General features: G+C 56.9%; 110 protein-coding genes, 1 other RNA gene and 1 other annotated feature (2 of these 112 cut by a window edge). Of the genes, 63 read left to right on the top strand and 48 right to left on the bottom strand.

The annotated features are described in order from the left end of the window. From queA to ACOI6Z_RS11815, 7 genes are all read left to right on the top strand, one after another. Window positions 1-104, top strand: partial view of a tRNA preQ1(34) S-adenosylmethionine ribosyltransferase-isomerase QueA gene (gene queA, locus ACOI6Z_RS11845; RefSeq protein WP_004204841.1) — the 3' portion only. Its footprint begins 961 nt before the window's first position; only the last 104 of its 1065 coding nucleotides appear in the window; the start codon falls outside the window, past its left edge; it ends in the stop codon at window positions 102-104. Between the two features lie 108 nt (window positions 105-212). After that, window positions 213-1340, top strand: a complete 1128-nt coding sequence (gene tgt / locus ACOI6Z_RS11840) for a tRNA guanosine(34) transglycosylase Tgt (protein WP_002890395.1) — start codon at window positions 213-215, stop codon at window positions 1338-1340. Between the two features lie 22 nt (window positions 1341-1362). Beyond that, window positions 1363-1695 (top strand): preprotein translocase subunit YajC, encoded by a 333-nt coding sequence (yajC, locus tag ACOI6Z_RS11835; RefSeq protein WP_002890398.1) that lies wholly within the window; start codon window positions 1363-1365, stop codon window positions 1693-1695. 26 nt (window positions 1696-1721) lie between these two features. Continuing rightward, window positions 1722-3569 carry a protein translocase subunit SecD gene (gene secD, locus ACOI6Z_RS11830; protein ID WP_008805370.1) on the top strand — a complete coding sequence of 616 codons (1848 nt, stop codon included), beginning with the start codon at window positions 1722-1724 and terminating at the stop codon, window positions 3567-3569. Between the two features lie 10 nt (window positions 3570-3579). After that, complete coding sequence (secF, locus tag ACOI6Z_RS11825; protein WP_008805371.1) at window positions 3580-4551, top strand: protein translocase subunit SecF; 972 nt, start codon at window positions 3580-3582, stop codon at window positions 4549-4551. 136 nt (window positions 4552-4687) lie between these two features. Next, complete coding sequence (locus ACOI6Z_RS11820; RefSeq protein ID WP_016160371.1) at window positions 4688-5053, top strand: VOC family protein; 366 nt, start codon at window positions 4688-4690, stop codon at window positions 5051-5053. A gap of 24 nt (window positions 5054-5077) precedes the next feature. Next, complete coding sequence (locus ACOI6Z_RS11815; RefSeq protein ID WP_023288594.1) at window positions 5078-5773, top strand: helix-turn-helix transcriptional regulator; 696 nt, start codon at window positions 5078-5080, stop codon at window positions 5771-5773. 42 nt (window positions 5774-5815) lie between these two features. Here ACOI6Z_RS11815 and ACOI6Z_RS11810 read toward each other — a convergent pair whose 3' ends face one another. Then, window positions 5816-6700 carry a nucleoside-specific channel-forming protein Tsx gene (locus ACOI6Z_RS11810; protein ID WP_004204836.1) on the bottom strand — a complete coding sequence of 295 codons (885 nt, stop codon included), beginning with the start codon at window positions 6698-6700 and terminating at the stop codon, window positions 5816-5818. 300 nt (window positions 6701-7000) lie between these two features. Further along, window positions 7001-7540 carry a DUF3251 domain-containing protein gene (locus ACOI6Z_RS11805; RefSeq protein WP_023288595.1) on the bottom strand — a complete coding sequence of 180 codons (540 nt, stop codon included), beginning with the start codon at window positions 7538-7540 and terminating at the stop codon, window positions 7001-7003. 147 nt (window positions 7541-7687) lie between these two features. On the opposite strand from ACOI6Z_RS11805, the gene nrdR reads away from it, so the two are divergent. The 6 genes from nrdR (at window position 7688) to pgpA (ending at window position 11780) form a co-directional block, all read left to right on the top strand. Beyond that, entirely contained in the window at window positions 7688-8137 is a 450-nt protein-coding gene (gene nrdR, locus ACOI6Z_RS11800; protein ID WP_002890417.1) for a transcriptional regulator NrdR, read from the top strand. 3 nt (window positions 8138-8140) lie between these two features. After that, window positions 8141-9244 (top strand): bifunctional diaminohydroxyphosphoribosylaminopyrimidine deaminase/5-amino-6-(5-phosphoribosylamino)uracil reductase RibD, encoded by a 1104-nt coding sequence (gene ribD, locus ACOI6Z_RS11795; protein ID WP_072413915.1) that lies wholly within the window; start codon window positions 8141-8143, stop codon window positions 9242-9244. A gap of 87 nt (window positions 9245-9331) precedes the next feature. Continuing rightward, window positions 9332-9802, top strand: a complete 471-nt coding sequence (gene ribE, locus ACOI6Z_RS11790; protein WP_001021161.1) for a 6,7-dimethyl-8-ribityllumazine synthase — start codon at window positions 9332-9334, stop codon at window positions 9800-9802. Between the two features lie 19 nt (window positions 9803-9821). Continuing rightward, window positions 9822-10241, top strand: coding sequence for a transcription antitermination factor NusB (gene nusB, locus ACOI6Z_RS11785; protein ID WP_002891356.1), 420 nt, complete (start codon window positions 9822-9824; stop codon window positions 10239-10241). Between the two features lie 71 nt (window positions 10242-10312). Continuing rightward, window positions 10313-11284 (top strand): thiamine-phosphate kinase, encoded by a 972-nt coding sequence (thiL, locus tag ACOI6Z_RS11780; protein WP_023288597.1) that lies wholly within the window; start codon window positions 10313-10315, stop codon window positions 11282-11284. After that, complete coding sequence (gene pgpA / locus ACOI6Z_RS11775) at window positions 11277-11780, top strand: phosphatidylglycerophosphatase A (protein ID WP_004177266.1); 504 nt, start codon at window positions 11277-11279, stop codon at window positions 11778-11780. Before thiL ends, pgpA begins: the two co-directional genes overlap by 8 nt. Before the next feature lie 45 nt (window positions 11781-11825). On the opposite strand, the gene ACOI6Z_RS11770 is transcribed toward pgpA, so the two are convergent. Genes ACOI6Z_RS11770 through xseB form a run of 4 tightly spaced genes read right to left on the bottom strand, consistent with a single transcriptional unit; the run spans window position 11826 to window position 15884 of the window. Further along, window positions 11826-12800: an aldo/keto reductase gene (locus tag ACOI6Z_RS11770; protein WP_082225972.1), complete on the bottom strand. Its 975-nt coding sequence runs from the start codon at window positions 12798-12800 to the stop codon at window positions 11826-11828. A 60-nt stretch (window positions 12801-12860) separates the two neighbouring features. Further along, window positions 12861-14723: a 1-deoxy-D-xylulose-5-phosphate synthase gene (gene dxs, locus ACOI6Z_RS11765; protein WP_023288599.1), complete on the bottom strand. Its 1863-nt coding sequence runs from the start codon at window positions 14721-14723 to the stop codon at window positions 12861-12863. A gap of 18 nt (window positions 14724-14741) precedes the next feature. Next, window positions 14742-15641, bottom strand: a complete 900-nt coding sequence (ispA, locus tag ACOI6Z_RS11760) for a (2E,6E)-farnesyl diphosphate synthase (protein ID WP_004204826.1) — start codon at window positions 15639-15641, stop codon at window positions 14742-14744. Then, window positions 15642-15884, bottom strand: coding sequence for an exodeoxyribonuclease VII small subunit (xseB, locus tag ACOI6Z_RS11755; protein WP_004204824.1), 243 nt, complete (start codon window positions 15882-15884; stop codon window positions 15642-15644). Window positions 15885-16065: 181 nt separating this feature from the next. Here xseB and thiI point away from each other — a divergent pair, with 181 nt between their 5' ends. After that, window positions 16066-17514 (top strand): tRNA uracil 4-sulfurtransferase ThiI, encoded by a 1449-nt coding sequence (thiI, locus tag ACOI6Z_RS11750; protein ID WP_004151340.1) that lies wholly within the window; start codon window positions 16066-16068, stop codon window positions 17512-17514. A gap of 66 nt (window positions 17515-17580) precedes the next feature. On the opposite strand, the gene ACOI6Z_RS11745 is transcribed toward thiI, so the two are convergent. The 3 genes from ACOI6Z_RS11745 to panE are packed head-to-tail and all read right to left on the bottom strand — an operon-like array spanning window position 17581 to window position 19575. Further along, a complete protein-coding gene (locus ACOI6Z_RS11745; protein ID WP_420687329.1) occupies window positions 17581-18057 on the bottom strand; it encodes an SRPBCC family protein in 477 nt (158 codons plus the stop codon). A gap of 50 nt (window positions 18058-18107) precedes the next feature. Next, window positions 18108-18701, bottom strand: coding sequence for a protein deglycase YajL (gene yajL, locus ACOI6Z_RS11740; RefSeq protein ID WP_023288601.1), 594 nt, complete (start codon window positions 18699-18701; stop codon window positions 18108-18110). After that, complete coding sequence (gene panE / locus ACOI6Z_RS11735; RefSeq protein ID WP_023288602.1) at window positions 18664-19575, bottom strand: 2-dehydropantoate 2-reductase; 912 nt, start codon at window positions 19573-19575, stop codon at window positions 18664-18666. The genes yajL and panE overlap by 38 nt, the downstream gene beginning before the upstream one ends. Window positions 19576-19793: 218 nt before the next feature. Between panE and ACOI6Z_RS11730 the strand changes: the two genes are divergently transcribed. Further along, the gene (locus tag ACOI6Z_RS11730; RefSeq protein WP_002891465.1) at window positions 19794-20285 is read left to right on the top strand and encodes a YajQ family cyclic di-GMP-binding protein; all 492 of its coding nucleotides are present in this window, start codon (window positions 19794-19796) and stop codon (window positions 20283-20285) included. Window positions 20286-20328: 43 nt separating this feature from the next. Here ACOI6Z_RS11730 and ACOI6Z_RS11725 read toward each other — a convergent pair whose 3' ends face one another. The 8 genes from ACOI6Z_RS11725 to ACOI6Z_RS11690 all read right to left on the bottom strand — a co-directional run bounded on the left by ACOI6Z_RS11725 (window position 20329) and on the right by ACOI6Z_RS11690 (window position 30144). Further along, a complete protein-coding gene (locus tag ACOI6Z_RS11725; RefSeq protein WP_023288603.1) occupies window positions 20329-21693 on the bottom strand; it encodes an MFS transporter in 1365 nt (454 codons plus the stop codon). Between the two features lie 159 nt (window positions 21694-21852). Then, on the bottom strand, window positions 21853-23031 hold the full coding sequence (locus tag ACOI6Z_RS11720) for a Gfo/Idh/MocA family protein (RefSeq protein WP_023288604.1): 1179 nt from the start codon (window positions 23029-23031) through the stop codon (window positions 21853-21855). Window positions 23032-23364: 333 nt separating this feature from the next. After that, complete coding sequence (locus ACOI6Z_RS11715; RefSeq protein WP_017898923.1) at window positions 23365-24726, bottom strand: MFS transporter; 1362 nt, start codon at window positions 24724-24726, stop codon at window positions 23365-23367. 10 nt (window positions 24727-24736) lie between these two features. Then, window positions 24737-25555, bottom strand: coding sequence for a sugar phosphate isomerase/epimerase family protein (locus tag ACOI6Z_RS11710; RefSeq protein WP_064155200.1), 819 nt, complete (start codon window positions 25553-25555; stop codon window positions 24737-24739). A 58-nt stretch (window positions 25556-25613) separates the two neighbouring features. Next, the gene (locus ACOI6Z_RS11705; RefSeq protein WP_072422249.1) at window positions 25614-27305 is read right to left on the bottom strand and encodes an FAD-dependent oxidoreductase; all 1692 of its coding nucleotides are present in this window, start codon (window positions 27303-27305) and stop codon (window positions 25614-25616) included. Between the two features lie 10 nt (window positions 27306-27315). Beyond that, window positions 27316-27636, bottom strand: a complete 321-nt coding sequence (locus tag ACOI6Z_RS11700; protein WP_004204812.1) for an NIPSNAP family protein — start codon at window positions 27634-27636, stop codon at window positions 27316-27318. Window positions 27637-27649: 13 nt separating this feature from the next. Continuing rightward, window positions 27650-29326: an FAD-dependent oxidoreductase gene (locus ACOI6Z_RS11695; RefSeq protein ID WP_072422248.1), complete on the bottom strand. Its 1677-nt coding sequence runs from the start codon at window positions 29324-29326 to the stop codon at window positions 27650-27652. After that, window positions 29323-30144, bottom strand: a complete 822-nt coding sequence (locus tag ACOI6Z_RS11690; protein ID WP_044521259.1) for a shikimate dehydrogenase family protein — start codon at window positions 30142-30144, stop codon at window positions 29323-29325. The genes ACOI6Z_RS11695 and ACOI6Z_RS11690 overlap by 4 nt, the downstream gene beginning before the upstream one ends. A 152-nt stretch (window positions 30145-30296) precedes the next feature. Here ACOI6Z_RS11690 and ACOI6Z_RS11685 point away from each other — a divergent pair, with 152 nt between their 5' ends. Next, window positions 30297-31055, top strand: coding sequence for an IclR family transcriptional regulator domain-containing protein (locus ACOI6Z_RS11685; RefSeq protein ID WP_064155197.1), 759 nt, complete (start codon window positions 30297-30299; stop codon window positions 31053-31055). 38 nt (window positions 31056-31093) lie between these two features. Here ACOI6Z_RS11685 and ACOI6Z_RS11680 read toward each other — a convergent pair whose 3' ends face one another. The 8 genes from ACOI6Z_RS11680 to ACOI6Z_RS11645 form a co-directional block, all read right to left on the bottom strand. Further along, on the bottom strand, window positions 31094-31426 hold the full coding sequence (locus ACOI6Z_RS11680; RefSeq protein WP_023288611.1) for a hypothetical protein: 333 nt from the start codon (window positions 31424-31426) through the stop codon (window positions 31094-31096). Between the two features lie 249 nt (window positions 31427-31675). Beyond that, window positions 31676-32563 carry a heme o synthase gene (gene cyoE / locus ACOI6Z_RS11675; RefSeq protein WP_002891629.1) on the bottom strand — a complete coding sequence of 296 codons (888 nt, stop codon included), beginning with the start codon at window positions 32561-32563 and terminating at the stop codon, window positions 31676-31678. 11 nt (window positions 32564-32574) lie between these two features. Then, a complete protein-coding gene (locus tag ACOI6Z_RS11670; protein WP_002891634.1) occupies window positions 32575-32904 on the bottom strand; it encodes a cytochrome o ubiquinol oxidase subunit IV in 330 nt (109 codons plus the stop codon). Next, a complete protein-coding gene (locus ACOI6Z_RS11665) occupies window positions 32904-33515 on the bottom strand; it encodes a cytochrome o ubiquinol oxidase subunit III (protein ID WP_002891635.1) in 612 nt (203 codons plus the stop codon). The genes ACOI6Z_RS11670 and ACOI6Z_RS11665 overlap by 1 nt, the downstream gene beginning before the upstream one ends. Further along, window positions 33505-35496: a cytochrome o ubiquinol oxidase subunit I gene (gene cyoB / locus ACOI6Z_RS11660; RefSeq protein ID WP_004204804.1), complete on the bottom strand. Its 1992-nt coding sequence runs from the start codon at window positions 35494-35496 to the stop codon at window positions 33505-33507. Before cyoB ends, ACOI6Z_RS11665 begins: the two co-directional genes overlap by 11 nt. Window positions 35497-35515: 19 nt before the next feature. Beyond that, a complete protein-coding gene (gene cyoA, locus ACOI6Z_RS11655; protein ID WP_004204802.1) occupies window positions 35516-36460 on the bottom strand; it encodes a cytochrome o ubiquinol oxidase subunit II in 945 nt (314 codons plus the stop codon). A 479-nt stretch (window positions 36461-36939) separates the two neighbouring features. Next, window positions 36940-38415 carry a muropeptide MFS transporter AmpG gene (gene ampG / locus ACOI6Z_RS11650; protein WP_032453853.1) on the bottom strand — a complete coding sequence of 492 codons (1476 nt, stop codon included), beginning with the start codon at window positions 38413-38415 and terminating at the stop codon, window positions 36940-36942. Window positions 38416-38458: 43 nt separating this feature from the next. Further along, on the bottom strand, window positions 38459-39037 hold the full coding sequence (locus tag ACOI6Z_RS11645) for a lipoprotein (protein ID WP_004204800.1): 579 nt from the start codon (window positions 39035-39037) through the stop codon (window positions 38459-38461). Window positions 39038-39339: 302 nt separating this feature from the next. On the opposite strand from ACOI6Z_RS11645, the gene bolA reads away from it, so the two are divergent. The 9 genes from bolA (at window position 39340) to ACOI6Z_RS11600 (ending at window position 49897) form a co-directional block, all read left to right on the top strand. Continuing rightward, window positions 39340-39657 (top strand): transcriptional regulator BolA, encoded by a 318-nt coding sequence (gene bolA, locus ACOI6Z_RS11640; RefSeq protein WP_002891649.1) that lies wholly within the window; start codon window positions 39340-39342, stop codon window positions 39655-39657. Between the two features lie 345 nt (window positions 39658-40002). Continuing rightward, window positions 40003-41301, top strand: coding sequence for a trigger factor (tig, locus tag ACOI6Z_RS11635; RefSeq protein WP_049013792.1), 1299 nt, complete (start codon window positions 40003-40005; stop codon window positions 41299-41301). A gap of 309 nt (window positions 41302-41610) precedes the next feature. Continuing rightward, on the top strand, window positions 41611-42234 hold the full coding sequence (gene clpP, locus ACOI6Z_RS11630; RefSeq protein ID WP_002891804.1) for an ATP-dependent Clp endopeptidase proteolytic subunit ClpP: 624 nt from the start codon (window positions 41611-41613) through the stop codon (window positions 42232-42234). A gap of 249 nt (window positions 42235-42483) precedes the next feature. After that, window positions 42484-43758, top strand: a complete 1275-nt coding sequence (gene clpX / locus ACOI6Z_RS11625) for an ATP-dependent protease ATP-binding subunit ClpX (protein ID WP_002891807.1) — start codon at window positions 42484-42486, stop codon at window positions 43756-43758. Window positions 43759-43941: 183 nt separating this feature from the next. Then, complete coding sequence (gene lon, locus ACOI6Z_RS11620) at window positions 43942-46296, top strand: endopeptidase La (protein ID WP_065812685.1); 2355 nt, start codon at window positions 43942-43944, stop codon at window positions 46294-46296. 209 nt (window positions 46297-46505) lie between these two features. Further along, window positions 46506-46778: a nucleoid-associated protein HU-beta gene (gene hupB / locus ACOI6Z_RS11615; RefSeq protein WP_002444653.1), complete on the top strand. Its 273-nt coding sequence runs from the start codon at window positions 46506-46508 to the stop codon at window positions 46776-46778. Between the two features lie 214 nt (window positions 46779-46992). Then, a complete protein-coding gene (gene ppiD / locus ACOI6Z_RS11610) occupies window positions 46993-48867 on the top strand; it encodes a peptidylprolyl isomerase (protein WP_065812684.1) in 1875 nt (624 codons plus the stop codon). A gap of 148 nt (window positions 48868-49015) precedes the next feature. Next, on the top strand, window positions 49016-49384 hold the full coding sequence (locus ACOI6Z_RS11605; RefSeq protein ID WP_048334171.1) for a helix-hairpin-helix domain-containing protein: 369 nt from the start codon (window positions 49016-49018) through the stop codon (window positions 49382-49384). Window positions 49385-49495: 111 nt separating this feature from the next. Next, window positions 49496-49897 carry a YbgC/FadM family acyl-CoA thioesterase gene (locus ACOI6Z_RS11600; protein ID WP_023288617.1) on the top strand — a complete coding sequence of 134 codons (402 nt, stop codon included), beginning with the start codon at window positions 49496-49498 and terminating at the stop codon, window positions 49895-49897. Between the two features lie 128 nt (window positions 49898-50025). Here the strand turns inward: ACOI6Z_RS11600 and queC are convergent, their stop codons facing one another. Both queC and ACOI6Z_RS11590 read right to left on the bottom strand, forming a co-directional pair. Further along, a complete protein-coding gene (queC, locus tag ACOI6Z_RS11595) occupies window positions 50026-50727 on the bottom strand; it encodes a 7-cyano-7-deazaguanine synthase QueC (RefSeq protein WP_065812683.1) in 702 nt (233 codons plus the stop codon). Between the two features lie 66 nt (window positions 50728-50793). Continuing rightward, window positions 50794-52491, bottom strand: coding sequence for an SgrR family transcriptional regulator (locus ACOI6Z_RS11590; protein ID WP_104466359.1), 1698 nt, complete (start codon window positions 52489-52491; stop codon window positions 50794-50796). Between the two features lie 127 nt (window positions 52492-52618). On the opposite strand from ACOI6Z_RS11590, the gene cof reads away from it, so the two are divergent. Continuing rightward, complete coding sequence (gene cof, locus ACOI6Z_RS11585) at window positions 52619-53437, top strand: HMP-PP phosphatase (protein ID WP_044521268.1); 819 nt, start codon at window positions 52619-52621, stop codon at window positions 53435-53437. Window positions 53438-53481: 44 nt separating this feature from the next. Here cof and ACOI6Z_RS11580 read toward each other — a convergent pair whose 3' ends face one another. Beyond that, window positions 53482-54534, bottom strand: a complete 1053-nt coding sequence (locus ACOI6Z_RS11580) for a PLP-dependent cysteine synthase family protein (protein WP_049013789.1) — start codon at window positions 54532-54534, stop codon at window positions 53482-53484. Window positions 54535-54649: 115 nt separating this feature from the next. Here ACOI6Z_RS11580 and ACOI6Z_RS11575 point away from each other — a divergent pair, with 115 nt between their 5' ends. The 5 genes from ACOI6Z_RS11575 (at window position 54650) to amtB (ending at window position 60597) form a co-directional block, all read left to right on the top strand. Continuing rightward, window positions 54650-55108: an Lrp/AsnC family transcriptional regulator gene (locus ACOI6Z_RS11575; protein ID WP_004204786.1), complete on the top strand. Its 459-nt coding sequence runs from the start codon at window positions 54650-54652 to the stop codon at window positions 55106-55108. A gap of 43 nt (window positions 55109-55151) precedes the next feature. Next, complete coding sequence (locus tag ACOI6Z_RS11570; RefSeq protein WP_023288622.1) at window positions 55152-56924, top strand: SmdA family multidrug ABC transporter permease/ATP-binding protein; 1773 nt, start codon at window positions 55152-55154, stop codon at window positions 56922-56924. Further along, window positions 56917-58695, top strand: a complete 1779-nt coding sequence (locus ACOI6Z_RS11565; protein WP_023288623.1) for a SmdB family multidrug efflux ABC transporter permease/ATP-binding protein — start codon at window positions 56917-56919, stop codon at window positions 58693-58695. Before ACOI6Z_RS11570 ends, ACOI6Z_RS11565 begins: the two co-directional genes overlap by 8 nt. Before the next feature lie 243 nt (window positions 58696-58938). Beyond that, window positions 58939-59277 (top strand): P-II family nitrogen regulator, encoded by a 339-nt coding sequence (gene glnK, locus ACOI6Z_RS11560; protein ID WP_002891893.1) that lies wholly within the window; start codon window positions 58939-58941, stop codon window positions 59275-59277. A gap of 33 nt (window positions 59278-59310) precedes the next feature. Continuing rightward, entirely contained in the window at window positions 59311-60597 is a 1287-nt protein-coding gene (gene amtB / locus ACOI6Z_RS11555) for an ammonium transporter AmtB (protein WP_004204781.1), read from the top strand. 51 nt (window positions 60598-60648) lie between these two features. Here the strand turns inward: amtB and tesB are convergent, their stop codons facing one another. Continuing rightward, window positions 60649-61512, bottom strand: a complete 864-nt coding sequence (tesB, locus tag ACOI6Z_RS11550) for an acyl-CoA thioesterase II (protein ID WP_023288624.1) — start codon at window positions 61510-61512, stop codon at window positions 60649-60651. A 216-nt stretch (window positions 61513-61728) separates the two neighbouring features. Between tesB and ACOI6Z_RS11545 the strand changes: the two genes are divergently transcribed. Next, on the top strand, window positions 61729-62220 hold the full coding sequence (locus ACOI6Z_RS11545) for a YbaY family lipoprotein (RefSeq protein ID WP_023288625.1): 492 nt from the start codon (window positions 61729-61731) through the stop codon (window positions 62218-62220). 38 nt (window positions 62221-62258) lie between these two features. Here the strand turns inward: ACOI6Z_RS11545 and ACOI6Z_RS11540 are convergent, their stop codons facing one another. Together ACOI6Z_RS11540 and ACOI6Z_RS11535 are read right to left on the bottom strand one after the other, a co-directional pair. Beyond that, window positions 62259-62570: an MGMT family protein gene (locus ACOI6Z_RS11540; RefSeq protein ID WP_049013787.1), complete on the bottom strand. Its 312-nt coding sequence runs from the start codon at window positions 62568-62570 to the stop codon at window positions 62259-62261. 65 nt (window positions 62571-62635) lie between these two features. Beyond that, on the bottom strand, window positions 62636-63043 hold the full coding sequence (locus tag ACOI6Z_RS11535; protein ID WP_017898905.1) for a hypothetical protein: 408 nt from the start codon (window positions 63041-63043) through the stop codon (window positions 62636-62638). Between the two features lie 241 nt (window positions 63044-63284). On the opposite strand from ACOI6Z_RS11535, the gene ffs reads away from it, so the two are divergent. The 4 genes from ffs to ACOI6Z_RS11515 all read left to right on the top strand — a co-directional run bounded on the left by ffs (window position 63285) and on the right by ACOI6Z_RS11515 (window position 66801). Next, window positions 63285-63381: signal recognition particle sRNA small type (gene ffs, locus ACOI6Z_RS11530), an RNA gene on the top strand. Window positions 63382-63606: 225 nt separating this feature from the next. Then, a complete protein-coding gene (locus ACOI6Z_RS11525) occupies window positions 63607-64581 on the top strand; it encodes a site-specific integrase (RefSeq protein WP_257708822.1) in 975 nt (324 codons plus the stop codon). A gap of 295 nt (window positions 64582-64876) precedes the next feature. Further along, entirely contained in the window at window positions 64877-65965 is a 1089-nt protein-coding gene (locus tag ACOI6Z_RS11520; protein WP_257708823.1) for a ComEC/Rec2 family competence protein, read from the top strand. Then, complete coding sequence (locus tag ACOI6Z_RS11515; protein WP_257708824.1) at window positions 65962-66801, top strand: hypothetical protein; 840 nt, start codon at window positions 65962-65964, stop codon at window positions 66799-66801. Before ACOI6Z_RS11520 ends, ACOI6Z_RS11515 begins: the two co-directional genes overlap by 4 nt. Window positions 66802-66916: 115 nt before the next feature. Here ACOI6Z_RS11515 and ACOI6Z_RS11510 read toward each other — a convergent pair whose 3' ends face one another. Both ACOI6Z_RS11510 and ACOI6Z_RS11505 read right to left on the bottom strand, forming a co-directional pair. After that, complete coding sequence (locus ACOI6Z_RS11510) at window positions 66917-67492, bottom strand: recombinase family protein (RefSeq protein ID WP_257708825.1); 576 nt, start codon at window positions 67490-67492, stop codon at window positions 66917-66919. Window positions 67493-67772: 280 nt separating this feature from the next. After that, window positions 67773-68123: a hypothetical protein gene (locus ACOI6Z_RS11505; protein ID WP_045345137.1), complete on the bottom strand. Its 351-nt coding sequence runs from the start codon at window positions 68121-68123 to the stop codon at window positions 67773-67775. Window positions 68124-68308: 185 nt separating this feature from the next. Between ACOI6Z_RS11505 and ACOI6Z_RS11500 the strand changes: the two genes are divergently transcribed. The 5 genes from ACOI6Z_RS11500 (at window position 68309) to ACOI6Z_RS11480 (ending at window position 72380) form a co-directional block, all read left to right on the top strand. Further along, complete coding sequence (locus ACOI6Z_RS11500) at window positions 68309-68515, top strand: hypothetical protein (RefSeq protein WP_023294878.1); 207 nt, start codon at window positions 68309-68311, stop codon at window positions 68513-68515. A gap of 1043 nt (window positions 68516-69558) precedes the next feature. After that, on the top strand, window positions 69559-69735 hold the full coding sequence (locus ACOI6Z_RS11495; protein WP_032635622.1) for a hypothetical protein: 177 nt from the start codon (window positions 69559-69561) through the stop codon (window positions 69733-69735). 120 nt (window positions 69736-69855) lie between these two features. Next, window positions 69856-71316: a DEAD/DEAH box helicase family protein gene (locus ACOI6Z_RS11490; RefSeq protein WP_232930705.1), complete on the top strand. Its 1461-nt coding sequence runs from the start codon at window positions 69856-69858 to the stop codon at window positions 71314-71316. 594 nt (window positions 71317-71910) lie between these two features. After that, on the top strand, window positions 71911-72168 hold the full coding sequence (locus tag ACOI6Z_RS11485) for a hypothetical protein (RefSeq protein WP_023288627.1): 258 nt from the start codon (window positions 71911-71913) through the stop codon (window positions 72166-72168). Then, window positions 72165-72380, top strand: coding sequence for a hypothetical protein (locus ACOI6Z_RS11480; RefSeq protein ID WP_004142688.1), 216 nt, complete (start codon window positions 72165-72167; stop codon window positions 72378-72380). Before ACOI6Z_RS11485 ends, ACOI6Z_RS11480 begins: the two co-directional genes overlap by 4 nt. Window positions 72381-72514: 134 nt before the next feature. On the opposite strand, the gene ACOI6Z_RS11475 is transcribed toward ACOI6Z_RS11480, so the two are convergent. Then, window positions 72515-73942: a PLP-dependent aminotransferase family protein gene (locus ACOI6Z_RS11475; protein WP_032453861.1), complete on the bottom strand. Its 1428-nt coding sequence runs from the start codon at window positions 73940-73942 to the stop codon at window positions 72515-72517. An 88-nt stretch (window positions 73943-74030) separates the two neighbouring features. Between ACOI6Z_RS11475 and ACOI6Z_RS11470 the strand changes: the two genes are divergently transcribed. Beyond that, a complete protein-coding gene (locus ACOI6Z_RS11470) occupies window positions 74031-74645 on the top strand; it encodes a YczE/YyaS/YitT family protein (protein WP_065812389.1) in 615 nt (204 codons plus the stop codon). A 44-nt stretch (window positions 74646-74689) separates the two neighbouring features. Here the strand turns inward: ACOI6Z_RS11470 and ACOI6Z_RS11465 are convergent, their stop codons facing one another. Further along, on the bottom strand, window positions 74690-75520 hold the full coding sequence (locus tag ACOI6Z_RS11465) for a nickel/cobalt efflux protein RcnA (protein ID WP_065812390.1): 831 nt from the start codon (window positions 75518-75520) through the stop codon (window positions 74690-74692). A gap of 164 nt (window positions 75521-75684) precedes the next feature. Between ACOI6Z_RS11465 and ACOI6Z_RS11460 the strand changes: the two genes are divergently transcribed. After that, window positions 75685-75957, top strand: coding sequence for a metal-sensing transcriptional repressor (locus ACOI6Z_RS11460; RefSeq protein ID WP_004204767.1), 273 nt, complete (start codon window positions 75685-75687; stop codon window positions 75955-75957). Window positions 75958-76019: 62 nt separating this feature from the next. Here the strand turns inward: ACOI6Z_RS11460 and ACOI6Z_RS11455 are convergent, their stop codons facing one another. Both ACOI6Z_RS11455 and ACOI6Z_RS11450 read right to left on the bottom strand, forming a co-directional pair. Then, entirely contained in the window at window positions 76020-77579 is a 1560-nt protein-coding gene (locus tag ACOI6Z_RS11455; protein ID WP_065812391.1) for an EAL domain-containing protein, read from the bottom strand. Window positions 77580-77814: 235 nt separating this feature from the next. Continuing rightward, window positions 77815-78924, bottom strand: coding sequence for an ABC transporter ATP-binding protein (locus ACOI6Z_RS11450; RefSeq protein ID WP_023288632.1), 1110 nt, complete (start codon window positions 78922-78924; stop codon window positions 77815-77817). 354 nt (window positions 78925-79278) lie between these two features. Between ACOI6Z_RS11450 and ACOI6Z_RS11445 the strand changes: the two genes are divergently transcribed. The 6 genes from ACOI6Z_RS11445 to ACOI6Z_RS11420 all read left to right on the top strand — a co-directional run bounded on the left by ACOI6Z_RS11445 (window position 79279) and on the right by ACOI6Z_RS11420 (window position 86417). Then, window positions 79279-80511 carry a maltodextrin ABC transporter substrate-binding protein gene (locus ACOI6Z_RS11445; RefSeq protein WP_017898899.1) on the top strand — a complete coding sequence of 411 codons (1233 nt, stop codon included), beginning with the start codon at window positions 79279-79281 and terminating at the stop codon, window positions 80509-80511. 62 nt (window positions 80512-80573) lie between these two features. Further along, window positions 80574-81881 (top strand): carbohydrate ABC transporter permease, encoded by a 1308-nt coding sequence (locus ACOI6Z_RS11440; protein WP_065812392.1) that lies wholly within the window; start codon window positions 80574-80576, stop codon window positions 81879-81881. A 10-nt stretch (window positions 81882-81891) separates the two neighbouring features. Next, complete coding sequence (locus ACOI6Z_RS11435; RefSeq protein ID WP_004204761.1) at window positions 81892-82743, top strand: sugar ABC transporter permease; 852 nt, start codon at window positions 81892-81894, stop codon at window positions 82741-82743. A 4-nt stretch (window positions 82744-82747) separates the two neighbouring features. After that, the gene (locus tag ACOI6Z_RS11430; RefSeq protein WP_050533078.1) at window positions 82748-83950 is read left to right on the top strand and encodes a glycoside hydrolase family 53 protein; all 1203 of its coding nucleotides are present in this window, start codon (window positions 82748-82750) and stop codon (window positions 83948-83950) included. Between the two features lie 30 nt (window positions 83951-83980). After that, window positions 83981-86038 carry a beta-galactosidase gene (locus ACOI6Z_RS11425; protein WP_065812393.1) on the top strand — a complete coding sequence of 686 codons (2058 nt, stop codon included), beginning with the start codon at window positions 83981-83983 and terminating at the stop codon, window positions 86036-86038. A 64-nt stretch (window positions 86039-86102) separates the two neighbouring features. Next, window positions 86103-86417: a glucose PTS transporter subunit EIIB gene (locus ACOI6Z_RS11420; protein ID WP_023288637.1), complete on the top strand. Its 315-nt coding sequence runs from the start codon at window positions 86103-86105 to the stop codon at window positions 86415-86417. Between the two features lie 136 nt (window positions 86418-86553). On the opposite strand, the gene ACOI6Z_RS11415 is transcribed toward ACOI6Z_RS11420, so the two are convergent. Beyond that, window positions 86554-87825 carry a maltoporin gene (locus ACOI6Z_RS11415; protein ID WP_023288638.1) on the bottom strand — a complete coding sequence of 424 codons (1272 nt, stop codon included), beginning with the start codon at window positions 87823-87825 and terminating at the stop codon, window positions 86554-86556. Between the two features lie 270 nt (window positions 87826-88095). On the opposite strand from ACOI6Z_RS11415, the gene ACOI6Z_RS11410 reads away from it, so the two are divergent. The 3 genes from ACOI6Z_RS11410 to ykgO all read left to right on the top strand — a co-directional run bounded on the left by ACOI6Z_RS11410 (window position 88096) and on the right by ykgO (window position 89686). Next, the gene (locus ACOI6Z_RS11410) at window positions 88096-89166 is read left to right on the top strand and encodes a LacI family DNA-binding transcriptional regulator (protein WP_023288639.1); all 1071 of its coding nucleotides are present in this window, start codon (window positions 88096-88098) and stop codon (window positions 89164-89166) included. A gap of 116 nt (window positions 89167-89282) precedes the next feature. Then, window positions 89283-89546, top strand: coding sequence for a type B 50S ribosomal protein L31 (locus ACOI6Z_RS11405; RefSeq protein ID WP_004204754.1), 264 nt, complete (start codon window positions 89283-89285; stop codon window positions 89544-89546). Beyond that, the gene (gene ykgO / locus ACOI6Z_RS11400; RefSeq protein WP_002892018.1) at window positions 89546-89686 is read left to right on the top strand and encodes a type B 50S ribosomal protein L36; all 141 of its coding nucleotides are present in this window, start codon (window positions 89546-89548) and stop codon (window positions 89684-89686) included. The genes ACOI6Z_RS11405 and ykgO overlap by 1 nt, the downstream gene beginning before the upstream one ends. Here the strand turns inward: ykgO and ACOI6Z_RS11395 are convergent. Beyond that, on the bottom strand, window positions 89683-90381 hold the full coding sequence (locus tag ACOI6Z_RS11395; protein ID WP_044521289.1) for a GNAT family N-acetyltransferase: 699 nt from the start codon (window positions 90379-90381) through the stop codon (window positions 89683-89685). The two genes, ykgO and ACOI6Z_RS11395, sit on opposite strands and share 4 nt — an antisense overlap. Window positions 90382-90481: 100 nt before the next feature. Between ACOI6Z_RS11395 and ACOI6Z_RS11390 the strand changes: the two genes are divergently transcribed. Continuing rightward, window positions 90482-91939, top strand: coding sequence for a PLP-dependent aminotransferase family protein (locus ACOI6Z_RS11390; RefSeq protein WP_064155187.1), 1458 nt, complete (start codon window positions 90482-90484; stop codon window positions 91937-91939). On the opposite strand, the gene ACOI6Z_RS11385 is transcribed toward ACOI6Z_RS11390, so the two are convergent. After that, window positions 91908-92378 (bottom strand): YlaC family protein, encoded by a 471-nt coding sequence (locus tag ACOI6Z_RS11385; RefSeq protein WP_064155186.1) that lies wholly within the window; start codon window positions 92376-92378, stop codon window positions 91908-91910. The two genes, ACOI6Z_RS11390 and ACOI6Z_RS11385, sit on opposite strands and share 32 nt — an antisense overlap. Window positions 92379-92411: 33 nt before the next feature. On the opposite strand from ACOI6Z_RS11385, the gene ACOI6Z_RS11380 reads away from it, so the two are divergent. After that, on the top strand, window positions 92412-92543 hold the full coding sequence (locus tag ACOI6Z_RS11380) for a hypothetical protein (protein WP_162543094.1): 132 nt from the start codon (window positions 92412-92414) through the stop codon (window positions 92541-92543). Here the strand turns inward: ACOI6Z_RS11380 and maa are convergent. The 5 genes from maa to acrA all read right to left on the bottom strand — a co-directional run bounded on the left by maa (window position 92515) and on the right by acrA (window position 98705). Then, entirely contained in the window at window positions 92515-93081 is a 567-nt protein-coding gene (gene maa, locus ACOI6Z_RS11375) for a maltose O-acetyltransferase (RefSeq protein WP_023288643.1), read from the bottom strand. The two genes, ACOI6Z_RS11380 and maa, sit on opposite strands and share 29 nt — an antisense overlap. A gap of 158 nt (window positions 93082-93239) precedes the next feature. After that, complete coding sequence (locus tag ACOI6Z_RS11370; protein WP_002892050.1) at window positions 93240-93458, bottom strand: HHA domain-containing protein; 219 nt, start codon at window positions 93456-93458, stop codon at window positions 93240-93242. Window positions 93459-93484: 26 nt separating this feature from the next. Beyond that, the gene (tomB, locus tag ACOI6Z_RS11365) at window positions 93485-93859 is read right to left on the bottom strand and encodes an Hha toxicity modulator TomB (RefSeq protein ID WP_065812394.1); all 375 of its coding nucleotides are present in this window, start codon (window positions 93857-93859) and stop codon (window positions 93485-93487) included. Between the two features lie 483 nt (window positions 93860-94342). Continuing rightward, on the bottom strand, window positions 94343-97489 hold the full coding sequence (acrB, locus tag ACOI6Z_RS11360) for a multidrug efflux RND transporter permease subunit AcrB (protein WP_023288644.1): 3147 nt from the start codon (window positions 97487-97489) through the stop codon (window positions 94343-94345). Between the two features lie 22 nt (window positions 97490-97511). After that, window positions 97512-98705, bottom strand: coding sequence for a multidrug efflux RND transporter periplasmic adaptor subunit AcrA (acrA, locus tag ACOI6Z_RS11355; RefSeq protein WP_023288645.1), 1194 nt, complete (start codon window positions 98703-98705; stop codon window positions 97512-97514). Between the two features lie 142 nt (window positions 98706-98847). On the opposite strand from acrA, the gene acrR reads away from it, so the two are divergent. After that, complete coding sequence (gene acrR, locus ACOI6Z_RS11350; RefSeq protein WP_023288646.1) at window positions 98848-99498, top strand: multidrug efflux transporter transcriptional repressor AcrR; 651 nt, start codon at window positions 98848-98850, stop codon at window positions 99496-99498. A gap of 129 nt (window positions 99499-99627) precedes the next feature. Further along, a complete protein-coding gene (gene mscK, locus ACOI6Z_RS11345; protein ID WP_049014628.1) occupies window positions 99628-102975 on the top strand; it encodes a mechanosensitive channel MscK in 3348 nt (1115 codons plus the stop codon). A 35-nt stretch (window positions 102976-103010) separates the two neighbouring features. On the opposite strand, the gene ACOI6Z_RS11340 is transcribed toward mscK, so the two are convergent. From ACOI6Z_RS11340 to priC, 3 genes are all read right to left on the bottom strand, one after another. After that, window positions 103011-103910, bottom strand: coding sequence for an Rpn family recombination-promoting nuclease/putative transposase (locus tag ACOI6Z_RS11340; protein WP_065812396.1), 900 nt, complete (start codon window positions 103908-103910; stop codon window positions 103011-103013). 67 nt (window positions 103911-103977) lie between these two features. Next, window positions 103978-104151 carry a pleiotropic regulatory protein RsmS gene (rsmS, locus tag ACOI6Z_RS11335; protein ID WP_044521303.1) on the bottom strand — a complete coding sequence of 58 codons (174 nt, stop codon included), beginning with the start codon at window positions 104149-104151 and terminating at the stop codon, window positions 103978-103980. 12 nt (window positions 104152-104163) lie between these two features. Next, window positions 104164-104691: a primosomal replication protein N'' gene (priC, locus tag ACOI6Z_RS11330; protein WP_065812397.1), complete on the bottom strand. Its 528-nt coding sequence runs from the start codon at window positions 104689-104691 to the stop codon at window positions 104164-104166. 69 nt (window positions 104692-104760) lie between these two features. Between priC and ACOI6Z_RS11325 the strand changes: the two genes are divergently transcribed. The 7 genes from ACOI6Z_RS11325 to adk all read left to right on the top strand — a co-directional run. Continuing rightward, entirely contained in the window at window positions 104761-105138 is a 378-nt protein-coding gene (locus ACOI6Z_RS11325; RefSeq protein WP_004204740.1) for a DUF454 family protein, read from the top strand. Window positions 105139-105288: 150 nt separating this feature from the next. Continuing rightward, window positions 105289-105840 (top strand): adenine phosphoribosyltransferase, encoded by a 552-nt coding sequence (gene apt, locus ACOI6Z_RS11320; RefSeq protein ID WP_023288650.1) that lies wholly within the window; start codon window positions 105289-105291, stop codon window positions 105838-105840. A gap of 92 nt (window positions 105841-105932) precedes the next feature. Then, entirely contained in the window at window positions 105933-107840 is a 1908-nt protein-coding gene (gene dnaX, locus ACOI6Z_RS11315) for a DNA polymerase III subunit gamma/tau (protein WP_420687314.1), read from the top strand. Further along, window positions 107173-107237 (top strand) — a sequence feature (DnaX frameshifting element). It overlaps the preceding gene by 65 nt. 57 nt (window positions 107841-107897) lie before the next feature. Continuing rightward, entirely contained in the window at window positions 107898-108230 is a 333-nt protein-coding gene (locus ACOI6Z_RS11310) for a YbaB/EbfC family nucleoid-associated protein (protein WP_008805448.1), read from the top strand. After that, on the top strand, window positions 108230-108835 hold the full coding sequence (gene recR, locus ACOI6Z_RS11305) for a recombination mediator RecR (protein WP_049014632.1): 606 nt from the start codon (window positions 108230-108232) through the stop codon (window positions 108833-108835). Before ACOI6Z_RS11310 ends, recR begins: the two co-directional genes overlap by 1 nt. 111 nt (window positions 108836-108946) lie before the next feature. Continuing rightward, window positions 108947-110821, top strand: a complete 1875-nt coding sequence (gene htpG / locus ACOI6Z_RS11300) for a molecular chaperone HtpG (protein ID WP_023288652.1) — start codon at window positions 108947-108949, stop codon at window positions 110819-110821. A gap of 222 nt (window positions 110822-111043) precedes the next feature. Beyond that, window positions 111044-111416: the 5' portion of an adenylate kinase gene (gene adk / locus ACOI6Z_RS11295; RefSeq protein ID WP_002892184.1), read on the top strand. Its footprint extends 272 nt past the window's final position; the window shows 373 of its 645 coding nt (coding positions 1-373); it begins with the start codon at window positions 111044-111046; its stop codon lies off the right edge, out of view.

The raw sequence follows: 111416 nt of genomic DNA, 5'->3' as shown, positions 1-111416 counted from the left end.
TGAACGCCTATAAGGTAGCGGTGGAGCAGAAATATCGCTTTTTTAGCTACGGGGATGCGATGTTTATCACGTACAATCCGCAGGCTATTTCTGAGCGTCCCTGAAAAGGCCGGCCCGCCGGCTTTTGGCACGCCATGACGCATTTTTAGCCACGGAATCATTCCGTGGCGAGTATCAAAACGTCGGACTGTTTTTCTGACGCAGGAGCAAGCATGAAATTTGAACTGGATACCACCGACGGTCGCGCCCGCCGCGGTCGCCTGGTGTTTGAGCGCGGCGTGGTGGAAACACCGGCCTTTATGCCCGTTGGCACCTACGGCACCGTCAAAGGGATGACGCCGGAAGAGGTGGAAGCCACCGGCGCGCAGATTATTCTCGGCAACACCTTCCACCTGTGGCTGCGCCCGGGTCAGGAGATCATGAAGCTGCACGGCGATCTGCACGATTTTATGCAGTGGAAAGGACCGATCCTGACCGACTCCGGCGGCTTCCAGGTGTTCAGCCTTGGCGATATCCGTAAGATCACCGAGCAGGGCGTCCACTTCCGTAACCCGATCAACGGCGATCCGATTTTCCTCGATCCGGAAAAATCCATGGAGATTCAGTACGATCTCGGTTCCGATATCGTGATGATCTTCGACGAATGTACGCCGTACCCGGCGGACTGGGATTACGCCAAGCGCTCGATGGAGATGTCTCTGCGCTGGGCGAAGCGCAGCCGCGACCGTTTCGATAGCCTTGGCAATAAAAATGCGCTGTTCGGCATCATTCAGGGCAGCGTTTACGAAGATTTACGTGATATCTCGGTGAAAGGTCTGGTAGAGATTGGCTTTGATGGCTACGCTGTCGGCGGTTTGGCGGTCGGCGAGCCGAAGGAAGACATGCACCGTATTCTGGAGCACGTCTGCCCGCAGATCCCGGCCGATAAACCACGATACCTGATGGGCGTCGGGAAGCCGGAAGATCTGGTGGAAGGGGTACGTCGCGGTATCGATATGTTCGACTGCGTCATGCCGACGCGCAACGCGCGTAACGGCCACCTGTTCGTCACCGACGGCGTGGTGAAAATCCGCAACGCGAAGCACAAAAGCGATACCGCGCCGCTGGACGCCGAGTGTGATTGCTATACATGTCGCAATTATTCACGCGCTTACTTGCATCACCTTGACCGTTGCAACGAAATATTGGGCGCGCGTCTCAATACCATTCATAACCTGCGCTACTATCAGCGTTTAATGGCTGGTTTACGCAAGGCTATCGAAGAGGGTAAATTAGAGAGCTTCGTGACCGATTTTTACCAACGTCAGGGGCGCACCGTGCCTCCTTTGAACGTTGATTAATTTTAATAATGAGGGAATTTCAATGAGCTTTTTTATTTCTGATGCGGTAGCGGCAACGGGTGCACCGGCGCAGGGCAGCCCGATGTCTCTGATTCTGATGCTGGTGGTGTTCGGTCTGATTTTTTACTTCATGATCCTGCGTCCACAGCAGAAGCGCACCAAGGAACATAAGAACCTGATGAACTCCATCGCCAAAGGTGATGAAGTGCTGACCAACGGCGGTCTGGTCGGTCGCGTGACCAAAGTAGCGGAAACTGGCTACATTGCTATCGCGCTGAACGATACCACTGAAGTGGTTATCAAACGTGACTTCGTTGCTGCCGTTCTGCCGAAAGGCACCATGAAGGCGCTGTAATCTAACTTTTCCCAAAGGGAACTGCCGTGTTAAACCGTTATCCTTTGTGGAAGTATGTCATGCTGGTCGTCGTCATTGTCGTCGGCCTGATCTATGCGCTTCCCAACCTGTATGGTGAGGATCCGGCTGTTCAAATCACTGGCGCGCGCGGCGTCGCCGCCAGTGAGCAAACGCTGATCCAGGTCCAGAAAACTTTACAAGAAGAAAAAATTACCGCGAAGTCTGTGGCACTGGAAGAGGGCGCTATTCTTGCGCGCTTCGACACCACTGATACCCAGCTGCGCGCGCGTGAAGCGCTGCTTACCGTGTTGGGTGACAAATACGTCGTGGCGCTAAACCTTGCTCCGGCAACCCCACGCTGGCTGGCGGCACTCTATGCCGAGCCGATGAAGCTGGGTCTTGATCTGCGCGGCGGCGTGCACTTCCTGATGGAAGTCGACATGGACACCGCGTTAGGCAAACTGCAGGAACAGAACATCGATAGCCTGCGCAGCGAGCTGCGCGACAAAGGCATTCCTTACGCGACCGTGCGCAAGGAAGACAACTATGGTCTGAGCATCGTCTTCCGCGACAGCGCGGCGCGCGACCAGGCTATCTCTTATCTCAGCCCTCGCCATCGCGATCTGGTAATCTCCTCTCAGGGTGACAACAGCCTGAAAGCGGTGATGACCGATGAGCGCCTGAAAGAAGCGCGTGAGTATGCGGTCCAGCAGAACATTAACATTCTGCGTAACCGTGTGAACCAGCTGGGCGTCGCCGAACCGCTGGTTCAGCGTCAGGGCGCTGATCGCATCGTGGTTGAGCTGCCGGGTATCCAGGATACCGCGCGGGCGAAGGAGATCCTTGGCGCGACCGCGACCCTCGAGTTCCGTCTGGTCAATACCAACGTGGACCAGTCCGCCGCCGCCTCAGGCCGCGTGCCGGGCGACTCGGAAGTGAAAGAGACGCGTGAAGGCCAGCCGGTGGTGCTGTACAAGCGGGTGATCCTGACCGGTGACCATATCACCGACTCGACCTCCAGCATGGATGAGTACAACCAGCCGCAGGTCAACATCTCGCTGGACAGCGCGGGCGGCAACATCATGTCCAACTTCACCAAGGACAACATCGGCAAGCCGATGGCGACCCTGTTCGTGGAGTATAAAGACAGCGGTAAGAAAGACGCCAACGGTCGCGCTATCCTGGCGAAAGAGGAAGAGGTGATTAACATCGCCAACATCCAGTCGCGCTTGGGCAACAGCTTCCGTATTACCGGTATCAGCAACCCGAACGAAGCTCGCCAGCTGTCGCTGCTGCTGCGTGCCGGCGCGTTGATTGCGCCGATTCAGATCGTCGAAGAGCGGACTATCGGCCCAACCCTTGGCATGCAGAACATCAAGCAGGGTCTGGAAGCCTGTCTGGCCGGCCTGGTGGTCTCTATCCTGTTCATGATCCTCTTCTATAAGAAGTTCGGTCTGATTGCGACCTCGGCGCTGATTGCCAACCTGGTGCTGATTGTCGGCATTATGTCCCTGATCCCGGGGGCGACGCTGACCATGCCGGGCATCGCGGGTATCGTGTTAACCCTTGCGGTGGCGGTCGATGCTAACGTTCTGATCAACGAGCGTATCAAAGAAGAGCTGAGCAACGGGCGTACCGTTCAGCAGGCGATTGACGAAGGTTATCGCGGCGCGTTCAGCTCGATCTTCGACGCCAACGTGACGACGCTTATCAAAGTGATCATCCTGTACGCGGTCGGTACCGGTGCCATTAAAGGGTTTGCGATTACCACCGGTATCGGTATCGCGACCTCAATGTTTACCGCTATCGTCGGCACCCGTGCCATCGTGAACCTGCTGTACGGCGGCAAGCGCGTTAAAAAGCTGTCTATCTGAGGAGTGCGTTGTGGCACAGGAATATACTGTTGAACAATTGAACCACGGCCGTAAAGTCTGGGACTTTATGCGCTGGGATTACTGGGCCTTCGGCATTTCAGGCTTTCTGCTGATTGTGTCGATCGCCATCATCGGCGTCCGCGGCTTTAACTGGGGTCTCGATTTCACCGGCGGTACGGTGATCGAAATTACCCTTGAGAAGCCGGTCGATCTGGACCAGATGCGCGATTCCCTGCAGAAAGCGGGCTTTGAAGAGCCGCAGGTGCAGAACTTTGGCAGCAGCCGCGACATCATGGTACGTATGCCGCCGGTGCATGACGCCAACGTCAGCCAGGAGTTGGGCAGCAAGGTCGTGACGGTGATTAACGAATCGACCAGCCAGAACGCGGCGGTGAAGCGTATTGAGTTTGTCGGCCCGAGCGTCGGCGCGGACCTTGCGCAAACCGGCGCCCTGGCGCTGATTGCCGCGCTGGTCTGTATCCTGATCTACGTCGGCTTCCGCTTCGAATGGCGTCTGGCGGCGGGGGTGGTTATCGCCCTGGCGCACGACGTGGTGATCACCATGGGGGTGCTGTCGCTGTTCCATATCGAGATCGACCTGACCATTGTGGCCTCGTTGATGTCGGTTATCGGCTACTCGCTGAACGACAGTATCGTGGTATCGGACCGTATCCGTGAAAACTTCCGTAAGATCCGCCGCGGTACGCCGTACGAGATCTTCAACGTGTCGTTGACCCAGACGCTGCACCGTACCTTGATCACCTCCGGGACCACCCTGATGGTGATCCTGATGCTGTTCCTGTTCGGCGGCCCTATTCTGGAAGGCTTCTCGCTGACCATGCTGATCGGTGTCTCCATCGGTACGGCTTCTTCTATCTACGTCGCCTCCGCGCTGGCGTTGAAGCTGGGCATGAAGCGCGAGCATCTGCTGCAGCAGAAGGTCGAAAAAGAAGGGGCGGACCAGCCGTCTATTCTGCCGTAATACGGTTCAGTTGAAATAACGCAATCCCGGCCAGGCGGCCGGGATTTTTTTTGCCCGCTACAAAACCTGCTGACAGTATGCTGTCAGGAGCCCTCCCATACACTCCTTCTGAACTCACTAACGAGCAGGAGGAAGTATGAATAACGTGATTAACTGGTTTGAAATTCCGGTCGCCGATATGGATCGCGCCGTCGCGTTTTATGAGCCGGTAATGCAGGTGACGCTGCGTCGCGAAACCATGGACTGCGCCGAGCTGGCGGTGTTCCCGCATCAGGATCCGGCCCCCGGCGGCGCGCTGGCCAAATTTGAGGGTATCGCGCCCTCTGCGCAGGGCGCTATTATTTACCTGCATACAGACCATCTTGCCGCCACCCTCGACCGCGTTGCCTCGGCGGGTGGGGCATGTGTTTTCGGGCCGTTGACGCTGCCGAATGATATTGGCACCATCGCGCTGTTTACTGACAGCGAGGGCAACCGCGTTGGCCTGCACCAACCGGCTTAACCTGAACTTTTTGTGAAGTGAGACATGACCCGACGCGCCGACCGTTTATTTCAGATTGTGCAGATCCTGCGCGGCAGGCGGCTCACCACCGCCGCGCTGCTGGCGGAGCGGCTGGGCGTGTCGGAGCGCACCGTGTATCGCGATATTCGCGATCTCTCCCTCTCCGGCGTGCCGGTGGAGGGCGAGGCGGGGAGTGGTTATCGCCTGCTGGCGGGCTACGATCTGCCGCCGCTAATGCTGACCACCAAAGAATCCGAAGCGCTGATCGCCGCGATCCGGCTGCTGAAAACCTGGGGCGGCGAGGCGCTGTCGCAATCGCTGGAGTCTGCCCAGGAGAAGATGCTGGCGATCCTGCCGGAGGCGCGCCGGCGCCAGGCGGAGCAGACCCGCCTGTTTGCCCCCGATCTCGGCGCCCATCGCTATGCCAAAACCTTCTTTGACGTCATTCATCAGGCGGTCTCCGGCCAGCAGGTGCTGGCGCTGCGCTATCAGGATGAGTCCGGTCGGGTGACCGAGCGCGACGTGCTGCCGCTGGGGCTGTTTTTCTGGGGGGAGCGCTGGCTGCTGGTGGCCTGGTGCGAGCTGCGCAATGATTATCGCAACTTTCGCCTCGACCGCTGTCTGGCGGTCAGGGCGACCGAGCGTCGATTCAGCGAGTGCGCCGACCGCTCGTTAAGCGATTTTCTGCGCAAGGTCCGCTGCGACGTGTGGGAGAAATAAAAACGCCCGGGAGGCCCGGGCGCTGTCCTGCCGTTTCAGCAATCAGAAGTTGTAACCAACCACAAAGTAACCACCCCAACCGGTTGAGCGGACGCTGAAATCGCCATCGCCGAAGTTCAGCTTGGCATCGTCAGCCCACTGGCCGCCGTTATGGAAGTAACGGGCCACCACCGAGTAGTGCCAGTGCGCGTAGTTCAGCGCCAGGATATGGCTGGAGGCGATGGAGTTGCTGGTGCGCGCGTGCTTCCCGTTCAGATCGTAGAAGTTGTCATCGCCGAGGTCAGAGCCCCAGTCGAAGTTGGTGAAGCCGATGTAGCTCAGCGAACCGCCCCACAGGTCGGTCAGCGGCACAAAGTATTTCACTTTGAAGCGGTAGCCGTCCCACTCGTTTTCGTTGGACGCGCCGTAGTTCTGCCACTGGTATTTGGCGTAGACGTTCAGCGACAGGCTCATCGGCAGGCCGGTGTCGATATCGGTACCCAGACCCATATACCAGGTGCTCTGCTCCTGGGAGTCATTGCGGCCCATATCGTAGATATAGTTGTTCGCGAAATACCACTCTTTGAACGGCCCGAAGCTCAGGTCGGTGTTGGTCAGCTTATCGATAGAGAAGCGCGGTTCGATCTCCATAAACAGCGGGGAGCCGTTGTTCCAGATACCTTTTGCCGTGCTGTTGCCGCCGAAGAATACCGGGGCATCGATATAGCCGTAGAAATCAAACCAGTCTTTTTTGGCGAACGCTTCGTATTCCAGGTAGGTATCGTTACGGATCTGCGGTCCAAAACGGGTGTGGTAGCTGCCCACCACGTTAACACTCTGGTGCCACCAGTCAGACAGATACTGCGGTTTGTCGTTTTCTGCCGCGCCCGCGGTAAAAGAAGTGGAGAGCGCCACAACCGCACCCGCTGCCAGTAATGTTTTTTTCATAGTAATGCCACTGTTTAAATTGAGCCTGAAGGCGTTAAAAGAAGTGCCGAAGCGTTTCTAAATATTTCGTGTTTCTGTGGGGGTCTATTATAGGAATCATTGCTCACAAAAATACGTGTTGTTTCACATAACCAGAACATGCGTAATCGATTGCGTTCACGATTCTATGCATTTCTTGACAAAATGCTACTGAAAATCGCGATGCAGAACGATTTCTAATGAACTCTTGCGAAAAGTTGTAAGTGGATAAGAATAACGGGACAGGACGTCGCCGGGCAGGGGGAAGCCCGGCGGCAAGGCTTACTGCGCGGCGGCGGGCTGGATATCGTGGACGCGAATAAAACCGACTTTGTCCGGCGTCACGTTCAGGCGCAGCGGGATATCGACATCGCTGGGGGCGAGAATGCTGGCCGGGGCGCTGATCAATTGATCCTGAACATTCACTTCCTGGTAGCTGTGGGTAGTGCCGGTGATCTGTCCGGAGGCGACGGTGGCGGTAAAGGCCGGCAGCGGATCGTTGGATTCGCCCTGAATACGTAAGGTCAGGCGTGACCCGTCGCCATCCGGCGTAATGCTCGCCACCGACATGCGCAGGGTGCCGATCTGGCTCTCCAGCCGCGCCGGGGTTTTCGCCTCCGGCAGCAGATAGACGCCGCGGGTGGATTTCGCGTTCAGCGCGTTTTGCTGGGTAATTTTGATCGTTTGCTGATTGAGCTGGGTCATCTCCTGGCTCAGCGTACTCACGCTCTGGTGCATCTGGCGGATTTCGCTTTGCTGGGCGCAGGCGGTCAGGGTAAACAGGCTGCCCGCGATGGCGAGTTTCAGGTAACGTCTTGTCATGGTCAGGATTCCGTTTGCAGAGGATGCTTAATGTTAGCCAAACCGCCTGACTCTCCCATAGATCCTTTGTCTCAAAAGCTCTTTCTTTGTAGTCAGGTCACTTCGCGGTAAACTACCCTTCAGTTTAACTACCTGTCAGGACGCGCTATGCATTGCCCTTTCTGTTTCGCCGTGGATACCAAAGTGATCGACTCTCGTCTGGTAGGGGAAGGCTCTTCCGTGCGTCGCCGTCGGCAGTGTCTGGTCTGTAATGAGCGCTTTACCACCTTTGAAGTGGCGGAGCTGGTCATGCCGCGGGTGGTGAAGAGTAACGATGTACGTGAACCCTTCAACGAAGACAAGCTGCGCAGTGGGATGCTGAAAGCGCTGGAGAAACGTCCGGTCAGCGCCGATGACGTCGAAATGGCGGTCAACCATATCAAAACCCATCTGCGCGGCACCGGCGAGCGCGAAGTGGCCAGCAAAATGATCGGCAACCTGGTGATGGAGCAGCTGAAAAAACTGGATAAAGTCGCCTATATTCGCTTCGCGTCGGTCTATCGCAGCTTCGAAGATATCAAAGAATTCGGCGAAGAGATCGCCCGCTTACAGGACTAAGCCATGCAGGACGAAATGTACATGGCGCGTGCGCTCAAGCTCGCCGCCCGCGGTCGCTTTACCACCCATCCTAACCCTAACGTTGGCTGCGTCATTGTCAAAGACGGCGAGATCGTCGGCGAAGGGTTCCACTATCGCGCCGGCGAGCCGCATGCCGAAGTGCACGCCTTGCGGATGGCCGGGGAAAAGGCGCGCGGCGCCACCGCCTACGTCACCCTCGAGCCCTGCAGCCACCACGGTCGTACGCCGCCGTGCTGCGACGCCCTGATTGCCGCCGGCGTCAGCCGCGTGGTCGCCGCGATGCAGGATCCGAACCCGCAGGTGGCGGGGCGCGGCCTGTATCGTCTGCAGCAGGCCGGTATTGACGTCAGCCACGGGCTGATGATGAACGAGGCGGAAGCGCTGAATAAGGGCTTCCTGAAGCGGATGCGCACCGGTTTTCCCTGGGTCCAGCTCAAGCTGGGCGCCTCGCTGGACGGCCGCACGGCGATGGCCAGCGGCGAAAGCCAGTGGATCACCTCCCCGCAGGCGCGACGCGACGTGCAGCGTCTGCGCGCCCAGAGCCATGCTATCCTGACCAGCAGCGCCACCGTGCTGGCGGACGATCCGGCGCTGACCGTGCGCTGGCAGGAGCTGAGCGCCGATACCCAGGCGCTGTATCCCGAAGCGAATTTGCGCCAGCCGCTGCGCGTCGTTATCGACAGCCAGAACCGCGTCACGCCCGAGCATCGTATTGTGCAGCAGGCGGGGGAAACGCTGTTTGCCCGCCTGAGCGCCGATGAGCGCCAGTGGCCGGACAGCGTGCGCACGCTGCTGGTTCCGGAACATAACGGCCATCTCGATCTGGTGCTGCTGATGATGCTGCTCGGCAAACAGCAGATCAACAGCGTCTGGGTGGAGGCGGGGGCCATGCTTGCCGGGGCGCTGCTGCAGGCGGGCCTGGTCGACGAGCTTATCGTCTATATTGCGCCTAAACTGTTAGGCAATGCGGCGCGTGGATTATGCGCGCTGCCGGGGCTTGAAGAACTGAGCCAGGCGCCCCATTTCAAATTCAATGAGATACGTCAGGTTGGCCCGGATGTCTGCCTGCATTTAACCACTGCGTGAGGCTTTCCTGATTATTAGGAAGCAGCGCTCAGAATAATATGATAAAATCCGCCCCCCTTGCGGGGCACATGAACCCGAAGGAAGAGTATGAACATTATTGAAGCTAACGTTGCTACCCCGGACGCTCGCGTCGCCATCACCATTGCGCGTTTCAACAACTTTATCAATGACAGCCTGCTGGAAGGTGCGATTGACGCCCTGAAACGCATTGGTCAGGTAAAAGATGAAAACATCACCGTTGTTTGGGTTCCAGGCGCGTACGAGCTGCCGCTGGCGGCTGGCGCACTGGCGAAAACCGGTAAATATGACGCGGTGATTGCGCTGGGTACGGTGATTCGCGGCGGTACCGCCCACTTTGAATATGTGGCTGGCGGTGCCAGCAATGGCCTGGCGCACGTCGCTCAGGACAGCGAAATCCCGGTAGCCTTTGGTGTTCTGACCACTGAAAGTATTGAACAAGCCATCGAGCGCGCTGGCACCAAAGCCGGTAACAAAGGCGCAGAAGCTGCGCTGACCGCGCTGGAAATGATTAACGTATTGAAAGCCATCAAGGCCTGATTTTTGTAAGGGGAATTCCGTGAAACCTGCTGCTCGTCGCCGCGCCCGTGAGTGTGCCGTTCAGGCGCTCTACTCCTGGCAGTTGTCCCACAACGACATCGCTGATGTCGAATACCAGTTCCTGGCGGAACAGGACGTAAAAGATGTTGATGTTCTGTATTTCCGCGAACTGCTGTCCGGAGTGGCGACTAACAGCGCGTACCTCGACGGCCTGATGAAGCCCTACCTGTCCCGTCAGCTGGAAGAGCTGGGTCAGGTGGAAAAAGCGGTGCTGCGTATCGCGCTGTTTGAGCTATCCAAACGTGATGACGTACCGTATAAAGTGGCCATCAATGAAGCTATCGAACTGGCGAAAACCTTCGGCGCTGAAGATAGCCACAAGTTCGTCAACGGCGTGCTGGACAAAGCGGCTCCGGTAATTCGTCCCCACAAGAAGTAAACTGCAGGCCGGGTTTTGCGAGGGTCGCCTCGCAACCCGGCCTTATTTATTATTTTGCTGAGGCATAACGTATGGCATGTGGCGAATTCTCCCTGATTGCCCGTTATTTTGATCGCGTTAAAAGCGCTCGTCTTGATGTCGAAACCGGTATCGGCGACGACTGCGCTCTCCTGAATATTCCCGAGAAAAAAACGCTGGCAATCAGCACCGACACTCTGGTGGCGGGCAATCACTTCTTACCCGATATCGACCCGGCCGACCTCGCCTATAAAGCGCTGGCGGTAAACCTGAGCGACCTCGCGGCGATGGGCGCGGAGCCGGCGTGGCTCACCCTGGCGCTGACCTTGCCGGAGGTGGATGAAGCCTGGCTGGAAGCCTTCAGCGACAGCCTGTTTGTCCAGCTTGACTACTACGATATGCAGCTGATTGGCGGCGACACCACCCGCGGCCCGCTCGCCATGACTCTGGGTATCCACGGCTTTGTGCCGCCAGGGCGCGCCATGAAACGTTCAGGTGCGAAGCCGGGAGACTGGATCTATGTCACCGGCACTCCGGGGGACAGCGCCGCCGGCCTGGCGCTGTTGCAGAACCGTCTGACGGTGGATGCGCCGACGGATGCCGATTACCTGCTGGCCCGTCACCTGCGTCCGATGCCCCGCGTGCTGCAGGGCCAGGCGCTGCGCGACCTGGCGACGTCGGCCATCGATCTCTCCGACGGCCTGATCTCCGATCTGGGTCATATTCTCAAAGCCAGCGACTGCGGCGCGCGCATCGATCTTGATGCCATGCCGTACTCTGACGCCATGCTGCGCCAGGTTGAGCCCGAGCAGGCGCTGCGCTGGGCGCTCGCCGGTGGAGAAGATTACGAACTGTGCTTTACCGTACCGGAACTGAACCGCGGGGCGCTGGACGTGGCCCTTGGCCATCTAGGCGCGCGTTTTACCTGTATCGGACAGATTGCGCCGGAGAGCGAAGGTTTGCAGTTTATCCGTGACGGTAAGCCGGTCACGCTTGATTTAAAGGGATACGATCACTTTGCGTAGTCGAGACGAGGCGCTTAGCCGCCTGAGTATGCGTAATCCGTGGCATCTGCTGGCGACCGGCTTTGGCAGCGGCTTAAGCCCGGTGGTGCCGGGGACGATGGGCTCGCTGGCGGCGATCCCGTTCTGGTATCTGATGACTTTTCTCCCCTGGCAGCTCTACTCGCTGGTGGTGATGATGAGCATCTGTATCGGAGTTTATCTGTGCCATCGTACGGCCAAAGATATGGGCACCCATGACCACGGCAGCATCGTCTGGGACGAGTTCGTCGGGATGTGGATCACCCTGATGGCGCTGCCGACCCTCGACTGGCAGTGGGTGGCCGCCGGCTTCGTCATTTTCCGTATCTTCGATATGTGGAAACCGTGGCCGATTCGCTGGTTTGACCGCAATATTCACGGCGGAATGGGGATCATGGTGGACGATATCGTCGCCGGCGTGATCTCCGCCGGCGTGCTGTATGTTATTGGCCATCACTGGCCGATCGGTCTGCTTTGACCGCTGCTCCCCGGCAGCGCCATGCTGTCGGGGAAATCACGCCCGTCACTTAAATCCCACCACCGGATGCGGCTGATAGGGCGCCTCCAGTTTGTCGATCTGTTCCGAAGATAGCGTCAAATCCACCGCCTGCAGCAGGTCATCGAGCTGCTCCTGACGCGACGGACCGATAATCGGCGCGGCGACGCCGGGCTTGCTTAACAGCCAGGCGAGGGCGACCTGTGCGCGACTGGCGTCGAGCTCTTCCGCCACGTCCGCGAGATTCCCGGCGATCTGCGCGTCGTTCTCTTCGCTGGTGCTGTAAAGCGATTTGCCGAACTCATCCGAGACCAGCCGGGCGGTGGTCTCACCCCATGGGCGGGTCAGCCTGCCGCGCGCCAGCGGGCTCCACGGGATCACTGCCACGCCGTTACGCTGGCACAGGGGCAGCATCTCATTCTCTTCTTCCCGGTAAATCAGGTTGTAGTGATCCTGCATGGTGATGAAGCGCGCCCAGCCATTCTGCTGCTGAAGCGCCAGCGCCTGGGCAAACTGCCGGGCATGCATGGACGAGGCGCCGATATAGCGCGCTTTGCCGGCTTTCACCACCTCGTCCAGCGCTTCGAGCGTCTCTTCAATCGGGGTGCTGTAGTCCCAGCGGTGGATCTGCAGCAGGTCGACATAGTCCATCCCGAGACGGCGCAGGCTGTCGTCGATGGAGCGCAGGATCTGCGCCCGGGAAAGCCCTTCCGCCAGATCGCCGACCTGGTGATAGACCTTGGTGGCGACAATCACCTCATCGCGGCGGGCAAAGTCGCGCAGGGCGCGGCCGACGATCTCTTCGCTGCTGCCGTCGGAGTAGCTGTTGGCGGTATCGAAGAAGTTGATGCCGCCTTCAATGGCGTGCTGAATGAGCGGGCGACTGCTCTCTTCCGGAAGCGTCCAGGCGTGCCTGCCGCGGTCCGGCTCGCCGAAGGTCATGCAGCCGAGGCAGAGTCGGGAAACACGTAAGGCAGTATCGCCGAGGGGGATATAGTGCATAGTGCGCTCCTGCTATTCATCAAGGGTATCCCTTAAGCATAGCAGGAGCGGGAGGGGCGATTATGCCAGCCAGTCGAGGATTTTGGCTTCAATGCCGGCGGCATCAAGGCCGAGGTCGGCGCGGATCTCTTCCTGAGTGCCCTGCGGAATAAAGACATCCGGCAGGCCAATATTGAGTACCGGTACCGCCCGGCGATGGGCCATCAGCACTTCATTCACGCCGCTGCCGGCGCCGCCCATAATGGCGTTCTCTTCCAGCGTCACCAGAACGTCGTGCTCGCCTGCCAGCTGCAGGATCAGCGCGGTATCCAGCGGCTTCACAAAGCGCATATCCACCAGGGTGGCGTTGAGTTTGTCCGCCACCGCCGCGGCTTCCGGCAGCAGGGTGCCGAAGTTAAGGATCGCTACCTTCTCGCCCTGGCGCTTCACGACCCCTTTGCCGATCGGCAGCGATGCCAGCGGCTCCAGCGTCGCGCCGGTGCCGCTGCCGCGCGGATAGCGCACCGCGCAGGGTCCGTCGCTGTAGTGGTAGCCGGTGTGCAGCATCTGGCGGCATTCATTTTCATCGCTCGGCGTCATCACCACCATATCCGGAATACAGCGCAGGAAGGAGAGATCGAACGCCCCCTGATGCGTCTGGCCGTCTGCGCCGACAATCCCGGCGCGGTCGATGGCAAACAGCACCGGCAGCTTCTGAATAGCCACATCGTGGATCACCTGATCGTAGGCTCGCTGCAGGAACGTGGAGTAGATGGCGACGACGGGCTTGTAGTCGCCAATCGCCAGTCCGGCGGCGAAGGTGACCGCATGCTGCTCGGCGATGGCGACGTCAAAGTACTGATCGGGGAATTTCTTCGAAAATTCCACCATCCCTGAACCTTCGCGCATCGCCGGGGTGATGGCCATCAGCTTGCTATCTTTGGCCGCCGTTTCGCACAGCCAGTCGCCGAAGATTTTCGAGTAGGAGGGGAGACCGCCGCTGCTTTTGGGCAGCACGCCGCTGGTATGGTCGAACTTCGGCACCGCGTGGAAAGTGATCGGGTCTTTCTCGGCGGGCTCATAGCCGCGGCCTTTTTTGGTCATAATATGCAGGAACTGCGGGCCCTTCAGGTCACGCATGTTCTTCAGAGTGCTGACCAGACCGAGCACATCGTGGCCATCCACCGGGCCGATGTAGTTAAAGCCCAGCTCTTCAAACAGCGTCCCTGGCACCACCATGCCTTTGATATGCTCTTCGGTCCGCTTAAGCAGCTCTTTAATCGGCGGTACGCCGGAGAAGACCTTTTTGCCGCCTTCGCGCAGGGTGGAGTAGAGCTTACCGGAGAGCAGCTGCGCCAGATGATTGTTCAGCGCGCCGACGTTCTCGGAGATCGACATTTCATTGTCATTCAGCACCACCAGCAGATCGGGTTTGATATCTCCGGCGTGGTTCATCGCCTCAAACGCCATGCCGGCGGTGATCGCCCCGTCGCCAATCACGCACACCGCGCGCCGCTGCTTATCCTCTTTCGCGGCGGCGATAGCCACCCCGATGCCAGCGGAAATGGAGGTGGAGGAGTGACCGACGCTCAGTACGTCGTACTCGCTCTCACCGCGCCACGGGAAGGGGTGCAGGCCGCCTTTCTGGCGAATGGTGCCGATTTTGTCGCGGCGGCCGGTCAGAATTTTATGCGGGTAGGCCTGGTGGCCGACGTCCCAGATCAGGCGATCGAAGGGCGTGTTATAGACGTAGTGCAGCGCCACGGTCAGTTCCACGGTGCCGAGGCCAGAGGCAAAGTGACCGCTGGAGCGGCTGACGCTGTCCAGCAGGTAGCGCCGCAGCTCATCACACAGCTTCGGCAGGCTCTCTTTTGGCAACAGGCGCAACTCCTGGGTGGAATCTACCAGCGCCAGGGTCGGGTATTTGGCAATATCAAAACTCATCAGAGACTCATTTATTGTTTATTTATCGCGCTGAATAATGTAATTCGCGAGCGCTTCCAGTGCCGAAGTATCCAGAGATTGTGCGGCCAGTTCATCTAACGACCGGCGGGCATCAGCGATCAGGTCGTGCGCTTTCTTCCGGGCTTGCTCAAGGCCCAGGAGGGCGGGATAGGTGCTTTTACCCAATTGCTGGTCGGCACCCTGACGTTTGCCAAGGGTCGCAGTATCCCCTACCACGTCGAGAATGTCATCCTGGACCTGGAAGGCCAGGCCGATATTTTCCGCATAGCGATCCAGCGCGGGAAGGGCGGCGCGCCCACGTTCGCCGGCGCTCAGCGCCCCCATGCGGACGGCGGCGCGGATCAGCGCGCCCGTTTTGTGGCGGTGGATACGCTCCAGCGCCTGCAGATTCACCTGCTGTCCTTCCGCCTGCAGATCCAGCGCCTGGCCGCCGCACATGCCCGCCACGCCGCTGGCCTGCGCCAGTTCGGAAACCATCGCCAGACGATCCCGGTCAGGGACGTCCGTCATCGGCGCATCACTGAGTATAGAGAACGCCAGCGTTTGCAGGGCATCTCCCGCAAGAATTGCGTTGGCTTCGCCAAATTTAATATGGCAGGTCGGCAGTCCGCGACGCAGATCGTCATCATCCATCGCCGGCAAATCATCATGCATCAGGGAATAAGCATGAATGCATTCGACCGCGGCGGCAGGGGCGTCCAGCGTGGTGCGGCTCACGCCGAACATCTCGCCGGTAGCGTAGACAAGGAAGGGACGCAGGCGTTTACCGCCTAAGAGTGCGCCATAATGCATCGCTTCCACCAGCGGAGTGTTCTGAAAGGGCTGCGGCGCGATAAAACGGCGCAGCGCCTCGTTAGCCTGTTCCACACAGGCCTGCAATTGTTGCGGGAAATCCATTTATTCAGCGTCCGGCGTAAAAGGCGTGGTCGGGGAATCTTCACTATCCGCCAGCAGGATCTGCACGCGCTGTTCGGCCTGCTGTAGCTGGCTTTGCCCCTGGCGGGCCAGCTGGACCCCGCGCTCAAATTCGCTGAGCGCTTCTTCTAACGGCAAATCGCCGCTTTCCAGACGGTTAACGATCTGCTCCAGTTCGCCCAGCGCAGTTTCAAAGCTGGCCGGGGCCTCATTTTTCTTTGGCATAGTGAATGTAGACTCTTGTTATGTCGCGACGGCAATACCGGGTATGGTAACGAAGTCACGCGTGTAAGCAAATAACGCGCAATGGTGATATACTCCGCGCCCAGGATGCAGGCACCGGTGTGCGCTGCTTTACAACTTTTGCTTAAAGCCCCGTCGGGCTTGCCAACGAACTATTGTCGCCATGAAGTTTATCATTAAATTGTTCCCGGAAATCACCATCAAAAGCCAATCTGTGCGGTTGCGCTTCATTAAAATCTTAACCGGGAACATTCGTAACGTTCTCAAAAACTATGACGAGACGCTGGCCGTCGTTCGTCATTGGGATCATATCGAAGTTCGCGCGAAAGATGAAAATCAGCGCCCGGCTATTCGCGATGCGCTGACCCGTATTCCCGGCATCCACCATATTCTGGAAGTCGAAGACGTACCGTTCACCTCCCTGCACGATATTTTTGAGCAGACGCTGCCGCTGTGGCGCGAGGCGCTGGAAGGCAAAACCTTCTGCGTGCGGGTGAAGCGTCGCGGCAAACATGAATTCACCTCAATTGAGGTGGAGCGCTACGTCGGCGGCGGCCTGAATCAGCATATTGAAACGGCGCGCGTGAAGCTGACCGACCCGGACGTCACCGTCAATCTTGAGATTGAAAACGATCGCCTGCTGCTGGTGAAAGGCCGCTATGAAGGTATCGGCGGCTTCCCGATCGGCACGCAGGAAGATGTGCTGTCGCTGATTTCCGGCGGCTTTGACTCCGGCGTCTCCAGCTACATGCTGATGCGCCGCGGCTGCCGTGTGCACTACTGCTTCTTTAACCTTGGCGGTGCCGCCCATGAGATTGGCGTCCGCCAGGTCGCGCATTATCTGTGGAACCGCTTCGGCAGTTCACACCGCGTTCGCTTTGTGGCGATTAACTTTGAGCCGGTGGTCGGCGAAATCCTCGAAAAAGTGGATGACGGTCAGATGGGCGTGGTGCTTAAGCGCATGATGGTCCGCGCCGCGTCAAAGGTCGCGGAACGCTACGGCGTGCAGGCGCTGGTCACCGGCGAAGCGTTGGGCCAGGTCTCCAGTCAGACTCTCACCAACCTGCGCCTGATCGACAACGTCTCCGATACCCTGATCCTGCGTCCGCTGATTTCGCACGATAAAGAGCACATCATCGACCTGGCCCGCGAGATCGGCACGGAAGATTTCGCCCGCACCATGCCGGAGTACTGCGGCGTGATCTCCAAAAGCCCGACCGTGAAGGCGGTGAAGGCGAAGATTGAAGCGGAAGAAGAACACTTCGATTTCAGCATCCTCGATAAAGTGGTGGAAGAGGCGAGCAATATCGATATCCGCGAAATCGCCCAGCAGACGGAAGAGACGGTGGTGGAAGTGGAAACCGTGACCGGCTTTGGCGCCAACGATGCGATCCTCGACATTCGCTCCATCGACGAGCAGGAAGACAAGCCGCTGAAGGTCGAGGGGGTTGAGGTCGTTTCCCTGCCGTTCTACAAGCTGAGCACCAAATTTGGCGATCTCGATCAGAGCAAAACCTGGCTGCTATGGTGCGAACGCGGGGTGATGAGCCGTCTGCAGGCGCTTTATCTGCGCGAGCAGGGTTTCAGCAACGTAAAAGTTTATCGCCCGTAACAGGTTGTTATGATGCAAAAGGCCTTCCCTGATGGAAGGCCTTTTTACTATTGGCAGGGGCGTGTATTAGCGCAGGGTCAGCGCCAGGTCATTCAGCTGATCGATGACAATATTCCAGCCCTCGAAAAATCCCATCTGCTCATGCTGCTCGCGGGTTTCATCGTCGGCATGCAGCACCGTGGCCATATAGCGACACCCGCCCTGTTCATCGGCAAAGGTGATGATAGCCGTCATCGCGAAGGGGGAAACGGCGGGACGATAATCCGCCGTCAGCATCGAGGTCATGACGATTTTTTGTTGCGGGATAACCTCAAGAAAACAGCCGGGGTTATCGCTGCGTTCACCGTCAGGGCCGTGCATCACGGTGTGAAAGGCCCCGCCGGCGCGAAAATCAAAGGCCAGCACCTTGGTTTGCCAGGGCTTCGGGCACCACCAGGTTTTGAGTAATGCCGGGTCGGCCCACGCGCGCCACAGGGCAGGGACGGGCGCGCTGAGCAGGCGGCTGATAACAAGATCGCGAGAATCGGTTGCGCTTCGGGACATGCTACGACTCCTCAGGAAAAGGGGAGCCAGTCCGCGGCGCGGACCGGCTATCAGGCTTCGTAGTAATTATAGATGCCGGCGGCCATCACCAGCTGCGAGGCGACCTCATACGCTTTCTCGCGCCCCACCAGCAGATCGATCATTTTCAGGGCGAAATCAATCGATGTTCCCGGCGCCTGGCTGGTTAACAGATTCACCCGTGGATCCCAGACCACCCGTTTATCCTGCCACTGATCGGCGGGGATATGATCCTTCAGCGCCGGAAAACCGGTCATGTTGCCGATCGGGAACAGCTGATGGGGCACCAGCACGGTCGCCGGGGCGGCACAGATGGCGGCCACAATGCGCCCGGAGAGATGGAACTGTCGGACGGTTTCCACCAGCAACGGGCTGTCGCGGAAGCACTCTGCGCCCTTGATACCGCCCGGGAGGACGATGATATCGAAATCGCCATCGGCCACCTCGACCAGCGGGGCATCCGCCAGCAGTTTGACGCCGCGCGAGCAGACGATGGTCAGGTTGCCGTCGCTGGCGACGCTGGCGGTGGTCACTTTGACTCCGCCGCGGACCAGCAGGTCGATGGTGGTGACCGCTTCGGTCTCTTCGCTACCAGGGGCGAGGCAAATCAGTGCCGACGCGCTCATATTCATTCTCCTTACGCTTGACCAGTTCAAATAAGCGGGCGTTTTCCGGTACGGCAACGCCGTGGGCGCGGGCGCGGTTGAGCAGAAAACCGGTGATATAGTCGATCTCCGTGTGCCGCTGGGCGCGAACGTCCTGCAGCATGGATGAGATATTTTCTGCCGTACTTTCAATCACCTGTTCGACATAAAATAGCAGGTTTTCCGCCGAGGTATGAATACCTTCGCGCTCCATCACTGCCGCCACCTCGCGACAAATGGCCGCAACTTCCTGCGGATAGTCGCGCAGATCGCCGTTTTTACATCCTTTTAGCGCGGTCAGGGGGTTAATCACGCAGTTAACCGCCAGCTTGCGCCAGGTGGCCGAGAAGATATTGTTGTGCCAGGCGACATCCGGCAGCACGCTCTGCAGCACTTCAGCGAGGTAGCTGTAGTCCTCTTCGTAGCTTTTCGCCGGCCCGATATGCGTGGTGCCCTGGGCGACGTGGATGATGACATTCCCGTCGCGGCGCGCCGCCTGGGTGGTGGAGGCCAGCAGCAACGGCTGTTTCACGCTGCGCAGCTCCTCGACGGTTCCCATGCCGTTATGCACCAGCACAATCGGCGTGGTGACCGGCAGGATCGCGGCCAGGTGCTTCACCGCGTTTGAAACCTGCCAGGCTTTTAAGGTGACAATCAGCAGCTCGCTGCTGGCAAGGAAATCGGGGTCGTTGGCCGTCAGCGACTCGTTGAACACCGAGCCGTCGGTTTCAATGACGTTGACGCTACAGAATGGCTGCGGTACGCGTAGCCAGCCCTGGACTTCATGTCCCTGTTTGCACAACGCGGTCAGCCATAGTTGTCCCAGTGCACCGCATCCCAGTACGGTTACTTTCATTGTTCCTCCTCATCTGCCGCTACCCCAGGCGCTGATGGCTAAAGTATATCTCGTCGCTTTTCGCATCGTCGGACGGAAAGGGGGTTTCGGCGTCGTCGGGCAGCATGGGGAAAATAGCGCGAGCGTTGCGTAATCAGCTAAGCTTCCGGGATAACAAGTTGAGTTATGCCGCGTTGCAGGTATTATGCAACGCAAAAGAAACGGAAGGAGAGGAAAAGATGCCATCTTTCGATATTGTCTCTGAAGTTGATCTTCAGGAAGCCCGTAACGCGGTGGACAACGCGAGCCGCGAAGTCGAGTCGCGTTTTGATTTTCGTGGCGTTGAAGCCACGTTTGAATTAAACGACGCCAACAAGACCATTAAAGTGCTGAGCGAGTCTGACTTCCAGGTGAATCAGCTGCTGGATATCCTGCGCGCCAAGCTGCTCAAGCGCGGCATTGAAGGCACCTCCCTCGACGTGCCGGAAGATATCGTACACAGCGGTAAAACCTGGTTTGTTGAAGCGAAGCTGAAACAGGGCATTGAAAGCGCGGTGCAGAAGAAGATCGTTAAACTGATCAAAGACAGCAAGCTGAAAGTGCAGGCCCAGATTCAGGGCGAAGAGATCCGCGTGACCGGTAAGTCCCGCGACGATCTGCAGTCGGTGATGGCGCTGGTGCGCGGTGGCGATCTGGGACAACCGTTCCAGTTCAAAAACTTCCGCGACTAAGGCGGCAGACTGACAGCAAAAAGCGGGGAATTCCCCGCTTTTTTTATACCCCTTTGATGAGCTGCTCTATCTCGAAGCGGTTGGTGACCTTGCTGTCGATTTTGATATACACCGAGCGCTCCTCGGGCACCACCAGCGCCTGATGAACCCCGCTGGCGCTGAGCAGACGCGCCTGCAGCGCGCTGTCGACCACCACGCCGTCCGGTACCTCCACCCGCAGACTGCTGACGTAGGGCGGCTCGCTCATGGTGCTGGCCACCAGCAGCCACAGCATCGCCAGCAGCGCGCCCAGCAGAAACACGGTCTGTGAATCAAAGAAACCATCGACCCAGCCGCCAAGGGCGCCGCCAATCGCCACCCCGAGGAACTGGCTGGTGGAGTAGACGCCCATCGCGGTGCCTTTATAGCCCGCCGGCGACTCTTTGCTAATCAATGACGGCAGTAGCGCTTCCAGCAGGTTAAACGCCAGGAAGAAGAGCTGAACGCCCGCTACCAGTTCCCAGAAGTAGCCTCCGGCGCCCCAGAGGACAATTTCCGCAATCAGCAGGATGGCCACGCAGAGCAAAAAGACGCGCTTCATCTTGCGCTTCACTTCGGCGTAGATAATAAACGGCACCACCGAGATGAAGGAGATAACCATGGTGACCAGGTAAATCTTCCAGTGCTCGGCGGCCGGGAAGCCGGCAGCCTCCAGCTGTCCGGGCAGCGCGACAAACGTGGACATCAGCATGATGTGCAGGCACATGATGCCAAAGTTGAGCTTCAGCAGGCGCGGCTCCGCCAGAACCTTGCTAAAGCAGCCCTTCACCATCCCGGATTCGCGGTTAAGCACATGATTCTGGCTGTTGGGAACCACCCACAGGGTGAGCAGGATGCCGACGGTCGCCAGGATGGCGATCATCCAGAACAGGGCGTGCAGGCCCAGCTGATGGGTAATAATCGGCCCCAGCACCATGGCGATAGCGAAAGTGACGCCGAAGCTGACGCCAATAAACGCCATCGCTTTGGTGCGGTTCTGTTCGCGGGTGAGATCGGAGAGCAGGGCCATGACCGCGGCGGCGATGGCGCCGGAACCCTGCAGGGCGCGGCCAAGAATGATGCCCCAAATGGAGTCGGTGAGCGCGGCGATGACGCTGCCGAGCACGAAGATAAGCAGGCCGCCGACGATCAACGGCTTACGGCCAATACGGTCAGATAACAGTCCGAAGGGGATCTGGAACACCGCCTGCGCCAGACCGTAGATGCCGATCGCCAGGCCAATCAGCGCTTCACTGGCGCCCTGCAATGCCATGCCATACGTGGTCAGAACCGGCAGGACCATAAACATGCCAAGCATGCGCAGGGAGAATACCGTCCCCAAACCCCAGGTCGCGCGCAGTTCCCCTGGCGTCATTTTGTTATCGTTCATTACCACCTCAATATAAAAACTGCGCCTAGTGTAGCGGCGGGGGGTAAGAAGCGTAAATAAATGTTTGTTTAACAGATATTACGGGGCTGTTGCGCGATGCGACAAGTTGGTAAAAATCAATAAACCAGTGGAGGGGGACTCCACTGGCGAGGGGGAAAATTAAGGTAAAGTAAAGTCAACCCACTGGCTGCCGGCATCAGCCGATTTGACGCACTGCTCGACCCAGTAGACGCCGTGTAGCCCGGCTTCGACGTCCGGATACCAGAAGTCTTGCAGGAAGGCGCGATCGTCACGGTCCGTGGCGTCAATCGCCTGCGCATAGCGGCGATAGAGATTGGCCCAGGCTTCAAACAGCCCTTCCGGGTGGCCGCCGCCGATGCGATCGTCCGCCAGCGCGTTTGCGCTCAGGTAGGGCATCCCGCGTTCCAGAATGCGCGCCGGCTCGCCCTGCACCTCATAGCTGAGCTGGTTAGGATGCTCATCCCACCATTCGATACTCGCCTTTTCGCCGACGATGCGCACTTTTTGCGAGTGCATGGCGCCGCTGTTCACCGCGCTGGTCCACATCGAGCCAACCGCGCCGTTGTCATACTCCATCAGGACAAAGGCGTTATCTTCCAGCGGCGCGCGGGAGGGGACAAAGCTCTGGCGGGAGCACATCAGCCGTTTGATATTGAGCTGCGGCGCCATGGTTTCGGCGACAAACAGGGGATGGGTGGCCAGATCCCCCAGCACATAGCTGGGCCCGGCGAACTTCGGCGTTACGCGCCAGCGGGTGGATTCTGCCTGCAGCTCGACGGCCTGGTTATGAAAGCCGTGGGCGAACTGCATATTGACGATGCGGATCTCGCCGAGCAGCCCATCGGCAATCATCTGCCGCGCCTGCTGGATCATCTGATAGCCGGCGTAGCCGTAGGTGACGCCGACGATTTTGTTCTGTTTTTTGCTCAGGTCCACCAGCTCGCGCGCCTCTTCGGCGGTAAAGCAGAGGGGCTTTTCACAGATGACGTGGAGGCCCGCTTCCAGCGCCGCTTTGGTGATGGCGAAATGGGTATTGTTCGGGGTGGTGACCGAGACGACCTCGATCCCGTCAGGACGGCGGGCTTCTTCACGAAACAGGGTCTGGTAGTCGGCGTAGCAGCGCTCCGGCGCGATGCCCAGCTGTTCACCAAACGCGCGCCCGCGCTCGGCATCAACGTCAAGCGCGCCGGCCAGCAGGGTGTAAACATTGTCACGCAGCGCCGCACAGCGGTGGCTGTAGCCGATCTGGCTGGTTCCCCCGCCGCCGACCATGCCCCAACGCAGGGAACGGGATAAGGGTTTCAGACCGTTTAACATGGTGCTCTCCTTTTTGAAATCATTCGCACTCTGAGGCGCTCAATGCCGACGCCTGCGGCAACGCGCATCCGGATAAACTGACCTAAACTTAAGGAAATGTTTGTTCTGTTTCAATTGTTGTGTGGAATTTATTTTTCATATATGCGAAGGGGATCGAATAAGCAGAAGTTTATTTTCTGCTGGCTTGAAAAGAGGAGAGGGGAAACAACGGCAATGGGTGCAGGCCGGACGGTTGTGGAGTACTTTTCGTTACACGGCAAGATGAAATAAATGTTCTTTTTAGCCGCAGCGCGCGGTGCAATCCGCAGATTGCACCGGAGGAAGGATACCGCATTACGCTCCGCGCACAGACGCGGGGGCTGGCGAAGCGGCGGGAGGATTACCTGCGGCGAAGATGCCCTTCGCCGCCAGGCCTGCGACGGTGAGGGCAGCCGGGATGCCGAGGATCAAAAAGACGCTTTCGAAGGGCAGGTTGAGCGCCATCATCTCAGCGCCGGCAAAGGCGCTGAGGATCGCGCCGATCCGCCCGACGCCGTGCATCCAGCTGGAGCCGGTCGCCCGCGCCTGCGTGGGGTAGTAACGGGCGGAGAGGGCGTTCATGCCCGTATTGGCGCCGTTCAGGCAGGCGCCGCTGATAAACGCCAGCATGCAGAGCAAGGCAAAGCTGCCCGCGGCGTAGCCCATCGCCATGGTAAACAGGCCGCCGACGGCGTAGATCATTCCCAGCGCGCGATGGGGATTGATGCGGTCCATCAGCCAGCCGGCAAACAGCGAGCCGAGTGTGCCTCCCGCCTGGTAGATCGCCGTCATCACGGCCGCCTGGCTGACGGTAAGCCCGACCTCCTTAACCAGCGTTGGCAGCCAGCTGCCGAGAATATAGACCAGGAACAGCCCCATAAAATAGACCAGCCATAGCATCAACGAGCCAAAGCCGTACTGGCGGGAGAGCACAATGCGCATCGCGTTGCCGGCCGCCGGCTGCGCCGGCAGGATAAACGTCACGTTGTCGCTGATTTGTCCGGGATAAAGACGATTAAGGATGGCGCGAATGCGCGCCGCTGGCGCTTGTTTGATCACCAGAAAACGAACCGATTCCGGCAGCCGCCAGATAAGCAGGGGGGCGAACAGCAGCGGCAGAATGCCGCCGAGCGCCATCAGCGAGTGCCAGCCAAACTGCGGGATCAGCCATGAGGCGGTGAATCCTCCGGCCGCCGCGCCGAAGGTGAAGCCGCAGAAGATGACGGTAATAATAAATGAGCGCTGGCGTTCCGGGGCGTATTCCGACACCAGCGTCCCGATGTTCGGCATCGCGGCGCCCAGTCCAAGGCCGGTCATAAAGCGGAAGAACATCATCTGCTCAATGTTGTGCGAGAAGGCGGTGGCGATGGTCCAGAAACCGAAGAAGAAAACGCTGTTGATGATGATCTTTTTGCGTCCCAGCCAGTCGGCGAGCGGGCCAGAGAAAATAGCGCCCAGCGCGAGGCCGATCAGCGCGGCGCTGATCACCAGGCCCAGCTGGTGGTTGCTTACCCCCCACTCCAGCTTCAGCGTCGGGGCGATAAAGCCCATGATCGCGATATCAAACCCATCGAGAGCGATAACGCAAAAGCCGAGAAAAATAATCTGCTTTTGAAAGCGGCTCAGCGGGTTACGGTTAATTAACTCTCTGACATCCAGGCGTTGAGTCTGTGTCATAGCGGATTCCTTATGCGCAGGAGCGCAGGTAGGGCTGCGCGGCAGTGAACAGTAATTGCGCCCGCTGGAGGGGCGGCAGGGCGCCCTGCTCGCCGTCGAGCGGCACCTCGAGGGAGACCGGCAGCGTCGCCGGCAGAGCCGACATCAGACCGTACAGATCCAAACCGCCTTCCCCCGGCACGTTGCGCGCTGAGCGGGCCTGGCGGATGAGCTCCTGCTCGCTTTCCGGCCGCTGCGCCGCGCCATCGCAGAGCTGCATATAGTTCAGATGATGCGCGGGCAGGCTGGAGAGGGCGGCGAGCGATTCTCCCGCGCGCCAGAAATGAAGGGCGTCCACCAGGATGCCAATATCCTCCCGCCCGCTGGCGGCGATCAGCGCCTGCGCATCGGCGATCGTGCGCAGCTGGGTCCAGGGCATTGGCTCAAGGTTCATGGTCAGGCCAAACGGGCGGCCGGCCGCGGCGAGAGTGGCCAGGTTGTCGGCGCTGCGCTGCAGGTTGTCGTCATTCCCGGCGACTAACACCTGCCCGGCGCCAAGCCGCGCGGCGGTCTCCATAAAGCGCAGCAGCCGATCGTCGAGGGTAAACCCCGGGCTCAGGCGGACGATCTCCACGTCCGAGACGCGGATGCCGGTTTCCATCAGCGCGGCCAGGGTCGCGCGGACGGCGGGGGTATCGCCCAGCATATCGTAGTCCGGGTCGGCGGGGGTGGCGGGCAGCAGCCGCAGACCCACGTGGGTAAAACCGGTTCTGGCCGCTATCCGCACCTGTTCGGGGGGAGAGACATCGAGCAGGCTCAGCGCGGCGAGCGATAGGGTACGCATGTTCATAAATGGCTCCGGTTCAGTTGCAGGTGAAGTTAGCCAGGGGTATTGCCGTCCCTGGCTTTTATTGCTTTGTTTTTATTGTGTTTTCAGCCAGTTTTTTGCCCACCAGGTAGCCGAAGGTCATCGCCGGCCCGAGGGTGATCCCTCCGCTGGGGTAATAGCCGCGCATCACGCTCGACATGTCGTTGCCGATGGCGAACAGGCCCGGTATCGGCTGCTGCTGCCCGTCCAGCACCCGAGCGTGTTCGTCGGTTTGCAATCCGCTGAAGGTGCCCAGCGAGCCGGGCAGAATGCGCACCGCGTAGAACGGCCCTTCGCGCAGCGGTCCGAGCGTCACCTGATGGTCACCCTGCGCGCGGTTATAGGCCGATGCGCCGCGGTGAAAATCGACGTCTTCACCGGTGCTGGCGAAGTGATTAAAGCGTTCAACGGTTTCCGCCAGCGCATCGGTATCGATGGCGCAAAGTTTCGCCAGCTCGGCCAGGGTGTTTCCTCGCAGCAGATAGCCGGTACGCAGCCAGGCGGTAGGGGTGAACGGGAAGGGCCTGGCGTGGCCCAGGCCATAGCGGCGCAGCGCGCGCCGATCGGCCAGCAGCCAGGCCTGCGGCGTGTCGCCCACGGGCGTCGCCGCCAGCAGGGCGGCGATAAAGTCGTGATAGGAATCGGCCTCGTTAACAAAGCGTTGGCCGTTAGGCAGGACGGCGATCACCCCGGGCTTGGCTCGCTCCACCAGATGGGGAAACATCAGCTGCTGGCCGCTGGCGAGGGTGACGCGGGACACCGGCGCCCAGGCCAGCGGGTGGCGCAGGCGGGTATCGAACTGGCCGCCGACGGATTCGCCAAGGCGGATCCCCTCGCCCTGATTGTCAGGCGGCGCGGCGGAGAAATGGCCGTAGCCCTCCGCGGCGTGAGGCACCACCTGCGCCAGGCGCTGCCGATCGTGGGGAAAACCGCCGCATGCCAGCACCACGGCGCCCGCTTCGACGTGCATCTCCCCGTCATCGCTGCGCAGCACCGCGCCGGACACGCCCTGCGGCCCCTGCAGCAGCCGAACCGCAGGCGCATTGAGTTGAAAGCGCACTCCGGCGTCGAGGGCGGATCGCAGCAGACGGGCGACCAGCGCATTGCCATTGACCAGATGCTGCCCCCGTCCGGCGCGCAGCCGCTGCCAGCCGTGGCGCAGCAGGCGGCGGGCGGCATACAGCGCGGAGCGCGGCGAGCGGGTGGCGTTAAAAAAATGCGCCATGTCCGCGCCGCCGGCGATGCCCATCCCGGCCAGGCTGATGGTCTCCAGCGGCGGGCGCAGTCGGTGGAGCCAGTCGCCGAGCAGGCGGCCATCGTAGGGCTGAGCGGTCACCGACCGCCCACCGTTCGCCGCGCCCGGCGACGCGTGAAAGTCCGGCATGGCGCTGCCCGACAGAAACTTCACCGCCGTCCGCTGATGAAAAAACTCCACCATTTCCGGCCCGTGACGCAGGAAGGTCTGCAGGCGAACGTCGGCGGCTTCGCCCCCCATCTCATGCTGCAGATAGGTCAGCGGAGCATCGGCCGCTTCGTCGATGCCCTCCGCCCGCGCCAGCGGGTTGCGGGGGATCCACAGCCAGCCGCCGGACCAGGCGCTGGTTCCGCCGAGCACTGACGCCTTCTCCGCCACCATGACGCTGGCGCCGTGCATTGCCGCGGTGACCGCGGCAGAGAGTCCCGCCGCGCCGGAGCCGACCACCAGCATATCCACCTTCACAGGCCCGCTCATGATGGACTCCTTACTGCAATGGTGAAAAAGCGGTGGGGCGCATCAGCACCGACTCGAGGCGCTCCACGGCGGCCAGTTCGCGATTTTTCCGCGAGAAGGTCTGCCAGCGCTCGTCCTGGGCCATCCGCGCGCGGCGTACCAGGCGATCGTCCAGGCTTTCGTAAGCCCAGATGTGCACTACCTGATTGACCACGCCGATCTCGGTAAAAAAGAAGCCGATCAGTTTGCCGAGATGGTCAGTTTGCACCGCCAGGGCATCGCTTTGGTACAGCGCCAGCCAGTCGGCCATTTTCAGCGGATTGATGGTGTAGGTGCGTTTTTCGTAGATCATGATGTTTTCCTGATTAGTGGGTGGCGGGTTGCGCCAGATGGCAGGCGGCGAGGTAGCCAAACGTCAGCCCCGGGCCAAGGGTGATGCCGGGACCCGGGTAGGTGCCGGCCATCAGCGAATCCATGTCGTTTCCCACCGCGTACAGCCCCGCGATAGGCTTTCCTTCGGCGTTGACGACCTGGGCATCGGCGGTGGTGACCAGACCCCGGGAAGTCCCCAGATCGCCGGTATAGAGTTTGATGGCATAGAACGGCGCGCTGAGCAGGGGAGCGTTGCAGGCGTCAGGGTGATGGCCCGGATCGCCCATCGCCCGGTTATAGCTGTTGCCGCCTTTGGCAAACTCACGGTCCACGCCCTGCGCGGCGTCACGATTGTAGCGGGCGACCGTCTCGCTCAGGGTGTGGGCATCCAGCCCAAGCTGCTGCGCCAGCGCGGCCAGGGTGTCGGCTTTGTGCAGATAGCCGGCGGCGATCAGGGCGTCATTGTTCACCGGCGCCGGGCGCGCCAGCCCGAGGCCGTAACGCTTCATCGCCTGGGCGTCGCACAGTAAAAAGCAGGGGGCATTCTCCGCGGCACGCTGCATCGCGCTGGCAAAATGGTGATAGGAGCTGGACTCATTAACGAAGCGTACCGCCCGCTGATTGACGGCAATCACGCCCGGCTTGGCCCGGTCAGTCACCAGGTGGGGGAAGCGCTCCTCGCTGCCGTCGGACCGGGTCAGCACCGATACCGGCGCCCAGAAAAAGTTGGATGCCCGATCGGCTCCCTCGCGAGCGTTAAGCGCCGCCGCGAGACGCAGCGCGGCGCCATCATTGGCCGGCGGCGACATGGTGAAGTGCTCTCGGGTGTCAGGCCGATAGCGCGCCGCCAGCGCGCCAGCGGCAAAACCGCCTGCGGCCAGCACCACCCCTCGCCGGGCGTGCAGCGTCTCTCTTTGCCCCTGACACTCGATCTCTACCCCGGTGACCGCGCCTTGCGCTTCGCGCAGCGCCAGAACATTGACATTCAGCCGCAGGCTCATGCCTTTACGCAGCGCCGTGGTCGCCATGCGGGCAATCAGGGCATTGCCCATCGCCAGGCGGGTGCCGCGAGGGTATGTCACCCGGTCGCGGGCATAGCGCAGCAGCAGCTGGGTGCAATGGGCCAGGGAGCGCAGCGAGCGACGCATATCGAGAAAATGTTGAATGTCGACGCGGTTGACCATCATTCCGCCAAACAGCAGCATCCCCGGCGGCGGCGAGCGCAGGTCGCGAAACGCGTCACCCAGTTCACGGCCGTCATACTCCACCACCTCCAGCGCCCGCCCGACGTCGACAGCGCCGGGCTCATCCGGATAGTAATCAGGTGAGAGTGGGCGCAGGCTATATTTCACCGCCCCCTCGCGCTCCAGAAAGGCGAGGGCCTCTCGCCCGGCGCTGATAAACGCCTCGGCGATATCTTCGCGGTAGTGGGCCTCGCCGATAATGGTTCGCAGATAGGTTTTGATCGCTTCGGCGCTACCGCTTTTGCCCGCGGCGCGCGCCTGGTCAGTATCGTGCAGCCACACGGCGCCGCCAGAGATGGCCGAGGTGCCGCCGAACTGACCGGCTTTCTCCAGCATCAGCACCGACAGCCCTTTGCAGCTGGCGGTGACCGCGGCGGCAAAGCCAGCGGCGCCGCTGCCGATGACGATCACGTCCCAGCTCTTCATGCCGCTGCTCCCTGCGCCGGCGGGATGGCGCCGATAAACTGGCCCATCAGCGTCATCTGCGCCAGCGCCATTTCCGGCCCGGTCTGTACCCGGCAGCCGCGGGCGGCGGCGAAGGTGAGCAACGGCGTCATCACCGGGGCGGTGACAACGTCAGCCACGTGGGTGGCGCTGTCGAGCGTCTCCAGCAGCGCCTGCGGCAGGGGCAGCGCATCAAATCCGGCCATGCCGGCCGGCGAGCCGTTGACCAGCAGATCGACGCCGTGCAGGGTGTCCGGCAGCGCGCTCAGTCGCACCGCCGGAAAGGCTTCAGCCAGAAGATCGTGCAGGCGTTGTCGGGTGGCGGGGTTTTGATCGTGCAGAGCCAGCTGACGGAGCCCCGCCTCGCACAATCCCCAGGCGATGGCGCTGCCGACGCCGCCGCAACCGGAGAGCAGCGCCTGCTTACCTGCCGGCTGAAAACCCTGAGCCTCGGCGGCGAGCAGAAAGCCGACGCCGTCCAGCATATCGCCCTGTAACCGGCCATCCGCCAGCTTGCGGATCACATTGATGGCGTTGAGTCGGCGGGCGCGCGGCGTAAGCTCGTCGACCAGCGCGGCGGCGCGTTGTTTATGCGGCACCGTCACCAGCACGCCGCTCATGTTCTGCCAGCCGCGCAGGGCGTTGAGGTAGGCGGCCACCGCGTCCGGGGCGATATCCACCGGGATCATGACGCTGTCCATGTGCTGTTCGGCAAAGTAGCGGTTGAAGTTATCCGGTGATTTCACCTGGGCGATCGGATGACCAATCACGGCGACAACCTGGGTAGTTCCACTGACCATTGCAAACCTCATTTGTTAAATGAATGTTGTGAAAGTATTTCAGTGGAAGCTGGGAGCGACAACGCAGAATTCGGACATGTCGGTTGTTAATCGCACGATCGCTGCGATAATCGCAGGAAATCGATAATGATGTTGCAAAAATGTGAGCGAATATGCAAAACACCATTCATCCTCGCGATCTGATCGTCGGTTTACAAAAAGGGTTGGCGCTCATCCAGCTTTTTTCTAAAACCTGCCCAAAGCTCACCGTCGCTCAGGCGGCGAAAATGAGCGGCCTGACGCAAAGCGCGGCACGACGTTTTCTGTTGACGCTGCTGCATGAGCGCTATTTGCAAACCGATGGGCGCTATTACTGGCTTACCCCGAAGACGCTGCGGCTTGGTCAGGCCTACGTCGATTCGGCGCAGTTTCCCCGCATGGTGCGGCCGATTGTCGAATACATCGCCAGCCGGACCGAGGAGCACGCCTCGGTGGGGGTGGTGGATGAAGATGAACTGGTCTATATCGCCCGCAGCCGTCACACGCCATTTAACTCCACGTCGGTTCGGCTTGGGGAGCGGGTGCCCATCTTTTGTACCGCCGGGGGGCGGTTATGGCTGGCTTCGCTGCCGGAAGCAGAGTGTGAAGCGGTTCTACAGCGCATTACCCGGGAACAACGCACGCCCTATACGGTGACCGACGTCGCGTCGTTGATGGAGAAGATTGCCCAGGTGCGGCGTCAGGGGTATGCCACTATCGAGCAGGAGTTTGAGATTGGTATGCTGGTGCTGGCGGTACCGTTAACCGACAGGGAAGGGACCTGGTGGGGAGCGTTAAGTCTGACCAGTCATCAATCGCGGACTTCGCTGGACGCGTTATGCCGCGACCACCTTGATCTGCTCTATAGCGCGCAGGCGATGCTGGTAAGTTAAACAGGGCAGCCGATGCGCTGCCCTCGGCGAGACGTCGTTTAGGCTGACGCTTTGTTGAGGAAGCTGCTCCAGTCGCTGGCGGCGTTATCGACAAAGGTGTTCCAGCTGGTGCCGGCGGTATTGACGAAGCTACCCCAGTTTTCCTTACCGGTGGTCACGAAGGTTTCCCAGTTTGTCTGACCGGTCAGGAAGGAACCAAACGCCATTGCGCTGTCGCCAACGAATGAGGCGAAGGCGGTACCGGAGGTGAGGACAAACGAGGTGAAGCCGACGGCAGAGTTGGCGACAAAGCTGGCGAAGCCGTTGGCCGCGCCGAACAGGTTAAAGCCGCCGGAGATGTACTCCATTTCGTTCAGTGTTAATTCTTTCATTGCGATTCCTTGTAGTGAATATTTCCCAAACGGGTGTAAACCCGAGGCGAAAAGTAGCATCGCGGGCGCGTGCGGCGCGAGCGATACCCGGTTAGCACAAGCTCATTTTTTCCTCATTTTTTGGGCGTGAGATAGCGAAACCGATGCGGGGGAGGGGAGGGGAAGTATGAAATGAGAAAGGAACCAATTTGCAACAGAAAAGAAAAAGCCCCGTCAAAACGGGGCTTTATATCGTACTGGAGAGCGAGATTATCTCACGTAAGCCAGCAGGCTATGTGAATCCGGCACCATAAAGTCAACGGACATCATCACGGACAGCGCAGTGATGGCGACGATGGAAAAGACGAACAGCTTGCGCGCCCAGACTTTGTCATCTGCCACTTTGTAGCCACGCAGCGCCATACCCAGCCACCAGACGCTGACCGCTGCCGCCACGACCAGGTATTTATACCCGGCGTAACCGCCCAGCGAGAGCATCAGGGTCGCAACGGCAAAGGCGACGATGTACAGCGTAATATGGTTTTTGGCGACCGAAATGCCTTTCACCACCGGCAGCACCGGAATATTCGCCGCCTGATAATCCTTAAAGCGGAAAATCGCGATGGCGTAGGAGTGAGGCATCTGCCACAGGCTAAAGATAGCCAGCAGGATCGCCGCACCGCTGTCGAAATCACCGGTGACCGCGCAGTAGCCAATCACCGGCGGCGCGGCGCCGGAGAGTGAGCCAATCAGCGTGCCGTAGACAGAGTGGCGTTTCATGTACAGGCTGTAGACGCCGACATAAACCACGAACCCCATCACCCCCAGCCAGCAGGCCAGCGGATTTGCGCCGAACCACAGCAGCATAAAGCCAGCAATACCCAGCAAGGTGGCGTACACCAGCGAAGCTTCTGGCGAGATCAGCCCTTTGACCAGCACCCGGTTTTTCGTCCGTTCCATCTTACGATCGATGTCCCGGTCGATGTAGTTGTTGAATACACAACCCGAGGCGACCACCAGGGATACTCCAAGGAGCGTCCAGACGAACAGCGGATAGTCGATGTGGCCTTTGGAGGCCAGCAGGAAACCGCCGATCACGGAGATCAGGTTGCCAAAAATAATGCCTGGTTTCGTAACTTGCAGGTATTGCTTAAACATACTCGCCGCTCTTAGTGCATCATCATGTTGTAGTTCAGGTTCCACATAATCCAGATGGAGCCGACAACCACGATCGCAATGATGATTACGGTGAAGATAAATGCGGTCAGGTTCCAGCCTTCATCGGACTTGCTGTTCATATGCAGGAAGTACACGAGGTGTACCACGATCTGCACCACAGCGGTCACCAGAATGGTGCCAAGGATAACCGCATGCGAGGCGGAGCCACTCATCACCATGGCGAACGGAATGACCGTCAGGATGATGGACAGGATAAATCCTGTCATGTAGCTCTTCACGCTGCCGTGAGAAGCGCCGCTATGATCGGTAGAATGACTCATTACATCGCCCCCATCAGATAGACAACCGAGAACACGCAGATCCACACGACGTCCAGGAAGTGCCAGAACAGGCTCAGGCACAGGATACGCGTGCGGTTAGTGCTGGTCAGGCCACGACGTGAAACCTGGAACATCAGCACCGCCATCCAGATAAGGCCAGAGGTCACGTGCAGACCGTGGGTGCCGACCAGCGCGAAGAACGCGGACAGGAAGCCACTACGATCCGGACCAAAGCCTTCCATGATCAGGTGATGGAATTCATAGATTTCCATCCCGATAAATCCGGCGCCAAACAGCCAGGTCAACGCCAGCCAGGAAACCACCTGGCTCTTGTTGTTTTTGTACATGGCGATAGCCGCCATGCCGTAGGTGATGGAGCTGAACAGCAGCAGTGCGGTTTCAACCAGAACGAACGGCAGTTCGAAAATATCTTTGCCAGTCGGTCCGCCGGCCGTGCCGTTCACCAGAACGGCATAGGTAGCAAACAGCGTAGCGAAGATAATGCAGTCGCTCATCAGGTAGATCCAGAAACCGAATACCTTCATCGGTCCTGTATCATGGTGCCCGTGTTCATGCGCGTGGGCAGTATGCGCAAGAGTATCAGTTGCCATTTTTCAGCCCTGCTTTGTTAATCTCATCGAAATGCTGTTTTTCCAGTTTTTCGACTTCTGCAACCGGTACGTAGTAATCCACGTCCTCGTCAAAGCTCTTAATAATCCAGGTCGCTACGATGCCGATGAAGCTGGCGATCGCCATCCACCAGATATGCCAGATCATGGCGAAACCAAATACCGTCGCGAAGGCGGCAATGACGATGCCGGCGCCGCTGTTTTTCGGCATATGAATTTCTTCATAGTGAGCAGGCTGTTTGTACGCTTCACCTTTCTCTTTCATTTCCCAGAAGGCGTCACGCTCGTGAACCTGAGGAACGATAGCGAAGTTGTAGAACGGCGGTGGAGAAGAGGTTGCCCACTCCAGCGTACGGCCACCCCACGGGTCACCGGTCAGGTCACGGTTCTGATCGCGGTCGCGAATAGAGACGTAGAACTGAATCAGCTGGCACAGGATACCGCAGGCGATCAGCGCCGCACCGCAAGCTGCAACAACCAGCATCGGGTGGAACTGCGGATCGATCTGCTGGCTCAGACGACGGGTCATCCCCATGAAGCCCAGCACGTACAGCGGCATAAATGCTACGAAGAAGCCGATGATCCAGAACCAGAAAGCGCGTTTGCCCCAGGTTTCGTTCAGGGTGAAGCCAAAGGCTTTCGGCCACCAGTAGGTCAGACCTGCGAAGCAACCGAATACCACGCCGCCGATGATAACGTTATGGAAGTGCGCGATCAGGAACAGGCTGTTGTGCAGAACGAAGTCCGCGCCCGGTACCGCCAGCAGCACGCCGGTCATCCCACCTACGGAGAAGGTCACGATAAAGCCGATAGTCCACATCATCGCCGAGTTGAAGACGATGCGACCCTGATACATGGTGAACAGCCAGTTGAAGATCTTAACCCCGGTCGGGATCGCGATAATCATGGTGGTAATACCGAAGAAGGCGTTTACGTTCGCGCCGGCACCCATGGTGAAGAAGTGGTGCAGCCAAACGATGAACGACAGAACGGTAATACAGACGGTTGCCCACACCAGAGAGGTGTAACCGAACAGACGCTTACGCGAGAAGGTCGCGGCGATTTCGGAGAAGACCCCGAACACCGGCAGAACCAGGATGTACACTTCCGGGTGACCCCAGGCCCAAATCAGGTTGATGTACATCATCATGTTGCCACCCATATCGTTGGTAAAGAAATGGGTGCCCAGGTAACGATCCAGGGTCAGCAGCGCGATGGTGACGGTCAGAATTGGGAAAGAGGCGATAATCAGGATGTTAGCGCACAGAGATGCCCAGGAGAATACCGGCATCTTGAACATGGTCATGCCCGGGGCGCGCATCTTGATAATGGTCACGAAGAAGTTAATACCGGTCAGGGTAGTACCGATACCGGAGAGCTGCAGCGCCCAAATCCAGTAGTCGACCCCTACGCCAGGACTGTACTCAATTCCCGACAGCGGCGGATAGGCCAGCCAACCGGTCTGCGCGAACTCACCGACGCCCAGAGACAGGTTAACCAGAATCACGCCCACAACGGTGAACCAGAAGCTCAGGTTGTTGAGGAACGGGAAGGCTACGTCGCGTGCGCCGAGCTGAAGCGGAACCACCAGGTTCATCAGACCGATAACGAACGGCATCGCCACGAAAAAGATCATGATAACGCCGTGGGCGGTAAAGATCTGATCGTAGTGATGAGGCGGCAGGAAGCCTGCTTCCCCGGCCGAGGCCAGCACCTGCTGGCTACGCATCATGATGGCGTCAGCAAAGCCACGCAGCAGCATGACGATTGCCACGATAACGTACATGATACCGAGACGTTTGTGGTCGACAGAGGTCAGCCACTCGTTCCATAGGTAGGACCACTTACCGAAGTAAGTGATGGCCGCCAGAAGCGCCAGTCCCCCAATGATAATCGCAGCCACCGTTACCACGATAATAGGTTCGTGGTAGGGCACTGCATCCAGTGTAAGTTTTCCGAACATCGTTTTCTTCCTCGGCCCCTTAGTGAGCGGTTTCCGCGTGGCTCATGTCCATGCCTTCCATCCCGTCGTGAGCGGCATGCTCGCCTTCAGGTTTGGACATGTTCATGCTCTCGTGAGACATGAATTTGTTCACAACATCTTTGAACAGATCCGGCTTCACGTTAGAGAAGTATTCCACTTTGTTATATTCGCTAGGCACAGCCACTTTCTCGAACGCGGCCATAGAGTCCATAGCGTTCGGAGACTGTTTCGCTTTTTCAACCCACTGATCGAAAGTTGCACGATCCGGGGTAGCAATCGCTTTGAACTTCATACCAGAGAAGCCCGGGCCACTGTAGCTAGCGGAGATACCGTCATAAGTACCAGCTTCGTCAGCAATGAGGTGCAGCTGAGTCTGCATCCCGGCCATTGCGTAGATCTGGCTGCCTAAGCGCGGAATAAAGAACGAGTTCATCACCGAGTTAGAGGTCACTTTGAAGTGTACCGGTACGTTCGCCGGGAAGGCGATTTCGTTAACGGTAGCAATACCCTGTTCCGGATAGATAAAGAACCATTTCCAGTCCATCGATACGACTTCGATGGTGATTGGTTTCTCGTCATGGACAAGCGGTTTGCTTGGCTCCAGTGCGTGAGTGGTTTTCCAGGTCAGAACGGCCAGGAACAGGATGATCAGAATAGGTACCGTCCAGACCACAGCTTCCACTTTATTGGAGTGTGACCAGTTCGGGCTATACTTCGCATCTTTATTGCTCGCGCGATACTTCCAGGCAAATCCTACTGCCATCAAGACGGCGGGAATAACGACAATCATCATCAGGCCGAAGGCCGTCAGAATCAAAGAGCGTTGCTCCAGTCCAATCTGTCCTTTTGGGTCAAGGAGTGCAGAATCACAACCACTGAGTAATACAGTACCTGCGATTAATGACATCCATCCCAAACTTTTATTGTATTTCCTGAGTCTCATTGAACGACCTCAATTCCACGGGATCTGGTGGCGTTTAAAGTGTACGGGCATTTTACGGTAAGGTTGCATTACTGTAAACATGATTGGATCTCTGTCAGTTCTGTGTTAGCGGCTTCTGCTTGCTTTGTCACATATGTTACGTAGTGTTACGTAATCGCTTGCAAAGCCTGATTTTCGTGGGATCGATAACGAAAGGGATAAGAAAAGGAGTGCTTAGCGGCGAATGGGCATAACCACCCAAAAATTAGAACAATTGTTTAACATTTAATTATCAAATAAAAGACATTGTGGAAACGTAAAATAAAATCGGCTTAGCTGAATCGGTTAAATTATTTAAAGAATCGAATAAAAACTGTCAATAATTTCCAGAAAACAAAAACGCACAAAACAACAAATAGCGCGGCGGGCAATATAAAAGCGTTAATAAGCCGTTATAATTACGTTTCGTTATTACAACGGCTAATAATGATGCAGCGTCCTTAAATCAGGTGGGTTTTACGCAGCGCCAGGTAGTCGAGCAGGCCGCCGAGCAAAATACCGCCAACGGCCGTCAGCGCGGCAACCTCCAGCAGGCCGGACAGGAAGCTGAACGACGTATAATCCAGCGCGTTGAGGATCAGCAGACCCAGCCATACCGCCAGCAGCAGGCAGCCCAGCGTCAGGATCCCCAGCGCCAGCGCATAGGCCTGCGGGTATTCGCTACGCGGTATAAAGCTTGCCGTGCGTTGGGTATGCTCGAGCGTTTGCCGGCACAGCAGCAGCAGCGCGATCCCCGGCACCGCCGCGACCACAGAGAAGAGATAGAAGGTGGACCAGCCGTGGGCCTCGACGAACCAGCCGGCGATCGGCCCGACGTACACGCGGCCAACCGCGGACAGCGCCGAGAGCAGCGCGAACTGGGTGGCGGAGAACGACTTGTTGCACAGCGTCATCAGCAGCGCCACAAACGCCGCCGTGCCCATTCCCCCGCACAGGTTCTCAAAGAATACCGCGGTCGCCATGGAATAGAGGTGCTTATCGGTAATCGACAGCAGCCAGTAGCCGGCGTTGGAGACCCCCTGCAGCAGACCGAAGATCAGCAGCGCCCGGAACAGCGTCAGCCGCTGCATCAGGACGCCGCCGTACAGGGCGCCGAGAATGGTGGCGAACAGGCCTAAGGTTTTGTTCACCATCCCCACTTCACCGGCGTCAAAACCGACGCCGCGGATGAGAAAGGTGGTGGTCAGGCTCATGGCAAACGCATCGCCAAGCTTATAAAGAACGATGAGCAACAGAATAAGCCAGGCGTTGTTACGGCCGAAAAAATCACGCAGCGGCGCAACCACCGCCTGCTCCAGCGATCGGGGGACCGGGATGACGTCGCTCGGCTCGGGCGCCAGCAGCGTGGCGATGATGCAGGGCACCAGCAGCGCCGCCATCAGCCAGTACATCCCCTGCCAGCCGAGATAGCGGTCGGCGAGCCACAGGGCCAGACCGCCGGAGACCAGCATCCCGAGGCGATAGCCCAGCACGCTGATCGCGGCGCCGGCGCCGCGCTCTTCCGCCGGCAGAACGTCGGTTTTCCAGGCGTCAAAGACAATATCCTGCGACGCTGAACAGAAGGCGATCACCACCGCCAGCGCCGCCATCCAGCGCAGCTGGGAGACGGGTTCAAGAAAGCCCATCGCCGCGATGGCCAACAGGAGCAGGATCTGGGTGGTGACCAGCCAGCCGCGACGTCGGCCGAGGAACGGCGGCGTGTAGCGGTCCATCAGCGGGGACCAGAGAAATTTAAAGACATAGGCCTGGCCGACCAGCGAGAAAAAACCGATCGTTTTCAGATCGATATTTTCCACCGTCATCCAGGCCTGCAGGGTACCGGAGGTGAGGGCCAGCGGCAGACCGGAGGCGAAGCCGAGGATCAGCAAAATCGCTGATTTAGGCTGCTGAAAAATGCGTAAGTAATGACTGGACATAGCATAAAGCACGAACCCGGCGGAGGCCGGGTTCGTGGTGGCATTAACGCGCGTTTTGCTTGATGAAATCGTGAATGCTGGTGTCCTGCGCCATATCGGCGATGGTATCGGTCAGGACGCTGTTAACGGCATCAGCGATGTTTTTGTTCGAGGCCTGGAAGGCGCCTTCAACCGAGTAGCTGGCGCGGTAGTTTTTGGTCATCTTCGTGCCGTTTGCCGCGGTGGCGATGATGGCGATATCGGCTTTGGTGGCGATGTTGTAGCGCACGTTGCCCTGGGAGACGTCAGCGTAAAGTTTGTTGACGATGATCTGCAGATCGACTGCGCCGTTCGGGCCAATCATATAGCCGCGCGCGGTCATTTGTTTCTCCAGCACTTCCTGCAGCAGGAAGCGCAGGTCGCGGGAGGCGGTGAGGGTGACCTGTTGGTTGTCGCGCGTCACTTTCGCCAGCGCCTGGTCCGGACGCTGGTCGGCGCCGTTGATGCTGACGGTCACGCCCATCAGGCTCGGATCCTGCTGCGGCAGCGTGATTTTCGGCGATACTTCAATGGTGGTCGGCGGCGTGGCGCATCCTGCCAGCATAAACATGGCGACCAACGGGAAAAGGATCTTCTTAAGCATGTTCAGGTCTCAACGCATGGTGTTGTTATAAGGAAAATTACCGCCATCATAGCATTGCCAACGGCAAGGGGAAGTGGCAACGCGTGTAAATCCATCGCCCTGGCGGTTTTCTGAGCGCCCCGCTACGGTTAATCGCTCTTTCACCGGCGGATCTGGCGACCAGAGCCAGTAAACGTGATACTTTTGAATGAAAATATCAGAACAATGCTAATTTTTTGTTGTTTTCTCCTAATGGAAGCGGTAAAAGCGGCTAACATTTAAAAGGAGTGGCGGCATCTCAGCGTTGTCGGAGGAGAAAATTCATGATGATACGTGAACAGATCGAAGCAAAACTTAGAGCAGCGTTCGACCCGATGTATCTCGAAGTCGTGGATGAAAGTTATCGTCACAACGTCCCTGCGGGCTCTGAAAGTCATTTTAAAGTGGTGTTAGTGAGCGATCGCTTCACTGGCGAGCGTTTCCTTAATCGCCACCGTATGATCTACGGCACGCTAACCGAGGAGCTGTCGAATACGGTGCACGCCCTGGCGTTGCACACCTACACGATTAAAGAATGGGAAGCGCTACAGGATACGGTTTTCGCCTCGCCGCCGTGCCGCGGCGCGGGGAGCATCGCCTAGAAATCCCATTTGCAACCGCTGGCGCTTTTCCAGTATGTTGCTTGCAGATTTAGCAAAAACGGCCTACGGGCCGTTTTGTTTTGCCTGGAAAATGCGCAAAGTCAGCGCTTTTGCGGACAAAATTGAGCGGGAAATGTGAAAAATGCCGCAGCACCAGGCGACAACCGTTCTCGACTCACAAAAGTGATGCCGCTATAATGCCGCGTCTTATATATGAATGTCTTCGGGATGATTCTGACGACAGGGAATGTGTTTCTGATTTGAAGAGGGCATCCCGGTTCTGCGAAGCCACCTACACGCGCTTCCAGAGTTGACCGAGCACTGTGATTTTTTTGAGGTAACAAGATGCAAGTTTCAGTTGAAACCACTCAGGGCCTTGGGCGCCGTGTAACGATTACTATCGCCGCTGACAGCATCGAGAATGCTGTCAAAAGCGAGCTGGTCAACGTAGCGAAAAAAGTTCGCATTGACGGCTTCCGTAAAGGCAAAGTGCCGATGAATGTTGTTGCTCAGCGTTATGGCGCATCCGTTCGCCAGGACGTGCTGGGCGACCTGATGAGCCGTCATTTCGTTGACGCGATCATCAAAGAAAAAATCAATCCGGCCGGCGCGCCGAACTACGTTCCGGGCGAATACAAACTGGGCGAAGACTTCACCTACGCGGTAGAGTTCGAAGTGTACCCGGAAGTTGAACTGCAGGGTCTGGAAGCGATCGAAGTAGAAAAACCGGTTGTTGAAGTGACCGACGCTGACGTTGACACCATGCTGGAAACCCTGCGCAAGCAGCAGGCCACCTGGAAAGACAAAGAAGGCGCAGTTGAAGCTGAAGATCGCGTAACCATCGACTTCACCGGTTCCGTAGACGGCGAAGAGTTCGAAGGCGGCAAAGCGTCTGACTTCGTACTGGCGATGGGTCAGGGTCGTATGATCCCGGGCTTCGAAGACGGTATCAAAGGCCACAAAGCGGGTGACGAGTTCACCATCGACGTGACCTTCCCGGAAGAGTACCACGCTGAAAACCTGAAAGGTAAAGCGGCTAAGTTCGTTATCAACCTGAAGAAAGTTGAAGAACGTGAACTGCCGGAGCTGACCGAAGAATTCATCAAACGTTTCGGCGTGGAAGATGGTTCCGTCGCTGGCCTGCGCGCTGAAGTGCGTAAAAACATGGAACGCGAGCTGAAAGGCGCTGTGCGTAACCGTGTGAAGTCTCAGGCTATCGAAGGTCTGGTTAAAGCTAACGAAATCGACGTTCCGGCGGCCCTGATCGACAGCGAAATCGACGTGCTGCGTCGCCAGGCTGCTCAGCGTTTCGGTGGCAACGAGAAACAGGCTCTGGAACTGCCGCGCGAGCTGTTCGAAGAGCAGGCTAAACGCCGCGTAGTGGTTGGCCTGCTGCTGGGCGAAGTGATTCGCACCAACGAGCTGAAAGCTGACGAAGAGCGCGTGAAAGGCCTGATCGAAGAGATGGCTTCTGCTTACGAAGATCCGTCAGAAGTGGTTGAGTTCTACAGCAAGAACAAAGAGCTGATGGACAACATGCGCAACGTGGCGCTGGAAGAGCAGGCTGTTGAAGCCGTGCTGGCGAAAGCCAAAGTGTCTGAAAAAGCCACTTCCTTCAACGAACTGATGAACCAGCAGGCGTAATTTCGCCGCGATGGTTTAAGGTTCGGGCAAAAACCCGTTGCCGAAAGGCGGCGGGTTTTTTTTTAGGATAATGCCAGCCTCAGGCACGGTGCTAAAACGCATTTACCATGATAGCGTTACAGCAAAAGCTTGTTATGCTTGAAATATGGCAACGCCATCCCCATTACCGGGGGAGGCAACTGCATCCGCAATTGCACGCGTGTTGAAGAGGCGGTGACGCGTTCAGCGGATAGAAACTGTGGCTGATAATCCGTCCGTAAGGTTACAATCAGTGCAGCAGGTATTTTAAAATTACTCCAGGAGACGGAAATGTCATACAGTGGCGAACGAGACAACTTTGCACCCCATATGGCCCTGGTGCCGATGGTCATTGAACAGACCTCACGCGGTGAACGTTCTTTTGATATCTACTCCCGTCTGCTTAAGGAACGCGTCATTTTTCTGACCGGCCAGGTCGAAGACCACATGGCAAACCTGATCGTGGCGCAGATGCTGTTTCTGGAAGCGGAAAACCCGGAAAAAGACATTTACCTGTACATTAACTCTCCGGGCGGGGTGATCACCGCCGGGATGTCGATCTATGACACCATGCAGTTCATCAAGCCGGACGTCAGCACCATCTGTATGGGACAGGCCGCGTCCATGGGCGCGTTCCTGTTGACCGCCGGGGCGAAGGGCAAGCGTTTCTGCCTGCCGAACTCCCGCGTGATGATCCACCAGCCGCTGGGCGGCTATCAGGGGCAGGCGACGGATATTGAGATCCACGCCCGTGAAATCCTGAAGGTGAAAGGACGCATGAATGAGCTGATGGCGCATCATACCGGCCAGTCTCTTGAGCAGATTGAGCGTGACACCGAGCGTGACCGCTTCCTCTCTGCTGCGGAAGCCGTGGAGTACGGACTGGTCGACTCTATTTTGACCCATCGTAATTGATGCCCGAGGCGCAAGGGTGCCGCTTTACGCTGCATCCTTCTCGCCACGTCTGCTAAGCGGTTGGCATTTTTCCGGAGGCTTGCCGGGCAGGCACGCGGCCGGTAGCTTCGCTACCGCCTCGATGTAGCGCGAAGGATTTTGTGTATATACTAATGAAGGGCGGCACAACGCTATATGGCGGCTTGCGCCTGAGAATGGCATTTGCGTCGTCGTGTGCGGCACAAAGAACTTAAAAAGAGGTTTGGACTCATGACAGATAAACGCAAAGATGGATCGGGCAAATTGTTGTATTGCTCTTTTTGCGGCAAAAGCCAGCATGAAGTGCGTAAGCTGATCGCCGGGCCATCCGTGTATATCTGCGACGAATGCGTTGATTTATGTAACGACATCATTCGCGAAGAGATTAAAGAAGTTGCGCCGCACCGCGAGCGCAGCGCGCTGCCGACGCCGCACGAGATTCGCCACCACCTTGATGACTACGTCATCGGTCAGGAACAGGCGAAAAAAGTGTTGGCGGTCGCGGTATACAACCACTACAAACGTCTGCGCAATGGCGATACCAGCAATGGCGTAGAGCTGGGTAAAAGTAACATTCTGCTGATCGGGCCGACCGGCTCCGGTAAAACGCTGCTGGCGGAAACGCTGGCGCGCCTGCTGGATGTGCCGTTTACCATGGCGGACGCCACCACCCTGACCGAAGCCGGTTATGTGGGTGAGGACGTCGAAAATATCATTCAGAAACTGCTGCAGAAGTGCGACTACGACGTGCAGAAAGCGCAGCGCGGCATCGTCTATATCGACGAAATCGACAAAATTTCGCGTAAATCCGACAACCCGTCGATTACCCGCGACGTCTCCGGCGAAGGCGTGCAGCAGGCGCTGCTGAAGCTTATCGAAGGCACCGTCGCCGCCGTTCCGCCGCAGGGCGGGCGTAAACACCCGCAGCAGGAGTTCCTGCAGGTTGATACCTCCAAGATCCTGTTTATCTGCGGCGGAGCGTTTGCCGGTCTGGATAAAGTGATTTCCCACCGTGTGGAAACCGGCTCCGGCATTGGTTTTGGCGCGACGGTTAAAGCGAAGTCCGACAAAGCGAGCGAAGGCGAACTGCTGGCCCAGGTCGAGCCGGAAGATCTGATCAAGTTTGGTTTGATTCCGGAATTCATTGGCCGTCTGCCGGTAGTGGCGACCCTGAACGAGCTGAGCGAAGAAGCGCTGATCCAGATCCTGAAAGAGCCGAAAAACGCCCTGACCAAGCAGTATCAGGCGCTGTTTAGCCTGGAAGGCGCAGAGCTTGAATTCCGCGACGAAGCGCTGGATGCCATCGCCAAGAAAGCGATGGCGCGTAAAACCGGCGCCCGTGGCCTGCGTTCCATTGTGGAAGCGGCGCTGCTGGACACCATGTATGACCTGCCTTCGATGGAAGATGTCGAAAAAGTGGTCATTGATGAGTCGGTTATCGCCGGACAGAGCAAACCGCTGCTGATCTACGGCAAACCGGAAGCTCAGCAGGCATCTGGCGAATAATTAGCCATTTCACTCAAGCAGTTAACAAAAAGGGGGGATTTTATCTCCCCTTTTATTTTTCCTGCATTCCCGCCGTTGAATGTGTGGAATACATCCCCATATACTGGATTACATATTAACGACGATGCAGTGGAGTGTGGCGTCGTCGGCTACCTGGCGGACTTTAAACTAAGAGAGAGCTCTATGAATCCTGAGCGTTCTGAACGCATTGAAATCCCCGTATTGCCGTTGCGCGATGTGGTGGTTTATCCGCACATGGTCATACCCCTGTTCGTAGGGCGGGAAAAATCTATCCGTTGCCTCGAAGCGGCCATGGACCATGATAAAAAAATCATGCTGGTTGCGCAGAAAGAAGCGTCGACGGATGAGCCGGGTGTAAACGATCTTTTCACCGTTGGAACCGTGGCGTCTATTTTGCAGATGCTGAAGCTGCCGGACGGCACCGTGAAGGTGCTGGTCGAAGGGCTACAGCGTGCACGCATTTCTGCGCTGTCTGATAATGGCGAACATTTCTCGTCGAAAGCGGAGTATCTCGACTCGCCGGCGATTGACGAACGTGAGCAGGAAGTGCTGGTTCGTACCGCTATCAGCCAGTTTGAAGGCTATATCAAGCTGAATAAAAAGATCCCACCGGAAGTGCTGACGTCGCTGAACAGCATCGACGATCCGGCGCGCCTGGCGGATACCATCGCGGCGCATATGCCGCTGAAGCTGGCGGACAAGCAGTCCGTGCTGGAGATGTCCGACGTCAACGAACGTCTGGAATATCTGATGGCGATGATGGAATCGGAAATCGATCTGCTGCAGGTTGAGAAGCGCATTCGCAACCGCGTCAAAAAGCAGATGGAGAAATCCCAGCGCGAGTACTATCTGAACGAGCAAATGAAAGCGATTCAGAAAGAACTCGGCGAGATGGACGACGCCCCGGACGAAAACGAAGCGCTGAAGCGCAAGATCGACGCGGCGAAAATGCCGAAAGAGGCGAAAGAGAAAACCGAAGCGGAACTGCAGAAGCTGAAGATGATGTCGCCGATGTCTGCGGAAGCGACCGTCGTGCGTGGCTACATCGACTGGATGGTGCAGGTGCCGTGGAATGCGCGCAGTAAGGTCAAAAAAGACCTGCGTCAGGCCCAGGAGATCCTCGATACCGATCACTATGGTCTGGAGCGCGTGAAGGACCGCATCCTTGAGTATCTCGCGGTGCAGAGCCGGGTCAACAAAATCAAGGGGCCGATCCTCTGCCTGGTGGGACCGCCGGGGGTAGGTAAAACCTCATTGGGTCAATCTATCGCCAAAGCGACCGGCCGGAAATACGTCCGCATGGCGCTGGGCGGCGTGCGCGATGAAGCGGAAATTCGCGGTCATCGTCGGACCTATATTGGCTCGATGCCGGGCAAACTGATCCAGAAAATGGCGAAAGTGGGGGTGAAAAACCCGCTGTTCCTGCTGGATGAGATCGACAAAATGTCTTCCGACATGCGCGGCGACCCGGCTTCCGCGTTGCTTGAGGTGCTGGATCCGGAACAGAACGTGGCCTTTAACGACCACTATCTGGAAGTGGATTACGATCTCAGCGACGTGATGTTCGTGGCGACGTCCAACTCCATGAACATTCCGGCGCCGCTGCTGGACCGTATGGAAGTAATTCGCCTCTCGGGTTACACCGAAGATGAAAAACTGAACATCGCCAAGCGTCACCTGCTGCCGAAGCAGATCGAACGCAACGCGCTGAAGAAAGGCGAGCTGACCGTCGACGATAGCGCCATTATCGGCATTATTCGTTACTACACCCGTGAAGCGGGCGTTCGTAGCCTGGAGCGTGAAATCTCCAAGCTGTGCCGTAAGGCCGTTAAGCAGCTGTTGCTGGATAAAACGCTGAAACACATCGAAATTAACGGTGAGAATCTGCATGATTATCTCGGCGTGCAGCGCTTCGACTATGGCCGCGCCGATAGTGAGAACCGCGTCGGTCAGGTGACCGGTCTGGCGTGGACGGAAGTGGGCGGCGATCTGCTGACCATCGAAACCGCCTGCGTACCGGGTAAAGGCAAACTGACCTACACCGGCTCGCTGGGCGAGGTGATGCAGGAGTCGATTCAGGCTGCGCTGACCGTGGTACGTTCGCGGGCGGACAAGCTGGGCATTAACGCCGACTTCTACGAGAAGCGTGATATTCACGTCCACGTACCGGAAGGGGCGACGCCGAAGGATGGCCCGAGCGCGGGTATCGCCATGTGTACGGCGCTGGTCTCCTGCCTGACCGGCAACCCGGTACGCGCCGATGTGGCGATGACCGGGGAGATTACGCTGCGTGGTCAGGTGCTGCCGATCGGCGGTCTGAAGGAAAAACTGCTCGCGGCGCATCGCGGCGGTATTAAGACTGTTCTGATTCCTGATGAGAACAAACGCGACCTTGAAGAAATTCCGGATAACGTTATCGCCGATTTGGATATCCATCCGGTGAAACGAATCGAGGAAGTTCTGACACTTGCGCTGCAGAACGAACCGTTCGGCATGCAGGTTGTGACCGCGAAATAGTGATTCTGCGCAAATTGCGCTAATAAAAATAGGGCTGGTAAGTCATTTCGGACTTGCCAGCCTTTTTTTGTGTAGCTAACTTAGATCGCTGGCAGGGGGGTCATCGACAACTGCTGTTGTAAGGGCATGACAGTCCTGATATAACTGCTGCGCGGTCGCACTATGAAGGACTCTGGTGCGATATAAATTATAAAGAGAGGAAGAGAACAGTGAATAAATCTCAACTGATTGACAAAATTGCTGCGGGTGCGGACATTTCTAAAGCTGCAGCTGGACGTGCGTTAGATGCTTTAATCGCTTCTGTTACTGAATCTCTGCAGGCTGGGGATGACGTTGCGCTGGTAGGTTTCGGTACCTTTGCTGTTAAAGAACGTGCCGCCCGTACTGGTCGCAACCCACAAACAGGTAAAGAAATTACTATCGCTGCCGCAAAAGTGCCGGGCTTCCGTGCTGGTAAAGCGCTGAAAGACGCGGTGAACTGATCGGCTTTCCCGTCAGGGAATGTGACGAAGTACAAGGGCGCATCGTGAGATGTGCCTTTTTTATTGCCTTTTCAGACCACTTTATGTGTGTTTATCGCCACTTGTGGGCTGACAATCACCCTGTTTTCTTGTCAAAATACGTCCTCACGCGCGGCGGCCATCACGTGCTATGCTGCGCGAGCTAAAGTCATCTACAGCGGAGCGTTGTTACACCATGATGGACAACCTACGCACGGCCGCCAACAGCGTCGTGCTCAAGATTATTTTCGGTATCATTATCGTCTCGTTCATTTTGACCGGGGTGAGTGGTTACCTGATTGGCGGTGGCAAAAACTATGCCGCAAAAGTGAATGGCCAGGAGATTGGCCGTGGGCAGTTTGAAAACGCCGTCGCCAGCGAACGTAACCGTATGCAGCAGCAGCTTGGCGACCAGTTCTCCGAGCTGGCGGCGAACGAAAACTACATGAAAACCATGCGCCAGCAGGTGCTGAACCGCCTGATCGATGAGTCGCTTCTGGATCAGTATGCCCGCGAGCTGGGCCTCAGCATCAGCGATGAGCAGGTGAAGCAGGCGATCTTCCAGACCCAGGCGTTCCAGACGAACGGTAAGTTCGACAATCAGCGTTTCAGCGGTATTGTCGCCCAGATGGGAATGACCACCGATCAGTACGCCCAGGCGCTGCGTAACCAGCTGACCACGCAGCAGCTGATTAACGCCATTGCGGGTACCGACTTCATGCTGCCGGGCGAGTCCGATCAGCTGGCGGCGCTGGTGTCTCAGCAGCGTGTCGTCCGCGAAGCGACCATCAACGTCAACGCCCTGGCGGCAAAACAGACCGCCAGCGATGAGGAAATCAACGCTTTCTGGCAGCAGAATCAGGCCCGTTTTATGGCGCCGGAGCAGTTCCGCGTGAGCTACATCAAGATGGATGCCGCCAGCATGCAGGAAAACGCCTCTGACGAAGAAATCCAGTCATGGTATGACCAGCATAAAGATCAGTTCACTCAGCCGCAGCGTAATCGCTACAGCGTGATTCAGACTAAAACTGAAGCCGACGCGAAAGCGGTGCTGGCCGAGCTGCAAAAAGGCACTGATTTCGCCACGCTGGCAAAAGAAAAATCGACCGATATTATCTCTGCCCGCAACGGCGGCGATATGGGGTGGATGGAAGATGCCTCTACTGTGCCTGAGCTGAAAGAGGCCGGCCTGAAAGAGAAAGGCCAGCTCTCCGGGGTGATCAAATCCTCGGTTGGCTTCCTGGTGGCCCGTCTGGACGACGTCCAGCCGGCGCAGGTCAAACCGCTGGCTGACGTGCGCAATGACATTGCGGCGAAAGTGAAGCAGGAGAAAGCGCTAGATGCTTACTATGCGCTGCAGCAGAAGGTGAGCGATGCGGCCAGCAACGATAATGAATCGCTGGCGGGCGCGGCGCAGGTCGCCGGAGTGCAGGTGGTGGAAACCGGCTGGTTTGGCCGCGATAACCTGCCGGAAGAGCTGAACTTTAAACCGGTCGCTGACGCTATCTTCAACGGCGGTCTGGTCGGTGTGAACGGCGCGCCGGGCAGCAACTCTGACATCATTACCGTTGATGGCGATCGCGCTTTTGTTCTGCGTATCAGCGAGCACAAAGCCGAGGCGGTGAAACCGCTGGCCGAAGTGAAGGCGCAGGTCAGCGATATCGTTAAGCACAATAAAGCGGAACAGCAGGCGAAGCTGGATGCCGATAAGCTGCTGGCGGCGCTGAAAGACGGCAAAGGCGATGAGGCGATGAAGGCGGCTGGCCTGAGCTTTGGCGCGCCGCAGACGCTTTCCCGTACCGGCCAGGATCCGCTGAGCCAGCTGGCATTCACTCTGCCGCTGCCGCAGCAGGGCAAACCGGTCTATGGCGTTGGCAGCAACATGCAAGGCGATGTGGTGCTGGTGGCGCTGGATGAAGTGAAAGCAGGCAGCATGCCGGAAGAGCAGAAGAAGGCTATGGTTCAGGGGATTACCCAGAACAATGCCCAAATCGCTTTCGAAGCGCTGATGAGCAACCTGCGCAAGGCGGCGAAAATTAAGCTGGGCGACAGCATCGACCAGCAGCAGTAATTTCGCGTCGTTTCGCAAAAATACGCAACACCATGTAATCCTCAGGGGCCGCTTTCGCGGCCCTTTCCATTTCTGTGATTTGCCTTTTGTCGGCCATCCGCACTGACGCTATCGTAGCCTTGCTGTCTACACACAAGGAGATATCAGCATGAAATATGGAATAAAAGCACTGATGGCTGCGGGCGTTCTGGTTTTCGCGGTAGGCGCACAGGGCGCGCTGGCCGCCCCCGCCAGCGGCAAAGCGGTGGTAACCAAAGAGCATGTCCCGGGGTCCTCTTCGGCGAAAGCGAAAGCGGAACCCGGCGAGGCCGACAACGGGGCGACCAAAGTCAGCATTAACCACGCCAGCGCCGAGCAGCTGGCGCAGGCTTTGAATGGCGTGGGGTTGAAAAAAGCCCAGGCGATTGTCAGCTACCGTGAGGAGTATGGGCCATTCAAAACCCTTGATGACCTGAAGCAGGTCCCGGGGATGGGCAGTGCGCTGGTGGAGCGGAATTTAGCCCATCTGACGCTGTAAATTTTATGCCAGCGCTTGCACAGCGGTGATTTTTTGCCAGGATAAAGAGGTTGCATTAAGTGGTGTGACCTCTTACCTCATAAACAACAATAACAGAAAGGCATTGATGCTATGCAGACACAAATTAAAGTTCGCGGCTATCATCTGGACGTCTACCAGCATGTGAATAACGCACGCTACCTGGAGTTCCTTGAGGAAGCCCGCTGGGATGGTCTGGAAAATAGCCCGGCGTTTCAGTGGATGACCGAGAAAAACATCGCCTTCGTGGTGGTGAATATTAATATCAACTACCGCCGTCCGGCGGTCCTGGGCGATGTGCTGACGGTGAGCAGCAAACTGGAGCAACTCAACGGCAAAAGCGGCACGCTCAGCCAGGTGGTCACCCTCAACCCCAATGGCGAGGTGGTGGCCGATGCGCTGATCACCTTCGTCTGTATTGATTTGAAAACCCAGAAGGCGCTGCCGCTGGAAGGGGAACTGCGTGAGAAACTCGACCAGATGAACTTGCGCTGACAACCTTCGCGTGCGTGCCGGGCGGTGGCGCGCCTCGACCTCCTGAAGGTGATGAACCCCTTGCCCCGGTATGCGTAGCGCCACCGGGGAATTTGAACTGAAGCTTCGGGCAGATACCTCTTCGGAGGCTATGCCTGTGTCAAGCCGGTTTTTTGCTTCATCACCGCCATTACCCCGACCTTATCGGCCAGATACTGGTTGAGCCCGTTAGCGCGCAGGTTGCAGGCGGCGCACTGGCCGCAGCCATCGCCCTTAATGCCGTTGTAGCAGGTGATGGTTTCCCGGCGCACCAGATCCAACTGACCCCAGTAGTCGGCCAGCGCCCAGGTCTCGGCTTTGTTCAGCCACATCAGTGGGGTTTCAAAGCGAATGTCTTTCGCCATCCCAAGGCTGACGGCGTGGTGCAGCGCTTTGACAAACTCATCGCGGCAGTCCGGGTAGCCGGAGAAGTCGGTCTCGCACACGCCGGTGATGATAGCGTCGGCTTTTACCTGATAGGCGTAGATTGCCGTCAGGGTTAAAAACAGAATATTGCGCCCCGGGACAAAAGTATTGGGAATGCCCTCGGCATCAGGCTGATAGTCTGGTATCGGAATGTTATCGCGGGTCAGGCTGCTGACCGCCAGTTCATTGAGCAGGGTAACGTCCAGCACTTTATGCGCGACGGCGCCAAGTTTCAGGGCGAGTTCGCGCGCAACGTCGATTTCCGCGCGGTGGCGTTGGCCATAATCAAAAGTGACGCAATGCACTTCATCATACTGTTGCAGAGCCTGCACCAGACAGGTGGTTGAATCTTGTCCTCCGCTGAAGACAACTACGGCGCGTTTCATGGCAATTCCTGACTTAATGAGTAAAGGCGATATGGTAGCGCCAGACGCCCGCCACCACCAGCTCTCTCACGTCGACGCCGGCAGCCAGGCGCTGGCGAAGTCGAACCAGCCGCGGGCGTTGAGGCGCAAGCCATTGACACCCGGCGGGGCGCTGATCCGATAGTTGTATTTAAACAGCGGCGTCATGATGGCGTCTTCCATCAGGTTGTTGAATACGTTGCGCAGCGCATCGTTGCGGCTGCGGGCTTCCGGCTGCGCCTGTACCGCGTCTAATGTCGCCTGCAGATGGGCATATTGCGCCCCGGTCAGCAAATTGGGCCACAGCATATCGCAGCGCAGCCACTGCTCCAGGGCATACTCTGGCGCTTCGCCGATCAGGCGGTCGCCCATCATCAGGTCGGCCTGCCCCAGATGCTGGCAGCCCTCCCAGTTTTTGGCGTCATGAAACAGAAGCGTCAGCTCGCAGCCCAGCACAGCCAGCCGCTGTCTCAGCTGTTCGGCCATGGCGTGGAGTTCGACCGGCAGATGGTAGAGCAGCGTGAGCCTGGCCGGCAGCGGCACCGCGCTGTTTTCCGGCCCCTGCGGGATGGACCATCCCGGCAACACCTCATGGCTTGGCGTAATCAGATCCTCGTCGAGCGGCAGCGTTTCCAGCAACGATGAGCGGTGAATTATCGATACCAGCCGCTGGGCCTGCGCTTTGCTAAGCCGAGGGCTGTGACGCAGGGTCAGATAGCAGAAGCCAAGACTGATGCTGTTGCTGACCTGGCGCAGGTTATGGAGCTCTTCGCGATCGCCAATCGTGATCTGCACCGGGTGGCGGCAGCTGGTCCCGAGATCGCGATCGAAGAGCTGGGGGGTGATCCAGTACTCCACCGCCTGGATCAGCGGATGCCGCAGATGGTAGCGGGGATGGTTCTCCAGGCGGACGAGTTCCGGACTAAACCGCTTCAGGCGGAACGGTCCGCAGCCGATGGCCGGATCGTCAGGATGGGCCAGCACGCTGCAATAGCTGGCGAGGCGGAACGGCAGCCAGTAGTCAGGACGATGCAGCGTGATGGTGAGGCACTGGGCGTGAGTGACATCGATGTGGCTGATGCTGGCGAAGAGGGTCCGCAAGGCGGGCAGATCCAGCAGCAGCAGTAAGCGCTGCCGCAGCTGTGCGGTTTCCACCGCATCGCCGTTGTGCCAGCACAGCGTGGAGCGGATATAAAACTGCCAGCGCAGGCCGTCAGGGGAGACCTGCCAGTGGTGCGCTAGATCGCCGATCGGCATAGTGTCGCCTTCGTCGAAGCGCGTCAGCCCGGCATAGATCTGCCCGGCCAGATGCTGCTCGGCGCGTCCGGGCAGAAAGCCGGGGCGTAGCGGCTCCAGCGGGCGATAGTATGGAATACGCAGCGTCGGGGTATTGTTTTGCCACTGACCGCCCAGAAAGGGGTGGAGCAGGGCTTTCAGCTCCACCGGGGCCAGCTGCGCCAGCTCCAGCGCGTTTTGCTGCTGACCTTTATGCAGCGCCAGCTCCATCATCTCATTGCGCAAACGTTCCGGCGTTTTGTAAAAAGAGAGCAGTCCGCGCTTGCCGCGCCCGGAGCGGGCCTGCCAGCTTAACCATCCGGCCTCTTGCGCCTGACGCAGCAGGGTACGGACATGGCGTTCGCTGCAAAAACAGCGTTCCGCCAGTTCGCCGACGGTGACCTGCTGCGGCGCCCCGGCTGAGGGTTGCCACAGCCGCTGGTACTGATTTAAACGGTGTAAGAGTCGCATAAGCGCTGTCGTCCACCGGGCCGTAATAAACCCGGAACAATTTATATTATCTATTCACTATTACTTCCGTATATCCCAGGTGATACTGCAGCACAAGCGAAGCCCATCACACATTGGGGAAAACACCATGGCAAAACTGGCAGCATTTGATATGGACGGCACCTTGCTGATGCCGGACCATCGTCTCGGAGAAAAGACGCTCACCGCGCTGAAACGGCTGCGGGAACGCGATATCACCCTGACGTTCGCCACCGGCCGCCATGCGCTGGAGATGCACCATGTGATGGGTGAGTTTTCCCTGGACGCCTTTCTGATCACGGGCAACGGGACGCGCATCCACTCGCTGGAAGGGGAGGAGCTGTACCGTCAGGATCTCAACCCCGAGGTAGCGGAAGAAGTGCTGCATAGTCGATGGGATACCCGGGCCAGCATGCACGTGTTTAATGACGGCGGTTGGTTCACCGGCCAGGCAAGGCCTGAGCTGCTGAAGGCGCATGTCTTTAGCGGGTTTCGCTATCAACTGTGCGATCCGAAACGTATGTCGGCGCATCATGTCACCAAGATCTGCTTCTGCGGCGATCATGACGATCTGCGCCGACTGCGGATCCAACTGAATGAGGCGCTGGGCCAGCGCGCGTTTCTCTGCTTCTCGGCGATGGACTGTCTGGAAGTGCTGCCGGTTGGCTGCAATAAAGGCGCGGCGCTGGCGAGGCTGAGCCAGCACCTGGGCCTCACCCTACAGGAGTGCATGGCCTTCGGCGATGCGATGAACGATCGCGAGATGCTTCGCAGCGTCGGGCGGGGGTTCATCATGGGCAACGCGATGCCGCAGCTGAAAGCCGAGCTGCCGCATCTCCCGGTTATCGGCGACTGCCGGCATCAGGCGGTCTCCCATTTTTTAACGCATTGGCTGGATAATCCTGATCTTCCTTATTCCCCCGAATAGAGAGACCCTTCCAGCAAGCCAGATAGCATTCTATCTGGCTTTTTTTATGTTCTGCCGACCAGCCGGGCGAGCTCCGCCTGCCAGGGGGCGATATCGCCGATGTTGGCCGCCACCCACTGTGGGTTGTAATAGCTTTCCAGATAACGCTCGCCGCTGTCGCACAGCAGGGTCACCAGGGAACCCGTGCGTCCTTCCTCGCGCATCCGCGCGGCCAGCTGCAGCACCCCCCACATATTGGTCCCGGTCGAGGCGCCGACTTTTCGTCCAAGCTGCGTTTCCAGCCACAAAGCAGTGGCCACGCTCGCCGCATCCGGCACGCGCAGCATCTCATCGACAACGTCGGGAATAAATGATGGCTCGACCCGCGGGCGGCCGATGCCTTCAATTTTGCTGCCAACCGGGCTGCGCAGGCTGCCGTCGCGAGTCTGCCAGTAATCGAGGAACACCGAATTTTGCGGGTCGACAACCATCAGCTGCGTCTCGTAGCCCTGGCTGCGAATATAGCGGCCAATGGTCGCTGAGGTGCCGCCGGTGCCGGCGCTCATCACGATCCACGATGGCTGCGGGTGCGGCTCATGGCTCATCTGGCGGAAAATACTGTCGGCGATATTGTTATTGCCGCGCCAGTCGGTGGCCCGCTCGGCGAAGGTAAACTGATCCATATAGTGACCGTTCAGCTCGCGCGCCAGCGTTTCGGAAGCCGCGTAGATTTCGCAGGCGTTCTGCACAAAATGGCAGCGTCCACCGTAGAACTCGATCTGTTCGATTTTGCGTCTGGCGGTGCAGGAGGGCATCACGGCGATAAACGGCAGCCCCAGCAGGCGGGCGAAATAGGCTTCAGAAACCGCGGTCGAACCCGAAGACGATTCGATAATCGTGGTGCCTTCTTTGATCCAGCCGTTGCACAGGCCATAGAGAAACAGCGACCGCGCCAGACGGTGTTTGAGGCTACCGGTCGGATGCGTACTTTCATCCTTCAGATAAATCGGGATCCCGGGAAAACCAGGCAGCGCCAGGCGAATCAGGTGTGTATCGGCGGAACGCTGATAGTCGGCGTTAATTTCACTAATGGCGTGTTTTACCCAGGCGCTATTCATTTCGGATTCCTGTTTGTCATTTTGTGCCCAGCTTAGCGGATTGTGCGGGAAAAATTGTTGCTATTTAGCCTTTCAATTACAATTGCGGGAGTAAATTATTCTCTCTGGTGGCCTTATGTTAGATAAAATTGACCGTAAGCTGCTGGCGCTGCTGCAGGAAGATTGCACCCTCTCTTTGCAGGCGCTGGCTGATGCCGTTAATCTGACCACGACCCCTTGCTGGAAACGCCTGAAACGACTCGAGGATGAGGGTATTCTCCGCGGGCGCGTCGCCTTACTCGATGCGGAAAAGGTGGGGCTGGGGCTGACGGCGTTTGTCCTGATCAAGACCCAACATCACAGCAGCGACTGGTATTGCCATTTTGTGAGCGAAGTGACGCAGATGGCTGAAGTGCTCGGCTTCTGGCGGATGGCGGGGGAGTATGATTATCTGCTGCGGGTGCAGGTCGCCGATATGAAGCGCTATGACGACTTTTATAAACGTTTGGTGAACAGCGTGCCGGGGCTGTCGGATGTCACTTCGAGTTTTGCCATGGAACAGATAAAATACACCACCGCCTTGCCTGTCGAATAACGGTATTGCGCCGTAACCCATAACAAAATCAGGATCTTACTGCTTGCGATTATTTGCACAACTCAGCTGGTATTTCCGCCGGGAGTGGCGCCGCTATCTTGGTGCCATTGCCCTGCTGGCCATTATTGCCGTCCTGCAGCTTGTTCCGCCGAAGGTGGTGGGCATTGTGGTCGACGGCGTGACGCAACAACATTACACCGCGGAGAAGGTGTGGATGTGGATCGGCGCGCTGGTGCTGATCGCGGTGATGGTTTACCTGCTGCGCTATGTCTGGCGCGTGCTGCTGTTCGGCGCCTCTTACCAGCTGGCGGTTGAACTGCGGGAAGATTTTTACCGGCAGCTGAGCCGCCAGCATCCGGCGTTCTATTTGCGCCATCGCACCGGGGATCTGATCGCCCGCGCCACCAACGACGTGGACCGGGTGGTGTTTGCCGCCGGTGAAGGGGTGTTAACCCTGGTGGATTCCCTGGTGATGGGCTGTGCGGTGTTGATTGTGATGTCGACGCAGATTAGCTGGCAGCTCACCCTGCTGGCGCTGCTGCCGATGCCGCTGATGGCCCTGGCGATCAAACGCAACGGCGATGCCCTTCACGAACGTTTTCGCGTTGCCCAGGCGGCCTTTTCCAGCCTCAACGATCGCACGCAGGAGAGTCTGACCAGCATCCGCATGATTAAGGCGTTCGGGCTGGAGGATCGCCAGTCGGCGCAGTTTGCCGCCGATGCGGCCGATACCGGAGCGAAAAATATGCGCGTGGCGCGCATTGACGCTCGCTTCGACCCTACTATCTATATCGCCATCGGGGCGGCGAATCTGCTGGCCATCGGCGGCGGCAGCTGGATGGTGATCCACGGTAGCCTGACGCTGGGTCAGCTCACCAGCTTTGTGATGTACCTTGGTCTGATGATCTGGCCGATGCTGGCGCTGGCGTGGATGTTTAACATCGTGGAGCGCGGTAGCGCGGCCTATGGTCGTATTCGCACCATGCTCGAAGAGGCGCCGGCGGTGGACGACGGGACCGAGACGGTACCGGCTGGCCGCGGCGTCCTGCAGGTCGCTATCCGCGATTTCATCTATCCGCAGGCGAGCAAACCTTCGCTGGAACAGGTTAATTTTACCCTGCAGCCGGGGCAAATGCTGGGCATCTGCGGGCCGACGGGCGCTGGCAAAAGCACCATTCTGGCCCTGCTGCAGCGCCATTTTGACGTCACCAGCGGCGAGATCCGCTTTCACGATCTGCCGCTACCGCGTCTGCAGCTCGACAGCTGGCGCGAGCGGCTGGCGGTGGTCAATCAGACGCCGTTTTTATTCTCTGATACCGTCGCCAATAATATCGCGCTGGGAAAACCGGACGCGACGCCGGAACAGATTGAGCGGGTGGCGCGGCTGGCCAGCGTGCATGACGACATTCTGCGTCTGCCCCAGGGGTACGATACCGAAGTAGGCGAGCGCGGCGTGATGCTCTCCGGCGGCCAGAAACAGCGCATCTCGATTGCCCGCGCCCTGCTGCTGGAGGCCGAAATTCTGATCCTTGATGATGCTTTATCCGCGGTGGATGGCCGCACCGAACACCAGATCCTGCATAACCTGCGCCAGTGGGGAGAGGGGCGGACGGTGATCATCAGCGCCCACCGCCTGTCGGCGCTGACTGAGGCCAGCGAAATCCTGGTGCTGCAGCATGGGCATGTCGCCCAGCGCGGCCGCCATGAGGCGCTGGCGGTGCAGCCCGGCTGGTACCGCGACATGTATCGGTATCAGCAGCTGGAAGCCGCGCTCGACGAGGTTCCCCAGGAGCAAGAGGAGGCCCTGGATGCGTAGCTTTACCGAACTCTGGCCGACGCTTAAACGCCTGCTGGCCTATGGTTCACCGTGGCGTAAGCCGCTGGCCATCGCGGTGGCGATGATGTGGATCGCGGCGGCGGCGGAGGTGAGCGGCCCGCTGCTTATCAGCTATTTCATCGACAATATGGTGGCGAAACAGACTCTGCCGCTGAAGCTGGTGGCAGGCCTGGCGGCAGCCTATATCGGTCTGCAGCTGCTGGCGGCGCTACTGCATTATAACCAGTCGCTGCTGTTTAACCGCGCCGCGGTCGGCGTGGTCCAGCAGTTACGCAGCGATGTGATGGATGCCGCCCTGCATCAGCCGCTCAGCGAGTTTGATACTCAGCCGGTCGGGCAGCTGATCTCACGCGTGACCAACGATACCGAAGTCATTCGTGACCTGTATGTGACGGTAGTGGCGACGGTGCTGCGCAGCGCGGCGCTGATCGGCGCGATGCTGGTGGCGATGTTTAGCCTCGACTGGCGGATGGCGCTGGTGGCGATCGCGATTTTCCCGGCGGTGCTGATCGTGATGATCATTTATCAGCGCTATAGCACGCCGATCGTGCGCCGGGTGCGCGCCTGGCTTGCCGACATCAACGATGGTTTTAATGAAGTGATCAACGGCATGGGGGTCATCCAGCAGTTCCGCCAGCAGGCGCGCTTTGGCGAACGGATGCGCGAGGCCAGCTACGCCCACTACCTGGCGCGGATGCAGACGCTGCGCCTGGACGGTTTTCTGCTGCGTCCGCTGCTGAGCCTCTTTTCCTCGCTGGTGCTGTGCGGGCTGCTGATGCTGTTCGGCTTTAGCGCGGCGGGCACGATTGAGGTCGGGGTGCTGTACGCGTTTATCAGCTATCTCGGACGCCTCAACGAGCCGCTCATTGAGCTGACCACCCAGCAGTCGATGCTGCAGCAGGCGGTGGTCGCTGGCGAACGCGTTTTCGAACTGATGGACCGTCCGCGCCAGGCGTGGGGCGCCGATGACGCGCCGCTGAGCAGCGGTCGGGTGGAAATCGACCATCTCTCCTTTGCCTACCGCGGGGATCGTCTGGTCCTCCAGGATATCACGCTGGATATACCGTCCCGCAGTTTTGTGGCGCTGGTCGGGCATACCGGCAGTGGGAAGAGTACCCTCGCCAGTCTGATGATGGGCTATTACCCGTTAACCCACGGGGAGATCCGCATCGATGGCCGGCCGCTCTCTTCTCTCAGCCACAGCGCGTTGCGTCGGGGCATCGCGATGGTGCAACAGGATCCGGTGGTGCTGGCGGATACCTTCTACGCCAACGTCGCCCTGGGCCGGGACATCAGCGAAACACAGGTCTGGGAAGCGCTGGAGGCGGTGCAGCTGGCGGCGGTGGCGCGCAGCATGAGCGACGGCCTGTACACCCAGCTGGGCGAGCAGGGCAATAATCTCTCCGTCGGACAGAAGCAGCTGCTGGCGCTGGCGCGCGTGCTGGTGGAGACCCCGCAGGTTCTGATTCTGGATGAGGCGACGGCGAACATCGACTCCGGCACCGAGCAGGCGATCCAGCAGGCGCTGGCGAAGGTTCGCCAGCATACCACTCTGGTGGTTATCGCCCATCGTCTGTCGACCATCGTTGAGGCGGATACCATTCTGGTCCTGCATCGCGGTCAGGCCGTCGAGCGGGGCAACCATCAGCAACTGCTGGCGGCGAAAGGCCGCTACTGGCAGATGTATCAGCTACAGCTGGCTGGTGAAGAGCTGGCGGCCAGCGCCAGAGAAGAGTCGCTCAGCGCCTGATGCACCACCAGCAGGCAGCGAAGGCGGGTCGGCCTGTCGTGGTGCAAAAACGTTACATCAAATGCACCGCCTTGGTGCATTTTTGCCCGTTAAACGCCTTTACGCAGGCTAATGCCTGACCTCTCGCCTGTTTTTTGCCATCAAAGGGCCGCTCAGCGGCCTTTTTTCATTTCTGGCATAGCCCTTGCTTTATATCCATCGTGTTAGCTGCGGCCATTACCGAATACTGACTGGAGGGGACTTATGAAGCTGGTTACCGTGGTAATCAAACCATTCAAACTGGAAGACGTGCGTGAAGCCTTGTCTTCCATCGGCATTCAGGGCCTGACGGTCACTGAAGTCAAAGGATTTGGCCGTCAGAAAGGTCATGCGGAGCTCTACCGCGGCGCCGAGTATAGCGTCAACTTTCTGCCAAAAGTGAAGATTGATGTGGCGATCGCCGACGATCAGCTGGATGAAGTTATCGATGTCATCAGCAAAGCGGCTTACACCGGAAAAATTGGCGACGGCAAAATTTTTGTCGCTGAATTGCAGCGCGTCATTCGCATCCGTACCGGCGAAGCTGACGAAGCGGCACTGTAATTTCCAGACCACACAGTGATGGGGAACGAAACAATGAAAATGGCAACAATGAAATCGGGTCTGGGGGCGTTAGCCCTTCTTCCGGGGCTGGCGATGGCCGCGCCTGCGGTGGCGGACAAAGCCGATAATGCGTTTATGATGATTTGCACCGCGCTGGTTCTGTTTATGACTATCCCGGGGATTGCGCTGTTTTACGGCGGGCTGATCCGCGGTAAGAACGTTCTTTCCATGCTGACGCAGGTGATTGTCACCTTTGGCCTCGTCTGCGTACTGTGGGTCATTTATGGCTATACCCTGGCCTTCGGCACCGGCGGCAGCTTCTTCGGCAGCTTTGACTGGGTAATGCTGAAAAATATTGAACTGAAAGCGCTGATGGGCACCTTCTATCAGTATATCCACGTCGCCTTCCAGGGCTCGTTCGCCTGCATCACCGTCGGGCTGATCGTCGGCGCGCTGGCTGAACGTATCCGTTTCTCCGCGGTGCTGATTTTCGTGGTGGTGTGGATGACGCTCTCCTACGTGCCGATTGCGCATATGGTCTGGGGCGGCGGTCTGCTGGCGACCCATGGCGCGCTGGATTTCGCCGGCGGCACCGTTGTGCACATCAACGCCGCGGTCGCCGGGCTGGTGGGCGCCTATATGATGGGCAAACGCGTGGGCTTCGGCAAAGAAGCGTTCAAACCGCATAACCTGCCGATGGTGTTCACCGGCACCGCTATCCTCTATGTGGGCTGGTTCGGCTTCAACGCCGGCTCTGCCAGCGCAGCGAATGAAATCGCGGCCCTGGCGTTCGTTAACACCGTCGTGGCGACCGCCGCGGCTATCCTGGCGTGGACCTTTGGCGAATGGGCTCTGCGCGGCAAACCTTCACTGCTGGGCGCCTGCTCCGGGGCAATTGCCGGTCTGGTTGGCGTTACGCCGGCGTGTGGTTATATCGGTGTCGGCGGCGCGCTGATCGTCGGTATCGCCTCTGGCCTGGCGGGTATCTGGGGCGTGACTGCGCTGAAACGCTGGCTGCGTGTGGATGACCCTTGCGACGTCTTCGGCGTCCACGGCGTCTGCGGCATCGTCGGCTGTATCCTGACCGGTATCTTCGCGGCGACTTCTCTGGGCGGCGTCGGTTATGCGGAAGGCGTCACCATGGGCCATCAGCTGCTGGTGCAGCTGGAAAGTATCGGCATTACCGTGGTCTGGTCCGGCGTCGTCGCTTTCATCGGCTACAAAGTGGCGGATATGACCGTAGGGCTGCGCGTACCGGAAGAGCAGGAGCGCGAAGGGCTGGACGTCAACAGCCATGGCGAAAACGCCTACAACGCCTGACAGAAAACCCTTCTCCATGTAGCAAAAAGCCTCCCGTCAGGGAGGCTTTTTTTATGCGTTGCGATTGCGCATCACCCCTTCCTGGACCGTTGAGGCAACCAGCGTGCCATCCTGCGTGTAAAACTCGCCGCGAACGAAGCCGCGGGCGCTGGAGGCCGAGGTGCTTTCAACGCTGTACAGCAGCCACTCATTGATATTAAACGGCCGATGGAACCACATTGAGTGGTCGATGGTGGCGACCTGCATGCCGGGCTCAAGGAAACCAACGCCGTGCGGCTGCAGCGCCACCGGCAGGAAGTTAAAGTCCGAGGCATAGCCCAGTAGATACTGATGAATGCGCAGATCGTCGGGAACGGCGCCGTTGGCGCGCAGCCAGACCTGGCGCGCCGGCTCGGCGATATGGCCTTTCATCGGGTTATGAAATTCCACCGGGCGGATCTCCAGCGGCTTATCGCAGAGGAATTTGTCTTTCACCTGCGGCGGCAGGAGATGCGCCAGCTTGCGGGCGATATCTGTTTCCGAAGGCAGTCCGTCAGGGGAGGGGGCGGCCGGCATCGCTTTCTGATGCTCATAGCCGTGCTCTGGCGCCTGGAAGGAGGCGGTCATATAGAAGATCGGCTTCCCGTTCTGGATAGCGGCGACCCGGCGGGCGCTAAAGCTGTTGCCGTCGCGCAGGACCTCCACATCGTAGACGATCGGTTTTTGACTGTCGCCGGGGCGCAGAAAGTAGCTGTGAAACGAATGCACCAGACGTTCAACGGGCACGGTCTCTTTTGCGGCATACAGCGCCTGGCCCACCACCTGGCCGCCAAAAACCTGGCGCAATCCCAGGTCTTCGCTCTGTCCACGGAACAACCCTTCCTCAATTTTTTCCAGATCTAATAATGCCAGCAGGTTAGAGAGTGCCTGACTCATACTTATCCTCAATTAACAATGGCGGCGCCGTGCGCGTAATGTGGCAAAGTATAACCTGGAATCGCAAGTGGTCCGATGGGTGTAATAATCTGAATAACAACCGGTCAACAGGAAGAAATCTGAGATCTGTGCCACACTTATTGACGACACGAAAGTTCCTGCCGGCGAAGCGGCGGAACATCCTCCTGGGTATAAAGGGATGATAAGGAGAACATCATGAAATTTGCCTATATGTTTAGTGCCTTAGCCGTCGCCGCGACGCTGACCGCCTGTGCTAATCACCACTCCACCAGTTCTTCCGCTCAGGCAGCCGCACCCGACCCTTACGGTATTGCGACGCTGAGCGTGGCGCAGCAGCAGCCGAGCGTCACGGGGACGATTAATATCCGCCAGAGAATCGCATTACCGCCGGATGCGGTGCTGACGGTGACCCTGTCGGATGCTTCTCTGGCAGATGCGCCAGCCCGCGTATTGTCGCAAAAAGCGGTGCGTACCGAAGGCAAGCAGGCGCCATTTAACTTTGCCCTGCCTTACAACCCGGCAGATATTCAACCGAACGCCCGCATTCTGTTGAGCGCAGCGATTACGGTTAATGGCCAGCTGATGTTCATTACCGATACCGTGCAGACGGTAATCAACCAGGGGGGCACCCATGCCGACCTGACGCTGGTTCCGGTTCAGCAGACCGCCGTGCCTGTCGCACAGTAAGCTCGATGAGCCCCCGGATGGGGGCTTTTTTTTGGTCTTCAGTAAACCCAGCGATAGTGCTGGAGATCGATATGGCCGCTGCCTGAGACCTGTACCCCTTCGGCCAGCAATGCCTGACGCTGCCGCTGCAGATCGGGGCCGGTGAGGGAGATATCGCCATGGCGATTGACCACCCGATGCCAGGGCAGAGTGGACCCTTCCGGCAGACGCTTCAGCACACCGCCCACCTGGCGCGCCGCGCGCGGAGAACCGGCCAGCCTGGCGACATCGCCATAGGTCGTGACATACCCTTCCGGTATTGACGCCACAATGTGCCAGACACGTTGGGGAAATGTATCGAGCGGCTCCATATTTAGTCCTGTTACCCGAAAAACGCCAGCATAAGCGCTGATCTGCAGGCTGTACAGCCTGCAGATCAGGCGGGCTGTTCGACGGTGAACGTCAGGGCCAGGCCGAGGATCTGCATGCCATGGACATTGTCGGAAGGTGAACTGGCGATGAGGCTCTCCAGGAATTTTAACCGCTGCGAGGTAGCGTTGATGATCAGCTTCGCGCGCAGGCCCGGCATGGTCAGCGACGAGATGGGGTATACCACCCGACCGCTGATGTAGACCGGTAGCTTGCGCAGTTCCACCTGACGCAGCACGCCGACGGTGGAATAGAGCAGCGCCAGCGGCGTGACCGCCCGCACCGGCGCCTGACTGATAGTCACGAAGTCGAGCATTTTTTCAGGGCGCAGATAATTCACCCCCTGAAAGGCGATGGTCATCCCTTCAATGGCGGGCAAAGGCAGAGTGATGGTCTGTGGTGATGAGTCAGTCATTCGATTACCGTAGAGACAATGCGCTGATGATAAAAGAGAACATAAGGTGGATAAGTATGGTGGATATCCCGGCTGTGTGCTGAGCGCACGCTCTCACTCTCACAGGTTGAGCGTGAGTGACTGGTTTTATTCGCGTTATTGCGCAATAAACCAGCAGGCAGTCGGGGCGCGCTTGCAATTCACCAGGTCAGCAGGGATAATGCGCCAGCGCGTTTGGTAACAACGCTCTCAATGGGGGCTCTGTTGGTTCTCCCGCAACGCTACTCTGTTTACCAGGTCAGGTCCGGAAGGAAGCAGCCAGAGCAGACGACGTGTGTGCCGGGATGTAGCTGGCAGGGCCCCCACCCATTTCCGCTAACGCTATGATTTTTATAGATAAAAATATTATTTCTTTGCATTGATCCGCTGGTGGTACAACTTTTGTGTATCACTTAGAAGGCTAATCAATGTCACATCTGATGCTGTCCCGTCACGGAATCTGGTACTACCGCAGAGTTTATTCAACATCCCGGAGACGGCGCGAGATTCGCATTTCTCTGCGTACACGTTCAAAGCGTGAAGCGATGAAACGTGCAGAGCAATACATCACCTCGCAGCCTTTCGCCTGTGTTCCCCAGGCCATCCCGGCACACTCATCTTCTGCTCTGGCTGCACCTGCACTGGTGAACGAGAAAAAACCATTATTTCCTAACCTAAAAAGCGAGCTTGAGAAGTACACCAACGCTAAAACAGGATCTGTGGGTGAGCGCGAGATTTTGACGATCAACAGGTGTGTGAATGCATACCTGGCTGCTACGAAAGAACCATTTAGTAAAAGAAGCGCAGCGGCGTTTGTTGATGGTCTGGAAGGCTCTGCATCGACCAGAAACCGTTACATTAAGAAGAACTCGGCGTTTTTCAAATGGCTTGCAACTCGTACAGATGAAGACATTCGAAATCCATTTGAGGGAATGGGCGTTAAGGAAACAACAGCACCGATGGATCGCCGTCCTGCCTATAAGCTAAATGATCTGAAGCGCTTGCACATTGCTTTACATGGCGTGAGGGATTGGAAGCGGTGGATCATCTTAATCGGTCGTTATTCTGGTATCAGGCAGAATGAGATCTGCCAGCTTTACCACAATGATGTGATGAAGGTAAATGGAGTTTGGTGTTTCCGTGTTGATAACTTAAATCCAAATCAGACGCTTAAAACGGACAGTTCTCGGCGGTTCGTTCCGATCCATTCGCAACTTCTGACGCTTGGTCTGCTTGATTTTATCAAAGATAGAAAAGGCCATTTGTTCCCTGAGCTAACCTTGTACCTCGGCAGTTATGGGCACTATTTTAGCCGTTGGTTTACGAGGTTCAGGGGCAAGCATGGTTTGCCTGAGTATCATTCATTGCGCCACTACGCCGCGACAACATTTAAACAGAATGGCTTCCCTGAGCAGTTTGCTTCACAGGTTCTCGGTCACTCGAATGCGACTATAACTTATAACCGATATGGGAAGGGTATCGACATTTCATCATTGATAGCCTTGATTGAAACTCTTTAGCCCCGCACTTTCGACAGCTAACTCGAAAGCAATAACCTGAGTCAACTTTCACTTTAAATAGTGTTTTTCGTCTGTTTATGGAGATTTAATAGATTTTACTATTGATTCTTTTATGGTTTTTGACTTAGAAAATCGATTAAATGCAATTAGCTGAAATATTTTTCTTTTTAGTATTTTTCTCATTGATAATGTTTTTTGTGCCCACATCTAATTTGGAGCTGACAACGAATGAGCTAATGAGATCTCATAACTCTGTGTTTCGTTGCCAATTTTTTCTCCACACTTAGGGGGCTTTATGGCAGATGGTATTGAGATTGATTTTTTACCTGTTGGTAAAGGCGAACACAGTGGCGATGCAATTGCGATTCGTTGGCAGCAAGGTGGTGAGTCTAAAGTTATGATTTACGATGGTGGTACTAAGGACTATGGTGAAGCACTCGTAAACCATGTCCGTAATCACTATGGGGTGGACTTTGTTGACTATGTAGTCAATTCTCATCCTGATAATGATCATGCTGGTGGCTTAGTTTATGTGATTGAAAATATTGGAGTTGGCGAGTTATGGATGCATCGCCCGTGGGAATACAGCGAAGTAATACGTGAGTTCTTTCATGATGGGCGCATGACAGACGACAGCTTGGCGGAAAGGCTGAAGCAAAAAATGTCTGCTGCATATGCGCTTGAGCAAGCTGCTTTAGCCAAAGAAATCCCCATCCATGAGCCATTCGCTGAATCTGTGATTGGAATATTCACTGTTCTCTCGCCTTTGAGAAGCCGTTATGTCCTTGAACTAATTCCAAATTTCTCCAAATCTCCAGAGCTGAAAAAATCGGCCCTATCTTTGGAGGGGATCGCAGAGTCTATTGGGAACGTCATCCAGGATGCTGTCGTAGCGTTAGCAGATGCATGGGATAAAGAATATTTACCTGAGTCGGTGGAAACCTCTTCAGAGAATGAGAGCAGTGCTATCTTATTCGGAAAACTGAATGGGCGAGGTTATTTGTTAACTGGCGATGCTGGTATCCAATCACTTCGAGAAGCAGCGACTTTTGCAGAGGGGCTCGGTATTGACCTCCCCAATGAAGTCACTTGTGTGCAAATTCCACATCATGGGGGCCGCCACAACGTATCCACTGAGACTCTTAACCTTATTATCGGTGAACCAAAGGCGAAAAATACCGAACCGAAACGTACAGCGTTAGTTTCTGCAAGCGCTAAAGCACCGACTCACCCTAAAAAAGTGGTTACTAACGCATTTATCCGTCGTGGGTTTAAAGTTGCTCAGACAAAAGGTACATCCATTCGACACCATCATAATATGGAACCTCGTAGTGGGTGGACTCAAGTTACCTATGTTCCGTTCTATGATGAGACTGATGAATGATGCATACTTCAGGTTCATTATCATTTATAAAAGTATTGGGTCAGGTAACTGACCCCTATGAACGACAGGCGCGCTTATTTCCGGCACTTATTGCAATTTCGCCTTTTTTGGTAATGATCTTTGCTTTGTACCAGGATCAACTATCAAAATTTCATACTTTAGTATTTGTTCTTCTGTCCGGTGGAGGCTTGTTTTTACTTTCTGAACTTGCTCGTCGGCGTGGGAAAATGAAGGAGAAAAGCCTCTGGGATTCGTGGGGAGGTGCTCCATCAGTTCAAGTCCTGAGGTATGCTAACGATACATTTGATGATGTATCGACTTCTCGATATCACTCTATCCTATCAAAGAAAATTGGAGTTAAGTTTCCTTCGCCGCACGAGGAACGCAGCAATCCGTGTGAGGCTGATAAAATTTATGCATCAGCCGGGAACTACTTGCGAAATGCAACAAGGGATAAGGGGAAGTTTAACTTACTCTTCAGAGATAATATTAGCTACGGCTTCAGGCGTAATGGATATGGCTTGAAGTGGATTGGCGTAACGATATGTTTTCTTTGCATAATTTGGGTATTCATTAGGGGCGATATTAACACTTTCAGCCTGCGACTGTATTCTGGGAGTGGTATAGAATCAGTTCTTCTTCCGGGTGAATGGATCACTGTAGGAATGTCATTAATAATGTTGGTTGTTTGGCTGTTGCTGTTCACTAAAAGCGCTGTACGTGAGGCTGGGTTTTCATACGCAGAAAGGTTAATACTTGCTTGTGAGGTATTGCCAAAAGCCAAGAAAACGAAGGTGCAATCTAATAAAAAAATTTCTCCTACCGAAAACACTTAAAAATGACGGGCAGGAAGTCTCTGCCTTGTCAATCTTGAGCTCATGTTAGACGACGTGGTTACGTGGAATGCTCAACGTTATTTTTTCGCCATCCGGTATGAGCGGCCCAGAATCCTCAAATATCAGAGAGTAGAACGGATGTCTTAAGTCTGTAGAAGGTGGCTTTGCTGATAGCCAGCCTATCTTGAACCATTGCTGGAGAGCAACCTTGATCTAATAGCTCTCTCACCTGTTCCATGGTCGCTTTGATCGGTCTGCCGCAATGTTTTCCTTCCGACTGAGCACGCTTGATACCTGCCGTTCTACGCTCTGCTATCAGATCTTTCTCAAGGCTGGCGAGTCCTGCCATCATGGTAAGCATCGCTTTGCCAACGGGCGTTGACAGGTCGAATCCTTCACGCAAGCTGACAACCTTCACGCCCTTCGCTTGCAACATTTCAACTGTCGACAGTACATCAATGGTATTACGTCCCAGGCGGTCTATGGCAATCACAATCAGCGTATCGCCTTCTCGCACATAGCTGAGTAGTTCACCAAACCCTGGACGACCTGATGCCTTTACTGCACCACTCACGGCTTCATCACTGAACCAGCGGTTAACACTATATCCAGCTTCGGTTATCTGCTGCTTCTGGTTTTCAACGTTCTGGTCGCTGGTGGAAACTCGCACATATCCGATCACAGTTGTCATGATGTTCTCTAAGTCTCAAAAGGTAGCTTCAAAATAATAGCTGTCCCAAAATCAAAGATCAACCTTTTGAGACAAGGCGAAGCCGCATTCTGCAGTTGTGTCGGTGTAGTCTTATAAGGAGATCGTTTTGAGACTGGATAATAGAGGTTTAGGACTCGGGACTGAGAGCAAATGTATGTGGAAATGATAATCACGAGGCTGGTGATTGGCCCAAAAGCTCGTTGCAGTTTGAATGTTGGGGTCGAGCAAATATATAGGGCGTGATTACTCACGCCTTTGTTTACATCTCAGAGCACAGGCTGAGCGTGTAGACAGCAGTCTGTCCATCATTGTTTGTGGGGCGCATAACGAAAATAGGCTCACTCCCATTGTCGATGTATGTGACGGCAATCCCTCCGTCTGGCGTGGCGTACATCTTCGCAATACTTTTCTCACCCAAGAAACCGAGCCGCCAGGTTTTACCACCCATGCTCACCTTCATACTTTTATCCTGCACATCAAGGCGAGTTTCGACTGAAGATTTTTGGCTACCAGAATCGATCTGCCCTTCCTGGATCGCCTTACAGGTGAATGTGGTTGCACTTGAGGCGAAGGGGAGAACGATCAGTGACGCGAGAATCAATCTTTTCATGGTCTTCCTTTTCTTGTTTGATTTGGTGACAAGGCGCTGTTAGCGCATTACCTTATCTTACCACTTTCATTAATTAAATCGATCTTATAGATCAGTAAAATCGATCGATGTGGGTGATACACTGCTATTGTACAAATACTGAGCACTGTGACATTCGGCGATAACAGTCAACTGGGGTGAGGCTTATGAAGAAATCAATATTGGTGATATCGGGACTGCTGATTTCACAGTTGGTGATGGCAGGACAAATCACAATGACAGATCCGCAGCAGGAAAAAACGGAGAATGGCAAGACGCTTTGCACCTATGAGAACAGCCAGTATGTTTTCACCTACGTCACTAAAGGGCAGTGCCCGTATGCAAAGACTTTCAACACCAGTAGTTCAGAGTAAAAGTGGGAATAAAAAGCGCTGCTTATTTTAACATCGCGAGAAAGAACGGTTGCTTAGTATTAGCACTTAATGATTCGTCATTGATTTAGCTGTAAGCCGCATAGAATAAGGCTTTGTTGAAAGTTGATGGAAGGATAAAAGTTTCGTAAAGGCGTTAGAAGATGAATAATAAGGGAGGAATTATGATAGGTTATATCTATCAAATGTGGTTGTTTATAGATTATTTACATCCTGTTAGTCATGAGGAGTTTTCCGGCTTTCTGGAGTGTTGTTTCATGCGGAGCACTGCGACCATGAAAAGTATGCTGCATGAGTAGCATGTAATGCGGAGCATGGAAGATATCGATTACAGGAAAGTAACCTTTGTACCTGATGTTATTACTCAGAAGCTATTTTCCTGTAAAGAAAATCTGCTATGCTCGCAGTACTCACATAACGAACATTAATACCTAAAAAACCATTAACTACTATTTAAATAGTAAATATTGATTATTTACTGTGTTATGTACTCGTACACCTCGTCCATGAATCCATTGTGCAAGTTACTCTTGTGAAAATGAGTTTATGCACCATTACACACTTTCAGTGTTCCATTGTAAGCCTCCACTTTACCGAAGATGCAAATAACTCTAAAGTACCTTTAGACTTTTCTGCATCCTCTGTATCAGGTTACTTGTGCAAATGGCGTAGCCATAAGATCGGCTTACTTGCATATTAAGCCGGAAATTTCATTGTTAATAATATAGATAAGATGGTAGCCGAGTCAGTGAAGCTACCGGACAACCATGATGTATGTGGGGAGAGCAACTTTTCCATACACTCCTTGATAGTATCTTGTTGAAAGTTAATAAATAACTTGACAAAACGTTCGTTTCATGGTAAGGTGGTATTAAGTGAGGGATATCTTCACTTCTCTAACAAATGCCCACTCTGATGACTTTATCTTCATGCCTCCTCCGGGTAAACGGTGTGGGGGTTTTGTCATGTCTGGAATATACACAATACTCATTCTCGATGAGTTGCTAAGCAGGAGGAACATTGCTTTGAAATATTTTAGTAGTGACCAGGTTTTTAATGAACTGGTCAATGGCGAAGTCACTCGTGAAGTGATATATGCATCTATGAACGTAGCCAGAAAACGCAAATACGCGGAACGTGAAAAACTGTTTGCTGATGCACTCGCTCGATTTGATGAATACCGAAAGGAAAAAACAAAATGAATATCCGATTCACTGATGACATCCACAAGGCGCTGATTGAACGTGCCAACCGTGAAGACAAATCAGCCGCCGCGCTGGTGAGTGAGTTAATAACAGCAGTCCTAAACCGAGAGGAACCGAATGACCGAAAAGAAACCAGTAGTAAATTTTGTTAATGCGATTTGCGGCTCAGGAAAGAGCCACCGTCTGAAAGAGTACATTCTCAGCTTCAATCGCGAAGCTGTCCCAGAAAAGTTCTTAATCGTAGTACCAACCCACGCTTTAGCCGAGCAGTTCAAGCAAGAACTAAATCGTTTGAGAATCCCAAATCATCACATTTGCGTTGAAGGTGCGACTCTCAACCTGAAAAGTACTCTGACGAACAGCTTCCAGACGAATGTGGTGATAACCACCCACGAATGTTTAACCAACTACTGCCACCTCGCTACGTTCAATCCTGAGATGCGCTCTCTACTGGCAGAACACAACGTGATGATTGACGAGATCCCTGATGGTTGGTTTGGGGCTGAAGCGAAGATCCGACATGCGGACAGAACGGCAGAAAACTTCCCATTCCTGGCGTGGCTGGAAGAGCGAAACGGGTTGCTCTATTTGCGTGATGAGCACTACGACAAGCTGTACCAGTATTACCATGAGAAGCACGCTAACAGCGACAGCCTGAAGAAAGTGCTTTACGTGGCGCTTGACGGTGGTGGTGTGATGCATACCGAGTGTGATTCTTCATACAGCTTCTTTGCATACACTTATAACCCGATACTGAAGGCCGCAACATGGGCGAAGAGTTTCACTGTGCTCGGCGCTGGTGTAAATCGTAGCGGGTTTGTCTGGATGGCGGAGAACGTCGCTCAGATTGATATTCAGGAGGCTGGTGAACACCTTCAGCCTGATCCTGAGAGATGCAAACATAAAAACGTACCTATCAAGATCGTGGTTGTTCTCTCGGAAGATATCAAAAGAGCGGGGCAGTCGGAACTCGCCAATGTCTTTAGCAATCACCTGAACGAGATAAAGCAGATTGTTGGTAAGAAGTTTATCTTTGCCACTAACAACGATAAACCCATCTGCGACTTCCAGACCATTGGACTCGCTGAGCTCGGCGATCGTATGGGAGGTGAAGCCGTTTCGATGTCCAGCTACGGAATGAACAGCTACCAAGGCATTCATTGTGCTGTGTTCCTCGGATGTGCAAATCTGGGCGATAAAGATCGTAAGAGATGGGCAGACTATTGCGAGCGTATCGGTTGGGATTTTGAAACGGTGATGGAGAAGAAGCGCCAGTCAATGTATTTTGAACGTTGCTACCAGTTTCTTAGCCGAACATCCATTCGCAACACTGATACCGATCATCCTTTGGTGTTCGTAGTTCCTGACATGGCGGCAGCGGAATATCTTAAAGCCCATTATTTCCCTGGCTCAACCATCGAATGCCTTAGAATCAAGAAAACTGGTAAGCAGCAAGAAACGCGGTTGAAGGTGCTGGAACATAAGGCTCAAGGGCTAACACCGATGCAAACGGTTGAAGCGATGGGGGTATCTCTGAGGACCGTTAGAAGCTATTGGAACCAGGACACTCGCGTATGATCACTGCACTTTACTGGTATCTGCTATTCCTGTTTATCTGGGATGTAATTCGCACCTTTGAAAAACGTAGAAAATCAGAACGCAAAACTGAATCTCGGAATCCATAAGGTAGCTGGTGATGCAACAAAGGAGCTTTAGGGCTCCTTTTACGTGTCTGGAGACTTGATGTGGGTGAAGAGTTGTGATGCGTATCCACTTGATTTCTCATTGTGCTGGTGGTACAAATAATGTGTTCCACTTTGTTCTATTGCATTGAAAAATAAGGTTTATTGTTAGCTGGCAGGGCCCCCACCCATTTCGCCCTCATGATATATCCCTTATATTTTCCCGGTCTTTATTCCTGCTATATTTAATACCTGATACAGATCACATATTATTTTTTGTTGCTAAAACAACCCGTTTTTATTCCATAATATTGACTTGTCATAAATCTGAAATGCTACTGCAATATTAATGTCATTTGCGTGTCATAAATAAAGCGCATCTTATTGCTGGGAATTTGTTGCCAGATCCATGCTATAAAATATATCTCTGGATCAGCATGTTAACTTCGTGTATTAATTATGATGATTTTATTGCACGGGAAGCGTAGCTATGACCACAGTGGTTTTGAATGTAAAAATTGACGCTGAGTTAAAAGAGAAGTTGCGTCATTATGCGGAAGTGAATAACGAGAACCTGGGTACGGCAACGGAAAAGCTGCTGCAGCTGGCTTTTCAGCTGGAGGCATCAGCAGGTGAGGCGGGGGTGACGGAAGAGGACATTGACAGCCAGCATACCGAAGAGGAAGCGACGCCATTAACCCCTAAAGAAATCAAAGCATTAAGAAAACTTCTGAAGAAGAAAAAATGAAACAACAATTCTCTACAGCCAGCAACTATAGCGAAGCCTGCGATATGTTGCGCTCAGGATACGTAAAACACGTCCGCCTGAACTGGAATATCGGTAGTGATGAGTTCTTTCGCATTGCCTCCGACTGGTGTGACACCGGCGCTAAAATTAAAAAAGATGAAGATGGCTTTATTATTTCCCTGAAAGGGTTTCCTATTCCGCGCCAGCATTAATGAAATTGCCTTATTTCCGTCACCGGGTTGCCATAACCAGATGGCAGGATACCCAGGCAATTTTATAAAAACATCTCATATACCTCATGGATGACGGACTTTTGACGGGCTGAAGCCAGCCCGTCGATATTTTCTTATATTATTTTCCGCAAACGCGTATTTTCCCGCTGTTCTGCAAGGCTATGCCACAATGGTTGTAGCGTGGAGAAGGCCTGGCGCAATGCTTCGTCCGGCAAGGTAAACGGCAGACGTAAATAGCGATCGAACGCGCCCTCCAGACCAAACCGCGTCCCGGTGCCGATATGGATCCCCTGGCTTTCCGCCCGCGCAGAGAACAGGGTGGCCAGCATGTCAGGGAGTTCCACCCAAAAAGAGAGTCCGCCTTCCGGTGGCGTAAAGCGCCAGCGGGGAAAATACTCTTTCATCAGCACTTCGCACATGTCCCGGCGCGCCTGCAGCATCTCCCGTCGCGGCGGCAGCAGCGTGGCGGCGTTTGCCAGCAGCCAGCTGCAGGCCAACTGCTCCAGCAGCGGCGTACCCAGGTCCAGAGAGTCGCGGGCCTGAATCAGCGAGGCGATCGTTCGCGCGCTGGCGCGGATCCAGCCGATGCGCAGTCCCCCCCAGAAACTTTTCCCGGCCGAACCGATAGTGATCACCGCGGCGTCGGGATTAAAGCAGGCCAGCGGCGGCGGGGGCGGGGCGTTATACCAGAGGTCGACCATGGTCTCATCGATCACCAGCGTTGTTCGCGTCCTGGCCGCGATGTCCGCGACTCGCTGGCGGGTAGGGGCATCCATACAGCGCCCGGTAGGGTTGTGAAAATCCGGCATCAGCCATGCCAGACGCGGCGCGGTCTGCGCAATGGTCGCCGCTAATCCATCGCAGTCCCATCCCTGCTGGGGGAGTGCGACCCCGACGGGCCGGCAGGAGGCGCCCTGAATGGCGCTGATGGCCATTGGATAGGTCGGGGCGTCAATGACCACCCGGTCACCGGGGCCGGTGAACAGACGCAGGATCAGCGCGAAGGCGCTGAGCGCGCCGTTGACCACCATCACTTCATCGGGCCGCGTCGGCAGGCCACGTTCGCTGTAGCGCCGGGCAATCGCCTCCCGCAGCACCGGGAGCCCCTGCTGATCGTAGCCGGTCTGGGTGAGATAGGGCGGCAGCAAGGTCATGGCGTGCTGGAAGGCCTGATGGACCTCCGGACCGGCGCTGAGGGCAGCGGTAGAGAGATTAATCGTCGAGGGGGTCGCAGAGGGCGGCGGCAGATCGGCAGGGCGTTCCGGCAGGACAATGCGCGACCCGCTCCCCTGGCGGCTATGGAGAAACCCCTCCTCCCGCAGCTGGCCGAGGGCGCTGGCGATGGTCGTCCGGCTGACGTTGAGGGCTGCCGCCAGCTCGCGCTCGCCGGGCAGGCGCGTCTGTAGCGTCAGACGGCCATCGAGGATCAGCAGGCGGAGCGCTTCCGCCAGCTGGCGCCATAGCGGTGTGCGGGAACTGGACTCCTGCCAGTTGCCAAGCAGGCGTACCAGGGACTGTGTTCCAAAGCGTCGGGCCGACATAGCGATCCACTTTTCCAAAACTGGCCATTAATTATCAGTCCATTTTTGCTGATGATGAGGGCATTCGCAATGATGTTGAGGAAAAAATATGCTTCGTCGCCTGCTGCAGTTATATATCGGTCTGGTGCTCTACGGCGTGTCCACGGCGCTCTTCGTGCATACTAATCTCGGCGCCGATCCGTGGGACGTTTTTCATCTTGGGGTGGCTAAACAGCTGGGGATCAGTTTCGGGACCGTGATTATCCTGACCGGCGCCGCGGTGCTGCTGCTATGGATCCCGATTCGGCAGATGCCGGGGCTCGGCACGGTGAGTAATGTTATCGTGCTGGGGCTGGCGGCGGACGCCACGCTGGCCGTCCTGCCTCCGCTGGAGTCGCTGGTGGCGCGCAGTGCGCTGCTGGTGGTGGCGATTGTGATGAACGCTATCGCCACCGGGATGTACATTGGCGCGGGCTTTGGCCCGGGTCCGCGCGATGGCCTGATGACCGGCCTGCACGCTCGCACCGGCTGGTCATTGCGCGGTATCCGTACGGCGATCGAGCTCTCCGTGCTGCTGATTGGCTGTCTGCTGGGGGGCAAGTTTGGCGTCGGAACCGTCATTTACGCGCTGTCGATTGGGCCGCTGATCCAGCTGTGCCTGCCGTGGTTCAGCCAGCCCGTCCGCCGCCGGGCGGTCAGCCCTCCCCGGGAGAGCGTCTCCTGAAGGGAACCCGCGCCCTCGTCGTCAAGAAGAGGGCGCATTGTGGTTTACAGGCCGCTCAGGCCATGAAGCATCATGTAGATCCCCACCACAATAATGAGTAAGCCTGAGATCCAGGGCGCTTTGCGTGAGATGTCGTTAAGCCACGGCCAGCGGCGGGTGGCATGTTTCATGCTCAGGGCGGCGATAGCCCCGGAAGCCACCAGCGTCAGCGCCAGACCGACGCTAAAGCCCAGTACCAGCGTGGCGCCCAGCGAGAATTTCTTCAGCTGTAAACAGATAAGCAGCACGGTAATGGACGCCGGGCAGGGGATCAGCCCGCCGGTCAGGCCAAACATCACAATCTGCCCGGTCGTCACCTGGCGGCCATCGAAGCGCCGGTTAATCTCCTGTGCATGGGCCCGCTGATGTGCGTCCTGCCACTCCTCCGCCACCAGCGGCGCGCCAGGGGAGTGAGAATGATGGTGGTCATGATGTTCATGCTGATGATGGTCATGGTCATGGTCGTGCTGAGGATGATGGTGGTGGGCGTGGGGCCGCGATTCGCGCCAGGTGCGCCAGAGCATCCAGCAGGCAATCAATACAATCACAATCCCCGAGATCAGCTGAAACCAGGGCTCAGAAGTCTGGGCGTTCCAGCCGCGGCCAAACCACAGGCCGGCCATGGCGATCAGCCAGACCACCGCGGTATGCGAGACCGTCGCCGCCAGCCCCAACAGAACCGCCTGCTTTAAGGTTCCCCGTACTGCCACGATAAAGGCGGCCATCATCGTTTTTGAGTGGCCGGGTTCAAGGCCGTGCAGCGCGCCGAGCAGTATCGCGCTGGGAATAAACAGCCAGGCATTGCCCTGCTGCAGAAGGGAAGTGAAATCGTTCATATCGGGATCCTTGCCAAAAGTGGCTCTATGCTACTCCCCCCCAGTAGTAAAATACTACCCCCCAGTAGAAAAAGAGGCTGATAAAAGGGATCATGCTATGCTGGCAGGCGTTGCCGGCGTCGAAGGTCGGGCAATGACGGCAGAATAAAACGGTGGATCGCGCAATGTCACACACAGTGAGAGACAAAAAGAAGTTACTGACCCGGCTGAAGAAAATTCAGGGGCAGAGTACCGCATTAGAGAAAATGCTTAATCGCGAGCATGAGTGCGCTGAGGTGCTACAGCAGCTGGCGGCGATCCGCGGCGCGGTCAATGGCATGATGCTGCAGGTTATCCAGGGGCATCTGACCGACCATGTGGTGAAAGAGCCAGATGAGACGCAGCGTGAAGCGGATCTGGAGACGGTGATGCAGGTGATTAAATCCTATCTGAAGTAGCCTCCGGCAGAGGGCGGCGAAGAGGCCGCGCCCGCTGACCTTCTGTGCAGGCTGCCTGCCGCTTAATGCGCATGGAGATTATCTTCCGCCCACTGAATAAATGACTCTTTTGGCAGCGCTTTGCTGTACAGCCACCCCTGGGCGTACTGAACGCCATGCTGTCGCAGCCAGTCGCGCTGGCTTTCGGTTTCCACCCCTTCGGCGACGGTGGTCAGATTGAGCGCCTTGGCCATTTCAATAATGTGCGGCGTCAGCGGCCGGTACTCGAGGGTATCGACAAAGGATTTATCGATTTTCAGCGTGTCGACGTCCAGCTTCTGCAGATAGCTCAGGCTGGAGTAGCCGGTACCGAAATCGTCAATCGAGATCCGATGGCCAGCCTGACGGTAGTGAGCGATCACCGGCATGGTGGTCTCCGGGTCGACAAACCCGCGCTCGGTGATCTCAAGGATGATCTGTTCGGCGGCGATCCCCCAGTGCTGCAGCTGATCGTGTAACAGCGTGGGCAGGATGGGAGAGCGTAAGTCATCCACCGACAGGTTGATGGAGATATGCACTTCCGGCCGCTGCCTCAGCCAGGGGCCCAGATCGGCGAAAATTTTCCTGACGATATCTTCCGTCAACTGGGTGATCAGTCCGGTCTGCTCGGCCAGGGGAATAAAGATATCCGGCGATAAATAGGTACCGTCGGGTTGCTGCCAGCGCGCCAGCGCTTCGGCTCCGGCGATTTTCCCGTCCTGCAATGAAATAATCGGCTGATAGTGAACCTGAATCGCCTGGGAATTGAGGGCGTCAAGCATACTGTTGCGCGGTGAACGCAGGTGTCTCAGCAGGCGCAGCAGCAGCCAGGTGGCAAGCAGGCTGGTGAAGATGCCGGCCGGGAGCCAGAAGATCAACTGCTGCCGTATGTGCTGCTGCAGGGGCAGGGTGGATGACCAGGTCACAATGCCGGATCCCAGCTCGGGAATGCGCTGGATCCGGTAGACCGTATTATCCAGGGTAAGCATATTCAGGTGCGGGTCTTTAATCCGTTGCCAGACCTTCGCCGGCAGCGGCTGGCTGCTGATCACCATTTTCAGATGGTCCAAACCAAACAGCATGGTATGGATCTTCTCCTCGCTGGCGGGCACCACATCAATGAAGGAGATGGGATCGATCATTACCATATGCTGCTGGCTGGCCATGGCCGTCATCTGGTGATTGAGGCCAAGATCGTTAATCGAGGTCAGCCAGGTGCGATAGCCGTCGGAGGCAATGTGGTCCGGTGGCGGGAAGGTCACCGCGACGCTATGGTCTTCCAGGGAGGAGCATTGCGGCACGGAATCCTGCAGCCAGAGCACTTCCTGAACGTAGCGGTGGGTATAGGCGATCCGGCGGAGCATGAGCAGATGTTCAGGGCTACAGGACGAGGCTGTATGTGCATCGGCCTCCCGCAGCGCTTCCCGGGCCTGATCGGCGACCTGCAGCGTGCGGACGACGATGCGGTTGGAATAATCATCCAGTTCACGATAGAACTGCATTTTGGCCTGCCGCGCCGCCTGCCAGATGCTGAGCGAGATGGGCAGGATGATGGCCAGTATCAGCACCCCTGTAAACAGCGCCATCAGATGCCGGGTCCTCATGCCTGTGTCCTTATCGTTCGCCGGGTGTCATCAGTATATGCGAAAGATAAACCGGGCGCAGTGGGAGAAATCGCGCTGTGTGGGGAAAAAAACCGGCATCACAATAGCCTGCGATGCCGGGAGAGAAGGATGATTCCGATGCAGCAGAATAAAAATGAGGGTGTGAATGCCGGGCAGGATGTATTCCGGCATTCAGTCGCAGCATACGCTGCGCAGATGACAGCAATATGTTGGCTTAGTGCGCGTCTGGTGCCGTGATATCGGCGCTGATGCGCAGATCGTTCTCATCAAACACCATGCAGAAGCGGTCATCGAAGGCCAGATTAATCTTCTGCCACGGGCGGAAATGGACGTCGCCGGGCAGCAGAACCTTGACGTTATCGTGACCATAGCACTGGCCGAACAGGTAGGTATTGTTGCCCAGACGTTCCACCACTTCACATTGAAACTCCACCACGGTACCGGTGGAGACTTCAGGCGTGAGGTGCTCTGGCCGGATCCCCAGCGTTACCGCGGCGCCGGGGTTAAGCGGTTGGGTGGCAACGTTCAGGGTGAGCTGATGGTCCTGGGCGAGGGTGACCGTTAAACGCTCTGGCTGCCAGTCGCTGACGGTGGCGGGTAAAAAGTTCATCTTTGGCGAGCCGATAAAACCGGCGACGAATTTGTTGACCGGATTGTAGTAAAGCGCCATCGGCGAACCCATTTGTTCAACCTTTCCGTAGTTCATGACCACGATTTTATCAGCGAGAGTCATCGCCTCCACCTGATCGTGCGTGACATACACCATGGTGGTCTTCAGCTCCTGGTGCAGGCGGGCAATATGCAGGCGCATATCGACGCGCAGTTCCGCGTCGAGGTTAGAAAGCGGCTCATCGAACATAAACACCCGGGGATTACGCACGATAGCGCGGCCAATGGCCACGCGCTGCCGCTGGCCGCCGGAGAGCTGCTTCGGTTTACGGTCCAGCAGGTGAGAGAGCTGCAGCGTTTTGGCCACCATTTCCACCTGGCGACGGATCTCCGCTTTCGGCACTTTATTCACCTTCAGCCCGTAGCCCATATTCTCCGCCACCGTCATGTGCGGGTAGAGCGCATAGGACTGAAAAACCATCGCCACGCCGCGGCGGGCGGGGACCACATCGTTCATCACCTCATCGCCGATCAGCACTTCCCCGTCGCTAACCTCTTCCAGCCCGGCAATCATACGTAACAGCGTCGATTTTCCACAGCCGGAAGGGCCGACGAAGACCGCAAACTCGCCATCTTCAATATCGAGATTGACCTGGTGCAGCGTCACCGTGCTGCCGAACCTTTTGGTGACATTCCTCAGTCGTATATTGGACATCCACATTCCCCGAAGTGAGTAGCCGTTGTTTGCCGTTGGCGTGTCGCTGAGTTGAGTGAAATTGTATTACGTGTAACAAAACAGCGTGACGATATTCAACAGCGCTAAAATCATGTCCTGACTATAACTTCCGCGGAATTTGCGCCATACAGCGGCGTTTCATTTCTGCAAGGATGATCACACAACTGGCAGCTTATGGTAGTTTTATCCCTAATCAAAGCGTAGCGTATAACAAAAGCGAATCAGCGTCTGTTTTCTATGTAACAACGCAGTTTGAAATGATTTTTTTTCTAGCTGACAGACGTAATTCAAATAAAAACCATTAAATTGTTATACCTTCACATGAGGTTGATAATGAAAAAGAACACGCTTGCTGCACTGATCCTTACCACCCTCGCGGCGGGGCAACTTACCAGCCTGCAGGCGCATGCCGCCGGGCAGCTCAACGTTTGGGAAGACATTAAAAAATCCACTGGCATCAAAACCGCGGTCAGCGATTTTGAGAAGCAGTACAACGTGAAGGTCAATCTGCAGGAGATGCCTTATGCCCAGCAGCTGGAAAAGCTGCGCCTCGACGGCCCGGCGGGCATTGGGCCGGACGTGCTGGTGATCCCGAATGACCAGCTCGGCGGCGCCGTCGTTCAGGGGCTTCTCTCGCCGCTCAACGTCGAGCAGGCGAAACAGGATGCCTTTACGCCAGCCTCTATCAATGCCTTCCGCATGGACAACGCGCTGTACGGCATCCCGAAAGCGGTGGAAACCCTGGTGCTTATCTACAACAAGGACCTGATCGACAAGCCGCTGGACAGCCTGCAGGCCTGGCTGGACTACTCGAAGACCCAGCGCGAGCAGAACAAATACGGCCTGCTGGCGAAGTTTGATCAGATCTACTACAGCTGGGGAGCCATTGGCCCGATGGGCGGCTATATCTTCGCGAAGAACGACGGCGGCGGTTTCAACCCGCAGCAGGTGGGGCTCAATACTCCCGGCGCTGTGGAAGCCGTGACCTTCCTGAAAAAATTCTATGCCGAGAAGGCTTTCCCTGCAGGGATCCTCGGCGATAACGGGCTGAACGCCATTGATTCGCTGTTTACCGAGAAAAAAGCGGCGGCGGTGATCAACGGCCCCTGGGCCTTCCAGCCGTATGAAGCCGCCGGTATCAACTATGGCGTGGTGCCGCTGCCGACCCTGCCGGACGGCAAGCCGATGAGCTCCTTCCTCGGCGTTAAGGGCTACGTGGTATCGACCTGGAGTAAAGACAAGGCGCTGGCGCAACAGTTTATCGAGTTCATCAACCAGCCGCAGTATGTAAAAGCCCGCTATGTCGCCACCGGCGAAATCCCGCCGCTGAAGGCGATGATTGACGACCCGGTGATTAAAAATGACGAAAAGGCCAGCGCCGTCGCCGTACAGTCGGCGCGGGCGATGGCCATGCCGGGCATTCCGGAGATGGGGGAAGTGTGGGGGCCAGCTAATGCCGCGCTTGAACTGAGCCTCACCGGCAAGCAGGCGCCGCAGGCCGCGCTCGATAACGCGGTGAAACAGATCAAGATGCAGATCGAAGCGATGCAGGCCAGCAATCAGTAATTTACCGTCACGTGAAGTCACCGAGCGGGAGGGGGACCTCCCGTTTGTAGAAGGAGTCGAGTGTGAGCATCCATTCCAGCGAAAATTTTAGCGACGCGCGCGGGCCCGGGCGCCATGCGTGGTGCGGCCTGCTGCTGGCAATCGTGCCGGGTTTCGGCCAGTTTTATCATCGCCAGTGGCTGAAGGGGCTGGTCTTCCTGGTGTTGTTGAGCAGCTTTCTGGGTATTTTTTATGACTTCCTGCGCGAGGGGCTGTGGGGGCTCTATACCCTGGGTGAAGAGGTGCCCCGGGATAACTCTATCTTCCTGTTAGCGGAGGGGATTATCAGCGTGCTGATCGTCGCTTTTGGCGTGCTGATCTATTTTCTCTCGCTGCGGGACGCGTGGCTGAACGGCAAAAAACGCGATGAGGGGGTCGCGCTGAACAGTGTGCGTAAGCAGTACCAGATGCTGCTGAGCGATGGCTTCCCATACCTGATGATCACGCCAGGCTTTATTCTGCTGGTCTTTGTGGTGATCTTTCCCATTCTGTTTGGTTTCGCCATCGCCTTCACCAACTATAACCTGTACCACACGCCGCCGGCGAAGCTGGTGGACTGGGTGGGCCTGAAAAACTTCGTCAATATTTTCACCCTCTCCATCTGGCGCTCCACCTTCCTGGATGTGCTGCAGTGGACCGTGGTGTGGACGCTGCTGGCGACCACCCTGCAGTGTACGGTGGGCGTGCTGTTGGCGATTCTGGTGAACCAAAAAGATCTGCGCTTTAAGCCGCTGATCCGCACTATCTTTATTTTGCCGTGGGCGGTGCCGGGGTTTGTCACCATCCTCGTCTTTACCGGGATGTTCAATGACTCCTTCGGGGTGATTAACAACGCGATCCTGTCATTCTTCGGCATCAGTCCAAAGGCATGGCTGACCGACCCGTTCTGGACCAAAACCGCGCTGATTATGATGCAGACCTGGCTTGGCTTCCCGTTTGTCTTTGCCATGACCACCGGCGTGCTGCAGGCGATCCCGGACGATCTGTATGAAGCGGCGACGATGGACGGCGCCAGCGCCTTTACCCGCCTGCGCACCATCACCCTGCCGCTGGTGCTGTACGCGATCGCGCCGATCATCATCACCCAGTACACCTTCAACTTTAATAATTTCAACATCATTTATCTGTTTAACAACGGCGGCCCTGCGGTGGCGGGATCTAACGCCGGCGGGACGGATATTCTGGTGTCGTGGATCTATAAGCTGACGATGTCCTCGTCGCAGTACGCCATCGCGGCGACCATCACTATCCTGCTGTCGATCTTCGTCGTCGGCCTGGCGTTGTGGCAGTTCCGCGCCACCAAATCCTTCAAAAATGACGACATGGCGTAAGGGAAGCAACATGGCTCAATCACCCAGTATTAAACGCGAAAAGTGGATCCGACTCTCTCTCACCTGGCTGGTGGTTATCCTGGTCTCGGTGGTGATTATCTATCCGCTGGTCTGGACCGTCGGGGCGTCGCTGAACGCCGGCAATAGCCTGCTGAGTACCTCGATCATTCCGGAAAATCTGTCGTTCCAGCACTATGCCGATCTGTTCAATGGCAATGTGAATTACCTTACCTGGTACTGGAACTCGATGAAAATCAGCTTCCTGACCATGGTGCTGACCCTGATTAGCGTCAGCTTTACCGCCTACGCCTTCTCCCGCTTCCGCTTTAAAGGGCGGCAGAACGGGCTGATGCTGTTCCTGCTGCTGCAGATGATCCCGCAGTTTTCCGCGCTGATTGCCATCTTTGTGCTGTCGCAACTGCTTGGCCTGATTAACAGCCATCTGGCGCTGGTGCTGATCTACGTCGGGGGAATGATCCCGATGAACACCTGGCTGATGAAGGGGTATCTCGACGCGATCCCCAAAGATCTGGATGAGTCCGCCCGCATGGACGGCGCCAGCAGCTTTCGCATCTTTATCGAGATCATCATGCCGTTGTCGAGGCCGATCCTCGCGGTGGTGGCGCTGTTCTCCTTCACCGGCCCGCTGGGGGATTTCATCCTCTCCAGCACCATCCTGCGTACCCCGGATAAATACACCCTGCCTATCGGTCTGTATAACCTGGTGGCGCAAAAAATGGGGGCCAGCTACACCACCTACGCGGCGGGGGCGGTGCTGATTGCCGTGCCGGTCGCGATCCTCTATCTGGCGTTACAAAAATACTTCGTCTCCGGCCTGACCTCGGGCAGTACTAAAGGATAAGCACATGAAAAGATTTACACCCGCATGGCTTGCGGTTTGTCTGGCATGCAGTTTTTCCCCCCCTTCGCTGGCGGCGGACGCGCTTGAAACCCGCGCCTTTCAGGGCATGCCGGCGGACTTTATTAAAGGCGCGGATATCTCCACGCTGCTGGATGCTGAAAAGCACGGGGCGACCTTCTACGACCAGAATAACCAGCGTAAGGATCCGATCGCCATTCTGAAAGAGAACGGCGTCAACTATGTTCGCCTCCGCCTGTGGGTGGATCCGCATTCGGCAAGCGGCGAGGGCTATGGCGGCGGGAATAACGATCTGGCCACGACCCTGGCGCTGGCGAAACGCGCGAAAGCCCAGGGAATGAAGCTGCTGCTCGACTTTCATTACAGCGATTTCTGGACCGATCCCGGCAAGCAGTTCAAACCGAAGGCCTGGGAAAAGATGGATTACCCGCAGCTGAAAACGGCGATTCATGACTATACCCGGGATACCATCGCCCGCTTTAAGCAGGCGGGCGTCCTGCCGGATATGGTGCAGATCGGCAATGAGATCAATGGCGGTATGCTGTGGCCGGAAGGGAAAAGCTGGGGGCAGGGGGGCGGAGAGTTCGACCGGCTGGCTGGTCTGCTGAACGCGGCCATTGATGGCCTGAAGGCGAACCTGCACAACGGCGAACAGGTGAAAATCATGCTGCATCTGGCTGAAGGGACCAAAAACGATACCTTCCGCTGGTGGTTTGACGAAATAGAGAAACGCCATGTGCCGTATGACGTGATCGGTTTGTCGATGTACACCTACTGGAACGGGCCGATCAGCGCCCTGAAGGCCAATATGGATGACATCAGCAAACGCTATAACAAAGACGTTATTGTCGTCGAGGCGGCCTATGCCTATACCCTGGCCAATTGCGATAACGCGGAAAATAGTTTCCAGGCCAAAGAGGAAAAGGACGGGGGATATCCCGCCAGCGTGCAGGGACAATATCGCTATATCCACGATCTGATGCAGGCGGTTATCGATGTTCCCGACCAGCGCGGCAAAGGGATTTTTTACTGGGAGCCCACGTGGATTGCCGTTCCGGGAAATACCTGGGCCACCCCGGCGGGGATGAAATATATCCATGACGAATGGAAAGAGGGCAATGCGCGTGAAAATCAGGCGCTATTTGATTGCCAGGGAAAAGTATTGCCGTCGGTAAAAGTATTTAATTAATTTTTTGTCGTTCTTTTCAGGAAGTTTATTATGAATAAATTTGCACCTTTACATCCAAAGGTTAATACGCTGCTGCATGGCGCAGATTATAACCCGGAACAATGGGAGAATGACCCCGATATTATTGATAAAGACATTGCCATGATGCAGCAGGCAAAATGTAATGTGATGTCGGTGGGAATATTTAGCTGGGCGAAACTTGAGCCGTGCGAAGGGGTATTTGATTTCGCCTGGCTGGATACTATCCTCGATAAACTGTATGCCGCCGGCATTCATGTTTTTCTGGCCACGCCGAGCGGCGCGCGTCCGGCGTGGATGTCACAGCGCTATCCGCAGGTTCTGCGGGTGGGGCGCGATCGGGTGCCAGCCCTGCACGGCGGCCGTCACAACCACTGTATGTCATCGCCGGTGTATCGTGAGAAGACCCTTAAAATCAATACCCTGTTGGCGGAGCGCTATTCTGCGCATCCGGCGGTGCTGGGCTGGCATATTTCCAATGAATATGGCGGTGAATGTCATTGCGAGCGCTGCCAGACTCGCTTTCGCGACTGGCTGAAGGCGCGGTACCAGACCCTGGAGAATCTCAACCAGGCCTGGTGGAGCACTTTCTGGAGCCATACCTACAGCGACTGGTCGCAGATTGAATCGCCTGCGCCGCAGGGCGAGGTGTCGATCCACGGCCTGAATCTGGACTGGCATCGCTTTAATACCGCCCAGGTGACCGATTTCTGCCGCCATGAAATCGCCCCGCTGAAGGCGGCGAATGCCGCCCTGCCGGTGACCACCAACTTTATGGAGTATTTTTACGATTACGACTACTGGCAGCTGGCGGAGGTGCTGGACTTTATCTCCTGGGACAGCTATCCGATGTGGCACCGCGACAAAGACGAAACCGCGCTGGCCTGCTATACCGCGATGTATCACGACATGATGCGCAGCCTGAAGGGCGGCCAGCCGTTTGTGCTGATGGAGTCCACGCCGGGCGCCACCAACTGGCAGCCGACCAGCAAACTGAAGAAACCGGGGATGCATATTCTCTCTTCGCTGCAGGCGGTGGCGCATGGCGCCGACTCGGTGCAGTATTTCCAGTGGCGCAAGAGCCGTGGTTCGGTTGAGAAATTTCACGGCGCGGTGGTCGACCACGTTGGGCATATTGATACCCGCATTGGCCGTGAAGTCAGCCAGCTCGGCGAGATCCTCAGCAAGCTGCCGGCGGTGAGGGGGTGTCGCACCGAGGCGAAAGTGGCGATTATCTTCGACCAGCAGAACCGCTGGGCGCTTGATGACGCCCAGGGGCCGCGCAATCTGGGTATGGAGTATGAGAAGACGGTCAATGAGCACTACCGTCCGTTCTGGGAGCAGGGCATCGCCGTCGATGTGATTGACGCCGACGCTGATTTAACGCCGTACCGGCTGGTGATTGCCCCGATGTTATACATGGTGCGCGACGGCTTTGCCGGGCGGGCGGAGGCGTTTGTCGCCAGCGGCGGCCATCTGGTGACTACCTACTGGACCGGCATCGTCAACGAGTCCGATCTCTGTTATCTCGGCGGCTTCCCGGGCCCGCTGCGCAATCTTCTGGGCATCTGGGCGGAGGAGATCGACTGTCTGAATGACGGCGAGTTTAATCTGGTGCAGGGCCTGGCCGGGAATCAGTGCGGACTTCAGGGCCCCTATCAGGTGCGCCATCTCTGTGAACTGATCCATACCGAAAGCGCGCAGACGCTGGCCACCTACCGAGATGATTTTTATGCCGGAAGGCCAGCGGTGACGGTGAACGGCTTCGGGAAAGGTAAAGCCTGGCATGTGGCCTCCCGCAACGATTTGGCCTTCCAGCGCGACTTTTTTGCCGCCCTGAGCAAGGAGCTGGCGCTGCCGCGGGCGATCGCGGCGGATTTACCGCCCGGAGTGGTGGCCACCGCGCGCACCGACGGTGAGAGTACGTTTGTCTTCCTGCAGAACTACAGCGCGCAAAGCCATACCCTGAGCCTGCCGCCAGGGTATCGGGATTGCCTGACCGACGCGGCGGTGTCGGACCCGCTGACCCTGTCAGCATGGGATTGCCGTATTCTCCGTCGCCACGCGTAATCCTTTTTCTCCACGCCTGCTCTGACGAGCAGGCTTTTTTTTATCTATTACCCTGGAGTTTATGATGGTGAGTTTAAAATCTTTCCTGCACTATTTCTCGCCTGCGCGTCCGGCACAGCCGTTAAGCGAAGCGGAAAAACAGCAAATCGAGGCGCTGATTCAGGCCTTCGGCGGTGAAGCGAATATTACCCAAGTGGACGCCTGTATTACCCGTCTGCGGGTAACGGTTCGTCATCTGGCGGCCGTGGACTCTGACGCATTACAGCAGCAGGGCGCGCTGGGCGTCATTATTCTTGGTCAGCAGGTTCATGCTATTTTCGGTAAGCAGTCCGATGCGCTACGTCAATTGCTGGATGACCATTTTGCCGCGCGGAAATAAATAAAACGGGATAACCTGAAAACAGGTTATCCCGAAAATAAGACAAAGACAGCAGTGGCAATAATGATTACCGGAGGGTAATTAATGACCTTAGCGTTGGAGATATCAATAACGTATTTTTCTTACCAGAGCGATATTACCACCAGGCCTCAACCTGCACGCCGAAATTCCAGGTATTATTCGCCGTCTGGTCTTCAAATGGTTTACCATCTTCGGAATCATTCAGATACGACGCGAAAATACGTAATTCCGGACGTGACATAAAGTCCGGCCCGTCCGCCAGACCCAGCGCAATGGTATATTTCTCACCGGCCTGTTTGTAACTGGTGCCATTGTTGTAGCTGTCTTTCTGATAGAAACCGCCGACTTCGCCAATCAGGCGCACGTAGTCGGTGAACTGATACTGCCCGCGGGCGACCAGCGACAGCATCCGCGTTTTGTCGGTGTAGTCGGTAATATCATCCGCCGAGCCCCAGGTCAGAACGTGGTTGATGGAGAACTTCTCGGTAATGGGGATCAGACCGGTGTTAATCACGCGATAACCGGTGGCGTCATTCACGTAGTTCCACATATCGTACCAGCCGCCGCCCTGGGAGACCATATTCTGCGCCAGCCCTTTGTTGGCATACTGCAGCACGGTTTTGTTATAGCCGCCCAGCATATCCTGACTGATTTCACCGGTTAGCATCACGCCATTTTCGGCATCGTACAGCCCGCCGTAGCTGTCCTGTTTTTTGGTGGTGTTCGGCATGGCGTAGTCGATGCCGAATTCGGTCCACGACCCGGACCACGGCTTCCATCCCGCATAGCGTAAATCGATATAGTTGATATTGACGTTGCTGTCGCCATCGACGCGATAGTCAACGTCGTTGGCATCGCCGCGGATCCACGCCAGCGAGACGGCGCCCGGGCCAAGGGTGTAGTTTTCCACCCCGGCCCCGGAGCCGGAAATGTTCCAGTATTTGGTATCGATGATGTGCAGATCGTGACGCTGATAGTAACGTTTGCCGCCCCAGATCACCGCATTCGGATCGCCCGGGATCAGCCCTTTGATCTGCAGATTCAGCTGACGTAAGCCGAACTGCGCGTCATCGTTCAGCGTGGTTTCATTATCGTTAGAGCCATCGGAGACCATGCTGACCATGCTGTCGAGATAGAAACTGACATCATCTTTTTTGTAGACCTCGGAGCCCAATTCCAGTTCGCCATAGGTATCCGATTCGTTCCCCAACCGGCCTAGCTTGTTCTTTTGCCATTCCGCTTCGCTACCGTCGCCGGAGACCCCAACCCCGGCGCGCAAATAGCCATGAAAATCAACGGTCGGGATCGCAGCGGTAGCCGCAAAGGCGGAAGGGGTGATTAGCGCAGCGGCTAATGCTGTGGAAAGGGCGCGCAGTGTCGTATTCATCTCTATCCTCTTATTGTTTTGTATTACGTTCACATAACTGATGTCATAAAATGCCTAAATGTAACTTCAGGCAAACGAGATATGATTATTGTGTGATTAAGTGCAAATAATAACGCTGGTTTTTGTTGTGATGAGTGAGGTGATTCACAATTAACCTGGTTGTGAACGTAATACTTTTTGTGGTCTAATTTTGCGATGAGAAGTGGCGGTGAGCGTTTTTTCAAATGGCCCCTGTTACAATCATGGGATAACAACATAAGGAACCGGACCATGAAGTCTAAAAGCGCTACTCTGGAAGACGTCGCACGTCATGCGGGTGTCTCTTACCAGACCGTGTCCAGGGTACTCAACAAATCTGCCAATGTATCCGAAGCGACGCGCCGCAAGGTGGAGAAATCGATAGAGGCTCTACGCTATGTGCCCAACCGGCTGGCGCAGCAGCTGGTGGGGAAGGAGAGCCAGACGGTGGGGCTGGTGACGATTTCGCTGGCCTGGCATGCCCCCTCCCAGGTAGCGGCGGCGGTAAAACGCTATGCCAATCTGGAAGGTTACCAGGTCCTGATTTCGATGATCGATGAGAGCGTCAACCAAAGCATCCAGGATTCCATCAATGAGCTGAAGTCTCAGCGGGTGGATAAGGTCATTATCAACGTGCCGCTGGAGACCGAACAGGCGCAGAAAATCGCCGCTGACAACGATGATATCGTCTGCCTGTTTCTCGATGTTGATCCCTACAGTTCCGTGTTTAACGTTTCGTTTAACCCGGCGGACGGCACCCGGGCCAGCGTCAAATATCTCTACGAGATGGGGCATCGGGAGATCGCGCTGCTGGCGGGGCCGGACAGCTCCGTATCGGCCAAACTGCGGCTGAAAAGCTGGCTGGAGACCCTGGATGGCTACGGCCTGAAGCCGGTGACCGTCCTGCACGGCAACTGGGATGCGCAAAGCGGCTACGCCGGCGCGCTGCAGATGCTGCGTGAAACGCCGAACTTCAGCGCTGTGCTGGTGGGCAATGACCAAATGGCGCTGGGGGTGCTCAGCGCCTTCCATCAGCATCAGGTGGCGGTGCCGGGAGAGAAATCGGTGATTGGCTATGACGATACCTACGAAAGCTCCTTTTTCTATCCGGCATTGAGTACGGTATCGCTGGACCTCGACCTGCAGGGTAAAGAGGCGGTGCGGCGGATCCTCGCCAGTACCAGCGGCGCGGCGCATACCTCATCCATCCTGCCGGCGCGCCTGGTGATTCGCCATTCCAGCGGCGCCAGAGTCGAGCAGGGGAAAGATCTGCAGGCCATCGCGGAGCAACTTCGCGCAATCGCTCACCGTCTGGCGCCCTGAAGCCAAAGGCGAGGAAACTCGCCTCTTTGTTATTACCCCTGATATAACCATGGTTGATCTTTGTCGTGGAACGGCGTAACTTAATTGTTATGTTATAACATAATGACGAGGTCATCATGAAAGCCCATATCCATCCTCCCTATCGCACGGTGGTGTTTCACGACACCAGCGCCAATGAATATTTTAAAGTTGGCTCAACCATCCGCACCGAACGCGTGATTGAGCTCGACGGTGAGACGTATCCGTATGTGACGATCGATGTCTCATCGAAATCGCATCCTTACTACACCGGTAAACAAAAAACGTTCGCCAGCGAGGGTAGCGCGGCCCGTTTCCGCCAGCGCTTCGGCGGCTTTATTGATGCAAAAAGGAAGGCATGATGCAGGTCGTTAACTCATTACGCAGCGCCAAACAGCGCCACCCGGATTGCCAGCTGGTCAAACGCAAAGGGCGGCTGTACGTGATCTGTAAGAGCAACCCCCGCTTTAAAGCGGTGCAGGGGCGCAAAAAACGTCGTTAACGGAAGCTTTCCAGGGGACGGCGCTGCTGGCCGTCGGCGGTAAAATTGTCGGCGGCCAGCCATTGGCGCATGGCGCTATCCAGCTGCGGCCATTCGCCATCAATCACTGAAAACCAGTCCGTGTCCCGGTTGTGTCCTTTGCTCACCAGCGCCTGACGAAAACGTCCTTCGTACTGAAATCCCAGTCGCCTTGCCGCCCGGCCTGACGGCGTATTGAGGCTATTGCATTTCCATTCATAGCGACGGTAGCCGAGCGTCCCGAAAACATACTGCATCAACAGCCAGTGCGCTTCGGTGGCCATAGCCGTTCGGCTCAGCAACGGAGAGAAATGGACATGCCCCACCTCGACCACGCCGTGGTTGGCATCGATGCGCATTAACGCCAGCGACCCGACCGCCGTCCCGCGCTGCTGGTCAACGACGGCGAAATGGATAGGATCGGTCAGCGTCGCAACCTGCGCCACCCAGGCGCTAAATTCAGCCAGACTGGTTTCCGGTTCGCGCAGCAGCCACGTCCAGCTGCGGGCGTCGGGCGCCAGCTGGTGGGCAGCAAACAGATCGCTGGCGTGGGCGAGGGTGAGCGGTTCGAGCCGACAGCGGCTGCCCTGCAGTACCTGCCGCGTTGGCCAGGGGCGGGGTTGCCAGTCGGGCAGCGCGGCGCCGAGCGCCTGTCCAAACTGATTGTATTCACACATTGCGGTTTCCTTATTGGGGATGTACAGGCAGCGTACGCGCTGGGTGGTTCCATAAAAAGTGCCACCAGAGTATGTTTTTATGGATCCACGAGGAGGTGACATGAACATACCGGACGATGCGTTTTATGGATTGGTGACGCAGGGGATGCGGCAGCGAACGGACGAAACCCTGCAGCGCGCCCTTTACCACACTTTGCGCCATGCTATCCTGCAGGGAACTCTGGCGGCCAGCTGCCGTTTGCCAGGATCGCGCGTGATTGCCGGTCGACTGCATCTGTCGCGCAATACGGTGAATGCCGCACTGGAGCAGCTGACGCTGGAAGGATACCTGACGCGAAGCCGTCAGGGGACGCAGGTTGTGCCGCTCGCCGCCAGCCGCCGGCAGGAGGTAATCGCGCCACCCGTTGTGCTGTCTGAGCGGCTGCAGGGGCTGCCAGCCGCTATGCGCCGTGACTCGCCGGCGCTGCCGTTTACCCCTGGCATGCCGGCGGTGAACTATTTCCCGCTGCCGCTGTGGCGGCGGTTAATGGATAAGGCTTTGCGCGACGAGGGCAGCATGCTGCTGGGTTACGGTGAGGCCGCGGGCGATCCCCAACTGCGGGAGGCGATCGCTCGCCATCTGGCGCTCTCCCGGGGTATTCAGTGCGACATCCGGCAGATCGTCATCACCGAGGGGGCGCTGGAAGGGGTCAACTTATGCGCCTCGCTGTTGACTAACCCGGGCGACACCGTGTGGCAGGAAGAGCCGGGATACCTGGGCGCCAGGAGTGGTTTCCAGCGGGCGGGGCTGCAGGTCTGTGGGATGGCCGTCGATCATGAAGGGATGTGTATAGCCAACGGCGCGGCAGAACCACCCCGGCTGATTTTCACCTCTCCCTCTCATCAGTATCCCCTTGGGAGCGTTATGAGCGCCGCGCGGCGTCTGGCGCTGGTGGAGTATACCCATCGGCACGGCGCGTGGATTGTGGAGGATGACTACGACAGCGAGTTTCGCCACAGCGGAGAGCCGATCCCGGCGATGCTGGGAATGGTCCCGGATGCCCCGGTGGTCTATCTCGGCACCTTCAGCAAAACCCTTTTTCCGGCGCTGCGTATCGGTTTTATGGTAATGCCGCCCGCGCTGGCGGATGCCGCTCAGGAGGCCATTGGCGCGCTGCTGCGCGGGGGGCACCGCGCTGAACAGCGGGCGCTGGCCAGCTTTATCGAGAAGGGGCACTATGCGCGTCATCTGGCGGCGATGCGTCGTCTGTACCGCAAACGTCAGCAGTTGCTGCGCGAGGCGCTGGCGCAAGAGATCACCGTGCCGTGCGAAGTCCTTGGTGGGGAAGGGGGGCTCCATCTGACGCTGGCCATCGAGGGGATCGACGATCGCGCGATAGCGCAGCAGGCGCGTCAGTTTCAGCTGGCGCCCGCTGCGCTAAGTCATTTCTATCTCGACCCGCGGCGGGGGCGGAGCGGGCTGGTGCTGGGGTATGGCAATACTTCTGCTTCCCGCTATCCGCTGGCGCTGCGGACGCTGAATCGTCTTATTGCGCAGTACCGGCTCGGGTCAGCGTAAAGACATCGTAAAAGGAGAGATCGCCTTTGGTGTCGACCATTTTTTTAAGCTGCGCCTTCTGCTCGCTATCGACGTCCGGCGACTGCATAATACGGTCGATCAGCTGTCGGGGGACAAAGCGGGTGTTGTACCATTCGCCGTTGTAACACACGCGAAAGTCGAGGACATCGATATCTTCGTAACGATAGCGTGGATAGACGTCAAAGAAGAAAAAAGCGTTGAACAGGATGAACAGCACCACCAACAACCAGACCGAATCCACCAGCGTTTCAGAGCGCAGCATCACCACCAGCGTCGCCAGAAACGCGGCATACATGGCAACAAACAGGCCCGGATGGTTACGGATAAAACTGATGCTAAAACGCGGGCGATTATCGCGTTTTTCCTGCACGTTCAGTTCGTCAATGGTGTGAGTTAGCAGGCGTTGTATTTCTGTCATCTTGGTCCCCGAATTCTGCAATAAGCCTGCCCCGTGCGCCCGGTGGTTCGGGCGTGGCAGGCTCAGCCTGAAGGCTATTTTATGTTGCAGTATTCTGCGGAGAAAGTAACAGATCGGTTACAGAAAAGCATAACAGTTACGCATTTGGCGGCGGAAGGCGCTTGATGATCTGCGCCGGGTTGCCGCCGACAACGGTACTGGCGGGGACGTCTTTAGTGACCACCGCTCCGGATGCGATGACCGCATTATCGCCAATGGTCACCCCGGGATTGATCACCGCCCGACCGCCAATCCACACATTGTGGCCAATGGTCACCGGTTTGCCATATTCCTGGCCGCTGTTTCGGGCCTCAGCATCCAGCGGATGGGTGGCGGTATAGATATGGACGCCCGGGGCCAGCATGCAGTTATCGCCAATATGGATAGGGCAGACGTCCAGCATCACGCAGTCAAAATTGGCGTAAAAACCGGCGCCGAGAAAGATATTGTAGCCGTAGTCGCAGCGAAAGCTTGGCTCGATATACGCATCGCCAGCGCGACCGAGCAGCTCGGCGAGAATACGCTGACGTTCTTCCTGCGCATCCGGGGCGGAATGATTGTAACGGTGCAGCAGCTGTCTGGCGCGCAGGCGATCGGCGCGTAGCGTTGGGTCGCCAGATAAATAGAGCTCACCGGCGATCATTTTGCGTTTTTCTTCACTCATTGGTCTTCCTTATACCTGACGTTAGATGGCCGCAGCAGTATAAAAAAGAAACCGATTACAGGTTTGCTGTTGGCTAAATGATGTGATGACTATCACAAAGATACCCTGCTGAGGCTGGCGATTACCGCCCGGTCAGCAGATCGCGTCGGGCGCGGTAATTAGCGGATAAATTTCCAGACGGACGTCGGGATCTTATCGTACAGCTTATTCATGGTCAGTTCAGCCAGACGATGATCGGCGGCTGAGTAAAATACCGCCAGCTCATTATCAGAAAGTTCATATTTGTTTTTTTCAATGACGCGCTCCAGCGTGTCAATTGTCTGGCAACGGCGTAAGCGCATCAAATAGTCTGTTTTAGTTAATGGCTTATCAGACATAATTCCACCTTTTGATTGTAATAATCCTAACACGAAAGACTGGCCGGATTTTCCCGGCTGGCGTTGACAAAACAACGAAATAACCGATTACTGGATTTTTTCCACTTTTGCAAATCCGTAGAGTTAATGCCGTAGTTACTGAACAACGTAAATGTATCGTCCAGATATTCGTCAACCTGAGCGATCAGCTTATTATCCTCAGCGTACTTAATTTTATAATTAAGGGCGAATGTGGCAATGTGCTCGATCAGTTCATTTAACTGGAGATTGACAGCCGATGTCGGGTCGTTGACCCAGCCATGGTTGCTCTCTTCCAGGTTTGCAAGGCAGTCATGATACAGCGTTTCGCAGAGAAAGCGTAGTTGTGCGATATCATGTCTTTTTGGCGAGTATTCGTCCATAACGCATCCCCTTTTGAGTGGTTTAAACGACGACTAACAAACACCGTTGTGGGATGAACACGACTAACTGACCTGACACTAACTGAGTAATCCTGCTGATTTAACTATAATCCACTCTCCAACAGATTTCATCGTGCTATTACGAAAAATTACAATTATCAGAGAGAAATTATCTTAAAAATAGACGAATTAAATTCTCCGGCCCGGGCGCGCAGCCTGAAAAATAGAGATGTCTTATCAATCATTGGCTTAAGGCAGGCAGTCGTCGCGTTCAGAAACCGCCGGCCGTGATGATGATATTAGGATTATTCCTGGTAAATGAGCGTAAGAAGATCCTAAGGGCTAAACAGCGTGATAGATATAGCCGGGAACACATCAATATATATTAAATGCAGCGCGAAAAATAAACAATGGCAATATGTGCCCTGTGGGTAATGATCAAAAAAAGGGCCGCGGTAGCGGCCCTTTGTTCATCAGTGCAGATTAATGATGCTCAACCTGATGGCTGTGCTCAATATCTTCCGATTTCTTACTAAAGCGGCGTCGCACCACCACAAAGAACACCGGCACGAAGAAGATTGCCAGGATCGTCGCGGTCACCATCCCGCCCATTACGCCTGTACCTACGGCGTTCTGCGCACCGGAGCCCGCTCCGGAGCTGATAACCAGCGGCATAACCCCAAGGATAAACGCCAGGGAGGTCATCAGGATCGGACGCAGACGCATACGTACCGCTTCAAGCGTCGCCTCAATCAGCCCTTTGCCCTCTTTCTCCATCAGGTCTTTGGCGAATTCAACGATCAGTATCGCGTTCTTCGCCGACAGGCCGATGGTGGTCAACAGGCCAACCTGGAAGTAAACGTCATTGGTTAAACCGCGGAAGGTGGCGGCTAACAGCGCGCCGACCACACCCAACGGTACGACCAGCATGACCGAGAACGGAATCGACCAGCTCTCATACAGCGCTGCCAGACACAGGAAGACGACAATCAGCGAGATGGCATACAGGGCAGGGGCCTGGTTACCGGACAGCCGCTCCTGATAAGACATCCCGGTCCAGTCGTAGCCAATACCCGACGGCAGTTTACCCGCCAGCTCTTCCATCAGGCTCATCGCCTCACCGGTACTCTTGCCTGGCGCTGCCTGGCCAAGAATTTCCATTGATGGCAGACCGTTGTAGCGTTCCAGACGCGGCGAACCGTATTCCCAACGCGAGGTGGAGAAGGCGGAGAACGGCACCATCTGGCCATCACTGCCGCGAACATACCACTTGCCGATGTCTTCCGGCAGCATACGGTATTTCGCTTCGGACATGATGTACACTTTCTTCACGCGGCCGCGGTCGATAAAGTCGTTGACATAGCTTCCGCCCCAGGCGGCGCCCAGCGTGGTGTTAATGTCGCTGATGGAGACGCCCAGCGCCTGGGCTTTTTCCTGATCGATATCGACTTTGAACTGCGGTGTATCTTCCAGACCGTTAGGACGCACGCCGGTCAGCACGTCAGGATGCTGCGCCACCATGCCAAACAGCTGGTTACGTGCCTGGGTCAGTTTTTCGTGTCCCAGGCCGCCCTGGTCAATCAGCTGGAAGTCAAAGCCGGTCGCGGTACCCAGTTCAACGATAGCCGGCAGGTTAAAGGCGAAGACCATCGCGTCTTTAATCTGCGAGAAATAGCCCATCGCCCGACCGGTGATCGCTTCAACTTTGTTTTCGTCGCCTGGACGCTGACTCCAGTCTTTCAGCGAGACGAACGCGATACCGGTGTTCTGGCCGCGGCCGGCGAAGCCGAAGCCGTTAACCGCAAACACGGATTCCACGTTGTCCTTCTCTTTGGTGAGATAGTAATTTGTCATCTCATCCAGCACTTTCTGCGTGCGCTCCTGGGTGGCGCCGGCAGGCAGCTGGGCCATACTCAGGAACACCCCCTGGTCTTCGTCCGGCAGGAACGAGCTCGGCAGACGAACGAACAGCCACGCCATACCCACCACGATGATCAGATACAGCACCAGATAACGACCGGTGCTGCGCAGAATGTTGCCTACGCTGTCGGTGTAATGGTGCGTGCTCTTATCGAACATGCGGTTAAACCAGCCGAAGAAACCCGTGGTCGCGCCATGGCTGCCTTTCTGAATAGGCTTCAGCATCGTGGCGCACAGCGCCGGCGTCAGGATCAGCGCGACCAGTACCGATAGCGCCATCGCGGAAACGATGGTGATGGAGAACTGGCGATAGATGGCCCCGGTTGAGCCGCCGAAGAACGCCATCGGGATAAATACCGCCGACAGCACCATGGCGATACCTACCAGCGCGCCCTGAATCTGCCCCATCGATTTACGCGTCGCTTCTTTCGGCGGCAGGCCTTCTTCGGCCATGACGCGCTCGACGTTCTCGACCACCACGATGGCGTCATCCACCAGCAGGCCGATGGCGAGCACCATCCCGAACATCGTCAGGGTGTTTATCGAGAAGCCAAACGCCGCCAGCACCGCGAAGGTCCCTAACAGGACCACCGGCACCGCGATGGTCGGGATCAGGGTGGCGCGGAAGTTCTGCAGGAACAGATACATCACCAGGAAGACCAGGATGATCGCTTCCACCAGCGTTTTAACCACTTCGTGAATAGAGATTTTCACGAACGGGGTGGTGTCATACGGGTAAACGATTTTCATCCCCGACGGGAAAAACGGCTCCATCTTCGCCAGTTCAGCGCGGATCGCGTTGGCGGTATCCAGCGCGTTCGCGCCGGTAGCCAGTTTAATACCCAGACCGGACGCAGGCTGGCCGTTATACTTCGCCACCACGTCATAGCTTTCGCCACCCAGTTCAATTTTGGCGACATCACGCAGACGAACCTGGGAACCATCCTGGTTCACCTTCAGCAGAATGTTGCCAAACTCTTCCGTATTGGTCAGACGCGTCTGTGCGACGATGGAGGCGTTGAGCTGCTGGCCTTTCACCGGCGGCGTACCGCCTAACTGACCAGCGGCTACCTGGGCGTTCTGCGCTTTCAGCGCGCTGATCACGTCCACCGGCGTGAGCTGGAAGTTATTCAGTTTATTCGGATCCATCCAGATACGCATCGCGTACTGGGAACCGAACAGCTGAACGTCGCCGACGCCGCTGGTACGGCTGATCGGGTCCTTCATGTTGGCCGCCACGTAGTCCGAAATGTCGTCCTGGTTCATGGTGCCGTTGGTGTTAATGACGCCGACAACCATCAGGAAGCTGCTGGACGCTTTCTCAACGCTGATCCCTTGCTGCTGTACTTCTTGCGGCAGCAGAGGGGTGGCCAGGGCCAGCTTGTTCTGAACCTGAACCTGGGCGATGTCCGGATCGGTACCGGATTCGAAGGTCAGGGTGATGGTCGCCGTACCGGTGGAGTCGCCATTCGAGGACATGTACATCAGGTGATCGATACCGTTCATATTCTGTTCGATAACCTGAGTCACGGTGTTCTGCACGGTTTCGGCGTCAGCACCGGGGTACATGGCGGTAATGGAAATTGCTGGCGGCGCAATCGTCGGATATTGCGCCACCGGCAATTTGAGGATCGATAATCCCCCAGCCAGCATGATGATGATGGCGATCACCCATGCAAATATGGGGCGATCGATAAAGAAATTAGGCATGTCTTAACGGCTCCTGTTTAAGTTAAGACTTGGTTTGTTCTGATGGCGCGTTGCCTGCGGCTTGCTGTTTATCATCAGAAGCTACTTCCTGCGCTTTTACCTGCACGCCTGGTTTGATTTTTTGCAGGCCGGTGACGATAACGCGATCGCCGGATTTCAGACCGTCAGTGACCAGCCATTTATCGCCAATCGCTTGAGAAGCAGTGACCTGGCGGACTTCGACCTTATCGCCTTCACCCACTACCATGACGCTGGCGTCACCGCGCGGCGTACGGGTCACGCCCTGTTGCGGCACCAGCAGGGCGTCAGGGTTAACCCCTTCTTCCAGACGCGCGCGGACAAACATCCCCGGTAACAGGGTGTGATCCGGGTTGGGGAAAATGGCGCGCAGCGTGATAGAGCCGGTGGTCTGGTCGACGGTCACATCCGAGAACTCCAGGGTGCCGGACTGCGGATACTTAAGACCGTCGTTAGTCACCAGCTCCACTTTCGCTTTACCGTTTTCCTGTTTCAGACGGCCATCGGCCAGCTCCTGTTTCAGGCGCAGGAAATCATTGCTCGACTGGGTGACGTCAACATAGATCGGATCCAGCTGCTGAACGGTTGCCAGAGCGGTTGACTGACCATTCTGCACCAGCGCCCCTTCGGTCACCGCGGATTTACCAATGCGGCCGCTGATCGGCGAGGTGACTTTGGTGTAGGCCAGATTGATGCGCGCGGTTTCCACGGCCGCTTTCGCCGCGACCACGGCCGCATTGCTCTGCTGCGCCGTTGCGACGGCGGTATCGTAGTCTTGTTGACTGATATACTTAGTGCCTAACAGTTTCTGATAACGCTTGACCGTCAGTTGATCCATGTTTGCCGCCGCCTGGGCTTTTGCCAGGTCGCCTTTGGCGCTGTCATAGCTGGCCTGATAGGTGGCTGGATCGATCTGATACAGGGAGACGCCGGCCTGGATATCGCTACCTTCGACGAAGTTACGTTTCAAAATAATGCCACTGACCTGAGGGCGGACTTCCGCAATGCGATAGGCGCTGGTGCGGCCTGGCAGTTCGGTGGTCATTTGTAGAGGTGCGGATTTGAGCGTCACAATACCGACTTCCGGCATGTGCTGGGCTCCCTGTTGAGCCGGTTTATCGTCACATCCTGTTAGCGCTAAGCTGCCTGAGAGCATCAGAACGACCGCCAGAGGCGTTAACCCTCTGTTTTTGTTCATATGTAAACCTCGAGTGTCCAATTTCAAAATGTTCAGTGGCTCAAACAACCACAAACCCACTACAGTCTTTCTATTATGGTCGTGCTATGGTACATACATTCACAAATGTATGTAAACGTAACCTCTGTAAAGTCATTAACCTATGGCACGAAAAACCAAACAACAGGCACGTGAAACCCGGCAACTGATTCTGGATGTTGCTCTGCGTCTGTTTTCGCAGCAAGGCGTATCATCTACCTCGTTGGCAACAATTGCAAAAGCTGCGGGTGTAACGAGGGGGGCTATCTACTGGCATTTCAAGAATAAATCAGATTTATTCAACGAAATTTGGGAGCTGTCAGACGCCAGTATTAGCGATCTCGAAATTGAGTATCGGGCAAAATTCCCTAACGATCCACTCTCAGTTATCAGGGAGATATTAGTCTATGTTCTTGAAGCGACGGTGACAGAGGAGCGCCGTCGGTTGATGATGGAGATTATCTTCCATAAGTGCGAATTCGTCGGTGAAATGACCGTGGTGCAGCAGGCCCAGCGGCAGTTATCCCTGGCGAGCTACGAGCGCATTGAGCAGACCTTGAAAGAGTGCATCGCCGCGAAGCTGTTGCCCGCCAATTTACTCACCCGGCGAGCGGCGATTTTAATGCGCAGCTATCTTTCCGGCCTGATGGAGAACTGGCTGTTTGCCCCCGACTCGTTCGACCTGCATGCGGAAGCGCGCGACTATGTTGCCATCCTGCTGGAGATGTATCAGTTCTGCCCCACGCTGCGCGGCCCGGAGAACCTGTCAGCGTAAACGTCGCGCGCGGGGGGACGTGAATTTTTAGCGCCGTCCGCCGCTATTCGCCAGCGATGAGAAGTGCTATTCTTCGCGCTTGCGACGACCCCCGGTATTCTCCGGCATTTGCATTCATTCATATTAACTATGCTGCACACGATCTCCAGGCAACGCGCCACGTTCATCTTTATCATTATACTGCTCTGTTTTATTGGCCTTTTCAGTCCAGTTCAGTGCCGCGCCGCGGACCTCCCTGACCGGGCGGAGGTGCAGAGTCAGCTCAATACATTAAACAAGCAAAAAGAACTGACTCCGCAGGATAAACTGGTCCAGCAGGATTTGACCCAGACCCTGGAAACGCTGGATAAAATCGATCGCATCAAGAGCGAGACGACGCAGCTCCGCCAGCAGGTCGAGCAAGCCCCGGCGAAGCTGCGCCAGGCGGTGGACAGCCTTAACAATCTGAGCGATGTCCCGAACGACGACGCGACGCGCAAAACGCTGAGCACGCTCTCCCTGCGTCAGCTGGAATCACGCGTCACCCAAACGCTGGACGATCTGCAGAATGCGCAAAACGATCTGGCGACCTACAACAGCCAGTTGGTTTCCCTGCAAACGCAGCCGGAACGCGTGCAAAATGCGATGTACAAAGCCTCCCAGCAGCTGCAGCAGATCCGCAATCGTCTGAATGGCACCTCGGTGGGGGATGAGACTCTGCGTCCGACCCAGCAGGTGCTGCTGCAGGCCCAGCAGGCGTTGCTTAACGCGCAGATCGAGCAGCAGCGCAAGAGCCTCGAAGGCAATACGGTGCTGCAGGATACCCTGCAGAAGCAGCGTGACTACGTCACCGCCTGGAGCAACCGGCTGGAGCATCAGCTGCAGCTGCTACAGGAGGCGGTGAACAGCAAGCGGCTGACGCTGACTGAGAAAACCGCCCAGGAGGCGGTCACGCCCGACGAAACGGCGCGTATTCAGGCCAACCCGCTGGTCAAGCAGGAGCTGGATATCAACCACCAGCTGAGCGAGAAGCTGATTCAGGCGACGGAGAACGGCAACCAGCTGGTGCAGCGCAATATTCAGGTGAAGAACTGGCTCGACCGCGCCCTGCAGTCTGAGCGGGATATTAAAGAGCAAATTTCCGTGCTCAAGGGCAGCCTGCTGCTGTCGCGCATTCTCTACCAGCAGCAGCAGACGCTGCCGTCGGCGGATGAGCTGCAGGATATGACCAATCGCATTGCCGATCTGCGGCTCGAACAGTTCGAGGTGAATCAGAAACGCGACGCGCTGTTCCAGAGCGATGCCTATGTCGCTAAGCTGGAAGAGGGGCACAGCGCTGAAGTAAACGATGAAGTGCACGCCGCGCTGCTGGAAGTGATCGACATGCGCCGGGAGCTGCTCGACCAGTTCAATAAACAGCTGGGGAATCAGCTGATGATGGCCATCAACCTGCAGATCAACCAGCAGCAGCTGATGAGCGTCTCGAGCAGCCTGAAAGAAATTCTGACCCAGCAAATTTTCTGGGTGAACAGCAATAAACCGATGGACTGGGAGTGGATTAAGGCCTTCCCGGAAGCGCTGAAAGGTCAGTTTAAGGCGATGAAAATCACCGTGAACTGGGAAAAAGCGTGGCCAGCGGTGTTTGTCGCTTTTCTTGCCGGATTACCGCTGCTGCTGATTGCCGGCCTGATCCGCTGGCGTTTGCAGTGGCTCAAGGATTATCAGGCAAAGCTTGCCTCCCAGGTAGGCCAGCTGCGGAATGATACCCAACTGCATACGCCGAAGGCGATCCTTATCGACCTGATCCGCGCCTTACCGGTGGTGCTGGTGATTCTGGCGATTGGCCTGATCTTACTCACCATGCAGCTCAATATCAGTGCTCTACTGTGGGCATACAGTAAAAAGCTGGCGATGTTCTGGCTGGTGTTTGGCCTGTGCTGGAAAGTGCTGGAAAAGAACGGCGTTGCGGTCAGCCACTTTAATATGCCGGCGCAATTGACCAGCCATTGGCGGCGGCAGATTGTTCGCGTCAGCCTGGCGCTGCTGCCGCTGAATTTCTGGTCGGTGATTTCCGAGCTGTCGCCGCTGAACCTGATGGACGACGTGCTGGGGCAGCTGGTGATTTTCTTCAACTTACTGCTGATAGCGGTGCTGGTCTGGCCGATGTGCCGGGAAAGCTGGCGCGATAAAGAGTCGCACAGCCTGCGCCTGCTGACGATCACAGTGCTGTCTATCGTTCCGGTGGCCCTGATGGTGCTAACGGCGACCGGCTACTTCTACACCACGCTGCGCCTGGCGGGACGCTGGATCGAGACCGTCTATCTGGTCATGATCTGGAACCTGCTGTACCAGACTGTGCTGCGCGGCCTGAGCGTGGCGGCGCGGCGCATCGCCTGGCGCCGGGCGCTGGCGCGCCGTCAGCATCTGGTGAAGGAAGGCGCGGAAGGCGCCGAGCCGCAGGAGGAGCCGACTATCGCCCTCGAGCAGGTCAACCAGCAGACGTTACGCATCACCATGCTGGTGATGATCGCGCTGTTCGCGGTCATGTTCTGGGCGATTTGGTCGGATTTGATCACCGTTTTCGCCTATCTCGACAGCATTACCCTCTGGCATTACAACGGCACCGAGGCAGGGGCCAGCGTGGTGCGCAGCGTCACGATGGGCAGCCTGCTGTTTGCCATTGTGGCGTCGATGGTTGCCTGGGCGCTGATCCGCAACCTGCCGGGGCTGCTGGAGGTGCTGGTCCTGTCGCGGCTCAACATGCGCCAGGGGACTTCCTACGCCATTACCACCATTCTTAACTATGCGATTATCGCCATCGGGGCGATGACGGTATTCGGGTCGCTGGGCGTCTCATGGGATAAACTGCAGTGGCTGGCGGCCGCGCTGTCGGTTGGTTTAGGTTTTGGTCTGCAGGAGATCTTCGGTAACTTCGTCTCCGGCCTGATTATTCTGTTCGAACGTCCGGTGCGCATTGGGGATACGGTGACTATCGGCACCTTCTCCGGTACGGTAAGCAAAATCCGTATTCGCGCCACCACCATCACCGACTTCGATCGCAAAGAGGTGATCATCCCGAACAAGGCGTTCGTTACCGAGCGCTTGATCAACTGGTCGCTCTCCGACACCGTGACCCGCGTGGTGATCCGCCTCGGCGTCGCCTACGGTTCCGATCTGGATAAGGTGAAGGAGGTGCTGCTGAAGGTCGCGCACGATCATCCGAAAGTGATGCAGGAGCCAGCGCCAGCGGTCTTCTTCACCACCTTCGGGGCCAGTACCCTGGATCATGAACTGCGTCTGTATGTCCGTGAACTGCGCGATCGCAGCTACACGGTGGATGAGCTCAACCGCGCCATCGACCGTCTGTGCCGGGAGAATGACATCAACATTGCCTTTAACCAGTTGGAAGTCCATCTGCGAAATGAAAAGGGCGACGAGGTCACGGAAGTGAAGCGGGACGGAAAGGGTGACGATTTAGCGCCCTCCGTCGCGTCTTAACTGAAAAGGGGCGGCGCAAAGCCGCCCCTGCTGCATCAGGGCGTCAGCGCGGCGAGCTCTTCGTCGCTAAGCCCGGTGAGTTCCCGCACGATTTGACGTTCGAGGCCGCGCGCCAGCATTCTGGCGGCGATGCTGCGAGTGGCTTCCTGTTCGCCCTCCTGCTGCCCCTGTTTACGGCCTTTCTCTTCCAGCCATTCGGCAATGGTCATCATCAGCTCCTTATGTCTGGGCGACTGCGCCGCCAGCGCGCGGATCAGCGCCCCCGGATGTTCCGTGGTACCCGCCTGCAACATATAGCGCAGCAGCGTATTTAACTGCGCTTCTGTCAGATAGCCTTGCGTCATCAGCGCAATCAGCGGCACCTGCAGCTCGGCCAGATCGCGATGGCGGATATGCTTTTGCAACAGCTCCAGCATGGCCATACGCCGATGACGGACGATCTGATTATCTGGCATAACGGTGAGGTCCACCAGCGGAAAATCACCGCTATAGAGCGCCTTCGCCAGCGCCGGTTCGGCGAATAGCTGTTGCCATTTGCGGGGCCAGGGCCAGGGGCTGACCTTGCCGTGATAAAACAGAATTGGCACCACCAGCGGCAGCGTGTCGTGGCCAGCGTCCAGATGACGCTGCATGGCGGCCAGCGCGTAGCGCAGCAGGCGAAACGCCATCAGCTTGTCCGGGGTACTCTGGTGCTCAATCAGCGCGTAAACATAGCCCGGTCCGTGGCGGGTGCGCAGTGAGTAAAGGATATCGGAATAGCTGGCGCGCAGGTCCTCTTCAACAAAGCTACCGGAGACCAGCTGCAGTGAATCCAGCTCGCAAATTGCCAGAAACGGCGCGGGCAGATACAGCTGCAGGAAATCCTTCGCCACCGCCTGATGCATCAGCATCTGGCGAAAAACCGCATCGTGCGGGGTTTGACTGACCTTTTCCATCAATATTGCCTCCATCGGCGTCATGCGCAGAGGAGCACTCTGCCAGCACTTCGTCGTGGGCAACATCTTACTTCTGCGGCGTTTGCGAGGCGCTTTCCGCGTTTTTTAACTTGTTTGCATAATCCCGCCTGACAATTTCCAGCGCGTCCAGCACGGTTTGCGCCGGGATCTGATGCGACTCCAGCAACATGATTAAATCGACGGCCAGTTTGACCTCATCGGGGGCTTTTTCCAGCGACATCGGACTCTCCTGTTAGCGCGTCAGCCGCGCCAGTACGTTTTCAATCTTGTCCAGCGCCTGTCGACAGCGCGCCAGCCGTCCGCTGTAGACCTCGACTTCGCTGGCCAGCCGCTGCTGCTCGTCAAGGCTGGTAACCTGCGTCAGCTGGCGCTGGCGTTGGTCGCGCATCGCCAGCAGGCGGCGCTCATACTCCTGATGCTGCAGGCGACGGCGCTGCCAGCGGCTCAGCGTTGGCGAGGCATGGTCCCAACTGCGCAGCGACCAGGTGGCGGTTTCGCGACGCAGCGCGGCGATTTGCGCCGCCAGCCGCTCGGCGATCCAGGCTACCTGCGGCAGCTGCTGGCGCTCGACGGCCTGGCGGAGCTGGCTGAAGTTGTGTTGGGCTTCCGCCAGATAGGCCTGCATCAGCGTGCTGCGGGTGTGGAAGAGCTGGCGGTCAAAGCGCGGGCTGAGGGTCGCGTGCTCCGCCAGCGGCGCCACCAGCGCGGCCAGCTCACTGAGCTGATTGTTCAGCGTTTGTAAAAGTTGAGCTGTTTTCACCCACCCCCTCCATTTTCCATCAGCCAACTGTGCTACAGTAGCCGTATCTGTTTGATAACGATTCGCATTATGCCACCTGTTATTTTAACCATTATCGGCTGGCTGGCGGTAGCGCTGGGTACGCTGGGCGTTTTCTTACCGTTGCTGCCGACGACGCCGTTTATTCTGCTCGCCGCCTGGTGCTTTGCCCGCTCATCGCCGCGCTTTCACCAGTGGCTGCTGTATCGCTCATGGTTCGGCGGCTATCTTCGCCACTGGCAGCAGTACCGCGCCATGCCCCGCGGCGCCAAACCGCGCGCCATTGCCATGATCGTAGCGACTTTTGCTATTTCGCTGTGGCTGGTTAAGCTTACGTGGGTGCGCATTATGCTGTTGGTCATTTTGGCCTGTCTGCTGATCTTTATGTGGCGCATTCCGGTGGTTGACGCAAAGCAACAAAAGCACTGATGCGCAATAAAGCCTGTTGCAATTGTTGCTGACAGCCAGTAAATTCTGGCGTTTTCGAGCGCGGGTAAGCCTGGTCAAAGGTTAAACAAATGTTTCTTTGGCCCCTTTTGCACGCCCGTGGGTAACACCGTTTCAATCAGGCATACACTTATGACCGCAACTGCACAGCAGCTTGAATATCTGAAGAACAGCATCCAGAGTATCGAGGATTATCCAAAACCTGGCATTCTTTTCCGCGATGTCACCAGTTTACTGGAAGACCCGAAAGCTTACGCGCTCAGCATTGAACTGCTGACCGAGCGCTACAAAGACGCGGGAATTACCAAAGTGGTAGGGACTGAGGCGCGTGGCTTCCTTTTCGGCGCACCGGTTGCGCTGGCGCTGGGCGTGGGCTTTGTTCCGGTACGCAAGCCGCGTAAGTTGCCGCGTGAAACCATCGCTGAGAGCTATGAGCTGGAGTACGGCACCGATCAGCTGGAGATCCACGTTGACGCCATCAAACCGGGCGACAAAGTGCTGGTGGTGGACGATCTGCTGGCGACCGGCGGAACCATCGACGCGACGGTCAAACTGATCCGCCGTCTCGGCGGCGAAGTACAGGATGCCGCTTTCATTATCAATCTCTTCGATCTGGGCGGCGAACAGCGCCTGGAGAAGCTGGGGGTCCACTGCTACAGTCTGGTGCCGTTCCCGGGCCACTAAGCAAATCCCTCCACATGGCCTCGCCGATCGGGCGGGGCTGTGATAGCATGACCCCTTCGTGATTTCACCTTCCAGCGTTTCAGAGCCAGCCCATGAGTTATCAGGTCTTAGCCCGTAAATGGCGCCCACAAACCTTTGCTGACGTCGTCGGCCAGGAACATGTGCTGACCGCACTGGCGAACGGCTTGTCGTTAGGGCGCATTCATCACGCTTATCTCTTTTCCGGTACCCGCGGGGTCGGTAAGACATCCATCGCCCGCCTGCTGGCGAAAGGGTTAAACTGTGAAACCGGCATCACCGCCACCCCCTGCGGCGTGTGTGATAACTGCCGGGAAATAGAACAGGGGCGCTTTGTCGATCTGATTGAGATTGACGCCGCCTCGCGAACCAAAGTCGAAGATACTCGCGACCTGCTGGATAACGTCCAGTACGCGCCGGCCCGCGGCCGCTTTAAGGTCTATCTCATCGACGAAGTCCATATGCTGTCGCGCCACAGCTTCAACGCGTTATTAAAGACGCTGGAGGAGCCGCCGGCGCACGTCAAATTCCTGCTGGCGACGACGGATCCGCAGAAGCTGCCGGTGACGATCTTATCCCGCTGCCTGCAGTTCCACCTGAAGGCGCTGGACGTTGAACAGATCCGCCATCAGCTGGAGCATATTCTTGGCGAAGAGCAGATTGCCTTCGAGCCCCGCGCGCTGCAGCTTCTGTCGCGCGCCGCCGACGGCAGTCTGCGTGATGCCTTAAGTCTGACCGATCAGGCTATTGCCAGTGGAGAAGGGCAACTGACGGCGGCGTCGGTGAGCGCCATGCTCGGCACCCTCGATGACGATCAGGCGCTGTCGCTGATTGAAGCCCTGGTCGCCGCCGATGGCGAGCGGGTCATGGCGGGCGTCAATGACGCCGCCGCGCGCGGCGTTGAATGGGAGGCGCTGCTGGTGGAGATGCAGAGCCTGCTGCACCGCATCGCCATGGTTCAGCTGTCCCCTTCGGCGCTGGGCGCCGACATGGCCGCGGTCGAAGTGCGAATGCGCGAACTGGCGCGCACCGTACCGCCGGGCGACGTTCAGCTCTACTACCAAACGCTGCTGATTGGCCGCAAAGAGCTGCCCTATGCCCCGGACCGGCGGATGGGCGTCGAAATGACGCTGCTGCGCGCCCTGGCGTTTCATCCGCGTAAGCCGCTGCCCGAGCCGGAGGTGCAGCCGGCACAGGCCGCCGCGCCCGCGCCGCGCCAGCCGGTTTCCCCCGCAGCGCCGCCGCCGCAGCCGTCGCAGAGTTTGCCGCCGACCACCAGCCAGGTGCTGGCGGCCCGCAGCCACCTGCAGCGCAGCCAGGGAGCAACCACCCCAAAAAAGAGTGAACCGGCAGCCGCTTCCCGCGCGCGGCCGGTGAATAACGCTGCGCTGGAGCGACTGAGTTCGATTACCGAGCGCGTCCAGGCTCGTCCGGCCGCGGCGGCGCTGGAGCAGGCCCCGGCGAAGAAAGAGGCCTATCGCTGGAAGGCGACGACGGTGGTTGAAGAGACCAAAGTCGAAGTCGCCACGCCTAAAGCGCTGAAAAAAGCGCTGGAGCATGAAAAAACGCCGGAGCTGGCGGCTAAGCTTGCCGTTGAAGCGGTCGAGCGCGACAGCTGGGCGGCGGAAGTGAGCCAGCTGGCGGTACCGAAGCTGGTCGAGCAGGTGGCGCTCAACGCGTGGAAAGAGCAGGAGGGCAATCGCGTCTGTCTGCATCTGCGCCCCAGTCAGCGCCACCTCAATTCCGCCGGCGCGCGGCAAAAGCTGGCTGAAGCGCTGGGGGTGTTGTACGGTACGCCGGTTGAATTGACCATCGTGGAAGACGATAATCCCGCGATGCGCACGCCGCTGGAGTGGCGGCAGGCTATTTATGAAGAGAAGCTCGCGCAGGCGCGCGACGCGATTATTGCGGATAATAACATTCAGACCCTGCGTCGTTTCTTCGACGCCGATCTGGATGAAGAGAGTATCCGCCCCATTTGACTGCAAGTTTGACTTGCAGTCAGTACCTTTAATGATGACTGACTGAGAGAGAAGCCTATGTTTGGTGGAAAAGGCGGCCTGGGTAACCTGATGAAGCAGGCCCAGCAGATGCAAGACAAAATGCAGAAGATGCAGGAAGAGATCGCTCAGCTGGAAGTGACCGGCGAGTCCGGCGCGGGTCTGGTGAAAGTGACCATCAACGGCGCGCACAACTGCCGCCGCGTGGAGATCGACCCAAGCCTGCTGGAAGATGACAAAGAGATGCTGGAAGATCTGGTGGCTGCCGCGTTCAACGACGCCGCGCGCCGTATCGAAGAGACCCAGAAAGAGAAGATGGCTTCCGTCTCTGCCGGTATGCAGCTGCCGCCAGGCTTCAAGATGCCGTTCTGATGCAAACCAGCCCGCTGTTAACTCAGCTTATGGAAGCGCTGCGCTGTCTGCCGGGCGTCGGCCCGAAGTCCGCGCAGCGCATGGCGTTTACCCTGCTGCAGCGCGATCGCAGCGGCGGGATGCGTCTGGCGCAGGCGCTGACGCGCGCGATGTCGGAGATCGGCCACTGCGCCGATTGCCGCACCTTCACCGAGCAGGAGGTGTGCAATATCTGCGGCAACCCGCGTCGCCAGGAAAACGGCCAAATCTGCGTGGTGGAGAGTCCGGCGGACATCTACGCCATTGAGCAGACCGGGCAGTATTCCGGCCGCTACTTCGTGCTGATGGGGCACCTGTCGCCGCTCGACGGCATCGGGCCTGACGACATCGGGCTCGATCGCCTGGAACAACGGCTGGAGGCGGAGTCGATCACCGAGGTGATCCTTGCCACCAACCCGACCGTTGAGGGCGAGGCGACGGCCAACTACATCGCAGAGCTGTGCGCGCAGTATGGCGTCGACGCCAGCCGAATCGCCCACGGCGTGCCGGTGGGCGGCGAGCTGGAGATGGTCGACGGCACCACGCTGTCCCACTCGCTGGCCGGTCGCCACAAGATTACTTTCTGAACAAATGGAGGCGGCCATCGCCGCCTCCGCTTGAAAAATTTCCCCGCTGTCCCCATCTCCCACTCAACGGTTTTTTACCCATTTAAAATGGCATTGTTGAGGTTGAATCAGATGAAAGGACAAGAAACTCGTGGTTTTCAGTCAGAAGTAAAACAGCTTCTGCACCTGATGATCCATTCCCTCTATTCCAACAAAGAAATCTTTCTGCGTGAGCTGATTTCCAACGCCTCTGATGCGGCCGATAAGCTGCGTTTCCGCGCGCTGTCGCAGCCGGATTTGTATGAGGGAGACGGCGAGCTGCGCGTGCGGGTTTCGTTTGATAAAGACAACCGTACCCTGACCATCGCCGATAACGGTATCGGCATGAACCGGGAAGAGGTTATCGATCATCTCGGCACCATCGCCAAATCCGGCACCAAAGCGTTCCTGGAATCCATGGGTTCCGACCAGGCAAAAGATAGCCAGCTGATTGGCCAGTTCGGCGTCGGCTTCTATTCGGCCTTCATCGTGGCGGATAAAGTGACCGTGCGCACCCGTGCGGCAGGCGATAAACCTGAAAACGGCGTGTTCTGGGAATCCGCCGGCGAAGGGGAATATACCGTGGCCGACATCACCAAAGCCGATCGCGGGACCGAAATCACCCTGCATCTGCGCGAAGGTGAGGACGATTTCCTCAACGACTGGCGCGTGCGCTCCATCATCAGCAAGTATTCCGACCACATCGCGCTGCCGGTTGAGATTGAAAAACAGGAAGAGAAAGACGGCGAAACCGTTATCAGCTGGGAAAAAATCAACAAGGCGCAGGCCCTGTGGACCCGCAGCAAGTCTGAAGTTAACGACGACGAGTACAAAGAGTTCTATAAGCACATTGCCCATGACTACAGCGACCCGCTGACCTGGAGCCACAATCGCGTGGAAGGTAAGCAGGAGTACACCAGCCTGCTGTATATCCCGTCGCAGGCGCCGTGGGATATGTGGAACCGCGATCATAAACACGGCCTGAAGCTGTACGTCCAGCGTGTGTTCATTATGGACGACGCCGAGCAGTTTATGCCGAACTACCTGCGCTTCGTACGCGGCCTGATAGACTCCAACGATCTGCCGCTGAACGTCTCCCGTGAAATCCTGCAGGACAGCAGCGTGACCCGTAACCTGCGCACCGCGCTGACCAAACGCGCGCTGCAGATGCTGGATAAGCTGGCGAAAGACGACGCCGAAAAATATCAGACCTTCTGGAAACAGTTCGGCCTGGTGCTGAAAGAGGGCCCGGCGGAAGATCCGAGCAACCAGGAGGCGATCGCCAAACTGCTGCGCTTCGCGACCACCCATACCGATTCCTCCGCGCAGACCGTGTCGCTGGAAGAGTACGTCTCGCGTATGAAAGACGGTCAGGAGAAGATCTACTACATCACTGCCGACAGCTATGCGGCGGCGAAAAGCAGCCCACACCTCGAACTGCTGCGTAAGAAAGGGATCGAAGTGCTGCTGCTCTCCGATCGCATCGACGAGTGGATGATGAGCTACCTGACCGAATTCGACGGCAAAGCGTTCCAGTCTGTCGCTAAAGCCGACGAGTCGCTGGACAAACTGGCGGACGAAGTGGACGAGTCCACCAAAGAAGCCGAAAAAGCGCTGGAGCCGTTCGTTGAGCGTGTGAAAAACCTGCTTGGCGACCGGGTCAAAGAGGTGCGTCTGACCCATCGTCTGACCGATACCCCGGCGATTGTCACCACCGATGCCGACGAGATGAGCACCCAGATGGCGAAGCTGTTCGCGGCTGCGGGCCAGGCGGCGCCGGAAGTGAAATACATCTTCGAACTGAACCCGGCGCATCAGCTGGTGAAACGCGCAGCCGATACCCAGGATGACGCGCAATTCGGCGAATGGGTGGAACTGCTGCTGGATCAGGCGCTGCTGGCCGAGCGCGGCACGCTGGAAGATCCGAACCAGTTTATCCGCCGTATGAACCAGCTGCTGGCTTCCTGACGCGAACCTGAACGAGTAGCCCGGCCGAGCGACGCGACGCCGGGAACGGGATAAATGCCCCGTCTGAGCGATTTGCTCCGGCGGGGCATTTCACATTGGATGGCATAAAATATCTCACCATTAACCGTTTCAGCCGCACCGCCTTCCTTGAGCCATCGCCGTTCTGGTGGTATGGTTTAGCGTTTTTGAAAAATTGAATCGACTTTTGAGGGGATTTTCGTAATGCGTATTATTCTGCTTGGCGCTCCGGGCGCGGGTAAAGGAACTCAGGCTCAGTTCATCATGGAGAAATACGGTATTCCGCAAATCTCCACCGGCGATATGCTGCGCGCTGCGGTAAAATCCGGCTCCGAGCTCGGTAAGCAGGCGAAAGACATCATGGACGCCGGCAAGCTGGTGACCGATGAGCTGGTTATCGCGCTGGTCAAAGAGCGTATCGCCCAGGAAGATTGCCGTAACGGCTTCCTGCTGGACGGCTTCCCGCGCACTATTCCGCAGGCTGACGCCATGAAAGAAGCGGGCATTACCGTTGATTACGTGCTGGAATTCGATGTGCCGGACGAACTGATCGTCGACCGCATCGTTGGCCGTCGCG

It is taken from the genome of Klebsiella sp. C239, from assembly GCF_048822715.1.
Taxonomy (GTDB): domain Bacteria; phylum Pseudomonadota; class Gammaproteobacteria; order Enterobacterales; family Enterobacteriaceae; genus Klebsiella; species Klebsiella quasipneumoniae.
This window is presented reverse-complemented; position numbering and strand designations above follow the sequence as displayed.

Coding starts and splice junctions, on each gene's coding strand:
- acrR (WP_023288646.1), top strand. CDS start 98,848: ATGGCACGAAAAACCAAACAACAGGCACGTGAAACCCGGCAACTGATT.
- ACOI6Z_RS11370 (WP_002892050.1), bottom strand. CDS start 93,458: ATGTCTGATAAGCCATTAACTAAAACAGACTATTTGATGCGCTTACGC.
- ACOI6Z_RS11450 (WP_023288632.1), bottom strand. CDS start 78,924: ATGTCCAATATACGACTGAGGAATGTCACCAAAAGGTTCGGCAGCACG.
- dnaX (WP_420687314.1), top strand. CDS start 105,933: ATGAGTTATCAGGTCTTAGCCCGTAAATGGCGCCCACAAACCTTTGCT.
- ACOI6Z_RS11540 (WP_049013787.1), bottom strand. CDS start 62,570: ATGGAGCCGCTCGATACATTTCCCCAACGTGTCTGGCACATTGTGGCG.
- tesB (WP_023288624.1), bottom strand. CDS start 61,512: ATGAGTCAGGCACTCTCTAACCTGCTGGCATTATTAGATCTGGAAAAA.
- htpG (WP_023288652.1), top strand. CDS start 108,947: ATGAAAGGACAAGAAACTCGTGGTTTTCAGTCAGAAGTAAAACAGCTT.
- ACOI6Z_RS11385 (WP_064155186.1), bottom strand. CDS start 92,378: ATGACAGAAATACAACGCCTGCTAACTCACACCATTGACGAACTGAAC.
- ACOI6Z_RS11680 (WP_023288611.1), bottom strand. CDS start 31,426: ATGAAAGAATTAACACTGAACGAAATGGAGTACATCTCCGGCGGCTTT.
- ACOI6Z_RS11435 (WP_004204761.1), top strand. CDS start 81,892: ATGGCTCAATCACCCAGTATTAAACGCGAAAAGTGGATCCGACTCTCT.
- ACOI6Z_RS11310 (WP_008805448.1), top strand. CDS start 107,898: ATGTTTGGTGGAAAAGGCGGCCTGGGTAACCTGATGAAGCAGGCCCAG.
- ACOI6Z_RS11500 (WP_023294878.1), top strand. CDS start 68,309: ATGAAGAAATCAATATTGGTGATATCGGGACTGCTGATTTCACAGTTG.
- ACOI6Z_RS11720 (WP_023288604.1), bottom strand. CDS start 23,031: ATGTTAAACGGTCTGAAACCCTTATCCCGTTCCCTGCGTTGGGGCATG.
- ACOI6Z_RS11690 (WP_044521259.1), bottom strand. CDS start 30,144: ATGGTCAGTGGAACTACCCAGGTTGTCGCCGTGATTGGTCATCCGATC.
- ACOI6Z_RS11475 (WP_032453861.1), bottom strand. CDS start 73,942: ATGTCGGCCCGACGCTTTGGAACACAGTCCCTGGTACGCCTGCTTGGC.
- ACOI6Z_RS11700 (WP_004204812.1), bottom strand. CDS start 27,636: ATGATCTACGAAAAACGCACCTACACCATCAATCCGCTGAAAATGGCC.
- maa (WP_023288643.1), bottom strand. CDS start 93,081: ATGAGTGAAGAAAAACGCAAAATGATCGCCGGTGAGCTCTATTTATCT.
- thiL (WP_023288597.1), top strand. CDS start 10,313: ATGGCATGTGGCGAATTCTCCCTGATTGCCCGTTATTTTGATCGCGTT.
- ACOI6Z_RS11515 (WP_257708824.1), top strand. CDS start 65,962: ATGATGCATACTTCAGGTTCATTATCATTTATAAAAGTATTGGGTCAG.
- ACOI6Z_RS11520 (WP_257708823.1), top strand. CDS start 64,877: ATGGCAGATGGTATTGAGATTGATTTTTTACCTGTTGGTAAAGGCGAA.
- ppiD (WP_065812684.1), top strand. CDS start 46,993: ATGATGGACAACCTACGCACGGCCGCCAACAGCGTCGTGCTCAAGATT.
- ACOI6Z_RS11485 (WP_023288627.1), top strand. CDS start 71,911: ATGACCACAGTGGTTTTGAATGTAAAAATTGACGCTGAGTTAAAAGAG.
- ACOI6Z_RS11805 (WP_023288595.1), bottom strand. CDS start 7,540: ATGACAAGACGTTACCTGAAACTCGCCATCGCGGGCAGCCTGTTTACC.
- ribE (WP_001021161.1), top strand. CDS start 9,332: ATGAACATTATTGAAGCTAACGTTGCTACCCCGGACGCTCGCGTCGCC.
- xseB (WP_004204824.1), bottom strand. CDS start 15,884: ATGCCAAAGAAAAATGAGGCCCCGGCCAGCTTTGAAACTGCGCTGGGC.
- thiI (WP_004151340.1), top strand. CDS start 16,066: ATGAAGTTTATCATTAAATTGTTCCCGGAAATCACCATCAAAAGCCAA.
- mscK (WP_049014628.1), top strand. CDS start 99,628: ATGCTGCACACGATCTCCAGGCAACGCGCCACGTTCATCTTTATCATT.
- ACOI6Z_RS11665 (WP_002891635.1), bottom strand. CDS start 33,515: ATGGCAACTGATACTCTTGCGCATACTGCCCACGCGCATGAACACGGG.
- ACOI6Z_RS11445 (WP_017898899.1), top strand. CDS start 79,279: ATGAAAAAGAACACGCTTGCTGCACTGATCCTTACCACCCTCGCGGCG.
- yajL (WP_023288601.1), bottom strand. CDS start 18,701: ATGAGCGCGTCGGCACTGATTTGCCTCGCCCCTGGTAGCGAAGAGACC.
- cyoB (WP_004204804.1), bottom strand. CDS start 35,496: ATGTTCGGAAAACTTACACTGGATGCAGTGCCCTACCACGAACCTATT.
- ACOI6Z_RS11545 (WP_023288625.1), top strand. CDS start 61,729: ATGAAATTTGCCTATATGTTTAGTGCCTTAGCCGTCGCCGCGACGCTG.
- queC (WP_065812683.1), bottom strand. CDS start 50,727: ATGAAACGCGCCGTAGTTGTCTTCAGCGGAGGACAAGATTCAACCACC.
- ACOI6Z_RS11395 (WP_044521289.1), bottom strand. CDS start 90,381: ATGTGTGAATACAATCAGTTTGGACAGGCGCTCGGCGCCGCGCTGCCC.
- ACOI6Z_RS11505 (WP_045345137.1), bottom strand. CDS start 68,123: ATGAAAAGATTGATTCTCGCGTCACTGATCGTTCTCCCCTTCGCCTCA.
- ACOI6Z_RS11465 (WP_065812390.1), bottom strand. CDS start 75,520: ATGAACGATTTCACTTCCCTTCTGCAGCAGGGCAATGCCTGGCTGTTT.
- ACOI6Z_RS11580 (WP_049013789.1), bottom strand. CDS start 54,534: ATGAATAGCGCCTGGGTAAAACACGCCATTAGTGAAATTAACGCCGAC.
- ACOI6Z_RS11820 (WP_016160371.1), top strand. CDS start 4,688: ATGAATAACGTGATTAACTGGTTTGAAATTCCGGTCGCCGATATGGAT.
- ACOI6Z_RS11705 (WP_072422249.1), bottom strand. CDS start 27,305: ATGAGCGGGCCTGTGAAGGTGGATATGCTGGTGGTCGGCTCCGGCGCG.
- ACOI6Z_RS11670 (WP_002891634.1), bottom strand. CDS start 32,904: ATGAGTCATTCTACCGATCATAGCGGCGCTTCTCACGGCAGCGTGAAG.
- nrdR (WP_002890417.1), top strand. CDS start 7,688: ATGCATTGCCCTTTCTGTTTCGCCGTGGATACCAAAGTGATCGACTCT.
- ACOI6Z_RS11405 (WP_004204754.1), top strand. CDS start 89,283: ATGAAAGCCCATATCCATCCTCCCTATCGCACGGTGGTGTTTCACGAC.
- ACOI6Z_RS11535 (WP_017898905.1), bottom strand. CDS start 63,043: ATGACTGACTCATCACCACAGACCATCACTCTGCCTTTGCCCGCCATT.
- ACOI6Z_RS11715 (WP_017898923.1), bottom strand. CDS start 24,726: ATGACACAGACTCAACGCCTGGATGTCAGAGAGTTAATTAACCGTAAC.
- rsmS (WP_044521303.1), bottom strand. CDS start 104,151: ATGTCGCTGGAAAAAGCCCCCGATGAGGTCAAACTGGCCGTCGATTTA.
- ACOI6Z_RS11685 (WP_064155197.1), top strand. CDS start 30,297: ATGCAAAACACCATTCATCCTCGCGATCTGATCGTCGGTTTACAAAAA.
- ACOI6Z_RS11565 (WP_023288623.1), top strand. CDS start 56,917: ATGCGTAGCTTTACCGAACTCTGGCCGACGCTTAAACGCCTGCTGGCC.
- ACOI6Z_RS11600 (WP_023288617.1), top strand. CDS start 49,496: ATGCAGACACAAATTAAAGTTCGCGGCTATCATCTGGACGTCTACCAG.
- ACOI6Z_RS11745 (WP_420687329.1), bottom strand. CDS start 18,057: ATGTCCCGAAGCGCAACCGATTCTCGCGATCTTGTTATCAGCCGCCTG.
- tig (WP_049013792.1), top strand. CDS start 40,003: ATGCAAGTTTCAGTTGAAACCACTCAGGGCCTTGGGCGCCGTGTAACG.
- acrB (WP_023288644.1), bottom strand. CDS start 97,489: ATGCCTAATTTCTTTATCGATCGCCCCATATTTGCATGGGTGATCGCC.
- ACOI6Z_RS11725 (WP_023288603.1), bottom strand. CDS start 21,693: ATGAACGATAACAAAATGACGCCAGGGGAACTGCGCGCGACCTGGGGT.
- ACOI6Z_RS11480 (WP_004142688.1), top strand. CDS start 72,165: ATGAAACAACAATTCTCTACAGCCAGCAACTATAGCGAAGCCTGCGAT.
- ACOI6Z_RS11810 (WP_004204836.1), bottom strand. CDS start 6,700: ATGAAAAAAACATTACTGGCAGCGGGTGCGGTTGTGGCGCTCTCCACT.
- ACOI6Z_RS11815 (WP_023288594.1), top strand. CDS start 5,078: ATGACCCGACGCGCCGACCGTTTATTTCAGATTGTGCAGATCCTGCGC.
- dxs (WP_023288599.1), bottom strand. CDS start 14,723: ATGAGTTTTGATATTGCCAAATACCCGACCCTGGCGCTGGTAGATTCC.
- clpX (WP_002891807.1), top strand. CDS start 42,484: ATGACAGATAAACGCAAAGATGGATCGGGCAAATTGTTGTATTGCTCT.
- ACOI6Z_RS11490 (WP_232930705.1), top strand. CDS start 69,856: ATGACCGAAAAGAAACCAGTAGTAAATTTTGTTAATGCGATTTGCGGC.
- ACOI6Z_RS11410 (WP_023288639.1), top strand. CDS start 88,096: ATGAAGTCTAAAAGCGCTACTCTGGAAGACGTCGCACGTCATGCGGGT.
- ykgO (WP_002892018.1), top strand. CDS start 89,546: ATGCAGGTCGTTAACTCATTACGCAGCGCCAAACAGCGCCACCCGGAT.
- ACOI6Z_RS11430 (WP_050533078.1), top strand. CDS start 82,748: ATGAAAAGATTTACACCCGCATGGCTTGCGGTTTGTCTGGCATGCAGT.
- ribD (WP_072413915.1), top strand. CDS start 8,141: ATGCAGGACGAAATGTACATGGCGCGTGCGCTCAAGCTCGCCGCCCGC.
- ACOI6Z_RS11605 (WP_048334171.1), top strand. CDS start 49,016: ATGAAATATGGAATAAAAGCACTGATGGCTGCGGGCGTTCTGGTTTTC.
- ACOI6Z_RS11525 (WP_257708822.1), top strand. CDS start 63,607: ATGAAACGTGCAGAGCAATACATCACCTCGCAGCCTTTCGCCTGTGTT.
- ACOI6Z_RS11770 (WP_082225972.1), bottom strand. CDS start 12,800: ATGCACTATATCCCCCTCGGCGATACTGCCTTACGTGTTTCCCGACTC.
- ACOI6Z_RS11510 (WP_257708825.1), bottom strand. CDS start 67,492: ATGACAACTGTGATCGGATATGTGCGAGTTTCCACCAGCGACCAGAAC.
- ACOI6Z_RS11455 (WP_065812391.1), bottom strand. CDS start 77,579: ATGAGGACCCGGCATCTGATGGCGCTGTTTACAGGGGTGCTGATACTG.
- ispA (WP_004204826.1), bottom strand. CDS start 15,641: ATGGATTTCCCGCAACAATTGCAGGCCTGTGTGGAACAGGCTAACGAG.
- ACOI6Z_RS11460 (WP_004204767.1), top strand. CDS start 75,685: ATGTCACACACAGTGAGAGACAAAAAGAAGTTACTGACCCGGCTGAAG.
- lon (WP_065812685.1), top strand. CDS start 43,942: ATGAATCCTGAGCGTTCTGAACGCATTGAAATCCCCGTATTGCCGTTG.
- yajC (WP_002890398.1), top strand. CDS start 1,363: ATGAGCTTTTTTATTTCTGATGCGGTAGCGGCAACGGGTGCACCGGCG.
- tomB (WP_065812394.1), bottom strand. CDS start 93,859: ATGGACGAATACTCGCCAAAAAGACATGATATCGCACAACTACGCTTT.
- ACOI6Z_RS11710 (WP_064155200.1), bottom strand. CDS start 25,555: ATGAACATGCGTACCCTATCGCTCGCCGCGCTGAGCCTGCTCGATGTC.
- ACOI6Z_RS11425 (WP_065812393.1), top strand. CDS start 83,981: ATGAATAAATTTGCACCTTTACATCCAAAGGTTAATACGCTGCTGCAT.
- recR (WP_049014632.1), top strand. CDS start 108,230: ATGCAAACCAGCCCGCTGTTAACTCAGCTTATGGAAGCGCTGCGCTGT.
- tgt (WP_002890395.1), top strand. CDS start 213: ATGAAATTTGAACTGGATACCACCGACGGTCGCGCCCGCCGCGGTCGC.
- ACOI6Z_RS11730 (WP_002891465.1), top strand. CDS start 19,794: ATGCCATCTTTCGATATTGTCTCTGAAGTTGATCTTCAGGAAGCCCGT.
- cyoE (WP_002891629.1), bottom strand. CDS start 32,563: ATGTTTAAGCAATACCTGCAAGTTACGAAACCAGGCATTATTTTTGGC.
- ACOI6Z_RS11415 (WP_023288638.1), bottom strand. CDS start 87,825: ATGAATACGACACTGCGCGCCCTTTCCACAGCATTAGCCGCTGCGCTA.
- cyoA (WP_004204802.1), bottom strand. CDS start 36,460: ATGAGACTCAGGAAATACAATAAAAGTTTGGGATGGATGTCATTAATC.
- bolA (WP_002891649.1), top strand. CDS start 39,340: ATGATGATACGTGAACAGATCGAAGCAAAACTTAGAGCAGCGTTCGAC.
- ACOI6Z_RS11695 (WP_072422248.1), bottom strand. CDS start 29,326: ATGAAGAGCTGGGACGTGATCGTCATCGGCAGCGGCGCCGCTGGCTTT.
- acrA (WP_023288645.1), bottom strand. CDS start 98,705: ATGAACAAAAACAGAGGGTTAACGCCTCTGGCGGTCGTTCTGATGCTC.
- clpP (WP_002891804.1), top strand. CDS start 41,611: ATGTCATACAGTGGCGAACGAGACAACTTTGCACCCCATATGGCCCTG.
- ACOI6Z_RS11390 (WP_064155187.1), top strand. CDS start 90,482: ATGAACATACCGGACGATGCGTTTTATGGATTGGTGACGCAGGGGATG.
- ACOI6Z_RS11340 (WP_065812396.1), bottom strand. CDS start 103,910: ATGGAAAAGGTCAGTCAAACCCCGCACGATGCGGTTTTTCGCCAGATG.
- ACOI6Z_RS11575 (WP_004204786.1), top strand. CDS start 54,650: ATGTTAGATAAAATTGACCGTAAGCTGCTGGCGCTGCTGCAGGAAGAT.
- ACOI6Z_RS11590 (WP_104466359.1), bottom strand. CDS start 52,491: ATGCGACTCTTACACCGTTTAAATCAGTACCAGCGGCTGTGGCAACCC.
- glnK (WP_002891893.1), top strand. CDS start 58,939: ATGAAGCTGGTTACCGTGGTAATCAAACCATTCAAACTGGAAGACGTG.
- ampG (WP_032453853.1), bottom strand. CDS start 38,415: ATGTCCAGTCATTACTTACGCATTTTTCAGCAGCCTAAATCAGCGATT.
- panE (WP_023288602.1), bottom strand. CDS start 19,575: ATGAAAGTAACCGTACTGGGATGCGGTGCACTGGGACAACTATGGCTG.
- ACOI6Z_RS11420 (WP_023288637.1), top strand. CDS start 86,103: ATGGTGAGTTTAAAATCTTTCCTGCACTATTTCTCGCCTGCGCGTCCG.
- ACOI6Z_RS11470 (WP_065812389.1), top strand. CDS start 74,031: ATGCTTCGTCGCCTGCTGCAGTTATATATCGGTCTGGTGCTCTACGGC.
- apt (WP_023288650.1), top strand. CDS start 105,289: ATGACCGCAACTGCACAGCAGCTTGAATATCTGAAGAACAGCATCCAG.
- ACOI6Z_RS11325 (WP_004204740.1), top strand. CDS start 104,761: ATGCCACCTGTTATTTTAACCATTATCGGCTGGCTGGCGGTAGCGCTG.
- amtB (WP_004204781.1), top strand. CDS start 59,311: ATGAAAATGGCAACAATGAAATCGGGTCTGGGGGCGTTAGCCCTTCTT.
- cof (WP_044521268.1), top strand. CDS start 52,619: ATGGCAAAACTGGCAGCATTTGATATGGACGGCACCTTGCTGATGCCG.
- ACOI6Z_RS11645 (WP_004204800.1), bottom strand. CDS start 39,037: ATGCTTAAGAAGATCCTTTTCCCGTTGGTCGCCATGTTTATGCTGGCA.